This window comes from Bradyrhizobium sp. CIR48, assembly GCF_014198315.1.
In the GTDB taxonomy this organism is placed as follows: Bacteria; Pseudomonadota; Alphaproteobacteria; order Rhizobiales; family Xanthobacteraceae; genus Bradyrhizobium.
Window position 1 is genome coordinate 55,560 of the sequence record NZ_JACIHG010000016.1, and the last position, 111,052, is coordinate 166,611.

The window sequence follows — 111,052 nt, forward strand, 5'->3', positions numbered from 1 at the left end:
AGATCATTGACGTCGACGTCGCCGTTTGTCTCACAGGCGACCACCACCACGTCCATGCCGACCATCGCGGCCGAGGCCGGGTTGGTGCCGTGGGCGGAGGAGGGAATCAGGCAGATCTTGCGATGGCTCTCGCCGCGCGCGGCGTGATAGCCGCGGATGGCAAGAAGTCCGGCATATTCGCCCTGCGCGCCGGAATTCGGCTGCAGCGAGATCGCGTCATAGCCGGTGATGTCGCACAGCCACTTTTCCAGCCGCGCGAACAGCGCGTGATAGCCTGCCGCCTGCTCTCGCGGCACGAATGGATGCAGCGAGCCGAACTCCGGCCAGGTCAGGGGCATCATCTCGGTGGTCGCGTTCAGCTTCATGGTGCAGGATCCCAGCGGGATCATGGCGCGATCGAGCGCGAGGTCGCGATCGCTGAGCTTGCGCATGTAGCGCAGCATCTCGGTTTCCGAGCGATGGGCGTGGAACACCGGATGCGTCAGGAACGGAGTGCCGCGCTTCAGCGCTTCCGACAGCGCCTCGCGCGTGGTGGCGTCGATCTCGGCGTACGACAGCGTGCCGCCGAACGCGCGCCAGACCGCTTCCACCGTTGCCGGCGTTGTGGTCTCGTCGAGCGCGATGCGCAAGCTGGTGTCGCCGACGCCGAGATTGATCTTCTCGGCCGCCGCGCGCGCGACGATCTCGGCGCGCTTGGCGCCGGCATCGACGCTCAGGGTGTCGAAGAAGCTGTCAGACTGCGGCGCAAAGCCGAGCTTGCGCAGGCCGCTCGCGAGCACGGCGGCGCGGCGATGCACATTGCGGGCGATCTGCGTCAGCCCTTCGGGCCCGTGATAGACCGCATACATCGAGGCGATCACGGCCAGCAGCACCTGCGCGGTGCAGATGTTGGATGTCGCCTTCTCGCGGCGGATGTGCTGCTCGCGGGTCTGCAGCGCGAGGCGGTAGGCCGGTGCCCCGCGCGAATCCACGGAGAGGCCGACGATGCGGCCGGGCAGCGAGCGCTTCAGCGCATCGCGCACTGCCATGTAGGCCGCGTGCGGTCCGCCATAACCCATCGGCACGCCAAAGCGCTGGGCCGAGCCGATCGCGATGTCGGCGCCGAGCTCGCCGGGCGAGGCGAGCAGCGTCAGGGCCAGCAGGTCGGCGGCAACGATCGCGAGCGCACCCTTGGCCTTCAGTGTTGCGATCGCGGGCCGGAGGTCGCGCACCGCGCCGGAAGACCCCGGATATTGCAGCAGCGCGCCGAGCACGTCGGCCTGGTCGAGATCGGTGAGGGGATCGCCGACGACGAGAGTCCATCCGAGCGGCTCGGCGCGGGTGCGCATCACGGCCAGCGTTTGCGGATGCACGTCCTTGTCGACGAAGAACGCTTGCGCTTTCACCTGCGAGTGACGCTCGGCGAGCGCCATGGCTTCGGCGGCCGCGGTGGCTTCATCGAGCAGCGAGGCGTTGGCGACGTCGAGCCCGGTGAGGTCGCAGATCATGGTCTGGAAGTTGAGCAGTGCTTCCAGCCGGCCCTGGCTGATCTCGGGCTGGTAGGGCGTGTAGGCCGTGTACCAGGCCGGATTTTCCAGGATGTTGCGCTGGATCACCGCGGGCAGGATCGTGCCGGAATAGCCTTGGCCGATCAGCGAGGTGAAGACCTGGTTCTGCCGTGCGAGCTCGCCCATATGCGCGATCGCCTCGGTCTCGCTGAGCGGCTTGCCGAGGTCGAGCGGGGCGGCCTGCCGGATCGAGGCCGGCAGCGTCTCCGCCATCAGCGCGTCCACACTCTTGGCGCTGACGGTTTCGAGCATGGCGGTGACATCGCGCGCCGACGGGCCGATGTGGCGGCGAACGAAACTGGCGGCGGTGTCGCCGTTGGTCTTGCGGTGCGCGGTCATCGCTTGCTCCATCGTCCTTAAGCCGTGTGCGCCTTGTAGGCGGCTTCATCCATGAGGCCGCCGAGTTCGCTTCTGTCGGCCATCTTGATCTTGAAGAACCACGCCTTGCCTTGCGCGTCCGAGTTCACCAGCGCCGGCTCGGCCGCGAGCTCGGCGTTGGTCTCGAGCACTTCGCCTGTCACGGGCGCGTACACGTCGGAGGCCGCCTTGACGGATTCGACCACGGCGGCGGCTTCCGCCTTCTTCAGCGTGCGGCCGACCTTGGGCAATTCGACGAACACGACGTCACCGAGCTGCTGCTGGGCGTAGTCGGTGATGCCGACGGTGGCGACGTCGCCCTCGATGGCGAGCCATTCATGGTCGGAGGTGTACAGCGTCGTGGTCATTCTCGAATCCTCAGCGTTTGTAGGTGTTCTTGACGAAGGGCATGGCCGCGACAGCGACCGGCAGACGCTGGCCGCGCACCTCGGCGAAGAGTTGTGTGCCGAGCGCGCTTTGGCTCGTGGGCACGTAGCCCATCGCGACCGGCGCATTCAGGCTTGGGCCGAAACCGCCCGATGTGACTTGTCCGATCGGCTCGCCGCCCGCGTCATTCGCAAACAGCAGCGCGCCCTCGCGCACCGGCGCGCGTCCCTGGGCGAGCAGGCCGACGCGGCGGCGGGCCGCGCCGTTGTCGAAATGGGCGAGGATTTTTTCGGCACCGGGAAAGCCGCCGGCGCGCACGCCGCCGCTGCGGCGGCTCTTCTGCACCGACCATTCCAGCGCGGCCTCGACCGGCGTGGTCACGGTGTCGATGTCGTGGCCGTAGAGGCAGAGCCCGGCTTCCAGCCGCAGGCTGTCGCGGGCCCCCAGGCCGATCGGCAGCACGTCGGGGTTTTCGAGCAATGTTTTGGCGAGACGTTCAGCGTCGGCTGCGGGAACCGAAATTTCAAAACCGTCCTCGCCGGTGTAGCCGGAGCGCGAGACGAAGCAGTCGAGGCCGGCCACCTTGCGCGGGCCGGAATCCATGAACTTCATGGCGGGCGCCTCTGCACACAATTTCGCCAGCGCCGCCTCGGCCTTCGGCCCCTGCAGCGCGATCAGCGCACGATCTGCGAGGGAATCGATGACGCAATCTTCAGAGAGATTCGCGCGCAGATGCGCCTCATCAGCGTCCTTGCAGGCGGCGTTGACGACCAGGAAGAGGTGATCGCCGAAATTGGCGACCATCAGGTCGTCGAGAATCCCGCCGTCTTCATTGGTGAACTGGGCGTAGCGCTGCCGTCCCGGCGCGATCGCCACGATATCCTGCGGCACCAGCCGTTCCAGCGCGCGGGCGGCGTCCTCGACCCTGCCGGATTTCGGTCGGAGCGCGATCTGGCCCATATGGGAGACGTCGAACAGGCCGGCGGAGGCCCGGGTATGGAGGTGCTCCTTCAGCACGCCCGCAGGGTATTGCACGGGCATGTCATAGCCCGCGAACGGCACCATCTTGCCGCCGAGGGAGACATGAAGCCCATGAAGGGGCGTACGTTTCAGGGAATCTTGGTCGTCGCGCGCTAGCATCACAGGGGCCCTCGGCGGTTCCCCCGGGACGATTCCCTGAGGACACCAGTCGAAGCCCCATCTGTCGCTGTGCCTGAGAGTATTATCCCGTCGGCGGGAGCCATCCGGGTCTAAACCCGTCGGCGCCTCTTTCCAGATGCTGTCAAAGCCACGCGGTCCTTTTGCCTGAGAGTTTCCGGGGCGGTTGCTCCTTCGGCGCCGGCTGCCTAAAGCCGGTCTCTCCCGACGTGGCCGTACGATACAGATGGGTACAGACCACAGCGGGGCCAAGCCTGTCAACGCGTCCGCTTGCCCTATCAACGGGATTGCAGCGGGGATTGAGCGGCTGCGGCAACCCTCTGATCTCCTTGCACAGTTTCTGGACAGCGAAGCTGGCCTTGTCTAAAAGCGCTGTGGCCCGCAGATATCAGCCTAAATGTCAGGTTTGGATGGCCTATAGCGGGTCCAAGCACACCCGATTGGATGAACATGAGCGGCGTCAACGAGATCAGGTCGACCTTTTTGAACTTCTTTGCCGAGAACGGCCACGAGATCGTGTCGTCCTCGCCATTGGTGCCGCGCAACGATCCGACGTTGATGTTCACCAATGCCGGCATGGTGCAGTTCAAGAACGTTTTTACCGGCGTCGAGAAGCGTCCTTACCAGCGCGCCACCACGTCGCAGAAATGCGTGCGCGCCGGCGGCAAGCACAACGACCTCGACAATGTCGGCTACACCGCGCGCCATCTCACCTTCTTCGAGATGCTCGGCAACTTCTCGTTCGGCGACTACTTCAAGGAGCGCGCGATCGAGCTCGCCTGGAAGCTGATCACCAAGGATTTCGGGCTCAACAAGGACAAGCTGCTCGTCACCGTCTACCACACCGACGACGAGGCGCACGGGCTCTGGAAGAAGATCGCCGGGTTCTCCGACGACCGCATCATCCGCATTCCGACCTCCGACAATTTCTGGGCAATGGGGGACACCGGTCCGTGCGGCCCGTGCTCGGAGATCTTCATCGACCGTGGCGATCACATCTGGGGCGGCCCTCCGGGCTCCCCGGAGGAGGACGGCGACCGCTTCCTCGAATTCTGGAATCTCGTGTTCATGCAATATGAGCAGGTGACGAAAGAGGAGCGCGTGGATCTGCCGCGTCCCTCGATCGACACCGGCATGGGCCTCGAGCGCATGGCCTGCATCATGCAGGGCGTCGACAGCGTGTTCGAGACCGACCTGTTCCGTCATTTGATAGATGCGACATCGTCCGCGCTCGGCAGTGGGCCGAATGAGCAGACCGTCGCCTCGTTCCGCGTCATCGCCGACCATTTGCGTTCCTCGGCCTTCCTGGTCGCGGACGGCGTGCTGCCCTCGAACGAGGGCCGCGGCTATGTGCTGCGCCGGATCATGCGCCGCGCGATGCGCCATGCGCAGCTGCTGGGTGCGAAAGAGCCGCTGATGCATCGGCTGGTCTGGGCGCTGGTCCGCGAGATGGGCCAGGCCTATCCCGACCTGATGCGCGCGGAGAATTTGATCGAGGAAACGCTGCGGCTGGAAGAGACCCGCTTCCGCAAGACGCTGTCGCGCGGCCTTGCCATCCTCGACGAGAAGAGCGCGTCCTTGAAAAAGGGCGACATGTTCGACGGCGACGTCGCCTTCACGCTGTACGACACCTACGGCTTCCCGCTCGACCTGACGCAGGACGCGCTGAAGTCGCGGGGCATCGGCGTGGATCAAGCTGCGTTCACCGACGCAATGGAGCGCCAGAAGGCCAAGGCGCGCGAGTCCTGGAAGGGGTCCGGGGAAGCTGCGTCCGAGGCGATCTGGTTCCCGCTGCGCGAAAAGCTCGGCGCCACCGAATTCCTCGGCTACGAGACCGAGAGCGCCGAAGGCGTGGTGTCGGCGCTGGTGAAGGACGGTGCAGAGGTCGCCAGCCTGAAGGCCGGCGACACCGGTGCGATCGTGCTGAACCAGACGCCGTTCTACGCGGAATCAGGCGGCCAGGTCGGCGACACCGGCGTGCTCACGGGCGAGGGCGGCATCAAGTTCCGCGTCACCGACACGCAGAAGAAGCTCGGCGATTTCTTCGTGCATGTCGGCAACGTGGAGAGCGGCGAGCTGAAGCTCGGCACCGCGCTGCAGCTTGAGGTCGATCATTCCAGGCGCTCCTCGATCCGGGCGCATCATTCGGCAACCCATCTCATCCACGAGGCGCTGCGCCAGGTGCTCGGCGACCACATCGCCCAGCGCGGCTCGATGGTCGCGCCGGATCGCCTGCGCTTCGACTTCGTGCATCCGAAGCCGATCACGGCAGAGGAGCTGGCCCGCGTCGAGGACATCGCCAACGACGTGGTGCTGGAGAACGACGAGGTTACCACGCGTGTGATGGGCGTTGATGAGGCCCGCGAAGCCGGCGCGCGCGCGCTGTTCGGCGAGAAATACGGCGACGAGGTTCGCGTCGTCTCGATGGGCCGGACCGCGCGCGAGCGCGGCGCCAACGCGCTCGGCTGGTCGGTCGAGCTCTGCGGCGGCACGCACGTCAAGCGCACCGGCGACATCGGCCTGATCACGCTCACCGGCGAGAGCGCGGTTGCTTCGGGCGTGCGCCGCATCGAGGCGCTGACCGGCAATTATGCGCGCAGGCACGCCAACGAGACCATGGCGCTGGCCAAGACAGCGGCGAACGAGCTGCGCACCTCGCTCGACGACGTTCCGGCGCGCATCACCGCGCTGATGGAGGAGCGCAAGAAGCTCGAGCGCGAGCTCTCCGACGCCCGCAAGAAGCTGGCGATGGGCGGCGGCGCTTCGGCCGGCAGCAATGGCGCAGCTTCAGGCGTGCGCGAAATCGGCAACGTCAAGCTGATGGCGCGCGCGGTCGAGGGCATCGAGATGAAGGATCTCAAGAGCCTCGCCGACGACGGCAAGAAGCAGATCGGCTCCGGCGTGGTCGCCATCGTCGGCGTCACCGAGGACGGCAAGGCCGGCATCGTGGTCGGCGTCACCGCGGATCTCACTGCGCGCTTCAACGCGGTCAACCTCGTGCGCGTTGCCTCCGAGGCGCTCGGCGGCAAGGGCGGCGGTGGCCGGCCCGACATGGCCCAGGCCGGCGGCCCTGACGGGGCCAAGGCGACCGAGGCGCTGGCGGCGATCGAAAAAGCAATGGCAGGCGCGTAAACGGCCATGCGCCCCGGTCTGCGAGGGCGTGGACTTCGCGATCCCAATTTGAGGGATCGCCTCTACGAATTGCTGGAGCACGATCCGCTGGCTTATTCAGCCGGATCGCGCTTCATCCAGCTCATCATCGGCGTCATCGTGCTCAATGTGGCCGCGATGATCCTCGCCTCGGTGCCGGAGCTGGACGCCCAGTTCGGCACGGTGTTCTCGGCCATCACCGTCCTGTCCGTGATCGTGTTCGCGCTGGAATATCTGGCGCGGCTGTGGACCGTGGCGGGCCACACCCAGCGCAAGGGCTCCGCGCTGTCCGACCGGCTGGGCTACGCCTTCTCCGCGCTCGGCATCATCGACCTCATGGCGTTCCTGCCCGCTTCTATCGTGCTCGCCACCGGCCGGCACGCGACGCTGGCGGCGCTCGGGGTGCTGCCGTTCTTCAAGCTGATCCGCTATTCGCCGGCGATGCGCTCGTTGCTCGCCGCCGTGCATGCCGAGCGTCGCGCGCTGATCGGCTGCATCGTCATCCTGATCGGCGCGGTCCTGACCTTCGCCTCGCTGCTCTACGCCATCGAGCGCGACGTGCAGCCGGACAAACTCGGCACCATCCCGCAGGCGATGTGGTGGGCGATCGTGACGCTCGGCACCGTCGGCTATGGCGATGTCGTGCCGGTGACGCCGCTCGGCAAGCTGGTCTCCACCTTCGCCATCATCTCAGGCTTCGCCATGATCGCGCTGCCGGTCGCGATCATCTCCACCGCCTTTGCCGAAGAGGTGAAGCGGCGCGATTTCGTCGTCACCTGGGGCATGCTGGCGCGGGTGCCGCTGTTCTCGCATCTGTCTGCCGCGGAGATCGCCGACATCATGCGGCTGTTGCGCGCGCGCACCATCGAGCAGGGCGAGATATTGGTCCGCCGTGGCGATGTAGCCTCGTCGATGTATTTCATCACCGCCGGCGAGGTCGAGATCACGCTGCCGAGCCAGCATGTGCACCTCACGGACGGCACCTTCTTTGGCGAGATCGCGCTGCTGCATAAAACAAAACGCAGCGGCACGGTGACGGCGACGCGCAAGACGCGCCTTTTGGTGCTCGACGCCCAGGATTTTCACGCTTTGATCGAACGGATGCCGACGCTCGCCGACCACGTCCACACCACGGCCAAGGCGCGACTCGCCGACAGCGGCGATCTCGCGCTGGCGGAATTGGCGCAGGCGGAGAAAGACGGGACCGACCGCTGAGCGGTCAGCCTTTCTTCAGGAAAACATACTCGGCCGAGTAGGGTGCGCTCCTGAACTCGCCGGCCTTATCGCACGCGGTGTCGAGCTTGCCGCCATGGGTGTTGATGCGCTGGACGGTCGTGACCGGCGTCAGTACACCGCTGCCGCGGCGGGCGGTCACTTCCAGCTTCAGCCAGGGGATATCGGCGGCCGTTGCGCCCGGTGCGTTGCCCGCGGCCTTGGCGGTCACCGCGCTGCCGTCGGCGAGCTCCCAGTTCGGGCCGGCATAGTGCCGGCCGATCGTCTTGCCATCCGAGAGAAGCGTCGCGACCGGTTCGCGGAAGCTCCATGCGAGCTTGCCGTCGGTGCCGGCCTTGCACTCATAGACCTGCGCGCCCTCGGCGTGGACGCTAAGTACGACGCTCTCGCCAGGCGCGGCGATGGCGTCGGGGAGCGGCTCGGCAGCCCCGGCCGGTCCGATCAGGGCCGCGAGCAGCATGGTGGGGCCGGCAAGCTTGATGAACATGGTGGCATCTCCGCGCGAGGTCTCAAAAAGAAACGGGCCGCGCGGTTGCGCGGCCCGTGATGATGTCTGACCCAGTCGGGCGAAATTGCGGTCGGCTCAGGCCGCCAACTCTTTCGTGAGGTTCTCCGCGACCTTGTCGAGGAAGCCGGTGGTCGAGAGCCAGCGCTGGTCGGCGCCGACCAGGAGCGCGAGGTCCTTGGTCATGTAGCCGGCCTCGACGGTGTCGACGCAGACCTTCTCCAGCGTGTTGGCGAACTTGGCGAGCTCGGCATTGTTGTCGAGCTTGGCACGGTGGGCGAGGCCACGGGTCCAGGCGAAGATCGACGCGATCGAGTTGGTCGAGGTCTCCTTGCCCTTCTGGTGTTCGCGGTAGTGGCGGGTCACCGTGCCGTGGGCGGCTTCGGCTTCCACGGTCTTGCCGTCGGGGGTGAGCAGCACCGAGGTCATCAGGCCGAGCGAGCCGTAGCCCTGCGCGACCGTGTCGGACTGCACGTCGCCGTCGTAGTTCTTGCAGGCCCAGACATAGCCGCCGGACCATTTCAGGGCCGAGGCCACCATGTCGTCGATCAGGCGGTGCTCGTAGGTCAGGCCCTTGGCGTCGAACTCCTTCTTGAACTCGCGGTCGAAGATGTCCTGGAAGATGTCCTTGAAGCGGCCGTCATAGACCTTCAGAATCGTGTTCTTGGTCGAGAGGTAGACCGGATAGTTGCGCAGCAGGCCGTAATTGAACGAGGCGCGGGCGAAGTCGATGATGGAGTCGTCGAGATTGTACATCTCCATGGCGACGCCGGCGCCGGGCGCCTTGAACACTTCCTTCTCGATCACGGTGCCGTCCTCGCCGACGAACTTCATCGACAGGGTGCCCTTGCCCGGGAACTTGATGTCTGTGGCGCGGTACTGGTCGCCATAGGCGTGGCGGCCGATGATGATCGGCTTGCTCCAGCCGGGAACCAGGCGCGGCACGTTCTTGCAGATGATCGGCTCGCGGAAGATGCAGCCGCCGAGGATGTTGCGGATGGTGCCGTTCGGCGACTTCCACATCTGCTTGAGGTTGAACTCCTTCACCCGGGCTTCATCCGGGGTGATGGTGGCGCACTTGACGCCGACGCCGACCTTCTTGATGGCTTCGGCGGCGTCGATGGTGACCTGATCGTTGGTGTGGTCGCGGTACTCCATGCCCAGGTCGAAATACATCAGCTCGACATCCAGGAACGGGTTGATCAGCTTGTCCTTGATGTACTGCCAGATGATCCGGGTCATCTCGTCGCCATCGAGCTCGACGACGGGATTGGATACCTTGATTTTTGCCATGATCGGGGAAGCCTCTTGGGAACGGCGCTTTTGGCGCGCCACGGGAATATCCGCCGCCTCTTAGCACCCAGACGCGGCGGGCGAAAGCCAAGGGATTATGCACTTTTAGCTCATCCAGCTTCCCCAGACGTGGGGGCAGGGCCGCCCTGCCGCAGGGCCGGATCCGAGGATCCAGTGGAGATTCAAAAGTCGATTCCAACCCGTTATTTCCCTTGAGAATTTCGTCAGGACAGGCAAACGAGGCGGACAGCGCCGGCCGGCCCAGGGACGACTTGGGAAAGGCTGGCTTGAATCAATTCCTGAGAGTGCCCTGGCAAGGCCTTGAGACGAAGAGTGAAAGCGAAACGAGATGTCGGGGACTGACAAGAGCAAGGCGGGTTTGTCCCTCGACGGTCCCATCGTGATCCTGGTCGAGCCGCAGCTCGGGGAAAACATCGGCATGGCCGCGCGCGCCATGGGCAATTTTGCGCTCGGCGCCTTGCGCATCGTCAACCCCAGGGACGGCTGGCCCAACATCGCCGCCCAGCGCGCCGCCGCCGGCGCCGACCACATTCTGGAAAAGGTCGAATTGTTCGGCACGGTCGAAGACGCCGTCGCCGACCTCGACCTGCTGTTCGCCACCACGGCTCGCCCCCACGACCAGGCCAAGCCAGTGGTGGGGCCGGAGGCAGCCGCCAGCGAGATCGCGGGTCACGTCGCGACCGGCGGCAAGGCCGGTATCCTGTTCGGCCGCGAGCGCTGGGGCCTGACCAACGAGGAGGTCGGCCTCTCCAACCGCATCATCACATTTCCGGTCAACCCGGGCTTCGCCTCGCTCAACCTCGCCCAGGCCGTGCTGCTGGTCGGCTATGAATGGTTCAAGCTGATGACCTCGGGCGAGCTGCCGCACGCCATGCCGGAGCGCTCCGAGCGCGCCTCGCAGCACCAGATGCAGGCCTTCTTCGACAACCTCATCCGCGAGCTCGACAAGGTGGAATTTTTGCGCCCGGCCGAGAAGCGCGACACCATGCTGGTGAACCTGCGCAACATCTTTAGCCGCATGGAGCCGACCAAGCAGGACATGCACACCCTGCACGGGGTGATCATGGCGATCGCCGAGGGACGCAAGGGCCCGGCCAAGGGCGGCGTGCTCGATGGCGAGCAGGCGACGCGCCTGCGCGCGCTCTTGGCCGAGCACGGGCAGGGCGGCGGCGTGCCCGACAGCGGCTCGACCGTGCGCGGCCTCGCCCGCCTGCTTCGCCGCAACCCGACCGATGCCGAGCGTCTGCTCTGGCAGGCTTTGACCCGCGACCGTCGCTTCGCCGGCCAGTTCAAGCGCCAGACCCCGGTCGGCCGCCACATCCCGGACTTCGTCTCCTTCCCGCATCGGATCGCGATCGAGCTGGTCAATCCGGGCGAGGGGGAAGCGATCGCAGCGGATCGCGCATCGCGGCGGGCCTGGCTCGAGGCGCGGGACTATCGGGTGCTGGAGATTCGCGCCGCGGATGTGGAGCGGGATCTCGAGGCGGAGCTGGCGCGGCTGCAGGGGATGATCGAGCAAGCGATGTAGGTGCCGTAAGGCATGGCTCTCGTAGGGTGGGCAAAGCGAGGCGTGCCCACCATCTCTCGCTGATCATCAAGAGAAGGTGGGCACGGCGCTACGCGCCTTTGCCCACCCTACGGCACTTCCTGCTGGTCGGCAGCGGATGACGTCAGCGCTGAAACACGACCTTGCCGCCCACGAGCGTCATGTCCGCCTTGATGTCCTTGATCTGGTCCTCCGGCACGGCCGTGTAATCCGCGGAGAGCACCACGATGTCCGCAAGCTTTCCGGGCTCAATGGTCCCTTTACGTGCTTCATCGAACGTGTAGCGCGACGCCGCGCTGCTGTAGAGCCGCAGGGCCTGCTCGCGCGTAATGGCTTCTGCCGCGCCGTAGACGTTTCCGTTGGGGTCCTTCCTGGTCACCATGATGTACATGTTGAGGAAGGGGTTGATCGGGTTGACGGGAAAGTCCGTCCCGGCGCCGAGACTATTGAGCCCCATTTTTTCGATTAACGTCCTGGTCGGTACGGCGCGGTCAGCGGTCGCTTTCCCGAGAAATCGTTCGACGGTCGCTGCCTTATCCCACATGAAAGCGTTCTGGAAATCGACACGGGCTCCCAGCTTCTGCGCCCGCTCCATCTGTTCTGGCCGGATCAGGCTGGCATGAATGAGGACGAAGCGACGGTCTCGGATTGATTTCTCCTTATCCGCGGCCTCGAACGCATCGAGCACCTGGTCAATACCAAGGTCACCCACCACGTGGACACCGACCCGCCAGTCATATCGGTGGCAGATGGAGACGAGTTGTTTCAATCGCTCAGGTGTCTGCTGCGCAACGCCATGATAGTTGTCATGTGAATCGGGATACACCTCGCGCATGAGCGCTGTCTTCAGCGTCATGCCGCCGTCGTAGAAGATCTTGATTCCCGCGAACTTCAGCCAATCGTCGCCAAAGCCTGAAGAGGCCCCATTGCCTGCCATGATCGCTTCCCACGCGGTCAGATCGGCCGGGGGCTCCGGTCGAAACATCACGCCGGTGCGCAATGTGGCTTTCCCGGATGCGACATGCTTCTGCAGCATGCGGATATCGCGTGCCTCTGTCGCGCCTTCGACCACGCTCGTGATACCGAAGCTGTTCAGCACACTTTCGGCAATCGTGAATTGCCGCATCTCATCGTCTTCTGTCCAGGGCGGTACGGCCTTCTCGACCCGATCGATCGCCGTCTCCACCAGCACGCCGGTCAATTCACCGGCCGCGTCGCGCTCAAACTTTCCCCCGTTCGGATCCGCGGTGGTCTTGTCGATTCCGACCCGCTGTAGAGCCATGCTGTTCGCCATCGAGAAATGCCCGACGGTGCGAAGATAGACTGGATTGTCTGGAGCAACGCTATCAATCTCCAGCCTGGTCAGATATCGCTTCTCGGCCAATTGTGAAGGCGGATGCCACGCGCCACCTACAATCCACTCGCCCGGCTTCTTCTTCGCAGCGAATGCCTTGATGGCCTCGAGCGCTTCGGCGACCGTCTTGGCTCGGCCCATGATGACGACATAGTCGCCAAGACCAGCGGCCTTGAAGTGAGCGTGTGTATCGATCAATCCGGGGATGACGGTCTTGCCAGCCACATCGAGCACGCGGGTCCGGGCGCCGGCGAGCGCCTTTATCGAAGCACTGGTTCCGGTTGCGAGAATCTTTCCGTCTGCAACGGCCACTGCTTCCGTCATCGTCGATCGCTCATCCAGCGTCAGAACCTTGCCATTAATGAGGACCAGGTCAGGTGCGCTGAACTCCGGTTGCTGCGCCGCGACACTTGCGATGCCGGCGATCCACATGCTCGTGGCAACGATTGCAGATGCCGTCAACTTGCGAACCATGACGTCCCCCTTGAATCTTGTTTTTGCTGGACGAAGATTTTCAAGGGTATCGTCGATCGAACATCGGTTCAACGCTTCTGAGGCTTGCCAGCGTCCACATGCTGGCAAAGTGGATCGCGCTCTGTGTTAGTCTCGTAGGGTCGGCAAAGCGAAGCGTGCCCACGACGTCGATCAACAACGGCGCGGCAGACACGTGGGCACGGCGCTGCGCGGCTTTGCCCACCCTACGAGTTGGCAGGCGTGGCGGCCACGCCCAGGCAAGCGAACGGCGCTGCGCCCAAGACCATCCCGCCTCGTTGATGCATGTCAAGGAACATGGAACCCCGCCCGTTACGGTTTTGAGGCAACAGGGAGGGTTCGATATGTCAATCAGCCGTCGCCAAGCACTGGCCGCCTTCAGCGCCGCAGTATCGGCGCTCGCGATTTCCCGCACCGCACGCGCCGAGTTTGATGGTCTTGTCGTCAGGGCTCTGGAGGGCGGAGAAGATTTTTGGCTTGCCCAGGACGCCTATATCTACGGATATCCGCTCGTGACGATGGAGATGACACGCCGGGTCATGACCAACGTTGCTGCGGTGGAAGGCACGCGCGGGCCGATGGGGCAATTCGTCAAGCTCCGCAAGTACCCTGATGCCACCTTCAAGGACGTCACGGCACCCAATGCCGATACGCTCTACACGACGGCCTGGATCGATGTGGGAGACGAGCCCTGGGTCCTCAGCATGCCGGACATGAAGGACCGCTACTTCCTGTTTCCGATGCTGGACGGCTGGACCAATGTCTTCCAGGTGCCTGGCAAGCGCACCACCGGCACCAAGGCGCAAACCTATGCGATCACCGGCCCGGGCTGGAAGGGAACGCTTCCCGCCGGCGTCAAGGAATACAAATCACCCACGGGCATGGTGTGGATCCTGGGCCGCATCTACTGCACCGGTACGCCGGAAGACTACGCGGCCGTGCACGCCGCGCAGGACCAGTTCAAGCTCGTGCCGCTCAGCGCATACGACAAGTCCTTTACGCCCCCGGCAGGCAAGGTCGATGCATCGATCGACATGAAGACGGCGGTTCGCGAGCAGGTCAACCGCCTGGACGCCGCGGCCTATTTCACCCTTCTCGCGCAATTGATGAAGCGCAATCCGCCGGCCGCCGCCGACGCGGCCGAGGTCGCCAAATTCGCGAAGATCGGTCTTGTCCCCGGCAAGGATTTTGACGCAAGCAAATTCGATGCTGCCTTCGCCAAGCGGGTCCCGCAGGTGGCATTCGACCGCATCATGCTCCAGTTCAAGGTCAACAAGGCGATCAAGAACATCAACGGCTGGGCCTTCGACAGCGAAGCCGGCATTTACGGGACCAATTATCTCAACCGTGCGCTTGTCACGGCGATCGGCCTCGGCGCCAACCGGATTCAGGATGCGTGCTATCCGACATCCCAGAAGGACGCCGACGGCAAAGAGTACGTCGGCAGCAACAAATACGTCATGCGTTTTCCGAAGGGGCAGCTTCCTCCGGTCGGCGGCTTCTGGTCGCTCACGATGTATGACGAGAACTATTTCTTCGTCGCCAATCCGATCAACCGCCAGTCGATCAGCGCCCGCCAGAATCTCAAAGCCAATCCCGACGGTTCGGTCGACCTCTACATTCAGAAGGACAACCCGGGCCCCGACAAGGAGAGCAATTGGCTTCCCGCGCCCGCGGGCAAGTTCGTCCTGATGTTGCGGATGTACTGGCCGAACGAGAAGTCGCCCTCGATCATCAACGGGACCTGGAAGCCGCCGCCCGTCCGGCAGGTGACGAGCAGCTAGGGAGCACGGCGCTTCGCGCCTTTGCCTACCCTACGCACCGTCACCGGCGCCCGAGCAGTACCTCGCGCTCCACCGCAATCCAGGTCGTCCGCGCCAACGCCAGCAATCTGCCGGCTTCATCACGAAGCGCGGCGTCGGCCGTGCGCTTGCGGCCGTCGCGGCCGGTGGGCCAGGCGGTGATGATGCAGCGCTCGCCGGGGTGGGGGCGGGCTTCGATGCGGGCTGACATCCGTCCGAGCAGCAGCGGGGTCTTCTCGAAGCTGCCGCTCTGCTGATCGTAATTGCAGGCAAACCCGGTCGGGCAGTCGAGCGCGGACCAGAGAAATTCGGGCGCGATGAGGCCATCCTCGGCGGCGAGATTCGGATCGGGTGCCCAGCTCGCGGCGAGAACGGCGTTCCGCGCATGACGGCGGAGCGGGCCGGCGAAGATGCGCAGGCCGTCGCCTTTCGCCCTTGCGGGACCGCAGACGAAGCAGTTCGGCAGCGGATGCTCGTGCGGATTGAACAGTGCGAGCAATTCGGCCGCGCGGGCTTCCGGCAAGTTAGCTGTCTCGATCTGCGCAAGCTCGACGCTCACGGCGCGCCCTGTCGCGACCACCTTGTCGCCGTCTCGGAGCTCCCATGTGTCGCCGTCTGTCGCGACCACAGCGAGCGGCGTGTCCAGAGGGGGCGGCGCGCGCAGCGTCACTTCCGCTGGCCCCGGAATATGACGGGCGAGCCGGCCGCAGACATAGCCGCCGTTCCCGGAATTGGGAGGGCCGCAATAGCGTTTGTCGATGATGATCTCTGTCATGGTGCGCATTCTACCTGATCTTGAGCACAATTCGCCCCAGAACCGTGCGGTTGGCCACGGCGCGCATGGCCTCGCCGGCCTGCTCCAAAGGAAGGACGCGGTCAATGTGCGGGCGGATCTGCCCGGCCGCCAACAACTGCATCAGCGTGTCGTTCATCCGCGCGCTCTCGTCCGGGCATTTCTCCGCCCAGGCACCGGCAAAGACGCCAATGATGGAATAGTTCTTCAGCAGCGGCAGGTTCATCGGGATGGACGGAATCTCGCCGCCGGTGAAGCCGATCGGCATCAGCCGTCCGCCCCATTTCATCAGCCGGGCCATCTGCTCGAAGATCGCGCCGCCGACATTATCGAAGCCGACATCGATGCCTTCGCCTGACGTGATCGCCTTGATCCGGTCGCGGAGATCCTCGCTGCGATAGTTGATGACCGCGCTGGCGCCGTAGTCGCGGACCAGGGCCGCCTTGTCGTCGGAGCCAACCCCGGCGACGACGCGCAGGCCGAGATGGCGGCCGAGGTCGACGGCGGCCAGTCCAACTCCGCCGGCAGCGCCGGTGACGAACAGCGATTCGCCGCGCTCGGCTCGTGCCCGCTCGACCAGTGCGTAATAGGCCGTGCCGTAATTGTGCAGTACCGTGGCCGCTGCTTCGAACGCGACGCCGTCAGGCAGGCGCACGCTCTTCGACTCCTTCGCGATCATCCGTTCGGCGTAGCCACCGGTCCAGCTGCTGCAGGCCACGCGATCGCCGGGCGCGAACTTTGTCACCTTGTCGCCGATTGCGACGACGGTTCCGGAGGCCTCCGTGCCGGGTACGAAAGGCGTCGGCGGCCGCATCTGGTAGAGGCCCGAGACCAAGAGCTGGTCCATGAAGCTCACGGAGGCCGCGCGGACGTCGATCAGGATCTCGTCGCGGGCGGGCTTGGGGACATCGATCTCAGCGAGGCGCAAATCGCCGGGTCCAGTGAACGAATGGCACAAAACTGCTTTCATTGTGGCGCTCCCGTTTTGCGACAGGCGAACATGCGCGGCAGCGGACGTGCGAACATGACGATCTTCCCTTAAGGTGTCGGCGCAAATGGCGCAGCATGCAGAACTGAACCCTTCGCTCGCGAGCGGGCTCGATCCGGTCCGACACTTACCAATGGACCGTCCCCTGCGCGTCCCCCGAACGGCGCGATGACGACGAGAGGATTTTCATGACGGTCTTCTCGCTTCACGCGCTTGGATTTCCCGAGGTCTACGCTGGCGATCGCCCGATCAAGCTGAACCTGCGCAAGGCTCTTGCGCTGCTGATCTATCTCGCGGAGGCCAGGGGCGCCGTTGCGCGCGAGGTCCTGGCCGCGCTGCTGTGGCCGGAGACGTCAGCCGAAACCGCCCGGGCGCGGTTGCGGCGGCTGCTTCATCGCATCGAGCTTGCACTTGGCCGGGAGGTTTTCGAGGCCGACCGCGCCAGCGTGCGATGGTCTGCGGCGGTCGAGATGACGATCTATACCCATCTGTTCGAGGGCGCCTGCGACCGCGGCGCCTTCGAAGAAGCCTGTGCGATCTATCGGGACGACTTTCTCGCAGGGTTCGCTCTCGACGATTGTCCTGCATTCGACGATTGGGCGTTCTTTCGCCGCGAGGCGCTGAGAGGACGGCTGATGCATGCGCTCGAGCGTCTCGTGCAGGACAAGAACGCCGCCGGCGATCATTTTGCCGCGACCGCGTATGCGGCGCGCCTGGCCGAGCTCGATCCGCTCAGTGAAGTCTATGGGCGGTATCTGATCCGCAGCCTGCTGCTATCAGGCGACCGCAGCGCGGCCGAGCGTCACCATGCGGCCCTGACACAGCGGCTGCGGGAGGAACTCGGGATTGCGCCGGAGGCCGAGACCGAGGCGCTCATGAGTCCCGCAACGGAGCTGCACGCTGTTCCGACCACGCGCTATGTGAAGGGTGCCGGCGTGCATCTGGCGTATCAGACCTACGGAAGTGGCCCGCTCGATATCCTGGTGATGCCCGGTTTCGTGTCGCATGTGGAGCGCGCCTGGGAGAGCCCTGCAAGCCGGACGTTCCTGGCGTCGTTGATGAAGCTTGGACGGCTGATCGTTTTCGATCGTCGCGGGATCGGGTTGTCCGACCGGGTCGGATCGGCTCCCGGCATCGACGTCACCGCGGAGGATATCGACACCGTGCTGCGGGCAGCGGATTCGCGCCGCGTCGTGCTGTTCGGCGCTTCCGAATGCGGGCCGGCCTGCATCAAATTTGCGGTCGACGAACCGCGCCGCGTCGCCGGGCTCATCCTGTTCGGCGCGCTCGCCAAGGGCTGCTGGTCGGAGGATTATCCGCATGCCTTGCGCGCCAGCCAGTATGACGCCTGGAGCAGGCAGCTCGTCGCGCAATGGGGCGGCCCGGTCGGCATCGAGACATTTGCGCCGAGTCTTGCCGGCGATCCCCGGGCCCGCGCCTGGTGGGCCGGGCTATTGCGTGCGGCCTCCAGTCCCGGCGGCATCTCGGCCGTGCTCGAGGCCTTTCGCGACGCCGACGTGCGGCATCTCCTGGCGCGGATCGCGGTGCCGACGCTGGTGCTGCACCGGCGCGGCGACCAGGCGGTGCGGATCGCGGCCGGGCGCGATATCGCGAGCCGGATCAGCGGTGCGGAGTTTGTCGAGCTCGACGGCAACGATCACTGGTTTTTTGCGGGTGATCAGCAGCCGGTGCTCGAGGCGATCGCGCGATTTATAAAGGGCTCGATCTTGTAGGGTGGACAAAGCGAAGCGTGCCCACGACGTCGTTCGAGAAGGACCGAGGCAGATCGTGGGCACGGCGCTTTGCGCCTTTGCCCACCCTACGAAGTCATCGTAGCCCGGATGGAGTAATCCGGGACAGTGTCCCCGCCTTCCGCTTTGCTCCGCGGGCTACGACGTGAGAGCGATCATACCGCCTCGAGCTCACGCTTCTTCTTCGCCTTGGACTGGCCGAGCAGGGGCCCGGCCGTGAGTGCCGCTGTATCGGCCACGCCTGGGTCGCGCGAGATCATCGCGGCGACGATGGCACCGTCGATGATGAGGCCGAGCTGATGCGCGAGCATTGCGGGCTCGCTCGAGCCCAGCTCGGCGGCGAGCTTCTCGATGTGGCCGAGCACGATCTTCTTGTGCTTCAGCGCGATGTTGCGGAATTGCTTGGCGTCCTTGTCGTGCTCGCCGACCGCGTTGATGAAGGGGCAGCCGTAGAAGCGCTCTTCGGCAAACCAGCTCTTCAGGGCCGGAAAGATGCGCGCCAGTTTCGCCTGCGCATCGCCGCCGCCGTCTTCCATGGCGCCGATGAACCATTCGCGCCATTGCTTGCCTTCGCTCTCCAGCACCGCGTTGACGAGGTTGGTCTTGGAGCCGAACAATTTGTAAAGCGTGGTCTTCGCGGTGCCGGCCTCCTCGATGATCGCATCGATGCCGGTGGCGTTGATTCCGTTCTTGCAAAACAGATGCGAGGCGGCGCTGAGCAGGCGCCCGCGCGCGGATTCGTCATCGCCGCCGCCTGAATGCGGCGCGTTCTTCTTCGACGACATCTTGTTCAGTGAAGGCTTGTTCAGTGAAGGTTTGGCCATGGATTGCAACTTAATCGCAGCCGCGCGGTATCATCAAGTCGCATCTGCTCCGCGCTAAAAAGATTCGCACTGGCGATCTCATCTGCATGGCCTTTGAGCAGAGTGCGGCTGATCAATCCGCAGGCAGCCATCGCTAAGCGGCTCCAATGCCTCGCATTTCGTTTTCGGTCTCGTCTGGCACGCTCCATGCAAGGAAACAGACCGTTCGGTATCCTGCCGTTTTCCACGGCTGCCAGGGAGAAGATGATGACTGCCGTCGTTCAAAAGACAGTGCTGACGGGGTGCCTTGCGCCCATCGACAAGAATGGCCTCGAGCAACTGATCGCGAGCGGCAAGGCCAATCCGAAGGTCGTCAAGACCTTGAAATGCAAGACGGTCGCGGAAGGCAAATTCCGCCACGCCAACTACATCCGCAATCTGCCGCCCTATATCGTCGACGAGCCGCCGGGGCTGCTGGGCGACGACACCGCGCCCAATCCGTCGGAGGCCTCGCTTGCTGCGCTCGGCTCGTGCCTCGCGGTCGGCCTGCACGCCAACGCCGTGCATCGCGGCTGGATCGTCAACAAGCTCGAGCTCGAGCTCGAAGGCGATCTCAACATCACCGCGGTCTGGGGCACCGGCGACACCTCGGACAAGCCGGTCGGCTTCACCGATGTCCGCGTCAAGGTCGACATGGAATGCGAGGGCGTCTCGCAGGACGAGATCAACGCGCTGGTCGCCCATGTGAAGAAATGGTCGCCGGTCGCCAACACCTTCACCCGGCCGGTCAATCTCGAGGTCGGCATCTAGCTGACAGCAACCAGGACAAGGTGCGGGAGACGATCATGGGGTCACTGGCTTTATCGCGGGCCGAGGTTTTGGATCAGCCCGCACCGTCCATTGCAGGGGAGGTGGCGCGGATCGCGCGCGAAGATCTCGCGCCGCTTGCCGCCGGCATCGACGACGGCTCGGTCTATCCCGCCGAGGTGCTGCGCAAGTTCGGCGCGGTCGGCGCCTGGGGCAGTCACGTGCCGCACGAAGATCCCGCGGATCTGCGCTGCGCGATCCAGGCGATGGCTGCTATCGGCGAGGTCTGCGGCGCCACGGCCTTCATGGCCTGGTGCCAGAACACGCTGGTCTGGTACGCGGCCAACTCGACGAATCTGAAGCTGGCAAAACGTTTCGGCGATACGTTCTCGACCGGCCGCGTGCTCGGCGGCACCGGGCTCTCCAACCCGATGAAGAGCTTTTTCGGGATCGAGAAACTGAAGCTGAAAGGCAAGAAGGTCGAGGGCGGCTATATCGTGCGCGGCGCGCTGCCCTGGGTCTCCAATCTCGGCCCCGATCATTATTTCGGCACCATCTTCGAGCGTGAAGACGAAGAGGGCACGGTCATGTTCCTGGCCGACTGCTCGGATCCCGCGATCGCGCTGACGCCGTGCAAGCCGTTCCTCGCGATGGATGGCACCGGCACCTATGGCGTGCAGTTCCGCGACGTCTTCGTGCCGGACGAATTGATCCTCGCGGATCCCGCCGGGCCCTTCGTGAAGAAGATCCGCGCCGGGTTCATCCTGCTGCAGGCCGGCATGGCGCTGGGCGTGATCCGCGATTGCATCAACATCATGGACGAGGTCGGAAGTCCGCTCGGCCATATCAACCGCTATCTGCCGCAGCAGCCGGTGCATTTCCGCGATCTCGCTGCCGAGCTCGAGGCCGAGACCATGGTGCTGGCGCGCGATCCCTACAACGAGGACGAGACCTACTGGCGCAAGGTGATCGCGCTCAGGCTTCGCGCCGGCGAGGCCAGCGTCGCGGCGGCGCATGCGGCGATGCTGCATTGTGGCGCACGCGGCTATCTCAGGAGTCACCGCGCGCAGCGACGGCTGCGCGAGGCCTATTTCGTCGCGATCGTCACGCCGGCCACCAAGCAGCTGCGCAAGATGCTCGCCGATTACTGAGCTTCACGAGTCCACCCCAGAAGACCACTTAACCTCAACGGAGAGGCTGCCAATGACGGACGTTCTGATCTCTGCCAGCGAACTTGCCGATCTCTTGAAGCTCGAACCCTGTGTCGTCATCGACACCCGCAATCCCGACGCCTATGGCGCCGGGCACCTGCCGGGCGCCGTGAACGTGCACGAGATCTTCACGTTTCTCGCGACCTCGACGCCGGAAGGCATGAGCGAGCTGAAGACCAAATTCGCCGACGCCTTCGGCGCTGCCGGTCTCTCCGGCAAGGAGACCGCGGTGATCTACGAGCAGTCGATGAATTCCGGCTTCGGCCAGTCCTGCCGCGGCTACTATCTGCTCACCATGCTCGGCTATCCCAAGGTGAAGGTGCTGCATGGCGGCTTCGACGCGTGGTCGGCCGCGGGTCTTCCGGTGACGAAGGATGTCCCGGTACCGGCGAAGGCCTCGTTCGCGGTCGTGCCGGAAGCCGGCGATATCCTGATCGATGCGAAGACCATGCTCGCCGCGGTCGGCAAGCCCGGCATCGCCATTCTCGACGTGCGTGATGTCGACGAATGGATCGGCGACAGCTCTTCGCCCTATGGAAAGGATTTCTGCCCGCGCAAGGGCCGCATCCCCGGCGCGGTCTGGCTCGAATGGTACCGCATGATGAAGCCGACCGCGGAAGGGCCCCGCTTCAAGTCCAAGGACGAGATCCTGGCCGAATGCGCCACCGTCGGCATCTCGCCGACGACGCCGGTCTATCTCTATTGCTTCAAGGGCGCGCGCGCCTCGAACACCTTCCTGGCGCTGAAGAATGCCGGCGTGAAGGACGTGCGGATGTATTTCGGCTCCTGGAACGAATGGTCGCGCGATCCATCGCTGCCGATCGAGCAGGGATTGCCGATTGCTGCGGGTGTCACGACCAAGGCGGCGTGAGCGCGCCTGACTAGATCGGGTCGTGTTGCCACGAAGGAAGTGCACTCCCTCTCCCGCTTGCGGGGGAGGGTTGGGGTGGGGTGTCTCCTCAGCGGGATTCCCAGTGTGGAGAGAGCCCCCACCCGGCGCTTCGCGCCGACCTCCCCCGCAAGCGGGAGAGGTGAAATGAGCCCGTGGCCAGCATCGAAGCTGATCGCTTCATGCCAAACCGTTGAGGCCAGTCCGCGAACGCGGCGCAATTCCCAGCGCCTTGATCCGCGAGGCCAGCGTGGTCGGCTTGATGTCCAGCATCTCGGCCGCGCCGCCGGGGCCGAAGACTTTTCCGGCGCAGGCCTCGAGCGCGGCGAGAATGTTGGCGCGCTCGTGGTCGCGCATTTCCGACGACGTCATGACGGCGGGACGCGCGTCGAGCTTCTGGCGGGCGGCACCGCTAGGCGCTTGCGCGCCGGAGGCGTCGGGCAGGTCGATCCGCAGGCGTCCGTTCTGCGACAGGATCGCGGCACGCTCGATCACGTTCTGCAATTCGCGCACGTTGCCGGGCCAGTCGTAACGCGCCAGGCGCCGCGCATCGCCTTCCGACAGGCGCAAATTCGACTTCAACGCCTTGCTCTCGCTCGTCAAAAAGTGCTGGGCGAGGAGGGCAATGTCGTCGCGCCGCTCGCGCAGGGGGACGGTCTCGATCGGGAAGACGTTGAGGCGGAAATAGAGGTCCTCGCGAAAGCGGCCGCGCTGGACCTCCTGCTTGAGATCGCGATTGGTCGCGGCGATGACACGAACGTCGACCGCGCGGGTGCGCGCCTCGCCGACGCGCTCGAAATGGCCTTCCTGCAGCACGCGCAGCAGCTTACCTTGGAGTTCGAGCGGAATCTCGCCGACCTCGTCGAGGAACAGCGTGCCGCCGTCGGCGAGCTCGAAGCGGCCGATGCGGTCGCGCGTCGCCCCGGTGAAGGCGCCTCGGACATGGCCGAAGAACTCGCTCTCGAACAATTCGCGCGGGATCGCGGCGCAGTTGACGCGGATCAGCGGCCGGTCGCTGCGGGTGGAGTCCTCATGGATGGCGCGCGCGATCAGCTCCTTGCCGGTGCCGGATTCGCCGTTGATCATCACCGCCGCGGTGGTTGGCGCCACCAGCTTGACCTGCCGCAACGTCTTCTGGATCGCCTCGCTTCCACCGATGATGCCGCGCGGATTGGTCTCGATGCGGATTTCTTCCTGGAGATAGGCGTTTTCCAGCTCGAGCCGTTCGCGCAGGCGGTCGACCTCGGCAAGGGCGGCGTGCAGCTTCTCGTCGGCCTCGCGGCGCTGGCTGACGTCGCGAAACACCACGACGGCGCCGACCACGACGCCGCGATCGCGGATCGGAGTCGATGTGTATTCGACCCAGGCGGGCGAGCCGTCCTTGCGCCAAAACACCTCGCCGTCGACCTGGTGCACGGCGCCATCGCGGAACGCCGCATAGATCGGGCAATCGTGGTTGTGATAGTGGCGGCCGTCGTGATGGGTGTGGTGGACGATCGGGTGGATCTCCTTGCCGACCAGCTCTTCGGCGGTCCAGCCGAGCATGCGCTCGGCCGCGGGATTGACGAAGGTGGTCTTGCCTTCCGCGTTCACGCCATAGATGCCTTCGCCGGCGGCGCGCAGGATCAGCTGGTTCTCGCGTTCGATGTCCTGAAACACGCGCTCGACCCGCTGCCAGGTCGAAATGCCGCCGCGCATGTGGTCTTCGGCGGCGGCATCGACATTGCGCCGGCGGCGCGCTTCGAGATCGGTCAGCGTCAGCAGCAGCAGCGTGCGGCCGTCATGCGGCAGCAGGCAGCCGGCGTATTCGAGCCGGAGATCTTGCCCCGTGGCATGGCGGGGATTGAGCGCCGTGGTCCAATAGGCGCCCTTGTGCAGCACGGCCTGGGTGAAGACGGTAAGGGCGGGAAGCTCGCCGGCATGGAGCGTGCTGGCCCGGGTCTGCCGCAGCAGGGCGCGGTCGTAGCCGAGAAGAGCACAGGCGGCGGGATTGGCATCGACGATCTGGTCGCCGTAGGGGTCGACCAGAAGCGTCGCCTCGACGGAGGATTCGAACGCCGCGATGCGCGGGTCGATGGCGGAAGCCACATCATCGTGGATGGGCATTGGCGTCGTTGCCATTGCGAAATCTCGTAATTGAACTACGAAATCTCGTTTATCACGAATTTTCGTAGTGGCCAAGCGCAGGCGAAATTACTGCGTCATCAAGGCACTGGCCGCTTCTAGGGTCGTGGCATGCTCCTTGCGTAATTCCTCCCCGCAATGACGCGCAGGAGGGCCGATGTCCACGTTCGACAATCCGTTTGATTCCGATCGCAACCTTCGAGCCGGCTGTATCTGCGGCCAGCATCGTTCTGCGGCGGAGCACGAGCAGGCGACGGCGCTGCATTGCGAACCGGTTGAAAGCCAAGAGAAGCGTTACGAGGACGTCGTCGCCTCCGCGGTGATGCGCGCGATGTTTCCGCAGGACGTGGCGCGGCGTGCATTCCTGAAGTCGGTCGGCGCATCGACTGCGCTTGCTGCACTGTCACAGTTCTTCCCGCTCAAGACGGCGACCGAGGTGTTCGCGCAGGCCGGTACGCCCGAGAAGAAGGACCTCAAGGTCGGGTTCATTCCGATCACCTGCGCCACGCCCATCATCATGGCGGCGCCGATGGGCTTTTACTCCAAGCACGGACTCAATGTCGAAGTGGTCAAGACCGCCGGCTGGGCCGTGATCCGCGACAAGACCATCAACAAGGAATACGACGCCGCGCATATGCTGGCGCCGATGCCGATCGCGATCTCGCTCGGCCTGGGCGCAAACGCCATCCCATTTGCGGTGCCCGCGATCGAGAACATCAACGGGCAGGGCATCGTGCTGGCGGCCAAGCACAAGGACAAGCGCGACCCCAAGGATTGGAAGGGCCTGAAATTCGCCATCCCCTTCGACTATTCCATGCACAATTACCTGCTGCGCTACTATCTCGCCGAGCATGGTCTCGATCCCGATACCGACGTGCAGCTGCGCTCGGTGCCGCCGCCGGAGATGGTCGCCAATTTGCGTGCCGACAACATCGACGGCTTCCTCGCGCCCGACAACATCTGCCAGCGCGCGATCTATGACGGCGTCGGCTTCATGCATCTGTTGTCGAAGGAGATCTGGGACGGGCATCCCTGCTGCAGCTTTGCCGCAAGCCGCGAGTTCATCACGTCAGCGCCAAACAGCTTTGCGGCGCTGACCCGCGCCATCGTCGATGCCACCGCCTATGCCTCGAAGGCCGAGAACCGCAAGCAGATTGCAGAGGCGATCGCGCCCGCCAACTACATCAACGCGCCCGTCACGGTGCTCGAACAGGTCCTCGGCACCTATGCCGACGGTCTCGGCGGCGTGAAGACCGACGCCAAGCGCGTCGATTTCGATCCGTTCCCCTGGCAATCCTTTGCGGTGTGGATGCTGACGCAGATGAAGCGCTGGGGCCAGATCAAGGGCGACGTCGACTACAAGGCGGTGGCCGAGCAGGTGTATCTGGCCACCGACACCAAGAAGCTGATGACCGAGATGGGCCTGTCGCCGCCGGCGAGCGCGTACAAGTCGTTTGCGGTGATGGGCAAGACTTTCGATCCGGCCAAGCCGGAGGACTATGTCGCGAGCTTCAAGATCAGGAAGTCGTCGTGATGGGCTGCGCTTTCTCCCAAGCGTCGTCCCTGCGAACGCCGGGACCCATAACCCCAGGGAGACGTTTGGCGAAGACTCGTCGTTCGGTACGCCCACCGATTGCGATCGATAGATTCCGCGGTATGGGTCCCGGCGTTCGCCGGGACGACATGGGGAGAGGTCTTGCGCGATGACCTCCTCCCTCCGTCTCCGCGCCGGTCTCGTTTCCATCGCGCTGCTCGCCGCGTTCCTCGGCATCTGGCATCTCGCCACGCGCTCGACAGGCCCCGTCGCCACGATGAGCCCCGAATATGCCAAGCTGATGGGCCTGACCGCGACGCAGGGCAAATCGGCGATGCCCGGGCCGCTCGACGTCGGCGCCAAGCTCTGGGAGCATCTGAGACGGCCGTTCTACGACAACGGGCCGAACGACAAGGGGCTGGGCATTCAGCTCGCATATTCCATCGGGCGCGTCGGCACCGGCTATCTGCTCGCGGTGCTGGTCGCGATCCCGCTCGGCTTCCTGATCGGCATGTCGCCGCTACTCAGCAAGGCGCTCGATCCCTTCATCCAGGTGCTGAAGCCGATCTCGCCGCTGGCCTGGATGCCGCTCGCGCTCTACACCATCAAGGATTCCTCGATCTCGGCGATCTTCGTCATCTTCATCTGCTCGATCTGGCCGATGCTGCTCAACACCGTGTTCGGCGTTGCCAGCGTGCGCAAGGAATGGATCAACGTTGCGCGAACGCTCGAGGTCGGCACCGTCAGGCGCGCCTTCACCGTGATCCTCCCGGCGGCGGCGCCGACGATCCTGACCGGCATGCGCATCTCGATCGGCATCGCCTGGCTCGTGATCGTCGCTGCCGAAATGCTCGTCGGCGGCACCGGCATCGGCTACTTCGTCTGGAACGAGTGGAATAATCTGTCGATCACCAACGTGATCATCGCGATCCTCCTGATCGGGATCGTCGGGATGCTGCTCGACCAGATCCTGGCGCGCTTCACGCGCATGGTCACGTATCCGGAGTAGGGGCGATGACCGACAAATTCATCTCCATCGAAGCCATCGCGAAGCGCTATCCGGGCGCCGGCGGTGCCACGACCACCGTTTTCGAGAACCTGTGGCTCTCGATGGCGCGGGGCGAGTTTGCTTGCGTGATTGGGCATTCCGGCTGCGGCAAGACCACGGTGCTCAACATCCTCGCCGGCCTCGATGCGCCGAGCGAGGGCGCCGTCATCGTCGACGGGCAGGCGATTTCGGGCACCAGCCTCGACCGTGCGGTGATCTTCCAGAGCCACGCGCTGTTGCCCTGGCGAACCGTGCTCGGCAACGTCACCTATGCCGTGAGCTCGAAATGGCGCAGCTGGGACCGCGCCAAGGTGAAGGCGCACGCGCAGAGCTTCATCGATCTCGTCGGCTTGACTGGCTCCGAGCACAAGCGGCCGTCAGAGCTGTCGGGCGGCATGAAGCAGCGCGTCGGCATCGCACGTGCGCTCTCGATCATGCCGAAGATCATGCTGATGGACGAGCCGTTCTCGGCGCTGGACGCGCTGACGCGCGGCACGCTGCAGGACGAGGTGCGGCGCATTTGCCTCGAGACCGGGCAGACCGCGTTCATGATCAGCCATGATGTCGACGAGGCGATCTACCTCGCCGACAAGATCTTCCTGATGACCAACGGGCCTGGCGCGGTGCTCGCGGAGGTCGTCGAAAATCCGCTGCCGAGAGACCGCGGCCGCACCGATCTGCACCGCCATCCGCTCTATTACGCGCTGCGCAACCACATCATCGATTTCCTGGTGACGCGCAGCAAGACGTTTACCGCCGAGACACCCGGTCACGATCCACGGAATGTACCGCTGGTGCATATCGGCAAGCCCGGCCTGACGATCGCGACCAGTGGTGACGAGCAACGCCAGACCTGGATTCCCGGGACCAGTCCCGGACTGACTGCCTGAAACGGAGACCTGACATGAAACGCGAAGACCTCACCGAGAAGCTGCTCGACATCAAGCGCGAGAAGGGCTGGAGCTGGAAGCACATCTGCGACAAGATCGGGGGGTATTCCGAGGTCCTCATCGTCGGCGCCATTCTTGGCCAGATGAAGCTGACGAAGCCGCAGGCCGCCAATGCCGGCGAGCTGTTCGGCCTGTCGAAGGCGGAGACGGCGATGCTCAACGAGGTGCCGATGCGCGGCGCCGGCACGCCGATGCCGCCGACCGATCCCTTGATCTATCGCTTCTACGAGATGGTGATGGTGAACGGCCCGGCCTGGAAGGCGCTGATCGAAGAAGAATTCGGCGACGGCATCATGTCGGCGATCGACTTTGACATGGGAATCGAACGCGTCGCCAACCCGAAGGGCGACCGCGTCAAGATCACCATGAGCGGCAAATTCCTGCCGTACAAATATTACGGCGCCAGCGGCAACGTGCCGGAATACGGCTTCAAGGAGGAGTGACCGCGGCGAAGGCGGCGCGCAGGTCCTTGATCGGTGCCATCTCGCGAACATAGGTGAAGGAGCCATTCTCCTTCATCTCGCGCGCGCCCTTCAGGAAGGCGGCCAGCGCGTATCGCGACATGGCGCCACCGACGCTGATGCGCTTGACGCCGGCCGCGGACAATTGCGCGAGCGTCAGCGTCGGATCGGCAAAACCCATCACGAGGTTGAAGGGTTTTCCGACCGAGGCGACGACCATCCTGATCGTGGCAAGGTCGTGGACCCCGGGGGCGTAGAGGACAGCCGCGCCCGCCGCTTCGTACGCCTGAAGCCGCCGGATCGTGTCGTCGAGATCGTTGCGCCCGTGAAGAAGGTTTTCCGCCCGCGCCGTCAGCGTAAAGGGATACGACAGCGAGCGCGCCGTCTCGACGGCCGCCTGCACGCGCTCGACCGCCAGCGAGAAGTCGTAGATCGGCCGATCGCGGTCGCCCGTCGAATCCTCGATCGAGCCGCCGACCGCACCGGCCTCGGCGGCGCGCCGGATCGCCTCGGCTGCGCGTCTCGGATCGTGCGCGCCGCAGTTTTCCAGATCGACGCTGACCGGAAGATCGGTGGCCTGCGCGATCGCGCGGCAATTCTCAAGGATCGCGTCCAGGCTGACGGTCGAGCTTCCCTGCATGTTGGCAAGGCCGAGGCTCGTGGTTGCAAGCGCCTCGAAGCCGGCCGCGGCGAGCAGTTTTGCGGTGCCGGCATCCCAGGGGTTGGGAATGATGAACGCGCCGGGCCGCTCGTGCAGGGCGCGAAATGCTTTCGCTTTGTCCAATTGGCTCGTCATGGCTCGTCTCCGCTTGACCTTGTCTGCCGGCAAGCCTTAGGGGCATTCTCGCCATCCGCCAAATTTGTTATTCCTCTTATAGTCATCAGTTTTTTGCATGAGGTGTCCGCCATGGACAGCGATGCCCTCAATACCTTCCTGACCGTTCATCGCAGAGGCGGGGTCTCGAATGCCGCGAAATTCCTGCATCGCTCGCAGCCGGCGATTTCGCGCCGTATTGCGCTGCTGGAGCAGGAGCTCGGCGTGCTCCTGTTCGAGAGGATCGCGGGCCGTACGCGGCTCAGCGACGCCGGGCGCGTGCTGATCCCCTATGCCGAGCGCGCCGTCGCGGCGGCGCAGGACGCCGAGCAGGCGATACGTGCGCTGACCAAGCAGCCTTCGGGTCCGGTTTCGCTGGCCGTGACCGGCACGCTCGCCGACGGCCGCCTGTCGGGCATCATGAAACGGTTTGCCGCGGATAATCCCGCGGTCGCGCTTGCCCTGCGGACCGCGACCAGCGCGGAGGTCTCTGATCTCATCCGGCGCGGCGAGGCCACGATCGGCTTGCGTTACAATACCGACCTGGCCGGCGATCTCGCCTGTGAGCTGGTGCTGAGCGAGGCGTTGCAGGTGGTCTGTGCGTCCGACCATCCGCTCGCCAACAAGCGCGTCAAGCGGCTTGCCGAGCTTCGCGGCGAGCGCTGGATCGCGTTCCCGGAAACGCGCGGCCGCCGTGAGATCGCAGCGGCTCACGTGTTCGCGCTGTTCCTGACGCAAGGCCTCGGGGACGTGGAGTGGACGGCGGTGGACAGCCTCACGGCGCAAAAGCGGCTCGTGGAGGCGGGCTTCGGCCTTGCGCTATTGGCGCGGAGCCATGTGGCGGAGGAGCTGCATGCGGGAGCGATCTCGACGATCACCGTCGGCGATCTCGCCGCGGACCAGCACATCGTCCTGGTGACTCGTCTCGGCGGCTTCCTGAGTGCTGCCGCTCAGCATCTGCTGGAGACCATCCGCCGCGACTACGCCACGTTCGACGGCCCGGCCAGGCGGGGCGCCCAAAAAAGACCGCCGGCGCGCAAGGTCATTGCGCGCCGGCGTCGGGCCTGAGCGTATTATTTCCCCGCCTTCACCTCGGCGGCGGCGACCGCGAGCAGCTCGCTCATCTTGGCGCGAATCGCCTGCTCGGTGACGGCGACGTTCTTGGCGGCGAAATCGGTTGTCAGCTTGCGCAGGACGTCGGCATCGCCGGCCTCCTCGAAGTCGGCCGCGACCACCTCCTTGGCATAGGCGGTGGCGGCATCGCCGGACATGCCGAGCTTTTCGGCCGCCCACAGCCCGAGCAGCCGGTTGCGGCGGGCCTCCGCCTTGAATTTCTGCTCCTCGTCGAGGGCGTACTTCTTCTCGAAACCTTCCTGGCGCTTGTCGAACTCGCTCATGCCTTGTTCCAAATCCCGTGCTGATGGAGCGGGAGCCTTCCGTTGCGGCGACCCGACTGCATGCCTACATAGAGAGCACGAATCGGCAAAACAACGGGCCGTTAAGCCGCAGGGCAAGACGGTATAAGTTGGTGCCGGACGGCCGGATCGATTGTGCTCGGTCAGCCAATCGGATAGGTTGCCTGAAGGCTTGGTTCCCGTTCTGTTTCCAAGGGTTATAGATGGGGTTCCGGGCCGTTCACGGCAGCTCCGCTGTGGGTCGTAAATCCTAGTAACCGGAGCACACCAAATACATGGATTTCAACAAAACACGGTACATCCCCATGAGCCGTCGGCGTCGCATTTATGAAGGCAAGGCAAAGGTTCTGTATGAAGGCCCGGAGCCCGGTACCCTGATCCAGCACTTCAAGGACGACGCGACCGCGTTCAATGCGAAAAAGCATCAGGTGATCGAGGGCAAGGGCGTCCTCAACAACCGGATCTCGGAGTACCTGTTTCAGCACCTCAACGACATCGGGGTGCCGACCCACTTCATCCGCCGCCTCAACATGCGCGAGCAGCTGATTCGCGAGGTCGAGATCGTGCCGCTCGAGGTAGTGGTGCGCAACGTCGCTGCCGGCTCGCTGTCACAGCGCCTCGGCATCGAGGAGGGCACCCAGCTGCCCCGTTCGATCATCGAATTCTACTACAAGAACGACCAGCTCAACGACCCCATGGTGTCCGAAGAGCACATCACGGCCTTCGGCTGGGCGACGCCGCAGGAGATCGACGACATCATGGCGCTTGCCATCCGTGTCAACGACTTCCTCACCGGCCTCTTCCTCGGCATCGGCATCCGCCTCGTCGACTTCAAGATGGAATGCGGACGCCTGTTCGAGAACGAGATGATGCGCATCATCGTCGCCGACGAGATCTCGCCGGACAGCTGCCGTCTGTGGGACATCAAGTCGAACGAGAAGCTCGACAAGGACCGTTTCCGCAGGGATCTCGGCGGCTTGCTCGAGGCCTATACTGAAGTTGCAAAGCGCCTCGGCATCCTCATGGAGAACGAGCGTCCGCAGGGCTCCGGCCCGGTGCTGGTGAAGAGCTGAGGGGATTTTTGACGTGAAGGCACGTGTCACCGTTACCTTGAAGACGGGCATCCTCGATCCGCAAGGCAAGGCCATCGAAGGCGCGCTGAAGTCGCTCGGCGTCGACGGCGTCGCCAGCGTCCGCCAGGGCAAGGTGTTCGACATCGAGCTCGCCGGCGCCGACAAGACCAAGGCGGAAGCCGCGCTGAAGGAAGCCGCCGACAAGCTGCTGGCGAATACCGTGATCGAGAATTATCGGGTGGAGCTGCTCGGGTGAAGATGCGTTGCATCCTCATCTTCGTCGCGGCGCATCCGTTGAGCACGACCAGCATCCACAACGCGCGCCGAGGTCTCTAACCGATACTGCACTAGCGTATCCCGAGGGCCCCAACTATAAGTTTTGGCGGGGCGGCCTGATAGGCCAGGGTTGCGGGAGTATCGATGCGGTCTTACGTTTGCTTGTTGTCGCTGCTCGCCGCGCTGCTGGCGGGCGGCACGGCTTTCGCCGAGGCCCCGAAATCCGGGGCGGAGCGCGGCCCGCCTTTCTCGGTCGGCGGATTCCGCTATGAGCTGAGGCCCAACGACGTCCACATGTTCCTGTGCGAGCAACCCGCCTGCGGTGCGCAGTCGAGGGTGAGCTTTCGGTTCTATCCTCCCGGCAACACAATGACGCTGGAGCAATTCCGGCAAGAGCAGACGCAAATCGTCAAGATGCTGGAGCAACGGACGCCGGGACAGAAGATCTCGATTCTCGGAATTGATGGCGACAGCGGCACCAAGGTGCCACGCCTGTTCAAGGCGCGCCGACTGATGATGAAGCCTGACGGCACGAAGGAATATCAGGTCAGCGGCTATTTGTTTGGCGATCGAGGCGCCGCCAGCCTGATCAGTTCGGCGGCCACCGAAAAAGCCAGCTCCGAAAATTATGCGCAATTCGCCATCGGGGTGATAGTGGTGCTGATGCCGGCCAAGCGCTGAGTGCCGGCGCTACAGCCAGCCCGCTCTGCGAAACCGCCAGTACAGCGAGCCGCATGCCGTCAGCATCACGCCGAGCAGCATGAAATAACCGTACTCCCATTCCAGCTCCGGCATGTGCTTGAAGTTCATGCCGTAGATGCCGGCCAGCGCGGTCGGGATCGCGATGATCGCAAGCCACGAGGCGAGCTTCTTCGACACCGCCGTCTCCTGCGCCTGGCCGACCAGGAGGCTGGCCTCGAAGGCGAAGGCCAGCACCTCGCGCATGGAATCGATGCGCTCTTGGATGTTGCGGACGTGGTCGGTGACGTCGCGGAACAGCGGCTGCATGGCCTGCCGCACCATCGACAGCTCGTCATGCTCCAGCCGGCGGCAGACCTCCACCAGCGGCCCGATCGCGTTGCGCAGCCGCAGCAGGTCGCGGCGCAGCATGTAGAGCCGCTCGATCTGCGCCTTGCTGATCGGCTTGGACAGCACGTCGTCCTCGATGCCCTCGACCTCGTCGTGAATGCTCTCGAGCACGGGCGAGTAATTGTCGACGATGAAATCGAGGATCGCATAGAGGATGTAATCCTCGCCGCGCGCGAGTGCCCGCGGGCAGCTTTCGCAGCGTTCGCGCACCGGCGTGTAGGACGTCGAGGCGCCGTGGCGCACCGAGACCAGATAACCTTCGCCGACGAAGATGTGGGTCTCGCCGAAGGCGATGCGGCCCTCGACCAGCTGCGCCGTCCGCGCCACGATGAACAGGGCCTCGCCATATTGCTCGATCTTGGGTCGCTGATGGGCGTGGTTGGCGTCCTCGATCGCCAGTTCGTGCAGGTCGAATTGCTTCTGCACCGCGCCGAGCAGCGCCATGTCGGGCTCGTGCAGGCCGATCCAGACCACGTGGCCGGGCTTGGCCCGCCAACTCGAGGCCTCGCTGATGGCGATATTGGCGATACGGCGTCCATCGACATAGGCGCCGGCGGCGACGACGCCCTCGGTGGACACGGGCTCGGAGTGGGATGTGGGGAGCGACGGGACGTTCATGGCTTCAATCCCGGGCAAGATCGCGGGCAAAAGTGCCTCGCCTATGGCCTGTGTACAAGGCCGTCCGGCAAGGCTAGCACTGGTAAAATCCCCGTCAAATGGCTATGTCTCTTCACGAATTGGCCCTTTGGCCAGCCCGATTCCCATCACCATCGGAACCCGAACATGAAAGCCGCCATCCTCGTCTTTCCCGGAATCAACCGCGAACGCGACATGGCGCGTGCACTGAGGATGATCTCGGGCAGCGAGCCGGCGATGGTCTGGCACGCCGAGCCGGCGCTGCCTGCGGGCACGGATCTCGTGGTGGTGCCGGGCGGCTTCTCCTACGGCGACTATTTGCGCTGCGGCGCCATTGCCGCGCGCGCGCCGGTGATGGACGCGGTGCGCGACTATGCGGCCAAGGGCGGCCTCGTGCTCGGCGTCTGCAACGGTTTTCAGATCCTCTGCGAGTCCGGCCTGTTGCCGGGCGTCTTGATGCGCAACGAGCGGCTGAAATTCATCTGTCACGACGTGCATCTGCGCGTCGAGCGGTCCGACACACCGTTCACCCGCGGCTACAATGCCGGACAGGTGATCCGCGTGCCGGTCGCCCATGGCGAAGGCAATTACGAGGCGGATGAAGAGACCATCAAGCGGCTCGAAGGCGAGGGGCGGGTGCTCTATCGCTACTGTTCCGCCGCCGGCGTGGTCGACGATGACAGCAACATCAACGGCGCGGCGCATTCGATCGCCGGCATCGTCAACGACAAGGGCAACGTGCTCGGCATGATGCCGCATCCGGAAAACCACGTCGAAGACATCATGGGCTGCACCGACGGCCGCGGCCTGTTCGCGGGCCTGACCGCGCATCTGGAAAAGGCCGCGTGATTTTGTTCGGGCTGAAGCGGTCACTCGCCGCGATCGCGGCGCTGTCGCTCGCGTCATTTTCGTTCGCAACTGGCGCGTTCGCGCAGGATTATCCCAAGCGTCCTGTTACCATGATCGTGCCGTTCGCGGCCGGCGGCACCTCGGACGTGATCGCACGCGCCGTGGCCGAGCAGATGGGCATCGCGCTCGGCCAGACCATCGTGATCGAGAACGTTGCGGGGGCCGGCGGCTCGACCGCGCTGGCGCGCGCCTCCCGCGCCGAGCCCGACGGCTACACCATCGCGATCGGCAATGCCGGCACCAACGCCGCGACCTACACGATCTATCCAAAACTGCCGTTCACGCCTGACTCCTTCGTGCCGATCGCCATGGTCGCGAAGACGTTTGGCATCATCGCGTTGCGAAAGGACTTTCCGGCGAAGGACCTCAAGGAGTTCATCGCCTACGCCAAGGCCAATCCCGGCAAGATCAATCTCGGCCATGCCGGCGTCGGCTCCTCGAACTATCTGATCTGCAAGAGCTTCGTCACCGCCGCCGGCATCGACGCGACGCTGGTCGGCTATCGCGGCGCCGCGCCCGCGCTCACCGACGCCGTCGGCAGCCAGATCGATGGCGTCTGCGATGCCGCCGCGTCGGTCTCGCAATCGATCAACGAGAAGCTGGTGAAGGGGCTCGTGGTCGGCTCGACCGTGCGGCTCGCCACGCTGCCCGACCTGCCGACGTCGGTGGAGGCGGGCCTGCCCGAATTCGAGGCACAGGGCTGGAACGGCCTGTTCGCGCCGAAGGGCACGCCGGCGGCCGTGATTGCCAAGCTGAACGCCGCAGCGCGCACGGCCGTGGAGACCGACGCGGTGAAGAAGCGCTTTGCCGACCTTTCGACCGTTGCGCCCGATGCAAGCGAGCATACGCCGGAGCTGCTGCAGCAGCTCGTGACGCGAGACGTCGAAAAATACCGGAAGATGCTGGCGGACGACGCCAACAAGTAGCCGCGTTCGGCAACGATCTCATGAACCTGCGTCGCGTTTGGGGCGACTGACTCTTCGTCGCCGTCACAGGTGCGTGCGTCCGGGTTCGCCCATTTCGCGGGCAGGGGCAACTCAAAGTTGTTTCCCTGCGCGAGTTGCGATATCAGGAAGCGGCGCTGCCGTTGTGCTGTCCGGATGTCACATGCCCGTCGCTTTGGTCGTTCTGCTGCTCGATATCACCCTGATCTATCACGCCTCGCGAACCGGACGGTTGCGGCCCTGGGCCTTCATCATCCTGATGGTGCCGCTGATGGGCGCGATCGCCTATATCGCGGTCGAGCTCATTCCCGAATGGTTTTCCAGCCCCGGCGCGCGGCAGGCGCGCCAGCGTGTTGCCAACCGGCTCGATCCCGAGAAGCGCTATCGCGAGCTGTCCGACCGGCTGGCCGGCACCGACACCATCTCCAACCGTGCGGCGCTGGCGGAAGAGTGCGCAAATATCGGCCGGTTCGCCGAAGCGGAATCGCATTACGATCACATCCTGAAGCTGTCGATGGGCCACGATCCCGCCTATGCGCTGCGCAAGGCGCAGGCGCAGTTTGCCGCCAGCCGCCCGGCCGATGCGCTCGCCACACTGGACGATCTGCAGAAGCAATGGCCGGATTTCGATTCCGCCGACGCGCATCTGCTCTATGCCCGCGCGCTCGCGGAGGTCGGCCGGCTCGACGAGGCGCTCGAGGAATATCACGCGCTCGCCGGCTACTTTCCGGGCGCTGAAGCGCGGGTGCGCTACGGCATGCTGCTGCAAACGGTCGGCCGCAGCGCCGAGGCACGCATGGTCTTCAACGAGCTCCTGATCCAGATGCGGCGCGCGCCGAAATATCTGCGCAAGGCGCAGGCCGAATGGCTGTCGATCGCGGAGAAGCAGATTTCGGCTTGAGCGGCGAGCTTACCGCAGCTTCGGACGCTCCGCCGGCACCGTCATGGCCGCAACACCCGCCATTACCAGAAGCAGGCCGAGCGCGAGGTTGGACGGCACGCTCTCGCCGAGCAGCAGCACGGAGAGGCCGACGCCGATCGGGATGCGCAAATAGCCTTGCGCGTTCGTGGTCAGCGTGCCGAGCCGGCCGAGGCAGACGTAGAACAGCATCAAGCCCAGCGCGCTCGAGACGATGCCCATGACGATGGTGGCGACGATTGCGGTCGAGGTCGGCTGCAGCGTCCAGGGCTGATCGATGATCAGCGAGGGCGGCAACAGGATGAGGCCGCCGAACAACAGCGAGCCGGCCGCCACGACCATCGGGTCGTATTCGGAGAGGCGAAGGCCGAAGATCGTGGCGCAGGCAAAGGAGATGGTCGCGAGCAAAATCGCGATTTCCGCCACGATCTCGCTCCCGAAGCCGCGCAGCGCGTCGAGGCCGACGATGAGAACCGTGCCGGCGAGTCCCAAAATCGCGCCGGCGAGCTTGAGCAGCGTTGCCGGCTCATGCCGGGTGATCAGCGAGGTGATCAGGAACGCGAAGATCGGTGTCGTCGAGGCCAGCACCACCGTGTTCGACGCCGGCACATATTGCTGCGACCAGGTGATGATCAGGAACGGAAAGGTCGAGTTGATCAATTGCTGGGTCGCGAACAGCTTCCACGCCTTCGCGTCGGTCGGGACCTTGATGCCGCGCATCCACAGGATCGCGAACAGGAAGGCAGCCGCGATCAGCGAGCGTGCCGAGATGAAGGTGATGGGCGGGATGGTGGGAAGCGCCAGCTTGGCCAGCGGATAGGTCGAGCTCCAGCAGCAGGCGAGCGCGAGCAGCAGCGCATAGTCGCGCCAGTTGCGCGCGCCGGTGGCGGCCATGGACGGCAACGGCGATGAAACGGAGGCCGCTGAGCGCCCCGCCTCCGATGTGCTCTGCGGCACCTTGTTCCTGCTCCCCGGCGCGATCGCGCTTGCCGGGAAGTGTGGGCGAGGGCGCGTGAAAAGGGAAGGCGCCGAGCTATGCGTTTGGCTGAGGTAGCGCCTTCCGCTTCATCCGCTTGATCGTGCCCGAAAAGGTCAGCAGCACCCGCGTCCCGGACATCATCTTGCCGCGCAGGAAGATCAGCGAGCCGCCGGCGCGGGTGACCTCGCCGGTGCATTCGATCAGCTCGCCCTCGCGTGCCGCGTCGAGGAATTCGCAGGCAAAATTGGTCGTCACCGCCCGGCTGTCCAGGACATGGGTGGCGATCGCAAACAGGGAGTAGTCGGCAAAGGCCATGTAGCAGCCGCCGTGGACGTTCCCGGAGCCGTTGAGGTGTTTTTTCTCGACCCTGAAGGCGCTGCGGACGTTGCCGTCCGCCTCGATCCGGTGCCAGAAGGGGCCGACATGGGACTCAAAACTGTCGCGAATCCAGGTCCGCCAGCCCACAAATTCGCCCTCGGTGGCGACGTGGAGGTCGGGGCGGCGGGGCGGGGGCGCTTTGGTCAATTCGTGCAAGGAAATGGGCCTTCAATTGCGGGTCTTTAGCCCTTAAATCCGATCCGTCCGCGCCGTGCAATTCCTGTTCCCGCCGTCCCCGCCTGCAAAACGTGGGACAGCGGGAAAATGCGCCAGAAAGGGCTTTCCGGAAGCCCCCGATGTTCCTAAGAACGGCCAAACCGCCGCCGAAAGCCTGGAATCCATGAAGAACGAACCCAAGATCACCCCCGAACTGGTTGCCGCCCACGGGCTCAAGCCCGACGAATACGAGCGCATCCTGAAGCTGATCGGGCGGGAACCGACCTTCACCGAGCTCGGCATCTTCTCGGCGATGTGGAACGAGCATTGCTCGTACAAGTCGTCACGCATCCATCTCAAGGGCCTGCCGACCAAGGCGCCTTGGGTGATCCAGGGCCCTGGCGAGAATGCCGGCGTGATCGACATCGCCGACGGCCAGGCTGTGGTCTTCAAGATGGAGAGCCACAACCACCCGAGCTACATCGAGCCCTATCAGGGTGCGACCACCGGCGTCGGCGGCATCTTGCGCGACGTGTTCACGATGGGGGCGCGGCCGATTGCCTGCCTGAATGCGCTCAGCTTCGGCGCGCCCGAGCATGCCAGGACCCGGCATCTCGTCTCCGGCGTCGTTGCCGGCGTCGGCGGCTATGGCAATTCCTTCGGTGTGCCGACCGTGGGCGGCCAGGTGCGCTTCCACACCCGCTATGACGGCAACATCCTCGTCAACGCGATGGCGGTAGGCCTCGCCGATGCCGACAAGATCTTCTATGCGGCGGCCTCCGGCGTGAACATGCCGATCGTCTATCTCGGCTCCAAGACGGGGCGCGACGGCATTCACGGCGCCTCGATGGCGTCGGCCGAGTTCGACGACAAGTCCGAGGAGAAGCGCCCGACGGTGCAGGTCGGCGATCCCTTTGCCGAGAAGCTGCTGCTCGAAGCCTGCCTCGAGATCATGGAGAAGGGCTGCGTCATCGCGATCCAGGACATGGGCGCGGCGGGCCTGACCTGCTCGGCCGTCGAGATGGGCGCCAAGGGCGACCTCGGCGTCGACCTCGATCTCGATGCGGTGCCGACCCGCGAGACCGGCATGAGCGCCTACGAGATGATGCTCTCGGAGAGCCAGGAGCGCATGCTCATGGTGCTCAAGCCCGAGAAGGAAAAAGAAGCCGAGGCGATCTTCAAGAAGTGGGGCCTCGACTTTGCCGTGGTCGGCTACACCACGCCGAGCAAGCGCTTCGTCGTCAAGCATGGCGGTGACGTCATGGCCGATCTGCCGATCAAGGAGCTCGGCGACGAGGCGCCGCTCTACGACCGTCCGCATATCCCCTCCGCCGCGTTGCCGGTCGTGCATGCGCGCGATGTGCCTGCGCCGATGGGCCTTGGGCCTGCGCTGGAGAAGCTGATCGGCACGCCCGACATGTGCTCTAAGCGCTGGGTCTGGGAGCAGTACGATCACGTCATCCTCGGCAACACCATGCAGCGTCCCGGCGGCGATGCAGCGGTCGTGCGCGTCGAGGACGGGCCGAAGGGCCTCGCGCTCACCGTCGACGTCACGCCGCGCTATTGCGAGGCGGATCCGTTTGAGGGTGGTAAGCAGGCGGTGGCGGAAGCCTGGCGCAACATCACCGCGGTCGGCGGCAAGCCGCTCGCGATCACCGACAATCTCAATTTCGGCAATCCTGAGCGGCCCGAGATCATGGGCCAGTTCGTCGGCTGCCTGAAGGGCATCTCGGAAGCCTGCCGCACGCTGGACTTTCCGGTCGTCTCCGGCAACGTCTCGCTCTACAACGAGACCAACGGCCGCGCGATCCTGCCGACGCCCTCGATCGGCGGCGTCGGCCTGCTCGACGATTTCACCAAATCTGCCTCGCTCGCCTTCAAGGCCGAGGGCGAAGCGATCCTCCTGGTGGGCGAGACCCATGGCTGGCTCGGCCAGTCCGTTTACCTGCGCGATATCTGCGGTCGCGAGGAGGGCGCGCCGCCGCCGGTCGATCTCGCCGCCGAGAAGCGCAACGGCGATTGCGTGCGCGGCATGATCCATGGCGGTACCGCAACCGCCGTGCACGACCTCTCCGACGGCGGTCTGTTGATCGCGCTGGCCGAGATGGCGATGGCGGGCGGCATCGGGGCCAAGCTGCTGGCGGCGCCGACCTCGCTGATCTCGCAGGCCTATTGGTTCGGTGAGGACCAGGCGCGCTATCTCGTCACCGTGCCGGAAACCGAAGCCGGCCGCGTACTTGCCAAGATGCGTGGCTGCGAAGTGCCGTGCGTGCGGATCGGCACCACCGGCGGCGATGCGATCGCGATCGCGGGCGAAGCGCCCGTGGCGATCGATGCGCTCCGTAAGTCGTTCGAGCGCTGGCTGCCGGAATATATGGGTGGGAAGGCGGCGTAGCGACGCCATCTGTCATTGCGAGGAGCCACCGGGTCCCGCCTTTGGCGGGCCCGATGACAGGCTCCGCGACGACGCAATCCACACTGCTGCCTGCGGTGAGATGGATTGCTTCGCTGCGCTCGCAACGACGATAGGAGGCCGTTGCCGCTTCCTCAAAGCACCTTCGTCGCGCCCGGGATCTGCCGCAACGCTCGCGTCAGCGCCCAGCTCGCCATGACTGTCAGTACAAATCCGATCGTGGCCTTGACGATCGCCGGCAGGCCATATTCGAACAGCCAATATTGCAGCCACAGTGCGATCGGATAGTGCACCAGGAACATGCCGAACGCGTCGCTCTGCATTGGATCGAGCAGCTTGGCTGAGCCTGATTGCCTGAACCTCTGGAAAAAGGCCAGGATCAGAAACATGATGGCCACGCTGAAGACAGTGAAGCAGATGGCATAGAGCGCTTCATACCAGTCCGGCAACGGCGACGGGTTGCCCAGTATTTCGCGCTTGATAAAGATCAGCACCCACAAGAGGCAATACGGAACGATCGCCAGCACCATCCAGTCCCAGCTGACCTTTGCCATCCGGCCGTCGACAGCGAGCAGCCCGCGATCCATTTGCGCAACGCCGATGCCTGCACCGAAAAAGAAGTAGGTCGCGTAGAGCATCACGCGCCCGTGCTGGACCGAGAACGGCCCGAACTCGAACCAACTGCTTGGTCCGAAGTGAACCCTCCCGGGAATGTAGAACGCCGCGGTGACGGCAAGCATGACCGCGAAGAACACGGCGGGCCGACGGCGACCGTGTAGCGAGAGGCGATTGATCGGATCGAGCAGATTGGGCGACAGCCGGTGCAGCAGGCAGGCAACCAGGTCGAAAGCGAACAAGACCCAAAGGAACCAAATCGGCCCGCTCGGCCACGGGCCCTTCGTGACCATATTCCACCAGAATTCCGAAAAGCCGATCTCGGGATGCTGCCGCAGGGAGATCGCGTAGTAGGCGAGCGGAATGACCGTAAGGGCGCAGATCGCGAAGGGTAAGCCAAGCCGAAGCAGGCGATCTGCCAAATAGCTCCGTGCTCCCTTCCGGGCGATGCCAGACCAGGCGAACAGCCCCGACAGGAAGAAGAACATCGCCATGAAGAAACTGTCGGTGGCGAGCACGATCATGTCGAAGCCGAAGAAGTACTTCGGATCGGTATGACCGAAATAGGTATAGGGGATCACCGCGTGATGCAGCAGCACCACCAGAGTCAGGAAGGTGCGGGCGCGATCAATCGCCAAATTGCGCGCCTTGCTCTTCGGCGCGGCATGCACCTCCGCGCCGATCGTCGCTGAATCTGCCATCGTCATCTTGGTCGCCCCCGCACTCCTGCCCCGGGCTGGACTGTGCCGCCGCGAGCCGGATTCAGCAAGGCTCGTTTGCGCGGTAGTTGAGCCCCACTTGAGCCCGACTTGGGGTCCTGACACCCGTAGGAACCAGTTCCGCGCAGCGAAGTTAGCGTCCGCCGAAGGGAAGGGGCTGACGGCCGCGACAAGCGGCACAATTCGGAGCTGGCAATGACGATCCTGAAATGGGCGCTGATCTTCCTACTTGTCTCGATCGTGGCCGGCGTGCTCGGTTTCACCGGCATCTCGACCGTCTCCGCCGATATCGCCCGCTTCCTGTTCTACGTCTTCGTCGTGATCTTCCTGGTGCTGCTGATATTGGGGCTCACGATCTTCAGGGCGTAGCGGGCAGTAGGTCGGACCGGAACGGGGCGCCGGCTCCCAGGCGCAGGCCGTCAATGGCTTGCGAACGGTCTTATGCGAGCCATCAGCTCCGCCAAGAACTCATCGGGGCGATCGAACGGAATGAAATGGTCTCCGCCGCGAACCCAGACGAATTCCTTGTGCGGGGCCGTGATCAGGTTGAAGAATTGCTCGGCGGGTCCTCCCGGCGTCACGGCGTCTGCATCGCCCTCGATGAAGAACATGGGTATTGAAAACTCGAACCCCATTGAGGCCATGTCGCTCTGAAACATCGGCCCGTTCCGTCCCGTCAGGTACTTTGCCGAGAAGGCGGCGCCCTTCCGCCAATTGTACAGATCAAGCAGCGAGACGTCCGGCATGAAGAGCGGCGGGATGGGACCGGTCAGCTGGAAGCCGTCGGCGAGCGGCAGACCCAGCACATTGCTCCATTTGTCCGCAATCAGGCGATTCTCCGGGGTGAGGACCGGCTGTGAAGCGATCGGCGTCAATTCTGCCAGCGCCTCCTTGTTGGTGGCCGCTGCCGCAAGCCGCTGCAGGCGCGCGATCGTGAGCTCGAAAGCCTTCTCGAAGGTCTCCCTGCCGACCACCTGGCCCGTGCCGGCATAGGCCGAGAACAGATCCGGACGTTGCTTCGCCATTCGAATTCCCAGGAATGAGCCCCAGGAATGCCCGACCAGGACGATCTTGTCCTTGTGCAAATGCGTGCGCAGGTACTCGGCCAGTTCGATGCCGTCTTGCGTCATCCGCTCCAGTGTCATCGTGGGGCCGAGCGCGTCTCCAGCCGCGCCAAAGGTGCGCCCGGTGCCGCGCTGGTCCCACTGCACGACGGTGAAATGCTTCTCCCAGGCGCGCCAAGCCGAGGAGATCGGCAGGGTGGAGCCGCCGGGGCCGCCGTGGACGAACAGGAGAACCGGGTTATCCCGATCCTCGCCGCGGATTTGAATCCATTGCTTGATGCCGCCGATCTCGATGAACTCTCCCTCCTGCACGCCGGCAGGAGAGCGGATCGCGAGAGTTTGGGCAGCAAGGTGCTGACGATAGGCACGAAAACCCAGCCCGGCAGCAGCGAGCACAACAAGGATGCCGGACAATCCCAGCAACGAGACCCCAATCAGTCTTGCGGCCCGGCGCGGCATCTCGTGCCTTGTGTCGACTGGAAGGAGGCGATCCAGGATCGCCCCGGCGTCACAGCGCGTGCGCCTACCCCACTTCCTCGATCTTCACCTTATCCGGATAGAAGGCGAGATGGCCGGAAATCTCGCTCATTGCGGGAAAGGGCGTCTCGTAGGTCCAGATCGCATTATCGAGCACCTTGCCGTCGGCCTTAACGCTGTAATAGCTCGCATCCCCCTTGTAGGGGCAGTGGGTGACGCGGTCGGTACGCGCCAGCAGGGCCATGTTGGTGTCCTCCCGCGGCACATATTGCACCGCCGGATATCTGGCCTCCTTCAGCGTCAGCGCCTTGCTGGTTTCGGCGATCACGATGTCGCCCGCGGTGACACGGACGCGGCGGGGATTTGGGGTGATGGTGATGGGATGGTCGGGCCCTGGAAGCTTCATGATTTCACACCTTTTCGATCAATCTGCCGCGCGCGGCACTTTGTCGTGCCTTTATCCTGATGGGATCATGGATATAGTGCCGGAAAGCGTGACGCAGAAGTCCGTTCACGCTAAGTTTGGCCCTGCCGGAGAGGGGACCCCGGCAGCGATTCGAGACCAGAAGGAGCAAGACCCGAATGCCCATGGACGCCCACGATATCGAGGCGATGATCAAGGCAGCGATCCCCGATGCCGAGGTGACCATCCGTGACCTCGCCGGCGACGGCGACCACTATGCCGCGACCGTGATCTCGGAATCTTTCCGCGGCAAATCCCGCGTCCAGCAGCACCAGATCGTCTATCAGTCCCTGCGCGGCCAGATGGGCGGCGTGCTGCACGCGCTGGCGCTGCAAACTGGCGTGCCGGGCGCTTGATCTGATCGCGCGACGGGGGACGACGATGGCTGCGGACAATTCTCGCGGCGCGATGTTTCGCGTCATCGTGCCGAACCAGCACAGCCGCGTCACCAATGTCGAGCTGTTCTTCGACCTCGTCTTCGTCTTCGCCGTCACGCAGGTGTCGCATACGCTGCTGCACCATTTCACGCCGCTCGGCGCGGTGCACGTCACGGTGCTGTTTCTCGCGGTGTGGTGGGTGTGGGTCTATACCGCCTGGGTCACCAACTGGCTCAATCCGGAGCTGACGCCGGTCCGCGTCATGCTCTTTTTGATGATGCTGGGCGGGCTGGTGCTGTCGACGACGATCCCGACCGCCTTCGAGGGGCGGGGTCTGTGGTTTGCGATCGCCTACGCGGCGATGCAAATCGGGCGCACGGCCTTCTGGCTGTTCGCAACGCCGCGGCATCGGACCGCGGTTCGCCACAACGCGATCCGCATTCTGACCTGGCTCGCGATCTCCGCGGTGTTGTGGATCGCAGGCGGCCTGTCCGAAGACGAGACGCGGCTATGGCTGTGGATTGCGGCAGTCGCCTGGGAGTACGTCTCGCCGGCGGTGCGCTTCTGGGTTCCGAAGCTCGGCTTCTCGTCGGTCGAGGCCTGGGCCGTCGAGGGCGGCCACATGGCCGAGCGTTGCTCGCTCTTCGTCATCATCGCGCTCGGCGAGGCCGTCGTCGTCAACGGCGCGACCTTCGCCGAGCTGGACTGGACCGCGGACAACATCATGGCCTTCGTCTCCGCACTGGTCGGCGCCATCGCGATGTGGTGGGTCTATTTCCACAAGGGCGCCGAGGCCGGCTCGGAGCGGATCTCGAAGTCCACCGAATCCGGCCGCCTGGCGCGGCTCGCCTATACCTATCTGCACACGCCGATCATCGCCGGCATCATCCTGACCGCGGTCTCGGACGAGCTGGTGCTGAAGCACCCGACCGGCCATTCCGACGTGCGCACCATCGTGAGCACGATCGGCGGGCCGCTGGTGTTCCTGATCGGCACCATCCTGTTCAAGCACGCGATCCGCGGCTTCCTCCAGCTCTCGCACGGCATCGGCATCATGCTGCTGCTGTTGCTGTGGTGGTTCGCCGCCGGCCTCCCGCCGCTCTGGCTGTCGGTCGCGACGACGGTGATCATGATCATCGTCGCGGTGTGGGAATCGGTGTCGCTGGGGGCGGACAGAGAAGAGGCCAAGGAACATTGAATTGCGGAGCGGCCTGAGCTGAGGAGCCCGCCTAAGCGGGCGTCTCGAAGGATGCGCTGCGGGGAAAGCGCTCTCGCGGAGAGCGGCCGCAGCGTTTACTCCGCCACTTCCAGCGCATGCACCGAGAACATCTTCGCCGCATCCGTCCAGCTCTCGCGGACGCGCCAACCCGCGCCCTGTGCCAGCGCGGCAAAACGCTCGATGCTGTATTTGTAGCTGTTCTCGGTGTGAATGCTTTCGCCCGGGCGGAACGAAAAGCTGGTGCCGAGCAGGCGCACGGTCTGGCTCTTCTTGCTGAACAGGTGCATCTCGATGCGGTGCCGCTCGCGATTGTAGATCGCGCGATGGGTGAAGGCGGAGAGGTCGAAATTGCCGCCAAGCTCGCGGTTGATCCGCACGAGAACATTGAGGTTGAAGCGCGCGGTGACGCCGGCGGCGTCGTTATAGGCATCGAACAGCACGCGCTCATCCTTCTCGAGGTCGGCGCCAATGATCATCTGCGCGCCCCGACCCAGGATCGCGCGTGCGCTCTTCAGGAAGGCCTGGGCTTCATGCGGCTCGAAATTGCCGATGGTCGAGCCCGGAAAGAAGCCGACCTTGGGCATCGAGGCGACGGCCCTCGGCAGCTCGAACGGCGTGGTGAAATCGGCGGTCACCGGATAGATGCCGAGCGACGGGAAGTCTCGCTTCAGGCCGTTCGCCTGCGCCTTGAGGAAGTCACCGGAGATGTCGACGGGGACATAGGCCGCGAACCTGCAATGGTTGAGCAGCAGGCGGACCTTCGTCGTTGCGCCGGCGCCGAACTCGACCAGTGCGGCGTGCTCCGGAATGATCTTCGCGATCTCGCTGCCACGATCCTTCAGGATCGAGAGCTCGGTCCGCGTCGGATAATATTCCGGCAGGCGCGTGATCGCCTCGAACAGCTCCGATCCCGTCGCGTCGTAGAAATATTTCGGCGACAGTGTTTTGGGCTGCTGCGAGAGGTCCTTGATGGCCTCGCGGGCGAAGGCGGTGGTCTGTTCGTCGGGAAGATGGGCTTCGGCCAAAGCGCTGGCGTGCACATTCATGATACTCTCCTGAACGCGCTGTCCGGCGCGCATCTGTCGTCGGATGAGAACTAGTCGTAATCGGCGAGCCGCAGTCCCGTGAACTGCCAGCGGTGGTGCGGATAAAAGAAGTTCCGATAGGTGATACGGCTGTGGCCTTCCGGAGTTGCAAGCGAGGAGCCTCGCAGTACCAGCTGGTTGACCATGAACTTGCCGTTGTACTCGCCGAGCGCGCCTTCGATGGCCCGGTAGCCGGGATAGGGCGCGTACGAGCTGCGGGTCCACTGCCAGACGATGCCGAAGGCGTCGTTGAGTTGGCGGGCGCGGGCCGCGACCTCCCACTCCATTTCGGTCGGCAGATGTTTGCCAGCCCAGCGCGCAAAGGCGTCGGCTTCGTAGTAGCTGATATGGCAGACCGGCGCGGTGGGATCGACCGGCTTCACACCGGCCAGCGTCATCACGTTCCACTGGCCATCGATCTCGCGCCAGTAACCCGGGGCCTGCCAGTCTTCCTTGCTGGCTGCGGCAAAGCCGTCCATCAGCCACAGCGTCGCACGCCGGTATCCGCCGTCCCGCATGAAGGCCAGCCACTCGGCATTGGTGACGAGATTGCGAGCGACCCTGACCGGGCCGACGAGGGCGCGATGCGCCGGCTTCTCATTGTCGAAATGAAAGCTGTCGTCGACATGGCCGACGGTGTGGATGCCCTCGTTCAGCGTCAGCCAGTCATCGGCGGCGCGCGTCGCGGCCGGGAAGCGCCAGTCCGGGTCATAGGCCGGATAGACCGGGTTCTGCGCGAAGGCGTGCAGGATGTCGGTGAACATCAATTCCTGGTGTTGCTGCTCGTGGTTGAGCCCGACCTCGACCAGCGGTGCGATCGCGCGAAGCTTGTCCTCTCCCGCCTCGCGGAAGAATTTCACGACCGCCGCATCGACATAGTTGCGATAGGCGCCGACCTCGTTTGCGCTGGGACGGGTGATATCACCGCGATGATTGCGGGCATGACGCGGGCCGGCGGCGACGTAATAGGAATTGAACAGGAACGCGAAATCGGGGTGGAAGGGCCGGTAGCTAGCCGCGTGCTCGCCGAGCAAAAATTGCTCCCAGAACCAGGTGGTATGGGCCCGGTGCCATTTCGTCGGGCTCGCATCCGGCATGGACTGGATCTGCTGGTCCTCCGGCGACAGTGGCGCAGCGCGGCGTTCGGTCTCGTTGCGGACGGCGAGAAAGGCGTCTTCCAGCCGCTGGGCGAGGTTACCGGCAGAGGACAGTGACGAAAGCGAGGGGGCGGCCGTAGCGGAGGCTTGTTTCGTCACGTTTTTCTCCAGACAGGACAAGAGAACGTTGTTGGCGTTGCCCGGTTCCAAAACCTGGGTTCGTCCTAGATAGGGGCTCCGTTACGGTATGAAAGTCCTCCCCGGCGATGATATTGATGTCATCAGCCTATGGATCCGGCCGGGGGCAAACCGGTCAGCGGGGGCGTGTCGCCGCCATTTTACTTTGGATGCACAACGGTTTGGGCTACATATATAGGCAGGTATCGGGTTAGATCGGCTGAGCCAGCCCGAATTGATTGGTGGGGGCTCCGCCCCAGAAGGACACGGAAATGAGCATCGAGGAATTCATCGCCAACGAAGTGAAGTCGAACGACGTGGTTCTGTTCATGAAGGGCACGCCGCAATTTCCGCAGTGCGGTTTCTCCGGCCAGGTCGTCCAGATCCTCGACCATATCGGCGTCGGCTATAAGGGCCTCAACGTTCTCGAATCCGCCGAACTGCGCAACGGCATCAAGACCTTCTCCAACTGGCCGACCATCCCGCAGCTCTATGTGAAGGGCGAGTTCGTCGGCGGCTGCGACATCGTCCGCGAGATGTTCCAGGCCGGTGAATTGCAGCAGCTTTTCACGGAGAAGGGCGTCGTCGTCGCGGCCTGATAGGTGACCCAGCTGACGCGCCGGATTGGCGGCGCCGAGCTCGAGGTCATTGTCGCAGACATCACCACACTGAGCGTTGACGCCATCGTCAACGCGGCCAACACGTCGCTCCTTGGTGGGGGCGGCGTGGATGGTGCGATCCATCGGGCGGCGGGGCCCGATCTGGTTGCCGAATGCCGCATGCTCCACGGCTGCAAGACGGGTGATGCCAAGATCACCAAAGGCTACCGGCTCAAGGCTGCCCATGTGATCCACACCGTCGGACCGGTCTGGAATGGCGGCACGCTCGGAGAGGACGATCTGCTCGCGTCCTGTTATCGCCGCTCGATGGAGCTGTGCGGGAAGCACAAGTTCACCTCGGTGGCATTTCCCGCGATTTCGACCGGCATTTTCCGCTTTCCAGCCGACCGGGCGGCCGATATCGCCGTTCGTACGACAATCGAAGGGCTTGCTGCGGCGCCACCCGTTGTCCGTGTGGTGTTCTGTTGCTTCGCTGAGCCGAGCGCCAAGCTCCACGCCGAGGCGCTTGCGCGACACGCCGGCCCTTGTGCCTGATGGCGCGCTCAGTACACTCCGCCGGGCCATGTTCCGGGGAGGGGATATGATTTCACAGTCTGGACTGCGTGCGCTGGTCTGCGGCGCGCTGGTGTCGCTCGGCGCGATGTCGCTGGCGCGAGCGGAGGGCACCTACGAGATTCCGGCCGGGGCGCATTTCAATCAGGACAAGCTCGGCAAGATCAGCGAATTCTTCAAGAACGAGGTTGCGACCGGCAAGATCGCCGGCGCGACCGTGCTGATCCGGCAGCACGGCAAACCGGTCTATCACGAAGCCTTCGGCGTGCAGGACGTGGTCAGCAAGGCGCCGATCACGGACAAGACGATCTTCCGCCTGTTCTCGATGTCCAAGGCGATCACTTCGGTGGTCGCGATGCAATTGGTCGAGGACGGCAAGATCAAGTTGGATGATCCCGTCTCGAAGTACATTCCGTCCTTCGCCAGTGTGAAAGTCGGCGTCGAGAAGAAGGCGGAGGACGGCACCAAGTCGCTCGAGCTGGTGCCGCCGAACCGGCCGATGACGGTGCATGATTTGATGACGCACACATCGGGCATCACCTATGGCTTCTATGGCGACAGCCTTGTCCGCAAGGCCTATCGCGATGCCAACATTTACGCAGGCGATTTCGACCTCGCCGAGTTCGCCGAGCGCATCGCCAAGCTGCCGCTGCACAACCAGCCGGGCGCGCTCTGGCAATACGGCCATTCCACCGACGTGCTGGCACGCGTGATGGAGATCGCGGCCGGCAAGCCGCTGATCGACATCATGCGCGAGAAGCTGCTCGATCCGCTCGGCATGGTCGACACCGGCTTTTTCGTCACCGCTCCCGAGAAGCAGAAGCTGCTGGCGCAGCCGGTGCCGAACGACAGCGACTTCCGCGTTGGCCGGATCAATGATCCGACCGTGGTCAAGAAGATGCAGTTCGCCAGCGGTGGCATGGTGACGACCATGGCCGATTATGAGCGCTTCGCGCAGATGCTGCTCAACGGCGGCAGCCTCGACGGCAAGACCATTCTCAAGCCTGAGACGTTCAAGCTGATGACGACCGATCAGCTCGGCCCCAAATCAGGCGTCGACCGCGACTATTTCTATTTCCCCGGCGACGGTTTCGGCTTCGGCCTCGGGCTCGCGGTGCGCACCGACCCCGGCAACGCAAAACCGCCGCCGCCCGGCAATCTCGGCGAGTTGAAATGGGACGGCGCCTCCGGCTGCTATTTCGTCATCGATCCCAAGCAGGACATGTTCTTCGTGCTGCTGGAGCAGACCCCGACCGAGCGCCAGCGCGTGCAGCGGACGTTGAAGCTGTTGGTCTATGAAGCCATGGAAAAGTGACATGTTCGGGCGCCGCGCTTTCATCGCGGCGCTCGTGCTTCTGGTCGGAGCGGTCGGTGCGAAGGCCGGCTCCGAAGCACGCAGCGCTCGCACTCTCTCGGCCCAAGGGCTGGCGAAGGTCTCCGACTACATCCGCAACGAGATCGTGACCGGCAAGATTCCCGGCGCCATTCTGCTGCTCCAGCAGCATGGCAAGCCGGTCTATTACGAGAATTTCGGCGTTCGCGATGTCGCGACCGAGAGTTCGATGAGCGCGGACACGATCTTCCGTCTCTATTCGATGTCGAAGCCGATCACCTCGGTCATGGCGATGATGCTGGTCGAGGAAGGCAAGCTCGCGCTCGAGGATGCCGTCGCAAAGTACATTCCGGCCTTTGCCGATATGAAGGTCGGCGTCGAGAAGAAGGCGGAGGACGGCAAGGTCTCGCTGGCACTGGAGCCGCTGCAGCGTCCCGTCACGATCAAGGATCTGCTGCGCCACACCGCGGGGCTGCCTTACGGTTCTTCTGGCGGCGGCGCGGTGCGCGAGCTCTATGCGGCCGCCAACCTCTTCAATGGCGATGTTTCCAACGCCGATTTCGTCGCGAAGCTCGCGGCACTGCCGCTCGCCGAGCAGCCGGGCACGCTGTGGGACTACGGCTTTGCCACCGACGTGCTCGGCCGGGTTGTCGAGGTCATCTCGGGCAAGACGCTGCTGCAGTTCGAGAAGGAGCGGCTGCTCGACCCGCTCGGCATGACGGAGACGGCGTTCTACGTCACCGACCCCGCCAAATTCCCACGCATCGCCGAACCGATGCCGGATGATCGCAACATCAATGCAACGACACCGGTTCGCGACATCAGGCGCCCGGCGATCTGGCAATCGGGCGGTGCCGGCCTCGTCGGCACAGTCGGCGACTACGCCCGCTTCGCGCAGATGCTGCTGAATGGCGGCAGCTATGAAGGCCGGCGCTATCTCAAGCCCGAGACCATCGCGCTGATGGCGTCGGATCATGTCGGGCCGGAAACGAAGATCGCGCGCGATCCGAACTATTATCCGGGCGGCAGTTCCGGCTTCGGCCTCGGCTTCGCGGTGCGCACCTCGGTGCCGCCGGGGACGTCATGGCCGCTCGGCGAATATCGCTGGGACGGCGTCGGCGGCACCTTCTTCTTCATCGATCCCGAAGACGATCTGTTCGGGATCTTCATGGTGCAGACCCCGTCGCAACGCGGCCGGATTCAGCTGGCGTTGAAGACGCTGATCTATCAGGCGATGGGGCGGTAGACTCTCGTTTTGACGCGTTTTCTTTACGCGAACCGGTATCCACTTCGCTCGAAAACGCGCTGACTACGCCCCGCGCACGATCTCGCGCACGTACCCGATGGTCTCCTCGATCTGGGCCGCATCGACGTCGAGATGGGTGCAGGCGCGGATGCGGCCATCCATCATCGCAAGTGTCACGCCGCGCTGGCGCAGTGCCGCGACCATCTTGTCGCCGGCAATGCCGGCGCCGTCGGGCTTGAAGAACACGAGGTTGGTCTCGGGCTCCTGCACCTCGACGCCGGGGATCTGCGACAGCCCGCGGGCAAGCGCGCGCGCATTGGCGTGGTCGTCGGCGAGGCGCTCGACATGGTGGTCGAGCGCGTAGATGCAGGCGGCCGCGCAGATTCCGGCCTGCCGCATCGAGCCGCCGAGGCGCTGCTTCCACTGCCAGACCGCATCGATGAAGGCGCGCGAGCCCGCGAGCACGCCGCCGATCGGCGCGCCCAGGCCTTTGGAGAAATCGATCCAGGCCGAATCCCAGCCCGCCGTCATGTCACGCGGGGAGATGCCGCTGGCGACGGTGGCGTTGAGCAGGCGCGCGCCGTCCATGTGGGTGACGAGGCCGTGCTGCTTCGCGATCGCGACGATCTCGTCGAGTGCGGCCTTTTTCCAGATCGTGCCGCCGCCGATATTGGCGGTCTGCTCGACGCTGACGACGGTCTGCGGCGGTTGGTAGCGCGTGCGTGGATGCAGTGCTTTCCGGAACGTCTCCGGCGTGAACTGGCCGTCGGGACCCCTAAGCTGGGTGACCTGGAAGCCGCCGATCGCGGCATGCGCGCCGCCTTCGCGGGCGATGATGTGCGCGGTCTCATGCGCCAGGATCTCGTCGCCGGGGCGGCAATGCACCAGCGTCGCGGTGACGTTGCACATGGTGCCCGAGGGCATGTAGACCGCGGCTTCCTTGCCCATCAGTGCGGCGACGCGCTCGCACAGCGCGTTCACGGTCGGATCGTCACCGACCTGCTCGTCGCCGACCTCGGCGCGCGCCATGGCGTCGCGCATCGCGGCCGTCGGCTTGGTCTGCGTGTCCGAGAGCAGATTGATGCGCACCGGCGGCGCCTTGGGATCGATCGGGGGAGGGGTGTAGAGCATGCGACGGCTCCTAACGCATTTGCGGCCACTGAATTGTGGCTCTTAAGCAAAAAGGCCCCGGCGAACCGGGGCCTTTCGATATTCAGATCTTAGCGCGAATAGAATTCGACGACCAGATGGGGCTCCATCTGCACCGGGAACGGCACGTCGGAGAGGCCGGGGATGCGCACGTATTTCGCGGTCATCTTGCCGTGGTCGACTTCGAGATAGTCGGGAGTGTCGCGCTCAGGGAGCTGGCTGGCTTCCAGCACGTGGGCGAGCTGCTTGGAGGCTTCCTTGACCTCGATCACGTCGCCGACCTTGAGCTGATAGCTCGAGATGTTGACCTTGCGGCCGTTCACCTTGATGTGGCCGTGGTTGATGAACTGGCGAGCGGCGAAGATCGTGGAAACGAACTTGGCGCGGTACACGACCGCGTCGAGACGACGCTCCAGCAGGCCGATCAGGTTCTCGCCGGTGTCACCCTTGAGGCGGCTCGCCTCGACATAGATGCCGTGGAACTGACGCTCGGAGATGTTGGCGTAGTAGCCCTTCAGCTTCTGCTTGGCGCGCAGCTGCACGCCGAAGTCCGAGAGCTTGCCCTTGCGACGCTGGCCATGCTGGCCGGGGCCGTATTCGCGGCGATTCACGGGGCTCTTCGGGCGGCCCCAGATGTTCTGGCCCATACGGCGATCGAGTTTGTACTTCGCCTCACTGCGCTTAGTCATCGCGTCCTCTTCAGGTACATGGTTTGAGGAAACGCGCCCTCCTGTGTGACGGGCTAGCCCGGCACTGACAGGTCCGATCCCCAAAGCTTCAAGGGAGAGGACCACGGGTCGCGAAACGCTTCGCGGGCCGAAATCGGCCCGCGAGCAGGCGGCTTTTAGGGGAGTTTGGGGTTCGCTGTCAATTGTTTAGCCCGTCATTCCGGGCGATGCGCCAGCATCGACCCGGAAATCTCGAGGTTCCGGGTTCGGCTCTGCGAGCTGCCCCGGAACGACGGTGCTTATGTCCCGACCACTCTTATCGGCTTTGATCCCGCCGCCCGCAATTCGGCAGCGATTTCAGTGTTCAGGACCTGTTCCAGCCGGGTCAGGACGCGGGCGATCGGGGCCGCATCAGTAACCCGGTGATCCCAGCGGATCACGACATGAATGGTCTGGTCGGGCTCGACCAGGCCGTAGCTGACGATGAAGGGGCCCGGCGTGATCGGGTGAAGCTCGCCGCCGCCATAGGCGGCCACCGAGCTCACCGCAAAGCTGCCGAACCAGTTGCCGCGCTGGCGGCCGAAATTGAGGCCGATCGCCCAGGACAGGCGCCGCAGCGGCAGCGGCAGGCGGGTTGCCCGCATGATCTTCCGGAACATCGGAACGTCTGCGATCGGCGCCGTTTTGCCGCGCCGGATCTCGGCATCGACCGCGGCCAGCGCCATGGCCTCGGGAGCCGCGATTCGCTGCGGCATCACGCATTCCTCGCCGTCCTCGACCCGGGCGATCGCCACCGACGCCACGCTGTTCGGCAATTCGTAGAACGTCGGCCAGGGCCATTTGGCGTAGACGGTGCGCAGGATCGGCTCGTCCCTGGCGACCAGGGCGAACGCCTTGACGAAGGTGGCAGCCCAGCCGGCCGGCGTGGCGGCTCCGGCGCGTGCCTCGAGCAGGGGGCGGATATTGAGCGAACGGGAGAGCGAAACGAACGGCACGTCCATCGACGCGCGCATGAGGTCGCAAATCAGGCGGCGCGGCAGCGAAATGGGCTTTGGCGTCCCCCGCATCGGTCTTCGGTTCCTACAGATGAAAAAATGTGCAGCGAGCGGGTCCCGCCCGCCGTTTCCTTTAGCACGAACCAACCCGCCAGGGGTTGAACGGTTCGACCAATCAGGGAGCCGGCGAAGCCAGCGGCTTGGTCTTGTCGACGACATAAACTCCAAGCACTTTCATGGCTTTATCGCCATGAGCCTTGGCGTCATGCACGACGCCTGCCGGGATCTGGTAGGAATCGCCGGCTTTCAAGGTCTTCTCCGGCTGCCCGTCGACGAGGAGATTGAGCTCGCCTTCCAGCACATAACCGGTCTCAATTCCGGGATGGGTATGGCGTCCGGCCGCGCCGCCCGCCGGGACCTCCGCAATGGCGGTGACGGTATTATAGCCCTCCGGAAATTCGACTTTCTGGAGCGGGGTGCGCTTGATGCCAGGCTGCTGGGCGAAGGCGGCGACGGCGAGGCCGGTAAAGGTCAGAGCGAGCAAAGTCTTCTTGAGCATGGTTTTTCCTCCCTATTCGGCCGACCCTAGCAGGGCCGCAGTTCCCGGCAAGGTGGCAGTCGGCCTGCTCAGCGCCTGATGCCCTCGAACGCCGCCATGATGCCGCGCTGGAGCAGCGACCAGTCGAAGCCCAGCGCGATCGCGCGGTAACCGCGGTCGACCAGGGCGTTGGCCTGGTCGGCGGAGCGGGCCACGCCGCCGATCGGCACGCCGCTTCTGAGGATGCCGGCCTCGGCGCGCGCGACCAGCTCCAGCAGTTCCGGATCGTCCATCTGGCCGCGCTTGTTGATGGATGTCGCGAGATCGCCGGGCCCGATCACCGCGACGTCGATGCCCGGCGTCGCCATGATCTCGTCGATGCGGTTGACGGCATCGACATGCTCGATGGTGATCATGCAGATCATCTCGTCGTCGGCGCTCGCCATGTAGTCCGGCATCGACTGGCCCCAGCGGAACGGGGCGTGGAACGGACCCCAGAGCCGGTCGCCGCGCGGCGGGTAGCGCACGCTGCGGACCGCCTTCTCAGCATCGTTGCGGTTCGTGATCATCGGAAAGTTGATGCCGAAGGCGCCGATGTCCATCGGGGCTTTCGCAAGCCACGGCTCATTCGCCGCGATCCGCACCAGGGGCGTGCACGGCGTGCCTGTGGTCGCGGCGATCATCGCATGCGCTTCGGTCAGTCCGATGGGACCATGCTCGAGATCGACGATGATCCAGTCGAGCGAGCGCGCCATGATCTGCACTATCTGCACGCTCGGGATGGTCGCGATCGCGCCGAAAGCGGGGCGGCCATCGCGCCACAATTGGCGGAGGCGGTTGAGCGGCGGAGTCCGGACCGACATGGAAAGGCCTGCAGTGAGGTGACGACGGCAAAACCTAGCAGCGCGGCGCCGATGCGCAAAGTCAGGCCAGCGCGCGGCCGCCGAAGAACGGCGTCAGCGTAGCCGAAAGGCCGTGCACGCGGTTCGAGGTGAAGATCATTTCGGCGCCGGCCTGTGCGATGCCGCCGATGCGCGGGCCGAGCAGATCCGAGACGCGGCGGGCGATCGCCGGCGCGGGATCGATCCAGTCGACCGGCCAGGGTGCCAGCCGCTTCAGCCGGTCGAGCAGCAGCGGATAATGTGTGCAGGCGAGCACGACGGTGTCGGTGCGCGAGGTCGCGTCTTCGCCGACGAAGCAGGGGGCGAGTTCGGCCAGGATGTCGCCGTCGCTGACGGAAGTGCCGCTGAGCTCGGCTTCAGCCAGCGAGGCAAGCTCGGGCGAGCCGACCAGCGTCACCTCGCAGCCCTGCGCGAAATCGCGGATCAGGGCCTTGGTGTATTCGCGCTTCACCGTGCCCTTGGTGCCGAGCACCGAGACGCGGCGGGTCCTCGATTGCGCGCAGGCCGGCTTGATCGCCGGCACCGTACCGACGAAGGGCACCGAATAAGCGGCGCGCAAGTGGGACAGGACCAGGGTGGACGCCGTGTTGCAGGCGATGACGACGATATCAGGGTCATGCGTGCCGATCAGCTCACCCATCAGCGGCACGACGCGGGCGATGATCTCGTCCTCGCTGTGGTGGCCGTAGGGGAAGAAGGCGTCGTCGGCGACGTAGGCGAAATGGGCGTCCGGACGCGCGGCCACGACCTCGCGGAGCACCGTGAGCCCGCCAAGGCCGGAATCGAACACCAGGATCGTCGGAGGATTGGTCACGTCATTACCCTAGCCCGTCATGGTTACCATTCGGTTTTTAGGGCGATTTTGCGGCGGGGCCGTTTTGGAGGGAGGCTGGACGCGCCGCGGACAGGACATACCCGGTGGGCTGGGCCCCGGCTCTGCAGCGCCGTCGAAGCGGCGCCGCGCTGCGTCCGGGACACAAGACCGAGATGCGTCCCCGGCAATGGCAGGCTATACGCGTCTTCACGACATGCCCAACTTACCGCTGCAGGGGCCTCATGCTCACCGTCCATCATCTCGGCAAGTCTCAGTCCGAGCGCATCGTCTGGCTGTGCGAGGAGCTGGGGCTTGACTACGAGCTGAGGCGCTACGCCCGCGATCCCGTCACCATGCTGGCGCCGCCGGAGTACAAGGCGCTGCACCCGAGCGGGGCAGCGCCCGTCGTGACCGACGGCGATCTCGTGCTCGCGGAGTCCGGCGCCATCGTCGACTACATCGTCGCAAAGTACGGCAACGGCCGTCTGGTACTCGGCCCCAATGATCCCGCCTTCCCGCAGTTCCTGTACTGGCTTCACTTCGCCAATGGCACGTTGCAACCCGGCATGGGGCGGATGATGATTCTGAATCGACTCGATCTTGCAAAGGACAACCCGACCCTGCTTGCCATGAAGGGACGGCTCGATCGCTCCTACGATCTCCTCGACGCCCGCCTTCGCGATGCCGAATATCTGGCGGGCAACGCCTTCACCACCGCCGACATCATGATGGGCTTTTCGCTGACGACGATGCGCTACTTCCAGCCCTACGATGTCCAACGCTGCCCGAACGTGGTCAAGTATCTCGGCCGCGTCAGTGCCCGCCCGGCCTATCGGCGCGCGATGGAGAAGGGCGATCCCGGCATGGCGCTGCTGCTAGGCTGAGCAGCGGCGATCACGCGATCCTGTTCGTCGTGGCCGCCCGCTCCGTGGCGAGCTGCTTCTGCAAACGATCGATGTTCTGCAGCAGGCGCTGGCTGGTCAGCACCAGGAAATAATAGCCGAACTGCGGGTCCTGGAAGTAGATCTCGAGCAGCCGGTCGTAGGTGATCGTCAGCACCTGGCCGTCCTCGATGCATTCGATCGTTCCTGTGCGCCGGTTGTCGGGCGTCAGGAAGCCGAGCTCTCCCATCAGCGCTCCGGGCCCGATCTCGACATTGATCTCCTTGACCAAGAACTTGCCGGTGACCGTGAGGAGCATCTCCTTGGCAGGATCGCCCAGTTTGAACAGCGTGTCGCCGCTTCGATATTTGCGCTCGGTCATGAATGGCTTGAGCCATTCGATCGACATGTCGCCTTCGGCGGCATGGCGCGCCTTCTTGACCAGCTTGAGCATCTGCCGCAGGCGCAGGGCGTTGATCGGAAGCAGCAGCAGATAGAGCAGGAACGTCGCGACGTTGGCGGAGAGCGCGCCGAAAACGGCGAAGAACGCGCAGCCGATCATGTTGGCGACGCGCAGCGGCACCATGGTCCGCATCAAGAGGGTGGCGACGAAGAAACCGGCGCCGACCGCGGCGAACAGATTGGCAAACGTGATGTTGTGGACGAAGATCTCAAGGAGCCTATTGAAGATCGCGTCATAGGTGACGTTGTTCGGATCCAGGCCCATCTGCACCAGGATCTTCGCGATCCTGAGGTTGTCCGTTGCCGCATCGAGAATGCGGTCGAGGATCGAGGAAATGTCTGCGCTGCCGGACGGCATGGTACTAACCCCGCGTAAGGCTTTCAGTCCTGGTCGGTATGCTCGACACGTATAGCCGAAATCGAATGACGGCCGCCTGAAATGAAGCCTTTGGCCGTCACGCCGCAAGAGGCAAATTTTAGCCTGATCGGGCGTTTCGGCAATTGCCCGTTGGTTGTGCGTCCGGCCGCAACGCGGCCGTGATTCGGGGCGGGCTTCGGCGTCGCGGAACGGCCGGATGCCGCTGGTGGGGCGCGTCTGACGATCTTCGCCTTATGGCTTGGCGGCGGGTTGGATGACCTGCTGCTCGACGAGGCCAAGACGTCCGGGCAGCGAGCCGGCGCGCAGCAGCATGGCGACGCTGTTGGCCTCTTCCAGGGTGAAGTTGCCGGAAATCTGGACGGAGCCGCCGGTGATGGGCTCGCGGATCACCGGGGAGGAGATCACCTTGTCGTCGAGCGCGATGGCGAAGGGCATTCCAACGTTCTCTGCGGTGATGTGAGCGAAGCGCCGCGTACCGCGGCCGTTGAAGCGGAACGAGGCGATCGGCTCCTTAGCGCCGCTCGAGAATCCCGGTCCCGCGTAGCTGATGTCGTCGCCGTCGAGCGCGCTGGCCTTGACGAGATAGGGAAGCTTGTCCTTGAAGCCGAACATCACTTCCGTGCCCGCCGGAGGCGTGCCGGATTGCGCCTGCTCCGCCGACATCGTGACATCGATCAGGCGGAAGCTGACCTTGACCTTCCTGGCGAAGATCGCGGTGATGCGCTCGGGCTCCGTCGTGCCCGGCAGAAAGATGCGGATGCGGTCCGTTCCCTCAGGCTGGACGCTGGCCAGAGTGACGCCGGCGTCCTTGAGGCGCTGCTCGATCATGGCGATGGAATCCTCGACGAGATCGCGCAGCCGTGCGGCGGATGCGGCATCGGTCGGCGCGAGCCTGATCAGCCCGTCTCCGGCGTCGGTCACGGCGAGCGCGTGCGTGGGCAATCCCTCTGCCGCCGAGGCGAGCTTGCGCGTCAGCAGCTCGCGGCCCTTGGCGTCCGCGATCTTGACCTCGACGCCGCCGTCACGAATCGCAAGGCCGGAGAAGGCGATCCGGCCCTCGCGCAGGGTCTTGTAGACGTCGTCGCGCAGATCCGTAGTGACCGCCTCCCGCAAGGCGTCACTGTCCACCTTGTAGATGATGCGCGATCCGCCCAGCTTCTCCATCTTGTCGGTGATGAATGCCGCGATCTTGGCCCGCATCTTGTCGAGCTGGCCGTCCGCGGCGAATGTTGCGGAGGGCAGCGCGATGGCTGTTGAGATAGCGCACGCGGCGATCAGCCGTGTGATGCGGTTCCGCAGGGGTGTCGTCATGATGACCTCAAGTCTTGCGGCAGGGCGCTGGCGAGCGAATTCAGTGCCAGTTCTTGGTCCCCGGATCGGCCGCAGAGGTTCAAGCGCCTTAGGTTCGCGTTCGAGCGCCGCAGCCCGTTGGCAATGGACGAACGCCAAATCATCCATCATTCTGTCGGCGCCCCGGCCGGCCATCGGTCGGGGCCTCGCCGACCCAAAAATGTCAAAAGACAGGGGGCGGGGACATACATCTGAGGGAGGACGGAATTCCATGGCGGGCATCCACGCGCTCGATCGGCTGATTGGCAATGACTATCCGGATCTTTTGACCGACGAGGAGGTCCGGGCGTTCGAGCGGGTCCCCTATGCGGACCGTATCGCTGCCGAGAGCACGTTTGACGCCATCAAATTGGGCGCGGCGCGTAATCCCGACGGTGCGGCGATCCAGTTTCTGCAAAATGCTGATCCCGCCGACACGCCACTGGTGGTCACCTACCGCGATTTCCATGCGCGCGTCACGCAGGCTGCCAACATGTTTCACGCGCTCGGCGCGGAGAAAGACGACGTCATCAGCTTCATGCTGCCGCTGGTGCCGGATGCCTTCGTGACGCTGTTCGGCGCGGAGGCCGCCGGCATCGCCAATCCCGTCAATCCGCTGCTCGAGCCGCACCAGATCGCGGAGATCCTTGAAGCTGCGAACACCAAAATCCTGGTGGCGCTCGGGCCGATGCCGGGCACCGACATCTGGCAGAAGGTCGAGCAGATCCGTCCGCAGCTCAAGCACCTCAAGGCGATCGTGCAGGTGTTCGGCGGCGGCGATCCGGCGAATGGCATCTTTGCTTTCAGCGACCTGATCAAGCAGCATCCGTCGGATCAGCTTGTCAGCGGGCGCAAGATTTCGGGTGCCGACATCGCGGCCTATTTCCACACCGGCGGCACCACCGGCACGCCCAAGCTGGTGCGGCACACGCATACCAACCAGGTCTACCAGGCCTGGGCGCTCAACCTGCTGCTAAGGGCGAAGCCCGGTGCCAATTTGCTGTTCGGCATGCCGTTGTTTCACGTCGGGGGATCGCTGACCCAGGTGCTGACGATGCTGTCGGGCGGCGGCTCGCTGGTCGTGCTGTCGCCGAGCGGCTGGCGCAATCCGAATGCGGTGAAGAATATCTGGAAATTGGTCGAGCGCTTCAAGCCGGAAGCGCTGTCGAGCGTGCCGACGGTGCTCGCCGCAACGCTCGCGGTGCCACCTGATCAAGCCGACATCTCAAGCCTGAAATATGCCGCCGGAGGCGGCTCGGCGATCCCCGTCGCGGTCGGCTCGGCGATCCAGGACAAGCTGAAGCTGCCCGTGGTCGAGGTCTACGGCATGACCGAGACCTCGAGCGTGCACACGCTGGCCTATCCATCACGGCCGATCCGGCTCGGCTCGGTCGGCCTTCCCATGCCTTATGCGCGCGTGCGCATCGTGCAACTCGATGCCGATGGCCGCCTGATCCGCGACTGCGCGCCTGATGAGATCGGCGTCGTCATCATGGCAGGGCCCGGCGTGTTCGGCGGCTATCTCAACGACGAGCACAACAGGGGCGCGTTCGTCGACGAAGTCTGGGTCAATTCCGGCGATCTCGGCCGGCTCGACGCCGACGGCTATCTCTGGATCACCGGTCGCGCCAAGGACCTCGTGATCCGTGGTGGCCATAACATCGATCCCGCGCCGGTCGAGGAGATCATGTTCCGGCATCCCGCGGTCGGCTTCGCCGCCGTAGTCGGCCAGCCCGACGCCTATGCCGGCGAACTGCCGGTGGGCTACGTGCAGTTGAAGCCCGGCGCGACCGTGGAGCCCGGCGAACTGGAATCCTGGGTTCGCGAGCGCACGCCGGAGCGGGCCGCCGTCCCGGTGCAGGTCATTCCGATCGACCCGATGCCGGTGACCGGTGTCGGCAAGGTGTTCAAGCCGCAGTTGCGCTGGGACGCGGCCGAGCGCGTGTTCACCAAGGTGCTCACGCCGCTGGTCGAGCGCGGCATCGATTGCAGGGTTAAAGTCGGTGCCCATGGCAGTCACGGATCGATCGCCACCGTGACCCTTGCCGGCCTGCCGTCGGACCAGCGCGAGGCCGTTGCGAGCGAGGTACACGCGCTGCTTGCACCCTTCGTGATGCGCCACGAGGTGGTGCAAATGTAGCGGCACCGACAGACGGCGGCGTCACCTGGAAAAACCAGGGTGACGCTTCGCCGCATTATCCTTACCCCCGTTAGACCGGCTTGTGTGACAGGAATCACATAGGAAGAATTAGCAATCGGCGACGCTAGCGAATAGTCTCAGGGAATTGCATCCGGGGGGACGCAAGTGATTCCGTTTCGACTGTTTGTCTTGTTGATATTCGCGATTGGCCTTGCCTGCGGACCGGCGCATGCCGACCGGCGGGTCGCGCTCGTGATCGGCAATTCCGCTTACAAGAGCGCGCCGAAGCTCAGCAATCCAGTGAACGACGCCACGCTGGTCGGCGGCATGTTCAAGAAGGCGGGCTTTGATTCCGTCGACGTCAGGCTGGATCTCAGTGCCAGCGAGATGCGGCGCATGCTGCGCGAGTTTGCCGGCAGGTCGCGCGATGCGGACATGGCGGTGATCTATTACGCCGGCCACGGCATCGAGCTCGATGGAGCCAACTATCTCATTCCGACCGACGCGACGCTGGAGACGGATGGCGACGTTCTCGACGAGACCATTCCGGTCGAACGCGCGCTGTTCGCGGTCGAGCCGGCCAAGCAGCTGCGCCTGATCATTCTGGATGCCTGTCGCGACAACCCCTTCGCCAAGTCGATGAAGCGCACGCTGGCTTCACGCGCCGTCGGGCGCGGGCTCGCCAAGGTCGAGCCGACCAGCCCGAACACGATGATTGCGTTCGCGGCCAAGGCGGGATCGACGGCGTCCGATGGCGATGCGCGAAACAGTCCGTTCGCCGCTGCGCTGGTCGAGCATCTGCCGAAGCCGGGCCTTGATCTGCGCAAGGCCTTCGGCTTCGTGCGCGACGACGTGCTCAAGAGCACGAGCTACAAGCAGGAGCCCTATGTCTACGGCTCGCTCGGGGGCGACGACGTGCCCCTCGTCGTGCGGCCGGCCGCGACCGGTCCCCAGGCAAACCCGCAGGAAGCCATCCGCAGGGATTACGAGCTCGCGCTTCAGCTTGCGACGCGCGACGGCTGGGAAGCGTTTCTGGCGGCGTATCCGGACGGTTTCTACGCCAACCTGGCCAAGGGCCAGTTGAACAAGATCGCCGCCGAAGAGACGCGCGCTTCGGCTGAGCAAAAGGCGAAGGCCGCCGAGCAGGAAAAGACCAGGCTTATTGCCGAGCGCGCCCAGAAGGCCGAGCAGGAGAAGGCAGCAGCTGCTGCCAAGGCGGCGGAAGAGGCGCGGATCGCCGCAGAGAAGCAAAAGCAGATCGAGCAAGCGAAAGCGGAAGCGGCCGAGCACCAGCGCAAGGTGGCTGAGGCGGCGGCTGCGAAGGCGCTTGCCGAGAAGCAGGCAGTGGAGAAGGCCAAGGCCGAACTTGCCGCGAAGCAGGCGGCGGAGAGGGCTGAGCAGGCCGCAAAGCCGGCCGCCGATCGGCAGCTGCCCGAAGTCGAGAGCCAGAAAGTGGCCGCGCTCTCGCCGGGGCCGACACCCACATTGTCGGCGGCTGACCTCGCCAAATCCGTACAGAGCGAATTGCGCCGCGTCGGGTGCCTGACGTCGGCTGCTGAGGGCGAGTGGAGTTCGGCTGCGCAGCGCTCACTGACGCTGTTCAACAAATATGCCGGCACCCAGCTCGACGTGAAGCTCGCGAGCGTGAATGCGCTCGATGCGCTGAAGGCGAAGCCCGGACGGGTGTGCCCACTGGTGTGCAATTTCGGCTTCAAGGCCGACGGCGATCAATGCGTCAAGATCACCTGCCGCGCCGGCTATCGCGTCGGCGACGACAATGAATGCGAGAAGATCCAGGAAAAGAAGCCGGTCGCGACGCGCGAGGATGCGAGGAGGCGGGATGCGGATCGGAAACAGAGCGAGTCCGCGCCATCGGCGCCGCAGGCGTCGGGACAGATGATCTGCAACAACGCCGGATGCAGGCCGATCGCCAAGGGATGCCGGCTCGGAACTGCCAATCATCCTGCTACTCCCACGGTGAAGATACCGGCTGAAATATGCAACTGATGATGAAGCGCATCTTTCGGGCTTGCTCCATCGCGCTGACGGCCTTTGCCTTTTCTGTTGTTGCAGGCTGGCTCGGTTGCAGCCCGGCGCTCGCCGACAAGCGCGTCGCGCTCGTCATCGGCAACTCCGCCTACAAGAGCGTGCCGAAGCTTGCCAATCCCGCGAGCGACGCCGGCTTGATCGGCGGCATGTTGAGGAAGGCCGGCTTCGACACGGTCGACGTCAGGCAGGACTTGAACGCGTCTGAAATGCGCAAGGCGCTACGCGAATTCGGCGGGCGGACCCGGGATGCCGATGTCGCGGTGATCTACTATGCGGGCCACGGCATGGAGGTGGACGGCACCAACTATCTGATCCCGACCGATGCCGCGCTCGAGACCGACACCGACGTCTACGACGAAGCGTTACCGATCGATCGCGTGCTGGTGAGCATCGAAGCCGCCAAACAGCTTCGTCTCGTCATTCTCGATGCCTGCCGCGACAATCCGTTCGCCAAGTCCATGAAGCGCACGGTGGCCTCGCGCGCGATCGGCCGCGGCCTCGCCAAGGTCGAGCCAACCACTCCGAACACGATGATTGCGTTTGCGGCCAAGGCCGGTTCGACGGCATCCGATGGAGACTCCCGGAACAGCCCGTTCGCCACGGCTCTCTCGGACCACCTGCCAAAGCCCGGCCTGGATCTGCGCAAAGCGTTCGGCTTCGTGCGCGATGACGTGCTGCGGAGTACTGCGAACAAGCAAGAGCCTTTCGTGTATGGCTCGCTCGGCGGCGATGACGTGCCGCTCGTTCCTGCCAAGCCCGTTGCGACCGGCCCGCAACCCAATCCGCAGTCTGAGCTCAGGCGAGACTATGAACTTGCGCTCCAACTCGGCACCCGTGACGGCTGGGAAGCGTTCCTGGCGCAATATCCCGAGGGATTCTATGCGAATCTCGCCAAAGGCCAGTTGAACAAGATCGGCGCCGAAGAGACGCGTGCCTCAGCCGAGCAAAAGGCGAAGGCCGCCGAGCAGGAAAAGACCAGGCTTATCGCCGAGCGCGCCCAGAAGGCCGAGCAGGACAAGGCGGCTGCTGCGGCCAAGGTTGCCGAAGATGCCCGCATTGCCGCAGAGAAGCAGAAGCAGATCGAGCAGGCGAGGGCCGAGGCGGCCGAGCAGCAGCGCAAGATAGCGGAGGCGGCGGCAGCGAAGGCCTTGGCCGAGAAGCAGGCGGCGGAGAAGGCCAAGGCCGAGCTTGCTGCCAAGCAGGCGGCAGAAAAAGCTGAGCAGGCCGCGAAGCCGGCGGCCGACCGGCAGCTGCCCGAAGTCGAGAACCAGAAAGTGGCCGCGCTCTCGCCGGGGCCGGCACCCACATTGTCAGCGGCTGATTTGACAAAATCCGTGCAGAGCGAATTGCGCCGCGTCGGGTGCCTGACGTCGGCCGCTGAGGGCGAGTGGAGTTCGGCTGCGCAGCGCTCACTGACGCTGTTCAACAAATATGCCGGCACCCAGCTCGACGTGAAGCTCGCGAGCGTGGACGCGCTCGATGCGCTGAAGGCGAAACCGGGGCGGGTCTGCCCGCTGGTGTGCAATTTCGGCTTCAAGGCCGACGGCGACCAATGCGTCAAGATCACCTGCCGCGCCGGCTATCGTGTCGGCGACGACAACGAATGCGAGAAGATCCCGGAGAAGAAGCCGGTCGCGACGCGGGAGGACTCAAAGAAGCGGGATACGGAGCGTAAGCAAGTCGAGTCGACGCCGTCCAAGCCGCAGGCGTCTGGCCAGATATTCTGCAATGCTGCCGGTTGTCGCCCCGTTGGCAAGGGATGCAGAATAGAGCGCGCCAGCACCTCCGATGCGAGCTCGGTGATGGCTGGCCGCACGAGAGAGGTCTGCAATTGAGTGCGTATCGTCTCATTGCTGTGATGGCCTTGGCGACGTGGCTCGTTTGCGGGCCGGCCTATGCCGAGAAGCGCGTCGCGCTCGTGATCGGCAATTCCGCGTACAAGAACACGCTGCGGCTCACCAATCCCGTGAACGATGCCGCACTTGTCGGCGACATGTTCAAGAAGGCCGGCTTCGATGCGGTCGACGTCAAAACAGACCTCAATGCCTCCGAGATGCGGCGGACGCTGCGTGACTTTGCCGGCAGGGTCCGCGACGCCGACATGGCTGTGATCTACTACGCTGGCCACGGCATCGAGCTCGACGGCAACAACTATCTCATCCCGACCGACGCCATGCTGGAGACCGACGGAGACGTTCTCGACGAGACGGTTGCGCTTGATCGTGCGCTGTTCGCCGTCGAGCCGGCCAAGCGGCTGCGCCTTGTCATCCTCGACGCCTGCCGCGACAATCCCTTTGCCAAGACCATGAAGCGCATGGTGGCCTCGCGCGCGATCGGGCGAGGTCTTGCCAAGGTCGAGCCGACCAGCCCGAACACGATGATCGCGTTCGCTGCTAAGGCGGGATCGACGGCATCCGACGGCGATTCCCGCAACAGTCCCTTCGCCACGGCGCTGGTCGAGCACCTGCCGAAGCCGGGGCTGGATCTGCGCAAGGCGTTCGGCTTCGTGCGGGACGACGTTCTGAAGAACACCGGCAACAGGCAGGAGCCCTATGTCTACGGCTCGCTCGGCGGCGACGACGTGCCGCTGGTGCAGGCGAAGCCCGCCGCTGTCGCGGGGCCGCAGGCCAATCCACAGGACAGCGTGCGCAGGGACTATGAGCTTGCGCTTCAGGCGGGCCTGCGTGAGGCCTGGGAAGCTTTCCTGCAGACCTATCCGGACGGCTTCTACGCCAACCTCGCCCGCGTGCAGCTGAAGAAGATTGCCGCCGAGGAGGAGCGCACGGCGGCGACCGAGAAGGCACGGCAGGCCGAGCAGGAGAAGGTGAAGCTCGCCGCTGAACGGGCCCACAAGGCGGAGCTGGAAAAGGCCGCCGCTGCCGCCAAAGCCGCCGAGGATGCGCGGATCGCTGCGGAGAAGCAAAAGCAGATCGAGCAGGCGAAGGCTGAAGCAGCCGAGCGCGAGCGCAAGGTCGCCGAGGCGGCGGCCGCGAAAGCGCTCGCGGAGAAGCAGGTCATGGAGAAGGCGGCGGCCGACGCCGCCGCGAAGCACGTTGCGGAAAAGCAGGCCGCTGATGCCGAGAGCAAGAAGGTTGCAGCGCTTTCGCCGCCGCCGAGCTCCGCTCCGGCGCAAGATCTGCCGAGATCCGTGCAAGTCGAGCTGCGGCGCGTCGGCTGCATGAAGGCCGAGCCGTACAGCGAGTGGAGCGAGACGGCGCAACGCTCGCTGACGCTGTTCAACAAATACGCCGGCACCAAATTCGATGCGAAGATTGCGAACGCCGATGTGCTGGACGCCCTCAAGGGAAAGTCGGGGCGGGTGTGTCCCCTGGTTTGCGAGCGCGGCTTCAGGGCGGATGGAGACCAATGCAGCAAGATCGTGTGCCGTGCTGGTCACCGTATCAGCGACGACAACGAATGCGAGAAGATCCCGGAGAAGAAGCCCGTCGCGACGCGCGATGAACCCGCAAGACGTGACTCGGACCGGAAAAAGAGTGAGTCATCGCCGGCTGCTTCACAAGCGAATTCGTCCGGCCAGATCGTATGCACGAATGCCGGCTGCCGGCCCCTTCGTCCCGGCTGCAAGCTGGGACGATCGCCGAGCGTTGCCATTAACGGTGGCGGCTTGACCGAGGTCTGCAATTGAAGCGGCCCCCGCTGAGGCGAGGGATTACCCCGCCGGCATCCGCGTCTCGATCATGCGCACCCAGAACGAGGCGCCGTGGCCGAGGATGTTGTCGTTGAAGACATAGGCCGGGTGATGGCACTCGTTGCCGTCGCCCATGCCGACCAGCACCATCGCGCCGGGACGCGCCTCCAGCATGAACGAGAAATCCTCGGCGCCCATCATCGGGATGAACTTGTCGTTGACACGATCGGCGCCGACGATGTCGCGGGCGACGTCGGCGGCAAGGCCGGCCTCGCGCGCATGGTTCATCGTCACCGGATACATCCGGCTGTATTTGGTCTCGGCCGAACCGCCATAGGCGCGGGCGACGCTATCGGCGACTTCGCCGATGCGGCGCTCGACGAGATCGCGCACCTCGGGATCGAGCGTGCGCACGGTACCGCCGAGCTCGGCGACCTCCGGGATGATGTTGAAGGCGGTGCCGGAGTGGAATTGCGTGATCGAGATGACCGCCGACTTCAGCGGATCGACGTTGCGCGCCACGATCGATTGCAGCGCGTTGACGATCTGCGAGCCGATCAGCACGCTGTCGACGGATTTGTGCGGGCCCGCGCCGGCGTGGCCGCCCTTGCCGTGGACCGTGATCTGGATGTTGTCGGAGGAGGCCAGCATCGCGCCGGGCGTGGTTGCGAAATGGCCTTCCGGTAGGCCCGGCATGTTGTGCATGCCGTAGACCTCCTGGATGTTCCAGCGCGTCATCAACCCGTCCTCGACCATGGCCTTGCCGCCCCCGCCGCCTTCCTCGGCGGGCTGGAAGATCATGATCGCCGTGCCGTCGAAATTGCGCGTCTCGGCGAGATATTTGGCGGCGCCCAGCAGCATCGCGGTGTGGCCGTCATGGCCGCAGGCGTGCATCTTGCCGGGGACCTTCGACGCATAAGGCACGCCCGACGTCTCCATGATCGGCAGCGCGTCCATGTCGGCGCGGAGCCCAATGGTCTTGCCGGAGGCGGACTTGCGGCCGCGGATCACCCCGACAACGCCGGTGCGCCCGATACCCGTCACCACTTCGTCGCAGCCGAATTCGCGCAACTTCTCGGCGACGATGCCGGCGGTGCGGTGGACCTCGTAGAGCAATTCGGGGTTCTCGTGGAAGTCATGGCGCCAGGCGGCCATTTCGTCGGAGAGGGCGGCAACGCGGTTGACGATGGGCATGGGGTGGGATCCGTTTTTTCTTCGTAGGGTGGGTTAGCGTAGCGTAACCCGCCGCGATGCCGGGACGGAAGGCGGATTACGCTACGCTAATCCGCCCTACAAGATGTCAGCTTTCGCCGAACACGCGCTTGAAGATCGTGTCGACGTGCTTGAGGTGATAGCCGAGGTCGAACTGCTCCTCGATCTCGGCGTCCGAGAGATACTTCTTCACCTCGGTGTCCTTCTTCAGCAGCTGAAGGAAATCGCCTTCACCGCGCCAGACCGGCATCGCGTTGCGCTGCACCAGCTTGTAGGCGTCCTCGCGGCTCGCGCCCTTCTGCGTGAGCGCCAGGAGCACGCGCTGCGAATGCACGAGGCCGCCGAGGCGGTCGAGGTTCTTCTGCATGTTGGCGGGATAGACCAGGAGCTTGTCGATCAGGCCGGCGAGGCGCACCAGTGCGAAGTCGAGCGTCACGGTGGCATCCGGGCCCATCATGCGCTCGGCCGAGGAGTGCGAGATGTCGCGCTCGTGCCAGAGCACGACGTTCTCCAGCGCAGGCGTCACATAGGCGCGCACCATACGGGAGAGGCCGGTGAGGTTTTCCGACAGCACCGGGTTGCGCTTGTGCGGCATCGCGGAGGAGCCCTTTTGTCCTTCCGAGAAGAACTCTTCGGCCTCCAGCACTTCGGTGCGCTGCATGTGGCGGATCTCTACCGCGATGCGCTCGACCGAGGAGGCGATCACGCCGAGCGTCGAGAAATACATCGCATGGCGGTCGCGCGGGATCACCTGGGTCGAGATCGGCTCGGGGACGAGGCCCATGGCTTTCGCAACGTGCTCTTCGACGCGCGGATCGATCTGCGCGAAGGTGCCGACGGCGCCTGATATGGCGCAGGTCGCGACCTCCTTGCGCGCCGCGATCAGGCGCTCCTTGGCGCGCGAGAATTCGGCATAGGCATAAGCGAGCTTGAGGCCGAAGGTCACGGGCTCGGCATGAATGCCGTGGCTGCGGCCGATGGTCGGCGTCATCTTGTGCTCGAAGGCGCGCTTCTTGAGCGCGGCCAGCACCTTGTCGAGGTCGGCGAGCAGCAGGTCGGCGGCGCGGGTGAGCTGGACGTTGAGGCAGGTGTCGAGCACGTCGGACGAGGTCATGCCCTGGTGGACGAAGCGCGCCTCGGGGCCGACGATCTCGGCGAGGTGAGTGAGGAAGGCGATGACATCGTGCTTGGTCTCGCGCTCGATCTCGTCGATGCGGGCGACGTCGAAGGTGGCGTCCTTGGCCTTGGCCCAGACTGTTTTGGCGGCCTCCTTCGGGATGGTGCCGAGCTCGGCGAGGGCGTCCGCCGCATGCGCCTCGATCTCGAACCAGATCTTGAACCGGGTCTGCGGCTCCCAGATCGAGGCCATTTCCGGGCGGGTATAGCGGGGGATCATCTGATGGCTCCAGGAAGGTGGGCGGGCGATCCCGAGGGGCGGCGCCAGCCAAAATGCTTTTTACGCCGTGATTTAACAGAGCGGACAGGGCGAAACAAACGGTCTGGGCCCCGCGAGAGGGGGATTGCCGAGCTATCCACCGGACCGGAGGCAGGGGTTGGCGACCCCAGCCGCAAATATTAACTGTCAATCACGGATCATTGACTGACAGATATTGAAATCTGTCAGCGGGACGCGTATATCCGTTCTCGGACGCTCCGATTGGGCGTCCCGCGACAAGCCCCGGGGAGCCCGACATCCGAGCCAAGCTCGGATCGGAGGGCGGATTGAAGAGCGGGGACCGCGGACGAATGGAGACTTACGACAATGACAACCGAAATCATCAACCTCACCGGTGCGATTGGGCATTGGCTCAATTTGCTGGTGGCGCGCCAGATCGCGGCGCAGGCTGCAAAACTGCCTCATTAAGGCGAGAGCTTTCCGAAACGGCCGGCATAGGCGCTTCGGAAGCAGCTCCATCGCCGGATAACTGAGCCCAACGGGAACATGGTGCTGGCATGAATGAAGCCGTTGTCTTGACGCCGGAGCGGATCCTCGAAGTGACCGAGGACGTCTTGCGGCGTTACGGACTTGCCAAGGCCACCGTGGTCGACGTTGCCCGTGCGCTCGATGTGAGCCACGGCAGCGTCTATCGCCATTTCCCGAGCAAGGCCTCGCTGCGCGAGGCCGTCGCCAAACGCTGGCTGGACCGCATCGACGCGCCGCTCCGCCAGATCGCCGCGGAGCAGGGCCCGGCGCCGGCGCGGCTCGAGCGTTGGCTGCGCACGCTGTTCGCCGCCAAGCGTTCGCGCGTGCTCGACGACCCCGAGATGTTCGAGACCTATCTGACGCTGGCGCGCGAGGCCTGCGCGGCCGTCAAATGTCACAAGGACACCATGATCGACCAGATCTCGGCGATCCTGACTGACGGCGTGAAGCAGGGCGCATTCGCCATCGGCGACGTCAAGACCACCGCGCGCGCGATCTTCGATGCCACCGTCCGCTTCCACCATCCGGCGCATGCCGACGAATGGAAGGACGCCGATCTGCCGGCGCGTGTCGACGCGACGCTCGCGCTGGTGCTGCGCGGCCTGAAGGCGGCCTAGACCCGGAGGCCTACCTCACGCTCTTGCCTTGTGAAGAAGCGCACTCTCCCGAACGAGGGGCGCGGCCGTTGCGTGCCTGCGCGGCTGAAACGCACCGCCGTTGGTCGCCGGTACGACTGGCGGGCTCTCCGGATATGCATTGACCGCGATTTCGACGGCATCCTTTGACCGCTTTCGAAGGCGGTAGAATGTCAGCTCCTGCTCGAGCATGGGGCAGCGGAAGTGGACGACGGCCGTATCGGGCAGGCGGCAAAGTTCATCGATGAGCTCGCCTACGGTGATGATCGGGGGATGGTCGACTGCCTTGTGATGAGCCTTACTCATGGCGATTCCTCCACTCTACTCCTAACCGGAGCCGGATGGCCTCCGTTCCATCGGGCCCGGCAGATTCGAAATCTTCAAGTGACGTGGGGAAAGCGGCAGCCCCGCTGCTAGATCTTCGTCAGCCCGCAGGTCGCGGCGAGCCGCACCAGCTGCGCGTCGGTGCGCGCGCCGGTCTTGGTCTTGATCAAATAGTGGTAGTTCTGCACTGTCTTCACACTGAGATTGAGATGCGTCGCGATCTGCTCGGTGGTGGCGCCGCCGGCAAATTGACGCAGGATCTCGATCTCGCGTTCGCCCAGCTGATCCAGCGCTGAGCCCGCCGACAGGCTGTCCTCGGCGAGGATGTGCGCGATATCGTCGCTCATGGCCCGCTCGCCGCGCGCGACGGCGCGGATCGCGGTGACGACGGCGGACGGCTCGCTGCTCTTGGTGACGAAGCCGCTGGCTCCCGCGCTGAAGGCGGCTTTTACCAGCACGGCCTCGTTGTGCATGGTGAAGACGAGGATCCGCGCCCGCGGACTGCGCGCGCGGATGTTGCGGATCGCCTCCAGCCCGCTCGCGCCGGGCATCGAGATGTCGAGCAAGACGACATCGGGATCATGCGCCTTGAATGCGCCGTAGGCGTCCGCGGCGTTGTCGGCCTCCGCCACGACATGCAGGTCGCCCTGGCTTTCCAGCACGCGCCGATAGCCTTGGCGGACGATCGGGTGGTCGTCTACGAGCAGCACGGAGATGCCTGTTGCTGCAACCTCGCTCATTCCGCCCTCACGCGGCGAGTGGGATGGTGGCGGCGACACTGAGGCCGCCGCGGGCGGGCAGGATCGAGAGCGATCCGCCGGCCGCCGTGACGCGCTCGCGGATGCCGGTCAGGCCGAAGCCGGCCGATTGCGAGACGCGCTCCGCATCACCGCCGCCGTCGTCCTCGACGCGGATCAGCAGCGCGTCGTCCTCGCCGGCCCGGCGTTCGATGCGCAAAGAGATCTCGCGCGCCGCACCGTGACGCAGCGCGTTGGTCAGGCATTCCTGTGCCACGCGATAGGCCGTGGTGGCGGCCGGACCGCTGATGTCAGTGAGGTCACCCCTGAGATCGAGCTGGATCGTCGGCCGCGCCGCGCTCTGCGAGCGCCAGCTGTCGACGAGGTTGACGAGGCTTGCCTCCAGCCCGAGCTCCTCGGGCAGGGGATTGCGCAGACGCTTCAGCGCATCGCGGAGCGATGCCATCAGATGATGGGTCGCCTGCGAGATCATGCGCGCATCCTGCGCGATGCCATTATCCCGGTTGTCTTTCGTGCTCGCCGTTTCGATCGTGTTGGCGAAGGCGAGAATGGCGGACAGATTCTGTCCGAACTCGTCGTGCAGCTCGCGGGCGAGGGCGCGGCGCTCGTCGTCGCGGATCTCGATCAGGCGCCGCGTCAGCGCGGCGCGCTGCTCGGTAGCTTCCTCCAGCCGGCCGCCGAGCTCGTCGACGGCGCCGCCGATCATCGCCAGCTCCATGGAGCGGAAGCGCGGCAGTTTGGTGCGATACTGCCCGCGCGCCATGCGCTGCAGGGCGGTCACGATCGTGCGCGCCGGTGCCAGCGCATGCGCGATCGCCAGCGAAGCCAGCAGCGCGATCGCCGCCGCCATCAATAGCGCGACGTCGATCACGTTGAGGATGTATTCCCAGGCGAGCGAGACGGCGGCCGCGGCATCCGGCGTCGCGACCACGGTGCCGGCCGTCGCGGCGCGGGGACTGACGGGCCGGACCACCTCGGCGTGGCTGCCGAGGAAGGTCGGCACGATCGCGGCGAACCAGCGCGGCGGGGTCTTGCCCAGCCCTTCGCTCTGGCCGCAGAGCGGCTTCTCGAATGCCGCGGCTGGCTGGAACTCGACGCAGACTCCGGGCGAGATCAGCTTCATGGTCTCCAGGGTGCGCCAGTCCGGAACGGGCAGGAGATGCTCGCGCGCTCTGCTGCTGCGCAACAAAAGCTCGCGCCAATACAGCGCCTGAAGCGCCTGCGCGACCCGCTGCGCCGAGGCCGCAGTGGACCGGTCGACGCTGCGATAGGCGTCGAATGTGGCCCATATGGTTGCCGCGCCAAGGCACAGGGCCACGATAAGCAGCAGACGGGCGACAAGCTGAAGCACGAGGCGCATGCGATCATCCCCGACGTTTGATAAGCTCAGCCTAACAACGCCGCCGCGCCTTGCCAATTGCGGGGTGTGGCGGGACTGCTGCTCGGGCAAATTTCCCAAGCCGGATTGGGCATGGGTCTTTGGACCTGATACGGCGGCTTTGATCTAATCGACCGGAAATCTTTGCAGGCCAATCGTTGCGGGCCGGGAGCAGTGCAGCATGAGTTCGATCACGATTGGACCGATCGCGGGAACCGGGACCGACCCATCCGAGCGTAGCGCGCTCCTGTTCTGGATGATCTTCACGGGGCTCTCGATCTTCGCCGTCGTGCTGCTATGGCGGTTCGGCCTGATCCATTTGATGCTGACCTCGGACCGGACCTACATTTCGAGCGTCATCGCGGTGCTCTATGTTCTGACCTGCGGCCACTGCTTCCTGCGCACGCGAGCGATCGCGCGTGAAGGCGCAGCGGCGCGGCGCTGCCGCGAGGCGCTCGCCGCGCCTGATGGCGGCAAGGTGCTCGATGCGAGCGCGGCGGCGCTACCGCGCGGCCTGGTGCGCGACCACATCCAGAGCCTGCTGACGAAAGCGGCCGCGCAGGGCTACCGCCCGGTCGACCAGACGCTGCTGCTGCGGACGCTCGCGGATCGGCTGCGCGGCTCCAATGGGTTCGGCGCCTTCGTCTCGGATACGCTGATGAAGCTCGGCCTGCTCGGCACCATCGTCGGCTTCATCATCATGCTGGCGCCGATCGCGGGGCTGGATGCCGCCGACAAGGTCGCGATGCGCTCCTCGATGGGGCTGATGAGCGACGGCATGGCGGTCGCGATGTACACGACGCTCGCCGGCCTCGTCGGCTCGATCCTGGTCCGTATCCAGTACTACATGCTGGATGCCGCGACCCAGCGGGTGTTCTCGGATGCGGTGGTGCTGACCGAGACCTATGTGACGCCGGTGCTGGAGCGCAAGGGGTCTGAAAAGGGGTCTGGGATCAAGGGTGCCGGGATCCCGTCATGATGGATGATTTCGGTCTCTATCCGCGCGAGGAGCCGTTCGATCCGCTGGGCGTGATGCTGTTCAAGGCGCTCCAGGTGATCGCGTTCCTGTTCTTTCTTGCGCTGCTCGCGGTCTCCCCGGATGCCAAGGAGGGCAAGATCGACTCCAAGGCGGAGTTCATGATCACGCTGGACTGGCCGGACAGCCACCCCGACGATCTCGACCTGTTCGTGCAGGATCCCGCCGGCAATATCGCCTGGTACCGCCATCGTGAGGCCGGCTTCCTGACGCTCGATCGCGACGACCGCGGCGGGGCCAACGACTTCATCATCGTCGCTGGCAAGAAGATCGCCTCGCCCATCCGCGAGGAGATCGTCACCGTGCGCGGCATCCTCGCCGGCGAATACACCGTCAACGTCTCGCATTTCGTGGCGACGACAGGTGAGCCCGTTACGGCCAATGTGAAGGTGCAGAAGCTCAATCCGACCGCGCAGGTGGTCTTCGACAACAAGTTCACGCTCGATCACACCGGCGACGAAAAGACCGCGGTGCGGTTCCGGATCGACGCCGAAGGCAAGGTCGTCAATGTGGACCAGCGGCCGAAATCGCTGCTGGAGACGTTCCGCAGCAGCTGGCGCAACGGGGCCGATCTCGACCCGAGGACCGGGGTGAGCAGTAACGCCAAGAGGATACGCCGTGACTAATCTGCAAACGGTCATCCTCACGCTGTCGGTTGCCTATGCCGTGATCGGTGCGCTGCTGCTGATCGTGCTGGTCTATGGGCGGCTGCACTGGTCGTTCAAGGCGGTCGCGGTGGTGGTCACCAGCGCGTTCTACATCGTCAGCTTCAGCGAGATGCGCGGCCTGCTCGGTTGGGCCAGCACCGACCGGCTGCCGACGACGTTCAAGCTGCTGAAGTCCCGCATCGTCGAGCCGCATTCGCTTCAGGGTGACCCCGGCTCGATCTATCTGTGGGTCGAGCAGCTGGACGAGGACAATCGCCCGAGCGGCATTCCGCGCGCCTTCCGCGTGCCCTACGACGACAGGCTCGCCGACAAGACCCATGCCGCGGAGAACGAGATCGCTCTGGGACATCCGCAAGGCGGCCGCGCCGCCGATTTCGGCGGCGGCGATGGCAGCCTCATCGATAAGGTCCGCGAATATGTGACGCCGAAGACCATTTTGGAGACCACCGGCGGCGATTCCTCGACCGGCGAATTCCTTGCCCCGCCGGCAGGCGCGCAAGGCGCCGTGTTCACGCCGATACCGCCGCCCCGGATGCCGCCAAAGGACGAGCAATAGGCCCTTCGTCATCGCCGCAGGATCATCACCACAAGGCTGCGCTGGTAAACGGCGCGGCGCTGGCGCATGGTTTTGACCTCCCTCAATTTGGCCTTACCGGCCTTCAATAAGAATTGGAGGGTGGAGGGTGCGTGCTCCTAGCGGTCTTTTCGGATATCCATGGCAATAGACAGGCCTTCGAGGCCTGCCTGAAGGCCGCCCGCGCGAGGGGCGCGGAGCGGTTCGTCCTGCTTGGCGATTTCGTCGGCTATGGCGCCGATCCGGAATGGGTGGTGGATACCGCGATGGAGCTCGTTGCCCAGGGTGCGATCGCCGTCCGCGGCAATCACGACCAGGCGGTCAATTCCTCGACGGAGACCATGAACGCCGAGGCGCAAATCGCAATCGAATGGACCCGCGGCCGGCTTGATACCGCGCAGCGGCGGTTCCTGACCGAACTGCCGATGCTGGTGGAGGATAGCGATCGTCTCTTCGTGCATTCGGAAGCCTCCAGCCCCCAGCGCTGGCACTATGTCCGCTCGACGGTGGACGCCGCCAAGAGCCTGATTGCAACGCCCGCTCATGTTACGTTTTGCGGCCACATCCATCGTCCCGCGCTCTATTCGATGTCGGTGACGGCCAAGATGACGAGCTTCGTGCCGAAGACCGACGTTCCGGTGCAGCTTCTGCGCGGCCGGCAATGGCTCGCCGTGCTCGGCTCGGTCGGCCAGCCCCGCGACGGCGATCCGTCGGCAGCCTTCGTCTTGTTCGACACCGAGACGTGCCAGATCACCTACTGCCGCGCGCCCTATGACATCGGGACCGCGGCGGACAGGATTCGCGACAACGGCCTGCCGCACTGGCTCGCCGATCGGCTCTCGCAGGGGCGCTAGAGGCCGATGCCGAAGCCCCTGGTCAAATCCGGTGCGTTGATCGATGGTTACACCATCGGTGAATGCGTTCATGCCGGCGGCATGGCGACGTTGTGGACGGTCACCCATCCCGGCATCGATGTACCCTTGCTGATGAAGATCCCGCGGGTGTCGGAGGGCGAGGATCCTGCCGCGATCGTCTCCTTCGAGATGGAGATGATGATCCTGCCGCGGCTGGCGGGTCCGCACGTCCCGGCCTGTTTCGGCACCGGCGATTTCGCGCACCAGGCCTATGTCGTGATCGAGCGCATCGGCGGCACCACGCTCTACAAGCGGCTGCCTGACCTGCCGTTGCCCTACGACGAAGCGCGGCAGCTCGTCGCCAAGATCGCGACCGCGCTTGCCGATCTCCACCGACAGAACGTGATCCATCACGACATCAAGCCGAGCAGCATCATGTTCCGCGAGACCGGCGAGGCGGTGCTGATCGACTACGGCCTGTCGCATCACAACCACCTGCCGGATCTCCTGCAGGAGGAATTCCGCCTGCCTTACGGCACCGCGCCCTACATGGCGCCCGAGCGGCTGTCAGGGGTGCGCGACGATCCGCGCAGTGATCTGTTTTCGCTTGGCGTGCTGCTCTATTTCTTCACGACTGGCGAGCGGCCGTTCGGCGAGGGCGAGACGATGGGCGCGATGCGGCGCCGGCTGTGGCGCGATCCGTATCCGCCGCGAAGCTTGCGCACCGACTACCCGCTCTGGCTTCAGGAAATAGTGTTGCGGTGTCTCGAGATCGAGCCGGTATGGCGCTATCCGACGGCATCCCAACTCGCCTTCGATCTCGTCCATCCGGACCAGGTCAAGCTCACCGCGCGCTCGGAGCGGGTGAAACGCGACCCAATCGGCGTCGCATGGCGTCGCCGCTTCAACCAGGGCGTCATGGCGCCGCGCGCGAAATCGGATGTCGCCGCCCAGATCGCATCGAGCCCCATCCTCGCCGTCGCGCTCGACACCGTGGAAGGCGCACCGGAGCTGAACGAGGCGCTGCGCGTGACCACCGAGCGCATCCTTGCCACCTTGCCGTCAGCACGGCTTGCCTGCGTCAACGTGCTCAAGCTGAACCGGATCGCGATCGACCGTACCCTGGACGAGCAGGGGTCCAACAAGCATATCGACCGCCTGGTCGCGCTCTGGCATTGGGCGACGCCGCTCAAGCTGGATGAGAGCCGGCTGTCGGCTCATGTGCTGGAGGCGGTCGATCCCGCCGCCGCAATCCTGGAGTTCGCCGAGGTCAACCAGGTCGACCACGTCATCATCGGCGCGCGGCAGAGCTCGTTCAGGCGCACGCTGCTCGGCAGCGTCTCGGCCAAGGTGGCTTCGGAAGCGGCCTGCACCGTCACCGTGGTGCGGCCGCCGCGGATGGCTGGGGACGCCGGCGAGCCCAATGCCGGCGAAGTGCCGGGATAGGCCGCCTGTCGACTTGAGGCTGGATTAGGCCGCGTGGACGGAGTGAACGGTGCGCTTGCGGCGGATCGGCCAACAGAATTGCGGGCCGGGCTCGCCGTGATCCGGACTGCCGCCGAAATATTGGATGATCTCGCGGCAGGGCTCGCAATTGAACAGGTTACGCGACGCGGATGCCTTGGTCATTTCCTTGAGGCAGTTCGGGCAGTGCGGTTTCATGGGAGGTGGTCCGGAAAAGAGTGTCTCAGTGTCGGCGCCGCGAAGGAAACGAATGATCGAGGTCCGAACAGTCGAAACCCGGCATCGTCGTCTAGCCCGCCATCGGCTCGCTCGAGGCGGCCGAAGAAATAATCGAGGCTCGGATGCGGGCGCCGTGGAATCCGGCACCTGCGTTTAGGCTGACGCTTCACGAGAGCGATCTGCATGGACGTCAGCCCCTGTCGCGGGCGCGACGGATGTTGCGGGCCGAACGGGCCGGAGCCTCGACCGGGCCGGCCGACGGACCGAGCACGACAAACGCACTGAAACCAATCCACAACGCCACGCCAGTCCAAACCAGGGTCGTCGTCATGATCTGCTCCCGCGAAAACAGGCAGGAATCACTTGCAGTGATTTGCACGAATCAGTGAAGTCCGGATGAGTACGGACGAAGGCTACAATTTTAAACTTTACCCATAGAAGCCGCAATTCTTTCCAGGTGCGACCGGCTTACTTTGCCGGTGCGCGCATGATCGAGGATATCCCGGATGCGCCGTGCGTCTCGAACGCAGCGAAACCCATAGCGCCCGGTGTAGTCGGTATCGGGCGAACGGGTCGAGCGCCCTGACGCAAAGTTGAGATGGCCGACGCCGCCGCCGATGTCGAGGATTTCGAACACTGCATCCATGGCGTCGAACGAAGTAGCCGTCACGCTGCGTCTGCTCCAGGCCGTGCGCACGATCAGCGCGCGGTGGTCGGTGATCACATAAAGCGTCTGCAGGTCTTGCAGCAGCATCACGAACGGAGCTGCAACAATCCCAACTCCAAGCATCGCGAGAGGTTGGGTCGCTTGGTCGATCCAATCGTTCCTGACGGCGATGACGGTCAGCAACAACCAGGGAAATCCGATACACCAGAGAAATCGCCACATTGCCGCGCGGGCGATGCCGTCGGGCTGCCCCTGCCAGACCACTTGCTCTCCATCCTGAAGGGACTCGGCGAGAAGACGAAGCAGGCCGGCAGAAAACAGAGTGGCGCGGAGTTCATCCATCCCCGTTGGTCGCAGCGGCAGCAGCTCCGGTTCGGACAGCGATGGTCTCAGATCGCCTCGCCGCGTGCCCCCAGTGCTGCGTTGCGGATCGCGGCGATGTTGGCTTTGTACGAGTCCAGCGTGCCGCCCTTGAACACGGATGTGCCGGCGACGAAGGCGTTGGCGCCGGCCGCGGCGAGCGCGCCCGCAACTTCGGGGCCGACGCCGCCATCAACCTCGATGTCGATCGGGCGTCCGGCCGTCATCGCGCGGATGTCGCGGATTTTGCCGATCGCGGAAGGGATGAAGGCCTGGCCGCCGAAGCCGGGATTGACCGACATCACCAGCACGAGGTCGACGAGGTCGAGGACATATTCGAGCGTGCTGATCGGTGTGCCGGGATTGAGCGAGACGCCGGCCTTCTTGCCGAGCGCGCGGATCGCCTGGAGCGAGCGGTGCAAATGCGGACCGGCCTCCGCATGCACCGTGATGTGGTCGCAGCCGGCTTTCGCAAAGGCCTCGAGATAGGGGTCGCAGGGCGAGATCATCAGGTGTGCGTCGAACACCTTCTTCGTGTGCGGGCGCATCGCCTTGATGACGTCGGGGCCGTACGAGATGTTGGGGACGAAGTGACCGTCCATCACGTCGAGATGGATCCAGTCCGCGCCGGCGGCGTCGACGCTGTGCACCTCCTCGCCGAGCCTGGAGAAGTCCGAGGCCAGGATCGAGGGCGCGATTGCCAGGGGGCGGGGGGCGAAGGCTTGGGTCATGGCGGTTTCCCGTGGCGGCCGAAAGAAGATTGGGCCTCGCTAACATGGGCCTCCGTGGTCGGCAATGCAGGGCAGGCGTGCTTCCTGTGGGCGGAAATTTCTGCCGCGACCGGCATGATTTGCCGGTGTTCCCGGGCCGTCGAAGGTGCGTGGCGGCGGATTTCATTGAACTTTTTGCGCTGGCATGACGCTTGCTGACGTTACCCGACAGAACATTGGCCGCGGCATGCCGCGTCGGTTGGAGTTGTGCAATGCTGTTAGCCCTTGGCGCCGTGTCCAGCGCGCTCGACGCGATCCAGTCGCTGACGAATTCGAAGTCGTCCTCGTCGACGCAGAAGGCCGGGTCGGCGCAGAAGGCCGGATCTTCGCAGGGCGCAACCAACCCGTTCGCGATCGACAGCAGCGCGGGCAGCATGACGACCTCATTGGTCGGCTCAGGCAGTCCGCCACAGATCGCGCCGGAGACGATGAACGCGCTGCTCGCCGCGCAGAGCCAGTCGACCGACGGCGCGAGCAGTTCGGCGAGCTCGACCTCGTCGAGTTCGTCGTCCTCGATGTCGAAGGGCCGGGAGGCTGCGCTCAAGGATCTGTTCTCTCAGATCGATGCGGACGGCGACGGCAGCATTACCAAGTCCGAGTTCGAGGACGCGCTGGGCGCCGGCGGCACCAACCTCGCGCAGGCCGACGATGTCTTCTCGAAGCTGGATGCGAACGCCGACGGCAACGTCAGCCTTGACGAGATGTCGAAGGCGCTGAAGAGCGGCCACGGGCACCATCACGCGCAAGGCGCCGGCGGCGCGGGCGATGGCTCGGATTCCTCGTCGAAGCCCAGCGGCGGATCGACCTCGACCACGACGACCGCTGCCGACGGCTCGACCACGACGACCGTCACGTATGCCGACGGCTTCAAGATGTCGACGACGGTGCCAGGCGCCTCCAGCCCCCGCAATTCGGCTTACGATCTGTTCGCGCAGTTGATGCAGCAGCAAGGCGGGCAAGGCTCTTCGGCGGCTGCCGGTTCGTCGATGTCGATGAGCGTGTGAGCGGCATCCGAGTCAGCCGGCATATTCGTGCGTGATGTCACGATAGGCGTACCGGTCGCGGATCTCGTGGTTGAAGAACGCCCCCTTTAAGCGCGTTTCCCTGAACGCCGCGGCGACCTCGGGCGGAACGTCCTCGTAGACATAGAGGCGTCCGCTAACGAAAGTCACCTTCAGCTCGCGCGTATTCGGCGCATAGCGGAAGAAGCGGATCACGGACGACGGCATGGCGGTACACCTTGGCCCGCCAGGACAACGCCGTATCCGCCGTTTCGTTGCTAGCCGAACCGGCCCATCCAGGCCGGCTGCGCTCCCGGGAACGGTAGCGCGGCTGCGCTATAGACGCCGCGGGCGATTGCGCGCGCGACCACGTTGGCCGCGACGGTGCCGAGCTCGGTGAGGCCGACCAGCGGATCGATCGGCTTCTCACCGGTGGCGGCCGCAAACAGCACGTCGCCATCCGTCGGTGCATGCACCGGGTAGATCGCGCGGGCAAAGCCGGTGTGTGCGATCATCGCGAGCCGCTTGGCCTGGGGCTTGGTCAGCACCGCGTCGGTGACGACCGCGCCAATGGTAGTGTTCTCGCGCGCGTTCGCGGCAGGGCCGCCCTTGATGCGCATGCGGAGCATGTCGTCTGTGAATTTGTCCGGCAGGCCGCGTCCGCCGAACTCGCCGTTCACCTCGAACGGCGCCGCCCAGAACCAAGGTCCGTTGCCGACGGTGACGCTTCCTACCGCGTTGACGGCGACGATCGCGGCGACCTTGACGCCATCGGGCGTCACCGCCGAGGCCGAGCCGAGCCCGCCCTTGAGCGTTGCGGTGGTGGCACCGAGGCCGGCGCCGACGCTGCCGATCGCGAAGTCGGTGCCGGCGGCGGCCGCCGCGGCGTAGCCGAGGTCACGATAGGGCGAGAACCGTCCCCAGGCCTTGTCGCCCCCATTGAGCAGATCGAACAGGATCGCGCCCGGCACGATCGGGATCAGTGCTTCCCGAACCCGGTGGCCGCGGCCCTGCTCGGCGAGCCACGCCTGCACCCCGCCGCCGGTATCGAGACCAAACGCGGAACCGCCGGACAGTGCGATCGCGTCGACGCGCTCGACGGTGTTGGCGAGATCGAGCAGTGCGTCCTCGCGCGTGCCGGGTCCGCCGCCGCGGACGTCGATCGCCGCGACCGCCGGCTGGTCGAAGATGATCGCGGTCGTGCCAGAGGCCACTTTCGTATCTTCGGCATGGCCAACGCGGAGGCCGGCAATATCGGTGAGCAGATTTTTCAAGGCGGCCTCATCGTTGAGTGCAGTTCGCGATCTGCGATAGCGCAGAGAGGACGCAGGCTCAACTGGCGAGTGCCGTCCGGAGCATCTTGGCGAGCTCGGACTTGCGGTAGGGCTTTGCCAGCAGCAGCACGCCGGAATCGAGCCGGCCATGGTGGACGATGGCGTTCTCGGTGTAGCCCGAGGTGAACAATGTCTTCAGGTCCGGACGGCGGCGGGCGGCTTCATCGGCAAGCTGGCGACCGTTCATGTTGCCCGGCATGATGATGTCGGTGAAGAGCAGGTCGATGGTCTTATCGTTGTCGATGATGGTCAGAGCCTCCGCGCCGTTGGCGGCCTCGAGCGCGGTGTAGCCGAGGCTCTTGACCTGGGTCACCACATATTGCCGCACCAGCGCATCGTCCTCGACGATCAGGATCTTCTCGTCGCCGCCGGTGATGGGCGCGTTCTGGAGCACTTCGATCTCGGTCTCCTGCACGCCGCTCGAGCGCGGCAGGTAGATCTTGACGCTCGTGCCGTGGCCTTCCTCGCTGTAGATCTTGACGTGGCCGCCGGACTGCTTGACGAAGCCGAACACCATGCTGAGCCCGAGCCCGGTGCCCTTGCCAACCTCCTTGGTGGTGAAGAAGGGGTCGAACACCCGGTCGATCAACTCCGGCGGAATTCCGGAGCCGGTGTCGCTGACCGCGATCATCACGTAACTGCCGGCGACCATGTCGGCATTCATGCTGGCATAGCCGTCGTCGAGGAAGACGTTGCGGGTCTCCAGCACCAGGGTGCCGCCATCGGGCATCGCGTCACGCGCGTTCAGCGCGAGGTTGAGGATCGCCGTGGAAAGCTGGCCGGGGTCGACCAGAGCCGGCCATGCATCCTCGGTGAGCTGCGGCATGATGGTGATCTGCTCGCCCAAGGTGGGGTGCAACAGCTTGGCGGCTTCCAGCGCCAGCGCATTGACGTCGATCTCGCGGGGCTGGAGCGGCTGCTTGCGGGCGAAGGCTAGCAGATGCTTGGTCAGCTGCGCGCCGCGCTCGGCGGCGTCATCGATCAGCTTGGTGATCGCAGCCAGCTCGGGCCGGTCGGCGACCGCGTCCGACAAGATGCCGATCGTGCCGGTGATCACGGTCAGCACGTTGTTGAAGTCGTGAGCGACGCCGCCGGTCAACTGACCGATGGAATCCATTTTCTGGACCTGCCGGAACTGGGCTTCGGCGGCCTGCTTCTCCGTGAGATCCCGGCCGATGAAGAAGTGACGCTTCACCGGCTCGGACCAGGTGCCCATCCAGTTCAGCGTGACCTCGTGACCGTCGTAGTGATAGTAGCGCGCCTCAAAGCTGCGCTTGACCGCGCCGCGCCGCGCCGCACGCATCTCCTCCCGGGTTCTATCGAGGTCGTCGGGGTGAATGAACTCGGTGGCGCTGTGCCCGATCAGATCTTCCGGGCTGAAGCCGAGGATGTCCTTCACGCTGGGGCTGACCTGGATGAAATTGCCGAAACCGTCGGTGACCAGGATCAGGTCCTGCGAGGTCTCGAAGATGCGCTGGCGCTCCTCGATCTCGCGGCGAAGCTTTTCCCTGGATTGCTTCTCCTCGGTGATGTCGTGAGCGATCTTGGAGGCGCCGATGATCTCGCCGCTCTCCGCCCGAAGTGGCGAGACGTTGAGGACGACGTCGAGCGCGCGACCATCCTTCCTGAGACGGACGGTCTCGTGCTGGGCAATCGACTCGTTGCTGCTGATGCGATTGAGAATGCTCCTGACTTCCGGCTTGCGGTCCTCAGGCACGATGATGTCGATCGGCTTGCCGACGGCCTCTGCGGCGGAATAGCCGAACAGGTGCTCGGCCGCACGGTTCCAGCCGGTGATGGCGCCGTTGAGCGACTGGGTGATGATGGCGTCGTTGGAGGATTCGACGACGGCGCCATACAGCGCGAGGCGCTTGCCATAGAAGTCGCGATCCGACGCCGATTGCTCGCGCAGCCTGCCGACAAGACCCACCGTCCGGGCCTGAAGGCGAACATTCTCGATCAGCAACACCGCCAGCACGAAGCTCGACGCGCAGAGGCCATAGAGACGGCCGGCGTAGAAACCGAGATCGAAGCGCACGACGTTGACGATCGCAGACAGCGCGATGTCGAACAGCCATGCGCACATCACGACCATGAGCCATATGTCGATCACCGAATGCGGGCGCCGGAACCACAGCGAAACGAGCGCGGCGAAGCTCAGCGACCAAACAAAAGACACGACCCCGATCATGGTCGGTGTGTATCGGCTGTCGCGGAGCAGGACCGGCAACAGATCGTGCTGGGCGGTGACGATCCAGGTGAAGGCAGCCATGGCCACGATGACGCCGAGCACGATGGCGTAGATCACGTTGCTTGTCGTGCCCCGGATCGTGGGGCCGCCGTCCTTTTCCTTCAGCCAGGCATAGCCCAGCACGAACAGCGGGAAGGCGCCGTGCCAGACCATGTAGAGCCAGACCGTGGTCTGACTGCCGGCGCCAAACAGCCCGGTCGGCGCGAACAGGCCGGGGAAGGTGAGGGCATGGACCAGCGCTGCCGCGGCGGTGAACAGGTAGCCGGTCGACAGCCACAACAGGGCGCGGGTCCGCAGCACCGAAAACTGCGACAGCAGCAGCACTGCCGTGATGATGTCGCTCACCGCCAGGGCGGATTGGTAGCTCGCCACGAAGGCGGGGACCGGCGGCAGCTGGATACCTGCGAACGGAACGGCCAGGGCGAACAGGATCGAGGAGACGCCGACGATCCACATTGCCGCGGTCCGGTCGGCCGGTGCGGCCGGCAGCGTTGAAAGAAATGTGCTTCGGTCGATCGCAGGCACGTTCATCTCATGCAGACCCGTTTTGAGCATCTCCGCAGTTCCAAGATACGGCAGTCTTGATCTCCACGGTCCCCACGGTAGCCCGTTCCGGGCGCGTGTCGTGAACTGTTGCAGTGACGACTCAACCGAAGGTTACAGTTTACTTAATTTTGGTGGGAGCGCGGAATAGGGATGGGTAAGATGCGCTTTACTGGGCGGTGTCATAATGCCCTGCCGCCGCGGCGGGTTCCAGGCTTGAATCATACGATTTGGATCAATCGTGGGGGTTGTTCCCATGCCTCGTATTCTCATCATCGACGACCAGAAGGACGTGCGCGCGATGGTCGCGATCGTGCTTCGGGTCAACCGTTACGAGGTTGCCGAGGCCGACAGCGGTGCGGCGGGGCTGAAAACCTTCGCGGAAGGCTCCTTTGACGCGGCAATCGTCGATATCTTCCTTGGTGACACCAGCGGCGTCGACGTCATCGCGAGCCTGCGCGAGCGTGCGCCGGGACTTCCCATCATTGCGGTGTCCGGGATGACGACGCTCGATTTCCTGGACCAAGCGCCTCACCTCGCCAACGTGGTCTGCCTGCAAAAGCCGTTTCGGCCGAACGACCTCCTGCAAGCACTGCGGAAGGCCCAGGCTGCGGCCAGCGGCGAACTGCCTGCGGCCGTCTGAACCGCCCGCGAAAAGAAACGCCCCGGGCAAGCCGGGGCGTGGTGACGATCGTATGGCGGCCCGAGGGCGCGTCAAGCGGGCTTAGGTGCCGTTGCCCTTGATCTCGGCATAGTTGCCCTTGGCGTCCCATTTGTAGACGACGTAGTCGATCTGCTTGATGTCGCCCTTGGCGTCATACTCGATCGGACCGATCACGGTGTCCCACTTGCCGGCCTTCATCGCCTCCATGACCTTCTTGGCGTCGGTGGTGCCGGCCTTCTTGGCCGCCTGCGACCACACCTGCATCGCCGCGTAGGTGTAGAGGGTGTAGCCCTCCGGGTCGATATTCTTGGCCTTGAAAGCCTCGACGATCTTCTTCGCGGTCGGCTTGTTGCGCGGATCGGGGCCGAAGGTGAACAGCGTGCCTTCGCCGGCCGGGCCGGTGATGGAGGCGTACTCCTTGTCGGCGAGCGCGTCGCCGGCCATCAGCACGGTCTTGAGGCCCTGGTCGCGCATCTGACGCAGGATCAGGCCGCTCTCCTGATGGTACCCGCCGACATAGACGAGGTCGATGTTGTCACGCTTCAAGCGCGAGACGATCGCGTTGAAGTCCTTGTCGCCCTTGTTGTAGGACTCGTACATCTTCTCGGTGACGCCGGCTTTGTTGAGCGCCTTCTTGGTCTCGTCGGCAAGACCCTTGCCGTAGGTGGTCTTGTCGTTGAGGATCGCGATGTTCTTGCCCTTGTAGTTCTTGGCGATGTACTGCGCCGCGATCAGGCCCTGCTGATCGTCACGACCGCAGACGCGCGCCACGTTCCAGAGCTTGCGCTCGGTGAACAGCGGATTGGTCGAGGCCGGCGTGATCTGCAGCACGTTGCCGTCGGCATAGGCTTCGGAAGCCGGGATCGACGACGACGAGCAATAGTGCCCGGCCACGAACGGGATTTTCGCGCCGGCGATCTTTTCGGCGATCGAGCGCGCCTGCTTCGGGTCGCAGGCATCGTCCTCGACGGAAAGCGCGAGCTTCTTGCCGTTGACGCCGCCTGCGGCATTGATATCGGCCACGGCCATTTCGGCGCCGTTCTTCATCTGGCGGCCGAAGGCGGACTCGCCGCCGGTCATCGGGCCTGCGACTGCGACGGTGACATCCTGCGCGAACGCCGCGCTCGAAAGCGCGATCGACGCGCCGAATGCCAGACCGATGAGCTTCAGTGACTTCATGAGATACCTCGCGGGTGGTCGCCTGTGGAAGTTGCCGGGCGTGCCCGGTTCAAACCGGCGCCATTCTCGAATGAATTTACCGAGAAGTCACCGGCAAAATACGGGCATCGGCAGAGATATCTCGCCACACGGGGCCGCACGCGGGTCGGGCTGCCGGCCGGTCAGCCGTGCCGGCCGCCTTCCAGGTAGGCCGCGCGAATCTCGGGGCGCTGCAACAATTCGGCGCCGGTACCGGCCAGCGTGATCAGGCCATTGACCATGACATAGCCGCGATGGGCGAGCTTGAGGGCGTGGTTGGCGTTCTGCTCGACGATCAGGACGGTCAGGCCGTCCTGCCGGTTCAGGGTGCGGATCGCATCGAAGATCTGGCGCGCGATCAGCGGCGCAAGGCCAAGCGAGGGCTCGTCGAGCAGGAGCAGGCGGGGACGGCTCATCAAGGCGCGGCCGATCGCCAGCATCTGCTGCTCGCCGCCGGACAGCGTTCCGCCACGCTGGGCGTAGCGTTCCTTCAGGCGCGGAAACAGCGTGAAGACGCGTTGCAGCGTCGCCTCGCGTTCGCCCTCCGTGCATTCGGTGGCATCCGCCCCCATCTGGAGGTTTTCCGCCACGCTCATGCGCGGGAAGACGCGGCGGCCCTCCGGCGATTGCGCAATGCGCAAATGCGCGATCTCGTGGGTGGGGACGTCGGTGATGTCGCGGCCTTCGTACAGGATCTGGCCGGCGCGGGCGCGCGGCTTGCCGAAGATCGTCATCATCAGCGTCGACTTGCCGGCGCCGTTGGCGCCGATCAGCGCCACGATCTCGCCGGCATTGATCTCGACGTCGACGCCCTTCAGCGCCTCGATCTTGCCGTAGGCGGCGCGCAAGCCCCGGATCGCGAGCAGAGGAGAGGGCGCCGCGGTCATGACCCGCCCTCCATCACGGCTGCCGCCTCTTCCTCGTCGGCGCCGAGATAGGCTGCGATCACCTTGGGATCGTCGCGGACCTCGCGCGGCGTGCCTTCGGCGATCTTGACGCCATGGTCCATCACCACGATGTGGTCGGAGATCTCCATCACCACCGACATGTCATGCTCGATCAGGAGGATCGAGGTGCCGAGCTCGTCGCGGATCGAGAGCAGGAGCTCGCTCAAGGCCGCGCTCTCGCGCGCATTGAGGCCGGCGGCGGGCTCGTCCAGGCACAGAAGCGCGGGTTCGGTGCACATGGCGCGCGCGATCTCGAGCCGGCGCTGGTCGCCATAAGCGAAATTGCCGGCGGCATCGTCGGCGCGGTCGAGCAGATTGACTCGCTTGAGCCAGTCCGTGGCGAGATCAATCGCGCGCTTTTCGGCGTCGCGATAGCCGGGGGCGCCGATCAGGCCGAGGAAGGTGAAGCCGGAGGCGCGCATCAGTGCGTTGTGCTGCGCCACCATCAGGTTTTCCAGCGCGGTCATGCCGGGAAACAGCCGGATGTTCTGGAAGGTGCGGGCCACCTTGGCTTGCTTGGCGATGCGGAAATCGTTCAGCCGCTCCAGCGCGATCGTCCTGCCGCCGTCATGGGTGAGGCGAATGGCGCCGCCGCTCGGCTTGTAGAATCCGGTGATGCAGTTGAAGACGGTGGTCTTGCCGGCGCCGTTCGGCCCGATCAGCGCGGTGATCTTCTTCCGCTCGGCGGCGAAAGAAAGGTCCTGCACGGCGACGATGCCGCCGAAGCGCATGGCGAGCCGGTCGACGCTGAGAATCTTGTCGCCGCTCATCCGTGCCCTTCCTTGACGAGGTCGGAGGAGATCGCTTTCGCCTTGGTCAGATACACGGTGGGTGCGCGATGGCCGATCAGGCCGCGCGGCCGCCAGATCATGATCAGCACCATGGCCATGCCGAACACCAGCATGCGATAGCCCTCCAGGCCCCGGAACAGTTCGAAGCCGCCGATCATGGCGAGCGCGGAGAGCGCGACGCCGAGCTGCGAGCCCATGCCGCCGAGGACGACGATGGCGAGCACCAGCGCCGATTCCTGGAAGGTGAAGGATTCCGGGCTGATGAAGCCCTGCCGGGTGGCGAAGAACGCGCCGGCAAAGCCGCCGAACATCGCACCCGTCGCGAACGCCGTGAGCTTGGTGGTCGTGGTGTTGATGCCGAGCGCACGGCAGGCGACCTCGTCCTCGCGCAAGGCTTCCCAGGCCCGTCCGATCGGCAGGCGGCGCAGGCGGATCGTCGCCCAGTTGGTGAGCAGCGCCAGCGCCAGGATCAGATAGAACAGGAAGACGATGCGGTGCGTCGGCGAATATTCGATGCCGAGCCTGGCGGCGAGCCCGTCATCGCTGTTGTCGAGCGGGATGCCGAAGAAGGTGGGGCGGGGAATGCCGGAGACGCCGTTGGGGCCACCGGTGAGATCCTGCCAGTTGATGATGACGAGGCGGATGATCTCGCCGAAGGCGAGCGTCACGATGGCGAGATAGTCGCCGCGCAGGCGCAGCACGGGGAAGCCGAGCAGGACGCCCCAGAAGGCGGCGAGGATGCCGGCGAGCGGCAGGCAGATCCAGAACGACCAGCCGAAATTGGTGGCGAGCAGTCCGTAGGAATAGGCGCCGACCGCATAGAAGGCGACGTAGCCGAGATCGAGCAGGCCGGCGAGCCCGACCACGACGTTCAATCCCCAGCCCAGCATGACATAGGTGAGCACCAGGATCGCGAGGTCGAGGATGTAGCGCTGGTTATAGAAGATCACCGGCACCAGCAGCGTGAAGATCAGGAGCGCCGGCGCGAGGTAGCGGCCAATGAACGATATGCCGCTCTGCACCGCCGGCGGCACCAGCTTCTCGGCGCCGGTCGGGCCGATCCATTGCCGAAGCAGCTCGATCACGATCGAACCGCCGAATACGGCGGCGACGATGGAGGCGAGGTCGCCGAAGCGGGTCCAATAGGTGAGCTGGCCGGAGGCGCCCGCCTCGGTGCGGATGCCGATCATCAGCGAGAACAGCACCAGCGCGATCAGCGCGTTGATGAAGGCCGTCTTCAGGAGAGCGACGATGCCCGTTGCAGGTTTGGCCGTGTTGGTCGAGGGAGCTGTCACGCGCGACCGTCAGACTTTTTCGACTTCGGGACGGCCGAGCAGGCCGGTCGGCATGAAGATCAGCACGACGATCAGGATCGAGAACGCGGCGACATCTTTGTACTCGACCGAGAAATAGGCCGACCAGAACGTCTCGATCAGGCCGATCGCGAGGCCGCCGAGCATGGCGCCGGGCAGCGAGCCGATGCCGCCGAGCACCGCAGCGGTGAACGCCTTGATGCCGGCAACGAAGCCCATGAAGAAATCGACGAGGCCGTAATAGAGCAGGTACATCAGGCCCGCGACCGCGGCGAGCGCGGCACCGATCACGAAGGTCATGGAGATGGTGCGGTCGACGTCGACGCCGAGCAGCGCCGCCATGGTCTGGTCCTGCTCGCAGGCGCGCATGTCGCGTCCGAGCCGGGTGCGCGACACCAGCCAGGTGAAGAGAGCCAGCAGCACGATGGTGGTGATCACCACCATGATCTGGATGTTGGAGAGCTGGATCACGAAGCCGTCCGTGCTCTCATGCAGGGTGTAGCCGCCGGTGATGAAGGGCGGGATCGGCTTGACGCGCGCGCCTTGCGCCACTTGCGAAAAATTGGTCAGCACGAAGGACATGCCGATCGCCGACAGCATCGGGGCGAGGCGGAAGGAGTGGCGAAGCGGTCGGTAGGCGATGCGCTCGATGGTCCAGCCATAGAGCGCGGTGATCGCCATCGAGACCAGCAGCACGACCAGCAGGATCAGCGGGATCGCGGTCAGTCCGAACGAGATCAGGATCAGGAAGGTGATCAGGGCGATGAAGCCGCCGATCATGAAGACGTCGCCATGGGCGAAGTTGATCATGCCGACGATGCCGTAGACCATCGTGTAGCCGATGGCGATCAGGCCGTAGATCGAGCCCAGAACGAGACCGTTGATGAGCTGCTGGGCGAAGTAATCCATGGGCTGCCGTACCAAACCTGACGCGGGCTCAAAGAGAGCTCTTAGGAGAGTGGGTTTCTTGGGCCGTTTCTTGGGCCCCGGCAGCCCCTAGCATTCTTCCGGATTTGTAACAGGAGGGAACTGGCGGCTGCAACAGCTCACGCTCCGGCAAAAGGTCTTGTACAGAGCTCATTTGGCCAGCGGTTCCGCAACTGCGAGGAACCCGGTTCCGCGGGCAACCAAAGCGGATGCCGGCCGTTATCTCGCCTCTGACGTCCAACAAGGGAGTTCCCCGAATGACGAAGCAGCAGAACCAGAATCCGGGTCAGCAGAGTCAGAACCCCGGCCAGCAGCGCCCAGGTCAACAGCCGGGCCAGCAGCAGGGCGGCGGACAGAAACCCGGACAGCAGCAGCAGAACGATCCGATGCGCCAGGGCGATCGCCCCGGCCAGCAGCAGGGCGGCCAGCAGGACAAGTAATTTGGGAGCCCGAGAACGAAGGGTAGTGAGGAGGGCCCCGCCGCAAGGCGGGGTCTTTTTTTGGGGGCAATTGGATGGTGCGTTGGCACCAGACCCGGAATCTCGAGATTCTCAGGTGCGCAATTGCGCACCATAGCTCGATGCTGCGCATCGCCCCGGAATGACGGGGCAGGGCAGTTAAGGTAAACAAAGGGTTTAAATTGCCGCCACAGTCTGATGCGAGTTAGCTCCCGGCAAAGCCTTCCCGGCGGAAGGCGCGTGGTCGACGAAGCGGGAAGCGGCATGTTCAGGAATTGGCGGATCGGCTCGGTCAACGGCGCGCTGCTGGCGGCCTATTTCATTCCGGCCTGGACCATCGTCGCCTTCAACATCATCGTCGCGCCGGTGCATGGCCTCTACGAGCGGCCGAGCGTTGCCGTCGCACTGTTCCTCAGCGACCATCTCCAGATGGCAGGGATGAGCACGGTGCGCGCGGCCTGGCTACTTGCGCTGGGCCGGCTCACAGTGGTGGCGTTCTTTGCGATCTATCTCGCTCTGCTCTGCGTGCCCCGAATCCGCAAGTCCGGCGGCAGCGATGAGGCGCTCGGGATCGCGCTGGCGATCGGCAGCCTGATCTCGTTTGCCAGCATGGTGATGGCTTCGAAGGTCGGCGAGATGGCCGCGCTCCGGCTGCATGCCACCGAGCTGCTGCTGCTGCTCGGCGCTGCCATCGTGATCCTGATCGAGCGGCCCGATGCTGCTCCGCAGATCGTCGAGACCCCTGCCGAGATCCCTTCCTCACTAGGACTCGAGCAGGCCGAGCTCCTGCACAATCGCTGAGGCTTCCTTGACGGCGTGGTTCGCCGCCGGCACGCCGCAATAGATCGCCTGCTGCAGCAGGATTTCCTTGATGTCGTCGGGGGTGAAGCCGCCTTCGGCGAGCGCCGCACGAACGTGCAGGCGAAACTCGTCCCATTGCCCGAGTGCGACCATGGTGCCGATCACCAGCACCCGGCGCGTGCGCTCGTCGAAATGCGGCCGCGTCCAGATTTCGCCCCAGGCGTAGCGGGTGATCATGTCCTGGAAGTCGGTGTTGAACGCATTGCGGTTCGCGATCGACTTGTCGACCCAGGCATTGCCCAGCACCTTCCGTCTCACGTTCATGCCGGCATCGCGGCGCTTCTGGTCGTCCATGGTGTTTCTCCGGATAACAACTAGCGCTGCGTCAAAAATCCCACCACCGCATCCGTGAACGCGTGCGGCTGCTCGACGTTGGAAATGTGGGCGGCGTCGATGATGGTCATGCTTGCGCCCGGAATATTCGAGCGGATCAACTCACCCGCCGAGATCGGCGTCGCCATGTCGTGGCGGCCGGCGATCACCAATGTCGGGCTCTTGATCTTCGGCAGCAGCGCGCGCTGGTCGAGCGTCGACAGCGCCTCGCAGCAGGCGAGGTAGCCTTCGACGGGCGAGGCCAGCAGCATCGACTTCATCTTCGCGGTGATCTCAGGCTCGCGCTCGCGGAAGTCCTGCGTCAGCCATCCCGCGATCACGGCATCGGCGACCGCGGCGATGCCGCCCTTCTTCACGGCGTCGATGCGCTCCAGCCATTTGGTCGGCTCGGCATAGTAGCAGGAAGTGTTGGCAAGGATGAGCTTGCCGAAGCGCTCCGGCGCGTTGGCGCCCAGCCATTGCCCGACCATGCCGCCCATCGAGAGGCCGCACCAATGCACCTTCTCGATGTTGAGGTCGTCGAGGATCGCGAGCACGTCGCGGCCGAAGCGCTCCATGGTGTAGGGGCCGGGCGGAACGTTCGACTTGCCGTGGCCGCGGCGGTCGTAGCGGATGACGCGAAATACCTGCGTCAGCGCCTTCATCTGCGGCTCCCACATCTGCAGCGTGCAGCCGAGCGAGTTGGACAGCATCAGCGTCGGCCCGCCGTCGCGGCCCTCGACGGAGACGTTGAGCAGGCAACCGTCGGCATCGATCATGGGCATGCGGCGTCTCCGTGGTATTCTGCGGTGCTTATTCGCGGTCGAGGCTGTCGAGCAGCCGGTCGATCAAGGCTTGGGAAGCCCCTTGATAGGCCATCGGTTCGAACAATGCCGCAATTTTTTCCGGCGAAAGGTGCGCAGTGACCTGCGAATCGGAGGTCAGCACCTCGCGCAGATGTTTCTTCTCGGCAACCGCGCGCTTGCTGGCGGTCTCGATGAGATGATGCGCCTCGCTCTTGCCGATCTTGTCGGCCAGCGCGAAAGTGACCGCTTCCGCCATGATCAGCCCGTGGGTTGCATCGAGATTGCTGCGCATGCGCGCTGCGTCGACGTCGAGGCCCTCGGCGATGTCGACGATGGCGGCCAGCGCGCCCGATGTGACCAGCATCAATTGCGGCAGCGTCGGCCATTCCGCGTGCCAGGGGCCCGCGCTGCGCTCATGATCCTGCACTTGAGCCGCAAATATCGTCGCGGCAAGCTGCGGAGCCATTGTGGCGGCGCCCAGCGCGCTTGCGGCGGAGACCGGGTTGCGCTTGTGCGGCATGGTCGAGGAGCCTCCGCGGCCTTCGCCGGCGGGCTCGAAGGCTTCGCCGACATCGGTCTGCATCATCAGCGAAACGTCGCGCGCGATCTTGCCGCAGGTTCCTGCCAGAATAGCGAAAGCCGAAGCGGCCTCCGCGATGCGGTCGCGATGGGTGTGCCAGGGCGCTTCCGGTAGCGGCAGGTTCAACTCCTGCGCGAGACGCTCTGCCACGGCAAGCCCCTTGTCCCCGAGGGCCGCGAGCGTGCCGGCGGCGCCGCCGAATTGCAGCGCGAGGCCCTCCCGGGACAGCCGCCGCAGGCGGCATCGGGCGCGGGCGAGGCTTGCGGCATATTCGGCGGCCTTGAGCCCGAACGGCATCGGCAGCGCGTGCTGCAGCCAGGTCCGTGCCACCATCGCGGTGTTGCGATGGCTGCGCGCCAGCGCGGCGAATCCCCTGATGGCGCGGCTGAGGTCGGCGTCCAGCGCATCGAGGCCGGCGCGAAGCGTGAGCATGGTCGCGGTGTCGATGACATCCTGGCTGGTTGCGCCCCAATGCACGTAGCGCGCGGCCTCCGTGTCTGCCTTGCCGACATTGGCGGTCAGCATCTTGACCAGGGGAATCGCCAGATTGCCCGATCGCGTCGCGGCCTCCGCCAGCGCCGCCATGTCAAAGGAATCGGCCTTGCATGCGGCCTCGATCGAGACCCCCGCAGAGGCCGGAATCACATCCGTGGCGGCCTCCGCGCGTGCCAGGGCTGCCTCGAAATCGAGCATGTTCTGCAGGGTCGACCGGTCATCGCAGGCCGCGCGCATGGCGGCGCTCGACAGCATCGGTGCGAGCAGGGGGGAGAGGGATGTGCTCATGTTGCGCGCGACCTAATCATCATGGCCCGGCTGTGCCAATCCCCAAGCGCCCGCACACGTCTTTTTGCAGTTGCGAATATGCATTGCACGTGACCGGGCGCCGCCCTTTCCTTTGCCGCGTCCCTGCGTTACTTGATCAGCACAATAGTTACGCGATCCGGGAGGCACCCTCATGGCCATGACGATGAACGGCGAAGTCCAGCTTGCGGCGTCCCGTGAGGCCGTGTGGGCCAAGCTCAACGATCCCGAGGTGCTGAAGGCCTGCATCCCCGGCTGCGAGGAGCTCGAGAGGACCGAGGACGGCGGCTTTCGCGCTACGGCGAAAATGAAGGTCGGCCCGGTGTCGGCACGCTTCAAGGGCAAGGTCACACTCTCCGATCTCGACCCGCCGAACGGCTACAAGATCTCGGGCGAGGGCGAGGGCGGGGTCGCCGGCTTCGCCAAGGGTGGCGCGGTGGTCAAGCTGGCGGAGAAGGACGGCGGCACGCTGCTGTCCTACGATGTCGAGGCGCAGATCGGCGGCAAGTTGGCGCAGCTCGGCCAGCGCCTCATCAACGGCGCCGCCAAGAAACTCGCCGACGAATTTTTCGCGAACTTCGCCAAGGCGGTACAGGGCTGAAGGTCATCGCCTTCGGCATGGCACCTTGCGTCCCGGGCGATGTTGCCCCGGGGCATAATGGCCCATATGATGGGTTGGAATAATTATAAGAACCGCTTCGACGGGACCCGTCGGGGCGCTGATAGAGAGTGCTTATGGCAAAAATCTCCCTCATTGTGAACGGCAATCCAGTCACCGCCAACGTCGATCCCCGCACCCTCCTGGTGCAGTTTCTGCGCGAGAATCTGCGCCTGACCGGCACCCATGTCGGCTGCGACACCTCGCAGTGCGGCGCCTGCGTCGTGCATGTCGACGGCAAGGCCGTGAAATCCTGCACCACGCTTGCGGTGATGGCCGACGGCCACGAGGTTAAAACGATCGAGGGGCTGGCCGCAGACGGCGCGCCGCTGCATCCGATGCAGGAGGCCTTCCGCGAGCACCATGGCCTGCAATGCGGCTTCTGCACGCCGGGCATGATCATGACCGCGATCGACATCGTGCACCGCAAGGGCAACGAGCTCGACGACCATACGATCCGGGAAGAACTAGAAGGCAATCTCTGCCGCTGCACCGGCTACCAGAACATCGTCGCCTCGATCTCCGCCGGCGCCAAGGCGATGGCGAAATCCGACCTCGCGTAACGCGCATCCCGCGATCAGGACATTCAGATGTACGAATTCAAATATCATCGCCCCGGGACCGTTCGGCAGGCCGCCAACCTCCTGGTGAAGAACGAAGACGCCAAGGTGATCGCCGGCGGCCACACGCTGATTCCCGTCATGAAGCAGCGCCTCGCCAGTCCCCCGCACCTTGTCGACCTCTCCCATATCGAGGGGCTCAATACGATCGAGATGAAGGGCCGTTCGCTGGTGATCGGCGCCACCGCCAAGCACGCCGAGGTCGCGACCTCCGCGGTCGTCGGCGAGGCGATCCCGGCGCTCGCGAATCTTGCCGGCGGAATCGGTGATCCCGCCGTACGTCACAAGGGCACGATCGGCGGCTCGCTCGCCAACAACGACCCGACCGCGGACTATCCGGCCGCCGTGCTCGCACTGGGCGCGACCATCGTTACCAACAAGCGGCGCCTCAAGGCCGAAGAGTATTTCCAGGGCCTGTTCTCGACCGCGCTGGAAGCCGACGAGATCATCACCAAGGTGATGTTCCCGCTGCCGAAGAAGGCGGCCTACATCAAGTTCCGCAACCAGGCCTCGCGCTATGCGCTGGTCGGCGTGTTCGTGGCACGGCGTCCGTCCGACGTGCGGGTTGCCGTCACCGGCGCTGGCTCCGAAGGCGTGTTCCGCGTCACTGCGTTCGAGGAAGCCCTCAAGAAGCGCTTCGCCGCGAAGGCGCTTGACGGCATCGAGGTGCCGGCCGAGGGCCTCAACAGCGATATCCACGGCAGCGCCGAATACCGTGCGCACCTCATCGGCGTGCTGACGCGGCGTGCCCTCGATGCCGCCAATGCCAAGGAGTGAGTGAACCTCACGCCTCGGCCAAACTTGTCCCGGTGAGGGCGTAGCGAGACTGGCTTTTTCATGACTTCAGCGGCCAATACTTCCGGGGCCTTGCCGGCATCGGTCGATGCGATGCTCGAACTCCTGACGTCGCGCGGCTATCTCGCGGAGCGGTCGCTGGCGACGGTGACTTATCTCTCGCTGCGGATGGGCCGGCCGCTGTTCCTGGAAGGCGAGGCGGGCGTCGGCAAGACCGAGATCGCCAAAGTCTTGTCCGCAGCGCTCGGCCGGAAGCTGATCCGCCTGCAGTGCTACGAAGGCCTCGACGTCTCCTCCGCGGTCTATGAGTGGAACAGCGCCGCCCAGATGATCGCGATCCGGATGGCGGAAGCCGCCGGCGACACCGATCGCGACCAGCTCTCGAGCGACATCTTCGCCGACCGCTACATGATCAAGCGGCCGCTGCTCCAGGCGCTGGAGCCCGACGTTGCGGGACCACCGGTGCTGCTGATCGACGAGCTCGACCGGGCCGACGAGGCGTTCGAGGCGTACCTGCTCGAAATCCTCAGCGACTTCCAGGTGACGATCCCCGAATTCGGCACCGTCAAGGCGCCCGCCGCGCCGATCGTCATCATCACCTCCAACCGCACCCGCGAGATCCACGACGCGCTGAAGCGACGCTGTCTCTATCACTGGGTCGATTATCCCGCCGCCGAGCGCGAGCTCGCGATCGTCAAGTCGCGCGTGCCCGGCATCTCCGCAAAGCTGTCGCAGCAGGTCGTGCGCTTCGTGCAGGCTTTGCGCAACCAGGACTTCTACAAGTCGCCGGGCGTCGCCGAGACCATCGACTGGGCCACCGCGCTGTCGGAGTTAGATGCCCGCTCGCTGACCCCGCAAGTGGTCGGCGACACGCTGGGCGCGCTGCTCAAGTACCAGGACGACATTACCCGGATGCAGGGCGATACCCTGCAGAAGGTGCTGAAGGAAGCGACGAGCGAGAATTGACGCGCGTCATTTGAGTTCGTCATTCCGGGGGCGCGCGTCAGCGCGAACTCCGGTGCGCAATTGCGCACCTGAGAATCTCGCGCTGCAATCTCTGGATTCCGGGTTCGTCGCTGCGCGACGCCCCGGAATGACGGAGCGAGGATAGACCATGGCCATCAACCACCTGGCGCCCGAGCAGACCGAGCAATTCGCCGACAACATCGTCGGCTTCGCCCGCGCGCTGCGCTCTGCGGGCATGCCGGTCGGGCCGGGCGCTGTCATCGACGCCATGAGCGCGCTCCAGGTGATCGACATCGGCAACCGCGCCGACGTCTTCACCACGCTGGAGGCGATCTTCGTCAAGCGCCATGAGCACGCGCTGATCTTCAAGCAGGCCTTCAACCTGTTCTTCCGCGCCTCGGAAGAGTGGAAGCACATGCTGGATTCGGTGCCGCTGCCGGACGAGGCCAAGAAGAAGCCGCAGGCGGGCTCCCGCCGCGTGCAGGAGGCGATGTCGCAGCCGCGCATGACCGAGACGCCGCAGCACCAGGAGCAGGATCTGCGCCTGTCGGTGTCCGACAGGGAGATCCTTCAGAAGAAGGATTTTGCGCAGATGAGCGCCGCCGAGATCAGCGAGGCGCTGCGTGCGGTCGAGCGGATGCATCTGCCGCAGGCCGAGCTTCTGACGCGCCGGCAGCGGCCTGATGCGCGCGGGCTTCGCCTTGACCTCCGCCGCACGCTGCGCGCCTCCTTGCGCACCGGCGGCGACATCATCGACATCCATCGCCTTGGGCGGATCGAGAAGCCGGCGCCGATCGTGGCGTTGCTCGATATCTCGGGCTCGATGAACGAGTACACCCGCCTGTTCCTGCATTTCCTCCATGCCATCGGCGATGCGCGCAAGCGCGTCTCGGTGTTCCTGTTCGGCACCCGGCTGACCAACGTGACCCGCGCGCTGCGCCAGCGCGATCCCGACGAGGCGCTGGCGAGCTGCTCGGCCTCGGTCGAGGACTGGGCCGGCGGCACGCGGATCTCGGCCTCGCTGCACAACTTCAACAAATTGTGGGCGCGGCGCGTGTTGAGCCAGGGCGCCATCGTGCTCCTGATCTCCGACGGGCTGGAGCGGGAGGCTGATTCCAGGCTCGCCTTCGAGATGGACCGGCTGCACCGCTCGTGCCGGCGGCTGATCTGGCTCAACCCGCTGCTGCGGTTCGGCGGCTTCGAGGCCAAGGCCCAAGGCATCAAAATGATGCTCCCGCACGTTGACGAATTCCGCCCGGTACATAATTTGAGTTCGATCCAGGAGCTGATCACGACGCTCTCCCGGCCGCTGCCGCCGCATCACCGCAGCCTGATCCGCTCCGCAGCTTGAGAGGCACCCGATGCTCGATCGCGACGAGGATATTCTTAAGGCGGCGGAGGACTGGCAAAAGGCGGGCCGTGGCGTCGCGCTCGCCACCGTGGTGGAGACCTGGGGCTCGGCGCCGCGCCCGGCGGGCTCCAGCCTCGTCATCAACGACGAGGGTACATTCCTGGGCTCGGTCTCCGGCGGCTGCGTCGAGGGCGCCGTGGTCACCGAGGCCATGGACGTGATCCAGAGCGGCAAGCCGAGGATGCTGGAGTTCGGCGTCGCGGATGAGACCGCCTGGAACGTCGGGCTGTCGTGCGGCGGTACCATTCGCGTCTTCGTCGAGAAGGTCGGTTAGCCGTGAAGCTCGAGATCCTGCATGAACTCAATGCCGAGCGGGCCGCGCGCCGGCCGGTGATCCTGGTGACCGACACCGAGAGCGGCGAGCAGCGCCTGGTGAAGGCGAAGGATTTTGCAAAAGATCCGTTACGCGCCGAACTCGACAAGCAACTCCGCATGGGCAAGAGCGCCAATGTCGAGGCCGGCGGCAAAAAGCTGTTCCTCAACGTCTACGCCCCGACAGCAAAACTCGTCATCGTCGGCGCGGTCCATATCAGCCAGGCCTTGGCGCCGCTGGCGCGCTCGCTCGGCTACGACGTGACCGTCGTGGATCCGCGAACGGCGTTCGCCAGCCCCGAGCGCTTTCCCGACGTTCCGCTGGTGGCCGAATGGCCGGACACGGCTCTGCCGCCGCTCAATGTCGATGCCTACACCGCCTTCGTCGCGGTGACGCACGATCCCAAGATCGACGACCCGGCGCTGCTGCACGCCTTCGAGCGCGGCTGCTTCTATATCGGCGCGCTCGGTTCGCGGAAGACGCACGCCAAGCGCGGCGACCGGCTGCGGGCGCAGGGCGCCAAGGAAAGCGACATCGCGCGCATTCACGCGCCTATTGGCCTTGCGATCGGCGCGGTCTCCCCGTCCGAGATCGCGGTGTCGATCATGGCGGAGATCACGGCGGTGCTCCGCCTGCCTCCCAAGGAAAAAGAAGAAGCGGCATGAAGTTCGGCCCGGCGAGCCCTGAGGATGCCATCGGCGGGGTGACCGTCCACACCCTGCGCCAGGGACCGCTGGTGCTGAAGAAGGGCACGACGATCGGGCCTGCCGAGGTCGAGCAGCTCACGCGGGCCGGCATCAAGGACATCGTCGTGGTGCGCATGGAGGCGGGCGACGTCTCCGAGGACGTTGCGGCCGCCGGCATCGCGCTGGCCGTCGGCGGCGAGGGCATTCATGTCGAACGCGCCTTCACCGGCCGCGCCAATCTGTTCGCCGCACGTCCGGGCGTTCTGGTGATCGACCGCGCCGCGGTCGACCGCATCAACAACATCGACGAGGCCATCACCTTTGCGACGCTCACCGCCTACAAGCCGGTGGTCGAGGGCGAGATGGTCGGCACGGTCAAGATCATCCCGTTCGGCGTCGAAGGAAGTTTGCGCGATGCCGCGGTGAAGGCCGCAGGCAAGGACGTGCTGAAGATCGCGCCTTACGTGATCCAGCGCGTCGGCGTGGTCTCGACGCTGCTGCCGGGCTTGTCATCCAAGGTGATCGACAAGACGCTGCGCGTCACGGCCGAACGGTTGGCACCCGCCGGTGCCAGCATCATCGCCGAGCGGCGGGTCCAGCACGACGAAGCTGCCCTGTCAGCCGCGATCAAGGAGTTGCTCGGCCTCGGTGCCGAGCTCGTCATCGTGTTCGGGGCCTCCGCGATCGCCGATCGCCGCGACGTGATTCCGGCGGCGGTCACCAGGATCGGCGGCGAGATCGAGCATTTCGGCATGCCGGTCGATCCCGGCAATCTCTTGCTGATCGCGCGGGCCGGCGACGTTCCGGTGCTGGGCGCACCGGGCTGTGCGCGCTCGCCGGTCGAGAACGGTTTTGATTGGGTCTTGATGCGGCTTCTCGCCGGCATCAAGGTGACGCGGTCCGAACTCATGGGCATGGGCGTCGGCGGCCTGCTGATGGAGATCGTGACGCGGCCGCAGCCACGCGCACAGCCCGAGACCGAGGGCAATAGCCAGGTCGCCGCCATCGTGCTCGCTGCGGGCCGTTCGACCCGGATGGGCGGGCCGAACAAGCTGCTCGCCGAACTCGACGGCAAGAAGCTGGTGCGGATCGCGACCGAGCAGGCGCTGGCGTCCAAGGCATCCGAGGTGATCGTGGTCACTGGCCACCAGACCGAGCTGGTCGAGCAGGCGTTGCAGGGCCTGAAGGTGCGGTTCGTCAAGAATCCGGACTTCGCAGGCGGCATCGCCAGCTCGGTCAAGGCCGGCATCGCGGCCGTGCCGGAAAGCTGTGATGGCGCCGTGGTGTGTCTCGGCGACATGCCGCTGATCGATGCCGGCCTGATCGACCGTCTCATCGACGGCTTTGCGCCCGACCGTGGCAATCTCATCGTCGTGCCCGTCAGCGAGGGCCGCCGCGGCAATCCCGTGCTGTGGTCGCGCCGCTTCTTCAAGGAGCTGATGACGCTCGATGGCGACGTCGGCGCGCGCCACCTGATCGCCAAGCACACGGAGGCGGTTGCCGAGGTGCCGGTGGACGGCGAGAGCGCCTTCCTCGACATCGACACGCCGCAGGCGCTTGAAGCGGCAAGACGGGGATGAAGGTGCCGTAGGGCGGATTAGCCGAAGGCGTAATCCGCCACTGTGTTTCCCCGCGCAAACAATTGAGGCGGATTACGCTTCGCTAATCCGCCCTACGGGACCTCTCAACTCTTCGATTTCAACCACCCGTTCACCATCTGGAAACGACCGGCGCTTAGAGTTGCCTCCACCTGCCTTGGGGGGAGGGGATTTTCCATGGCTTCGAACGTCGTCGCGCGCCGTTGCGCGATGTTTTGCTTTGTCTTGTCAGTTGCCGTCACGGGCGCCCGCTATGTCACCGAAGCCCATGCCGCCGGCGCGATTGCAGTCGGCAAATGCGGCGCTTATGGCCAGGCCTTTGATTACGGCCACGAGCACGAGGCGCGTGCCGCGGCGCAGAAGCAGTGCAAGGGCGATTGCACGACGGTGACGATGAAGCGCGCCTGCGCCGCGATGTCGGTCGATATGACCAACCCTTGCGGCGCTTATGGCTACGCCGTCAAGCCGAAGATTTCGGCCTCGCTCAACGCCGCCACGCGCGAATGCTACAAATACGGCGGCAAGGAATGCGTGATCCGCGCCTGGGCCTGCGATGCCAAGGGTTGATTTCGTCGAGCGCTGATTCCTCTTGCTGTCATTCCGGGGCGATGCGTAGCATCGAGCCCGGAATGACAATCGAAGGAACCACATGCAATTCGACACCAAGATCGCGGTCGTGATCCGCACCGATCTTCAGGCCTGGCAGAAGCTCAACGTTGCGTCCTTCCTCACCAGCGGCATCGCTGCGGCCTTTCCCGAATGCATCGGCGAAGCCTATGAGGACGCCTCGGGCACGAAATATCATGCGCTGATCGGTCAGCCGATCCTGATCTATGGCGCCGATGGTCCGGCGTTGTCGCGCGCGCTGGACCGTGCGCTCACGCGCAACGTCAAGCCGGCGGTCTATACCGAGGACATGTTCAGCACCACGCACGATGCCGCTAACCGTGAGGCGGTGAGGGTGGTCGCGCGCAACGATCTCAATCTCGTCGGCATCGCCATGCGCGCCGAGCGCAAGGTGATCGACAAGATCCTCGACGGCCTCAAGTTCCATAGCTGACACGTCGACATTCCCCGCGGCGTCTTGGTGGTGCCATGATGAGGGACGGCTTGCGCAAACTTTGTGCTGTTTGACCCCCGTCAAAGGAGCACCGGACGGCATCGCTATTCTGCTTCGCAAAGCGCAGAGGAGCAGCAGATGCCGACCATGAAAGCCGCAATCGTCAAGCAATTCGGCAAGCCGCTCGTGATCGAGGACGTGCCGGTGCCGCAGCCCGGTCCCGGCGAGATTCTGGTCAAGGTGAAGGCCTGCGGCGTCTGTCATACCGATCTGCATGCAGCCTCGGGTGACTGGCCGGTGAAGCCGGTTCCTCCGTTCATTCCCGGCCACGAGGCTGCCGGCACCGTCGCTGCACTCGGGCCCGGTGTGAAGAATTTGAAAGTGGGGGATGCCGTCGGCGTCGCCTGGCTGCACGATGCCTGCATGTCCTGCGAATATTGCGAGACCGGCTGGGAGACCCTGTGCGAGCACCAGCACAATACCGGCTACAGCGTCAACGGCGGCTTCGCCGAATATGTCATTGCCTCGGCCGCCTTCGCCGCAAAGCTGCCGGCGACGGTCGATTTTGCCGCCATCGCGCCGATCCTGTGCGCGGGCGTCACCACCTACAAGGGATTGAAGGAGACGGAGGCCAGGCCCGGCGAGTGGGTGGTGATCTCAGGCGTTGGCGGGCTTGGTCACGTCGCAATCCAATACGCCAAGGCGATGGGGCTGAAAGTTGCCGCGGTCGACATCGCCGAGGACAAGCTCGAGCTTGCGCGCGAAACCGGCGCAGATCTCGCGGTCAACGCACTCGCGGATGGCGCGGTCGACAAAGTTCGTGCGGCAACCGGCGGCGGGGCTCACGGCGTGCTGGTGACGGCTGTCTCGACCGCCGCGTTCGCTCAGGCGCTGAAGATGGTGCGCCGGAAGGGCACCGTCAGCCTCGTCGGCCTGCCGCCGGGCGAATTCCCGACGCCGATCTTCGACGTCGTCCTCAAGCGCATCACGGTGCGCGGCTCCATCGTCGGCACGCGGCGCGATCTCGACGAAGCCGTCGCATTCGCTGCGGACGGCAAGGTGAAGGCCGAAGTGACGAAGGTGCCGCTTGCGCAAATCAACGACGTCTTCGAGCGGATGAAGGCCGGCAAGATCGACGGCCGCATGGTGCTGGATTTCGGCTAGCGTCTCATCCAGGCGGCATGCCCTCGAACTTGACCAGGCTGGGATCGAGGCGATCCCAGCCATGGCCGCGCGCGGCGAAAGTGACCGCCTGCGGCTTGTAGCGGGCAGGCTCGTCGAGGCTCGCAGCGCGAATTGTGAGGACGTCGGGCTGTGCCGCGAAGGTCATGTACACAGGCACGCCGCATTGCGTGCAGAAACCGCGCGTCTTCACATTGCCGCTGTCGGCGACCATGTCCCAATGCTTCGCCTCGCCGGTTAGCGTGACGCCGGCACGCGCGAACGTCGCGTATGAGCCATGTGCACTGCCGCTTTCGCGCTGGCAGTCGCGGCACTGGCAGTGATTGCTGAACAGGGGCTCGCCGACAATCGAATAGCGGATCGCGCCGCAGGCGCAGCCGCCGGTGTAGGGCTTGTCCATTGCGATGCTTCCTTACTTGTCTTCGCCGGAGATGGCATCGAGCCGCTGCAGCACCTTGACCCAGCCGTCGCTCATGTTGCGATAAGCGGTGTCGTTCGTCGGCGTCACGAAGCCCGAATGCACCACGCGCACGCGCGTCCCGGCTTCGACCGGCGTGAGGGACCAGGTGACGACGGTGTCGAGCGCCGAGCCGTAACCGGTGTTACCCTCGTCGCCACCCTTCCAGGCAAAGGCGAAGCGTTGGTTCGGCACGACCTCCAGAACGCGGCAACGGATCGTGCCATCCCACGCGCCGGCCGGGTTGGTCTTGAACGTGAAGGTGTTGCCTTCGACGGCCTCGAAACCGGTCGGCGGCATCAGCCAGCGCGCAATCAACTGTGCGCTGGTCAGCGCCTTCCAGATCGTCGCGACGGCGTGAGGGAAGACCTCGTCGATGACGATGTCTTTGGTCTGGTGTTGGGCTTGAGCTTTGGAAGCAGCACTCACGGATCGATCTCCTTCAAGAGGTCACGCAGGTTCTGGAAGCGCTCGCGCCAGAACACGCCGTAATGGTCCATCCAGGTGACCAGCGGTTCGAGCCCTTGCGGTGCGGCGCGGTAATAGACGTTGCGGCCCTCGGCGCGCTCGGCGACGAGTCCGGCCTGCTTCAGGGACTTCAGGTGCTGCGAGATCGCGCCCTGGGTCACGCCGCTGCCGCGCGTCAGTTCGGCGACGCTGATCTCCTTGCTCTCGAACACGCGCTCGAACACCGCTCGGCGCGTCGGGTCGGCGAGGGCACGCATTACGGTGGTGACGGGGTTTGGAGCAGTTTCGATCATGACATTCAATTAGTAGAGGCTAATTCATTAGTCAATGCTAATTCTTCTACTTCTATCGCGGTATTGACTGTGACTGACTGGTCAGTCATATATATCTGATGATGAAGAAGTCGACCAAGCTCGCCAACAAGTCGGCCCTGAGCGCAGAGCCTGCGTCAGCCCGCGGAGAGGTGCCTGCATCGAATCGCGCTGCGCGCGCGCAGGAGCGGCGCGCGGCGATCGTGGAGGCCGCGATGGAGGAGTTCATCGCCCGCGGTTTCGCCGCAACGCGACTCGACGACATTGCCAAACGCGCCGGCGTCGCCAAGGGCACGATCTACCTGCACTTCAAGGACAAGGAATCAATGTTCGAGGAGCTGGTGCGCATCGTGATCGTTCCTGTCGTGGCTCGGCTGACCGCGCTGCCGCCGCCGACTGGCTCGGTGCGCGACCTCATCGAGGCGTTTGCCAGCAATTTCCTGAAAGAGGTCATCGGCACCAGGCGTGGCGATCTGGTGCGGCTGATCGTGGCGGAGGGGCCGCGCTTTCCGGCCGTCGCCGATTTCTACTACCGTGAGGTCGTCTCGCGCGGGATCGCCGCCATGCGCGCCCTGATCGAGCTCGGCATCGCCCGCGGCGAGATCCGCGAGAAGGACCTCGCGCGCTATCCGCAGATCCTGGTCGCGCCGGCGATGATCGCGGTGATCTGGCAGAGCCTGTTTGCGCGGCACGCGCCGCTCGATGCACAGGACATGCTTCGCGTTCATCTCGATTTGATTTTTGGCGAACGGAGGACGACATGAGGTCGTCGCAAACAATTTTCAGCATTGCATTGGTGATGGCGCTCGCAGCCTCGCTCGCCGGCTGCCAGGAAAAGCGCGATCCCGGTTTCCAGGGCTGGGTCGAGGCCGACATGATCTTCGTCAGCCCCGACGAAGCCGGGCGGGTCACCAAGCTGAACGTCCGCGAAGGCGACGAGGTCAAGGTCGGCGATCACCTCTATTCCGTCGATGACGATCTCCAGCTTGCCGACCTCAACCAGCAGAAGGCGACGCTCGCCAACGCGCAGCAGACCTATGACCGCGCGGCCTCGTTGAACAAGACCGGTTCGGGCACGCAGGCCAATCTCGATTCCGCCGTGTCCGCCTTGCGCGTCGCGGAGGCGCGGGTGGCGACCTCGGAGACGCGGATGGCGCGGCGTAAGGGCTTTGCGCCGGTTGCCGGCACCATCCAGCAGATCTATTTCCGCGAGGGCGAGATGGTGGCGGCGCAGCGGCCGGTGCTCTCGATCATGCCGCCCGGTAACATGAAGCTGCGCTTCTTCGTGCCGGAGACCGAGTTGCCGAAGCTCGCGATCGGCGACACGGTGCGCATCTCGTGCGACAACTGCGCGGCCGACCTCACCGCAAAGATCTACTTTATTGCGACCTCGGCCGAATACACCCCGCCTGTCATCTACAGCCTCGATGAGCGCAACAAGCTGGTCTATCTGATCCAGGCGCGGCCGTCGCGCCCCGACGCGCTGCGGGTCGGACAGCCGATCGACGTCTATCTCAATCCCAAGACCCCGGTGGCGGACAAGCGATGAACGGTGGCAACGGCATCGCGATCGACGTCAAGGGCCTGACCAAATCGTTTGGCGGCCGCGAGGTCGTGCACGATCTGTCGATGCAGGTGAAGCGCGGCTCGATCTATGGCTTCCTCGGGCCCAACGGCTCGGGCAAGACCACGACCATCCGTATCCTCTGCGGCCTCCTCACCCCCGATAGCGGCGAGGGCACGTGTCTCGGCTACGACATCCGCCGCGATGCCGAAAAGATCAAGCGCCAGGTCGGCTACATGACCCAGCGCTTCAGCCTTTATCAGGATCTCTCCGTGCGCGAGAATCTCGAATTCGTGGCGCGGCTCTATGGTCTGGCCGATGCGCGCGGCGCCGCGCGCGACATGATCAAGCGGCTCGGGCTCTCCGGGCGCGAGGAGCAGCTTGCGGGCGAACTCTCGGGCGGCTGGAAGCAGCGCTTGGCGCTGGGGGCCTGCACGCTGCCCAATCCGCAATTGCTGCTGCTGGACGAGCCCACCGCCGGCGTCGATCCCAAGGCGCGGCGCGACTTCTGGAACGAGATCCACGCGCTGGCCGCCGAGGGCCTCACCGTCCTGGTCTCGACCCACTACATGGACGAGGCCGAGCGCTGTCACGAGATCGCCTACATCGCATACGGCCATCTGCTGACCCACGGCACGGTGGAGGAGGTGATCGCGAAATCCGCGCTGACGACTTACACCGTAACGGGCGAGGACCTCAACGGGCTCGCGGCCGAGCTCACCGGCAAGGCCGGGATCGACATGGTGGCGCCGTTCGGCACCTCGCTGCACGTGTCGGGGCGCGACGTCGCCGCGCTCGAAGCCAGCGTCGCGCCATGGCGCGAAAGAGATGGCTTGCACTGGCACAAATCGTCGCCGTCGCTGGAAGACGTATTCATCGAGCTGATGGGGCGCTCCAAGGACAATTTCCAATGAGTGCTGTCGATCGTCCGGCCCCAGGCCACGAGACCCGCGAGCGCTTCGGCTTCCTGCGGCGCTCCTATGCGATGCTGATCAAGGAGTTCATTCAGCTGAGGCGCGACCGCGTCTCGTTCGCGATGATCGTGATGCTGCCGGTGATGCAGCTCATGCTGTTCGGCTATGCCATCAACACCACGCCGCGCCATCTGCCGAGCGCGGTGCTGCTCCAGGAGGATTCCGATCTCGCCCGCTCGATCCTGAAGGCGCTGGAGAACACTGCCTATTTCCGCTTCCTCTATGAGGTGCACGACGTCGACGATTTCGACAACCTCCTGAAATCCGGCAAGGTGCTGTTCGGTGTCGAGATCCCGCGCGGCTTCGAGCGGGCGGTACGGCGTGGCGACAGGCCGGCGCTGCTGGTCGCGGCCGATGCGACCGATCCGGTGGCGGCGAGCTCGGCGATCGGCTCGCTCGGCATGATCGTGCAGACCGCGCTCAAGCACGATCTCTACATCGGCGATCCCCCGGAGATGCCGTTCGAGATCCGTGCGCATGCCCGCTATAATCCGGCCGCGGCCTCCAGCCTCAACATCGTGCCGGGCCTGGTCGGCACCATCCTCACCATGACCATGCTGATCTTTACCGCGCTGTCGGTCACGCGCGAGGTCGAGCGCGGCACCATGGAGAGCCTGCTGTCGATGCCGATCAAGCCGGTCGAGGTGATGTTCGGCAAGATCGTGCCTTACGTGCTGGTCGGCTTCGTGCAGGCATTCCTCATCATCGGGATCGGCGTCGGTCTGTTCGGCGTCCCCGTGCTCGGCAATCTGTTCCTGCTGGCGCTGCTCTCGACGCTGTTCATCACCACCAACCTGTCGATCGGCTACACCATCTCGACGGTGGTGCAGAACCAGCTCCAGGCCATGCAGATGTCGATGATGTTCTTCCTGCCAAGCATTCTGCTGTCCGGATTCATGTTTCCCTTCGCGGGGATGCCGACCTGGGCGCAATATCTCGGCGAATGCCTGCCCCTGACGCATTACCTTCGCATCGTCCGCGCCATCATGCTGAAGGGCGCGACCATGCAGAATCTGCATTTCGACGCCCTGGCGCTGGCGATCCTGATGGCGCTTGCCATGACCATCGCCGTGACGCGCTTCCGCCGCACGCTGGATTGAGGCACAATGCCCCGGAATCGAGGGGCGGGAATGGTCAGATTTGCCAGCAGGAGGACACGGCAGCACGCCGTGCTATCGGAGGATTTCGAGCGCGAGCTGACACGCGAAGTGCTGCGCACCGAGCTGCTCCGGGTGCGGGCGCTGATCATGACGGGCTGCGTCATGATGGTGCTGCTCACCGCGATCTATTTGATCGACCCCAGTGTGGTGAACCGGGTGTGGCGCGGAACGGAAGGGCTTGTCGAGGTCTACGGCCTGCTCGGCGGCTTCATCCTGTTCGAGGTTTGGGTCCACACCCAGATCAGGAAGAATCTCCGGCTCGATCGCGACCTGCCGGTGATCCGGCGCTATATCGGCACGCTGATCGAGACGTCGCTGCCCACGGTGATCCTGATTCTGCAAACCCGGACCATGGGCGCGAGCCAGGCTCTCGGTTTCGCCGTTCCGCTGATGTACTTCATTTTCGTCATCCTCTCGACCTTGCGGCTCGACTTTTGGCTCTCTGCGTTTACAGGCTTCGTCGCCGCAGCCGGGCTTCTGTCCGTCGCGCTGCTCTACAACGCGGCCGACGAGGCCGGCGAACCCCTGATCTATTTCCACGCTGTGCGCAGCATCGTCATCCTGATCTGTGGCGCGCTGGCGGGCGCGGTCGGCGCTCAGCTGCGCCGCCAGTTCGCCGCGAGCATCGCGGCTGCGACCGCGCGTGACCGGGTGACGAACCTGTTCGGCCAGCACGTCTCTCCACAGGTGGTGGAGCGGCTGATGGCGGCGGGAACCAGCGGTGGCGGTGACGTCCGCCGCGTCGCGGTGATGTTCGTCGATTTCCGCGGCTTCACGGCGGGCGCGCAGTCGCGCACCCCACAGGAGGTAGTCGACCGGCTCGACGGCGCCTTTGCGGTGCTGGTCGACATCCTCGATCGCCACGGCGGCATCGTGAACAAGTTTCTCGGCGATGGCTTTCTCGCGCTGTTCGGCGCGCCCCTGGAAGCCTCCGACGCCGCGCATCGCGCGGTTGCCGCGGGCCGCGAGATGCTGAGTGCGATGGACCACATCAACGCACAGACGAGCTGGCCGCTGCGTATCGGCATCGGCATCCATTTCGGCGAGGTCGTCGCCGGCAATATCGGCTCGCCCCGGCGCAAGGAATATACCGTCATCGGAGACACCGTGAACTTCGCCTCGCGGCTGGAGGCTTTGAACAAGGAGTTCGGCTCGCAGCTCCTGATTTCGGAGACCGTGCGCGAGGCGCTAGGCAACGATGGTGACGATGCTGTTGCGCTCGGCGAGGTCGAAGTGCGCGGCTATGAGCGGAAGGTCGCGGTGTTTCAATTGGGGTAACGGCTCTTCAAGCGCGAGTCGCGTTTGGTTGAAGCGGAGTCGCGCTGCCTTGAATGCGCGTGATGAAATATCCCTGCTAGTTTTCGGGTCTTGCATTGTGGAAGCCGAAACGCCTCGACTTTCACTTCTCACCCGGAGAAAGCCAATGACCCGATTGACCCTTGTTGCCGCCGCCCTGATCGCCGCAGCCGCTACCCAGGCTCAGGCGGCGACGACGCGCCACGCTGCCACGCCGCGCGCTGCTGTGACTCAGGCGGTGTCCGACTCCTGCGTCAGGGCGCCGGCAGAGGGCGCGTATGCCTCTGCGCCCTACACGCAGCCGCCCTGCCTGCCGAACACGACTTACCCGTACGCCTATTGACGATCGCAACAAACGATGTCGGGTTGGCGAAATTCGCCAGCCCGACTTCGAGAATCGCTGCCGCCGATTAACCTCCAACGCGTCATCGCGATTGCTCCGATTGCTCCGAATTTTGGGGCATGACGAGCGATGTCGCCGGCCTATAGACTGCCGCGCGATGCGGCCCGTTGCGGTCGCGACTTGCATGAGGGATCGAAGATGCAGCGCCGCTACGTTACCGTCGACGTGTTCACCGACCGCGCCTTCGGCGGCAACCAGCTCGCCGTGGTGCTCGATGCCGGCGGGCTCACGACCGCTCAGATGCAGACGATCGCGACCGAGTTCAACTATTCCGAGACCACCTTTGTGCTGCCGCCG

The 111,052-nt window shown here is 64.7% G+C and carries 111 protein-coding genes and 1 riboswitch (2 of these 112 only partly in view); of the genes, 60 read left to right on the forward strand and 51 right to left on the reverse strand.

Annotated features, from left to right (window positions below; genetic code table 11):
* The 3 genes in view from gcvP to gcvT are tightly spaced (at most 17 nt apart) and all read right to left on the reverse strand, a layout consistent with a single transcriptional unit that may run on beyond the window.
* Window positions 1-1,886 carry the 5' portion of an aminomethyl-transferring glycine dehydrogenase gene (gene gcvP, locus GGD66_RS36385; RefSeq protein ID WP_183261490.1) on the reverse strand. 982 nt of this gene lie to the left of the window's left edge, so only the first 1,886 of its 2,868 coding nucleotides appear in the window; the start codon lies at window positions 1,884-1,886; its stop codon lies off the left edge, out of view.
* Window positions 1,887-1,903: 17 nt separating this feature from the next.
* Window positions 1,904-2,272 (reverse strand): glycine cleavage system protein GcvH, encoded by a 369-nt coding sequence (gene gcvH / locus GGD66_RS36390; protein ID WP_018316619.1) that lies wholly within the window; start codon window positions 2,270-2,272, stop codon window positions 1,904-1,906.
* A gap of 10 nt (window positions 2,273-2,282) precedes the next feature.
* A complete protein-coding gene (gene gcvT / locus GGD66_RS36395; RefSeq protein WP_183261492.1) occupies window positions 2,283-3,431 on the reverse strand; it encodes a glycine cleavage system aminomethyltransferase GcvT in 1,149 nt (382 codons plus the stop codon).
* A gap of 144 nt (window positions 3,432-3,575) precedes the next feature.
* A riboswitch (glycine riboswitch) is annotated at window positions 3,576-3,666 on the reverse strand.
* 233 nt (window positions 3,667-3,899) lie between these two features.
* Here gcvT and alaS point away from each other — a divergent pair.
* Both alaS and GGD66_RS36405 read left to right on the forward strand, forming a co-directional pair.
* On the forward strand, window positions 3,900-6,581 hold the full coding sequence (gene alaS / locus GGD66_RS36400) for an alanine--tRNA ligase (protein ID WP_026201699.1): 2,682 nt from the start codon (window positions 3,900-3,902) through the stop codon (window positions 6,579-6,581).
* Between the two features lie 6 nt (window positions 6,582-6,587).
* A complete protein-coding gene (locus GGD66_RS36405) occupies window positions 6,588-7,814 on the forward strand; it encodes a cyclic nucleotide-gated ion channel (RefSeq protein WP_183261495.1) in 1,227 nt (408 codons plus the stop codon).
* 4 nt (window positions 7,815-7,818) lie between these two features.
* On the opposite strand, the gene GGD66_RS36410 is transcribed toward GGD66_RS36405, so the two are convergent.
* Together GGD66_RS36410 and GGD66_RS36415 are read right to left on the reverse strand one after the other, a co-directional pair.
* The gene (locus tag GGD66_RS36410; RefSeq protein ID WP_183261497.1) at window positions 7,819-8,319 is read right to left on the reverse strand and encodes a DUF3455 domain-containing protein; all 501 of its coding nucleotides are present in this window, start codon (window positions 8,317-8,319) and stop codon (window positions 7,819-7,821) included.
* Window positions 8,320-8,415: 96 nt separating this feature from the next.
* A complete protein-coding gene (locus tag GGD66_RS36415) occupies window positions 8,416-9,630 on the reverse strand; it encodes an NADP-dependent isocitrate dehydrogenase (RefSeq protein ID WP_018316614.1) in 1,215 nt (404 codons plus the stop codon).
* Window positions 9,631-9,979: 349 nt separating this feature from the next.
* Between GGD66_RS36415 and GGD66_RS36420 the strand changes: the two genes are divergently transcribed.
* Window positions 9,980-11,179, forward strand: a complete 1,200-nt coding sequence (locus GGD66_RS36420) for a TrmJ/YjtD family RNA methyltransferase (protein WP_183261499.1) — start codon at window positions 9,980-9,982, stop codon at window positions 11,177-11,179.
* 142 nt (window positions 11,180-11,321) lie between these two features.
* Here GGD66_RS36420 and GGD66_RS36425 read toward each other — a convergent pair whose 3' ends face one another.
* Window positions 11,322-13,025 carry an amidohydrolase gene (locus GGD66_RS36425; protein WP_183261502.1) on the reverse strand — a complete coding sequence of 568 codons (1,704 nt, stop codon included), beginning with the start codon at window positions 13,023-13,025 and terminating at the stop codon, window positions 11,322-11,324.
* Between the two features lie 362 nt (window positions 13,026-13,387).
* On the opposite strand from GGD66_RS36425, the gene GGD66_RS36430 reads away from it, so the two are divergent.
* The gene (locus GGD66_RS36430) at window positions 13,388-14,827 is read left to right on the forward strand and encodes a DUF1254 domain-containing protein (RefSeq protein ID WP_183261504.1); all 1,440 of its coding nucleotides are present in this window, start codon (window positions 13,388-13,390) and stop codon (window positions 14,825-14,827) included.
* A gap of 40 nt (window positions 14,828-14,867) precedes the next feature.
* Here GGD66_RS36430 and GGD66_RS36435 read toward each other — a convergent pair whose 3' ends face one another.
* Both GGD66_RS36435 and GGD66_RS36440 read right to left on the reverse strand, forming a co-directional pair.
* Window positions 14,868-15,620, reverse strand: coding sequence for a hypothetical protein (locus GGD66_RS36435; RefSeq protein ID WP_092259323.1), 753 nt, complete (start codon window positions 15,618-15,620; stop codon window positions 14,868-14,870).
* Window positions 15,621-15,630: 10 nt separating this feature from the next.
* Window positions 15,631-16,608 carry an NADPH:quinone oxidoreductase family protein gene (locus GGD66_RS36440; RefSeq protein WP_183261507.1) on the reverse strand — a complete coding sequence of 326 codons (978 nt, stop codon included), beginning with the start codon at window positions 16,606-16,608 and terminating at the stop codon, window positions 15,631-15,633.
* Between the two features lie 206 nt (window positions 16,609-16,814).
* Here GGD66_RS36440 and GGD66_RS36445 point away from each other — a divergent pair, with 206 nt between their 5' ends.
* The gene (locus GGD66_RS36445) at window positions 16,815-18,359 is read left to right on the forward strand and encodes an alpha/beta fold hydrolase (protein ID WP_183261509.1); all 1,545 of its coding nucleotides are present in this window, start codon (window positions 16,815-16,817) and stop codon (window positions 18,357-18,359) included.
* Window positions 18,360-18,532: 173 nt separating this feature from the next.
* On the opposite strand, the gene GGD66_RS36450 is transcribed toward GGD66_RS36445, so the two are convergent.
* Entirely contained in the window at window positions 18,533-19,201 is a 669-nt protein-coding gene (locus tag GGD66_RS36450) for a TetR/AcrR family transcriptional regulator (protein WP_183230057.1), read from the reverse strand.
* Window positions 19,202-19,447: 246 nt separating this feature from the next.
* Here GGD66_RS36450 and GGD66_RS36455 point away from each other — a divergent pair, with 246 nt between their 5' ends.
* The 3 genes from GGD66_RS36455 to GGD66_RS36465 are packed head-to-tail and all read left to right on the forward strand — an operon-like array spanning window position 19,448 to window position 22,069.
* Complete coding sequence (locus GGD66_RS36455) at window positions 19,448-19,990, forward strand: OsmC family protein (RefSeq protein WP_152102721.1); 543 nt, start codon at window positions 19,448-19,450, stop codon at window positions 19,988-19,990.
* Between the two features lie 35 nt (window positions 19,991-20,025).
* The gene (locus GGD66_RS36460; RefSeq protein ID WP_183261511.1) at window positions 20,026-21,138 is read left to right on the forward strand and encodes an acyl-CoA dehydrogenase family protein; all 1,113 of its coding nucleotides are present in this window, start codon (window positions 20,026-20,028) and stop codon (window positions 21,136-21,138) included.
* A gap of 52 nt (window positions 21,139-21,190) precedes the next feature.
* Window positions 21,191-22,069, forward strand: coding sequence for a sulfurtransferase (locus GGD66_RS36465; protein ID WP_183261513.1), 879 nt, complete (start codon window positions 21,191-21,193; stop codon window positions 22,067-22,069).
* A gap of 198 nt (window positions 22,070-22,267) precedes the next feature.
* On the opposite strand, the gene GGD66_RS36470 is transcribed toward GGD66_RS36465, so the two are convergent.
* Window positions 22,268-24,208 (reverse strand): sigma 54-interacting transcriptional regulator, encoded by a 1,941-nt coding sequence (locus GGD66_RS36470; protein WP_183261516.1) that lies wholly within the window; start codon window positions 24,206-24,208, stop codon window positions 22,268-22,270.
* A gap of 160 nt (window positions 24,209-24,368) precedes the next feature.
* Between GGD66_RS36470 and GGD66_RS36475 the strand changes: the two genes are divergently transcribed.
* The 4 genes from GGD66_RS36475 (at window position 24,369) to cynS (ending at window position 28,186) form a co-directional block, all read left to right on the forward strand.
* Window positions 24,369-25,745 carry a CmpA/NrtA family ABC transporter substrate-binding protein gene (locus GGD66_RS36475; protein WP_183261518.1) on the forward strand — a complete coding sequence of 459 codons (1,377 nt, stop codon included), beginning with the start codon at window positions 24,369-24,371 and terminating at the stop codon, window positions 25,743-25,745.
* 169 nt (window positions 25,746-25,914) lie between these two features.
* Window positions 25,915-26,754: a nitrate ABC transporter permease gene (gene ntrB / locus GGD66_RS36480; protein WP_183261522.1), complete on the forward strand. Its 840-nt coding sequence runs from the start codon at window positions 25,915-25,917 to the stop codon at window positions 26,752-26,754.
* Between the two features lie 5 nt (window positions 26,755-26,759).
* The gene (locus GGD66_RS36485; RefSeq protein ID WP_092259033.1) at window positions 26,760-27,683 is read left to right on the forward strand and encodes an ABC transporter ATP-binding protein; all 924 of its coding nucleotides are present in this window, start codon (window positions 26,760-26,762) and stop codon (window positions 27,681-27,683) included.
* Window positions 27,684-27,697: 14 nt separating this feature from the next.
* The gene (gene cynS / locus GGD66_RS36490) at window positions 27,698-28,186 is read left to right on the forward strand and encodes a cyanase (protein WP_018316603.1); all 489 of its coding nucleotides are present in this window, start codon (window positions 27,698-27,700) and stop codon (window positions 28,184-28,186) included.
* Here cynS and GGD66_RS36495 read toward each other — a convergent pair.
* Window positions 28,173-29,000 (reverse strand): oxaloacetate decarboxylase, encoded by an 828-nt coding sequence (locus tag GGD66_RS36495; RefSeq protein WP_183261523.1) that lies wholly within the window; start codon window positions 28,998-29,000, stop codon window positions 28,173-28,175. The two genes, cynS and GGD66_RS36495, sit on opposite strands and share 14 nt — an antisense overlap.
* A gap of 111 nt (window positions 29,001-29,111) precedes the next feature.
* Here GGD66_RS36495 and GGD66_RS36500 point away from each other — a divergent pair, with 111 nt between their 5' ends.
* The gene (locus GGD66_RS36500) at window positions 29,112-30,086 is read left to right on the forward strand and encodes a LysR family transcriptional regulator (protein WP_183230043.1); all 975 of its coding nucleotides are present in this window, start codon (window positions 29,112-29,114) and stop codon (window positions 30,084-30,086) included.
* 5 nt (window positions 30,087-30,091) lie between these two features.
* Here GGD66_RS36500 and GGD66_RS36505 read toward each other — a convergent pair whose 3' ends face one another.
* Window positions 30,092-30,415, reverse strand: a complete 324-nt coding sequence (locus GGD66_RS36505; RefSeq protein WP_018316600.1) for a DUF1476 domain-containing protein — start codon at window positions 30,413-30,415, stop codon at window positions 30,092-30,094.
* 323 nt (window positions 30,416-30,738) lie between these two features.
* On the opposite strand from GGD66_RS36505, the gene purC reads away from it, so the two are divergent.
* From purC to GGD66_RS36520, 3 genes are all read left to right on the forward strand, one after another.
* Window positions 30,739-31,506, forward strand: coding sequence for a phosphoribosylaminoimidazolesuccinocarboxamide synthase (gene purC, locus GGD66_RS36510; RefSeq protein ID WP_173015815.1), 768 nt, complete (start codon window positions 30,739-30,741; stop codon window positions 31,504-31,506).
* Window positions 31,507-31,519: 13 nt separating this feature from the next.
* On the forward strand, window positions 31,520-31,762 hold the full coding sequence (purS, locus tag GGD66_RS36515) for a phosphoribosylformylglycinamidine synthase subunit PurS (RefSeq protein ID WP_092259039.1): 243 nt from the start codon (window positions 31,520-31,522) through the stop codon (window positions 31,760-31,762).
* Window positions 31,763-31,947: 185 nt separating this feature from the next.
* Complete coding sequence (locus tag GGD66_RS36520; RefSeq protein WP_312012515.1) at window positions 31,948-32,463, forward strand: hypothetical protein; 516 nt, start codon at window positions 31,948-31,950, stop codon at window positions 32,461-32,463.
* A gap of 9 nt (window positions 32,464-32,472) precedes the next feature.
* On the opposite strand, the gene GGD66_RS36525 is transcribed toward GGD66_RS36520, so the two are convergent.
* On the reverse strand, window positions 32,473-33,489 hold the full coding sequence (locus GGD66_RS36525; RefSeq protein WP_018316597.1) for a magnesium and cobalt transport protein CorA: 1,017 nt from the start codon (window positions 33,487-33,489) through the stop codon (window positions 32,473-32,475).
* Between the two features lie 165 nt (window positions 33,490-33,654).
* Here GGD66_RS36525 and purQ point away from each other — a divergent pair, with 165 nt between their 5' ends.
* The 3 genes from purQ (at window position 33,655) to GGD66_RS36540 (ending at window position 36,261) form a co-directional block, all read left to right on the forward strand.
* Complete coding sequence (purQ, locus tag GGD66_RS36530) at window positions 33,655-34,356, forward strand: phosphoribosylformylglycinamidine synthase subunit PurQ (RefSeq protein ID WP_183261526.1); 702 nt, start codon at window positions 33,655-33,657, stop codon at window positions 34,354-34,356.
* Complete coding sequence (locus GGD66_RS36535) at window positions 34,353-35,342, forward strand: tripartite tricarboxylate transporter substrate binding protein BugD (protein WP_183261528.1); 990 nt, start codon at window positions 34,353-34,355, stop codon at window positions 35,340-35,342. Before purQ ends, GGD66_RS36535 begins: the two co-directional genes overlap by 4 nt.
* 181 nt (window positions 35,343-35,523) lie before the next feature.
* The gene (locus GGD66_RS36540) at window positions 35,524-36,261 is read left to right on the forward strand and encodes a tetratricopeptide repeat protein (RefSeq protein WP_092259042.1); all 738 of its coding nucleotides are present in this window, start codon (window positions 35,524-35,526) and stop codon (window positions 36,259-36,261) included.
* A gap of 9 nt (window positions 36,262-36,270) precedes the next feature.
* Here the strand turns inward: GGD66_RS36540 and GGD66_RS36545 are convergent, their stop codons facing one another.
* Both GGD66_RS36545 and GGD66_RS36550 read right to left on the reverse strand, forming a co-directional pair.
* Entirely contained in the window at window positions 36,271-37,236 is a 966-nt protein-coding gene (locus GGD66_RS36545) for a DMT family transporter (RefSeq protein WP_183261530.1), read from the reverse strand.
* A 76-nt stretch (window positions 37,237-37,312) separates the two neighbouring features.
* Entirely contained in the window at window positions 37,313-37,792 is a 480-nt protein-coding gene (locus tag GGD66_RS36550; RefSeq protein WP_038948054.1) for a PaaI family thioesterase, read from the reverse strand.
* Window positions 37,793-37,976: 184 nt separating this feature from the next.
* On the opposite strand from GGD66_RS36550, the gene purL reads away from it, so the two are divergent.
* On the forward strand, window positions 37,977-40,187 hold the full coding sequence (gene purL / locus GGD66_RS36555) for a phosphoribosylformylglycinamidine synthase subunit PurL (protein WP_183261532.1): 2,211 nt from the start codon (window positions 37,977-37,979) through the stop codon (window positions 40,185-40,187).
* Between the two features lie 152 nt (window positions 40,188-40,339).
* On the opposite strand, the gene GGD66_RS36560 is transcribed toward purL, so the two are convergent.
* A complete protein-coding gene (locus GGD66_RS36560) occupies window positions 40,340-41,527 on the reverse strand; it encodes an acyltransferase (RefSeq protein WP_183261594.1) in 1,188 nt (395 codons plus the stop codon).
* Between the two features lie 207 nt (window positions 41,528-41,734).
* Between GGD66_RS36560 and GGD66_RS36565 the strand changes: the two genes are divergently transcribed.
* Entirely contained in the window at window positions 41,735-41,908 is a 174-nt protein-coding gene (locus tag GGD66_RS36565; protein WP_018316587.1) for a DUF1328 domain-containing protein, read from the forward strand.
* Between the two features lie 50 nt (window positions 41,909-41,958).
* Here the strand turns inward: GGD66_RS36565 and GGD66_RS36570 are convergent, their stop codons facing one another.
* Both GGD66_RS36570 and GGD66_RS36575 read right to left on the reverse strand, forming a co-directional pair.
* Window positions 41,959-43,062, reverse strand: coding sequence for an alpha/beta fold hydrolase (locus GGD66_RS36570; protein ID WP_183261534.1), 1,104 nt, complete (start codon window positions 43,060-43,062; stop codon window positions 41,959-41,961).
* A gap of 64 nt (window positions 43,063-43,126) precedes the next feature.
* Window positions 43,127-43,486 (reverse strand): DUF427 domain-containing protein, encoded by a 360-nt coding sequence (locus GGD66_RS36575; RefSeq protein WP_018316585.1) that lies wholly within the window; start codon window positions 43,484-43,486, stop codon window positions 43,127-43,129.
* Between the two features lie 176 nt (window positions 43,487-43,662).
* Here GGD66_RS36575 and GGD66_RS36580 point away from each other — a divergent pair, with 176 nt between their 5' ends.
* Window positions 43,663-43,899, forward strand: coding sequence for a BolA family protein (locus GGD66_RS36580; RefSeq protein ID WP_018316584.1), 237 nt, complete (start codon window positions 43,663-43,665; stop codon window positions 43,897-43,899).
* Window positions 43,900-43,924: 25 nt separating this feature from the next.
* A complete protein-coding gene (locus tag GGD66_RS36585; RefSeq protein WP_092259053.1) occupies window positions 43,925-45,118 on the forward strand; it encodes a low temperature requirement protein A in 1,194 nt (397 codons plus the stop codon).
* 95 nt (window positions 45,119-45,213) lie between these two features.
* Here GGD66_RS36585 and egtD read toward each other — a convergent pair whose 3' ends face one another.
* Window positions 45,214-46,185 carry an L-histidine N(alpha)-methyltransferase gene (egtD, locus tag GGD66_RS36590; RefSeq protein WP_177237220.1) on the reverse strand — a complete coding sequence of 324 codons (972 nt, stop codon included), beginning with the start codon at window positions 46,183-46,185 and terminating at the stop codon, window positions 45,214-45,216.
* 50 nt (window positions 46,186-46,235) lie between these two features.
* Window positions 46,236-47,531 carry an ergothioneine biosynthesis protein EgtB gene (egtB, locus tag GGD66_RS36595; protein ID WP_183261536.1) on the reverse strand — a complete coding sequence of 432 codons (1,296 nt, stop codon included), beginning with the start codon at window positions 47,529-47,531 and terminating at the stop codon, window positions 46,236-46,238.
* A 239-nt stretch (window positions 47,532-47,770) separates the two neighbouring features.
* On the opposite strand from egtB, the gene grxD reads away from it, so the two are divergent.
* Genes grxD through GGD66_RS36615 form a run of 4 tightly spaced genes read left to right on the forward strand, consistent with a single transcriptional unit; the run spans window position 47,771 to window position 51,249 of the window.
* Entirely contained in the window at window positions 47,771-48,097 is a 327-nt protein-coding gene (gene grxD / locus GGD66_RS36600) for a Grx4 family monothiol glutaredoxin (RefSeq protein WP_018316580.1), read from the forward strand.
* Between the two features lie 3 nt (window positions 48,098-48,100).
* A complete protein-coding gene (locus tag GGD66_RS36605; protein WP_183261538.1) occupies window positions 48,101-48,652 on the forward strand; it encodes an O-acetyl-ADP-ribose deacetylase in 552 nt (183 codons plus the stop codon).
* Between the two features lie 46 nt (window positions 48,653-48,698).
* Window positions 48,699-49,985: a serine hydrolase gene (locus tag GGD66_RS36610; protein WP_183261541.1), complete on the forward strand. Its 1,287-nt coding sequence runs from the start codon at window positions 48,699-48,701 to the stop codon at window positions 49,983-49,985.
* Window position 49,986: 1 nt separating this feature from the next.
* Window positions 49,987-51,249, forward strand: a complete 1,263-nt coding sequence (locus GGD66_RS36615) for a serine hydrolase (RefSeq protein WP_183261543.1) — start codon at window positions 49,987-49,989, stop codon at window positions 51,247-51,249.
* A 63-nt stretch (window positions 51,250-51,312) separates the two neighbouring features.
* On the opposite strand, the gene GGD66_RS36620 is transcribed toward GGD66_RS36615, so the two are convergent.
* The 6 genes from GGD66_RS36620 to murI form a co-directional block, all read right to left on the reverse strand.
* Window positions 51,313-52,380: a low specificity L-threonine aldolase gene (locus GGD66_RS36620; protein ID WP_183230026.1), complete on the reverse strand. Its 1,068-nt coding sequence runs from the start codon at window positions 52,378-52,380 to the stop codon at window positions 51,313-51,315.
* Between the two features lie 89 nt (window positions 52,381-52,469).
* Window positions 52,470-53,087 carry a 30S ribosomal protein S4 gene (gene rpsD / locus GGD66_RS36625; protein WP_018316575.1) on the reverse strand — a complete coding sequence of 206 codons (618 nt, stop codon included), beginning with the start codon at window positions 53,085-53,087 and terminating at the stop codon, window positions 52,470-52,472.
* A 278-nt stretch (window positions 53,088-53,365) separates the two neighbouring features.
* Window positions 53,366-54,133, reverse strand: coding sequence for an acyltransferase (locus tag GGD66_RS36630; protein ID WP_018316574.1), 768 nt, complete (start codon window positions 54,131-54,133; stop codon window positions 53,366-53,368).
* Between the two features lie 103 nt (window positions 54,134-54,236).
* The gene (locus GGD66_RS36635) at window positions 54,237-54,620 is read right to left on the reverse strand and encodes a cupin domain-containing protein (RefSeq protein WP_018316573.1); all 384 of its coding nucleotides are present in this window, start codon (window positions 54,618-54,620) and stop codon (window positions 54,237-54,239) included.
* A 68-nt stretch (window positions 54,621-54,688) separates the two neighbouring features.
* Window positions 54,689-55,462, reverse strand: coding sequence for an HpcH/HpaI aldolase/citrate lyase family protein (locus GGD66_RS36640; protein ID WP_183261545.1), 774 nt, complete (start codon window positions 55,460-55,462; stop codon window positions 54,689-54,691).
* A gap of 61 nt (window positions 55,463-55,523) precedes the next feature.
* Window positions 55,524-56,315 (reverse strand): glutamate racemase, encoded by a 792-nt coding sequence (gene murI / locus GGD66_RS36645; RefSeq protein WP_092259074.1) that lies wholly within the window; start codon window positions 56,313-56,315, stop codon window positions 55,524-55,526.
* A gap of 242 nt (window positions 56,316-56,557) precedes the next feature.
* On the opposite strand from murI, the gene GGD66_RS36650 reads away from it, so the two are divergent.
* The gene (locus GGD66_RS36650; RefSeq protein WP_092259077.1) at window positions 56,558-57,199 is read left to right on the forward strand and encodes a glutathione S-transferase family protein; all 642 of its coding nucleotides are present in this window, start codon (window positions 56,558-56,560) and stop codon (window positions 57,197-57,199) included.
* A gap of 10 nt (window positions 57,200-57,209) precedes the next feature.
* Here the strand turns inward: GGD66_RS36650 and GGD66_RS36655 are convergent, their stop codons facing one another.
* Complete coding sequence (locus GGD66_RS36655) at window positions 57,210-58,016, reverse strand: Crp/Fnr family transcriptional regulator (RefSeq protein WP_018316569.1); 807 nt, start codon at window positions 58,014-58,016, stop codon at window positions 57,210-57,212.
* Window positions 58,017-58,268: 252 nt separating this feature from the next.
* Window positions 58,269-59,348: a SecDF P1 head subdomain-containing protein gene (locus tag GGD66_RS36660; protein ID WP_183261547.1), complete on the reverse strand. Its 1,080-nt coding sequence runs from the start codon at window positions 59,346-59,348 to the stop codon at window positions 58,269-58,271.
* A 250-nt stretch (window positions 59,349-59,598) separates the two neighbouring features.
* Here GGD66_RS36660 and GGD66_RS36665 point away from each other — a divergent pair, with 250 nt between their 5' ends.
* From GGD66_RS36665 to GGD66_RS36680, 4 genes are all read left to right on the forward strand, one after another.
* Window positions 59,599-61,506, forward strand: a complete 1,908-nt coding sequence (locus tag GGD66_RS36665; protein WP_183261549.1) for an acyl-CoA synthetase — start codon at window positions 59,599-59,601, stop codon at window positions 61,504-61,506.
* A gap of 165 nt (window positions 61,507-61,671) precedes the next feature.
* Window positions 61,672-63,513: a caspase family protein gene (locus GGD66_RS36670; RefSeq protein ID WP_183261551.1), complete on the forward strand. Its 1,842-nt coding sequence runs from the start codon at window positions 61,672-61,674 to the stop codon at window positions 63,511-63,513.
* Window positions 63,513-65,390 (forward strand): caspase domain-containing protein, encoded by a 1,878-nt coding sequence (locus GGD66_RS36675; protein WP_409362396.1) that lies wholly within the window; start codon window positions 63,513-63,515, stop codon window positions 65,388-65,390. The genes GGD66_RS36670 and GGD66_RS36675 overlap by 1 nt, the downstream gene beginning before the upstream one ends.
* 23 nt (window positions 65,391-65,413) lie before the next feature.
* Window positions 65,414-67,201 (forward strand): caspase family protein, encoded by a 1,788-nt coding sequence (locus GGD66_RS36680; protein WP_183261596.1) that lies wholly within the window; start codon window positions 65,414-65,416, stop codon window positions 67,199-67,201.
* A 24-nt stretch (window positions 67,202-67,225) separates the two neighbouring features.
* On the opposite strand, the gene GGD66_RS36685 is transcribed toward GGD66_RS36680, so the two are convergent.
* Complete coding sequence (locus GGD66_RS36685; RefSeq protein ID WP_092259086.1) at window positions 67,226-68,398, reverse strand: M20 aminoacylase family protein; 1,173 nt, start codon at window positions 68,396-68,398, stop codon at window positions 67,226-67,228.
* A gap of 106 nt (window positions 68,399-68,504) precedes the next feature.
* Window positions 68,505-69,812 (reverse strand): adenylosuccinate lyase, encoded by a 1,308-nt coding sequence (gene purB, locus GGD66_RS36690; RefSeq protein WP_018316561.1) that lies wholly within the window; start codon window positions 69,810-69,812, stop codon window positions 68,505-68,507.
* A gap of 557 nt (window positions 69,813-70,369) precedes the next feature.
* On the opposite strand from purB, the gene GGD66_RS36695 reads away from it, so the two are divergent.
* Window positions 70,370-70,957 (forward strand): TetR family transcriptional regulator, encoded by a 588-nt coding sequence (locus GGD66_RS36695; protein WP_018316559.1) that lies wholly within the window; start codon window positions 70,370-70,372, stop codon window positions 70,955-70,957.
* Between the two features lie 15 nt (window positions 70,958-70,972).
* Here GGD66_RS36695 and GGD66_RS36700 read toward each other — a convergent pair whose 3' ends face one another.
* The 3 genes from GGD66_RS36700 to GGD66_RS36710 all read right to left on the reverse strand — a co-directional run bounded on the left by GGD66_RS36700 (window position 70,973) and on the right by GGD66_RS36710 (window position 73,417).
* Window positions 70,973-71,281 (reverse strand): hypothetical protein, encoded by a 309-nt coding sequence (locus GGD66_RS36700; RefSeq protein WP_183261553.1) that lies wholly within the window; start codon window positions 71,279-71,281, stop codon window positions 70,973-70,975.
* A gap of 107 nt (window positions 71,282-71,388) precedes the next feature.
* The gene (locus GGD66_RS36705; protein ID WP_018316557.1) at window positions 71,389-72,039 is read right to left on the reverse strand and encodes a response regulator transcription factor; all 651 of its coding nucleotides are present in this window, start codon (window positions 72,037-72,039) and stop codon (window positions 71,389-71,391) included.
* 7 nt (window positions 72,040-72,046) lie between these two features.
* Window positions 72,047-73,417: a sensor histidine kinase gene (locus GGD66_RS36710; protein WP_183261554.1), complete on the reverse strand. Its 1,371-nt coding sequence runs from the start codon at window positions 73,415-73,417 to the stop codon at window positions 72,047-72,049.
* Window positions 73,418-73,616: 199 nt separating this feature from the next.
* Here GGD66_RS36710 and GGD66_RS36715 point away from each other — a divergent pair, with 199 nt between their 5' ends.
* The 5 genes from GGD66_RS36715 to GGD66_RS36735 all read left to right on the forward strand — a co-directional run bounded on the left by GGD66_RS36715 (window position 73,617) and on the right by GGD66_RS36735 (window position 78,013).
* The gene (locus tag GGD66_RS36715; RefSeq protein ID WP_183261556.1) at window positions 73,617-74,414 is read left to right on the forward strand and encodes a MotA/TolQ/ExbB proton channel family protein; all 798 of its coding nucleotides are present in this window, start codon (window positions 73,617-73,619) and stop codon (window positions 74,412-74,414) included.
* Window positions 74,411-75,097 (forward strand): hypothetical protein, encoded by a 687-nt coding sequence (locus tag GGD66_RS36720; protein ID WP_018316554.1) that lies wholly within the window; start codon window positions 74,411-74,413, stop codon window positions 75,095-75,097. Before GGD66_RS36715 ends, GGD66_RS36720 begins: the two co-directional genes overlap by 4 nt.
* The gene (locus GGD66_RS36725) at window positions 75,090-75,695 is read left to right on the forward strand and encodes a hypothetical protein (RefSeq protein WP_183261558.1); all 606 of its coding nucleotides are present in this window, start codon (window positions 75,090-75,092) and stop codon (window positions 75,693-75,695) included. The genes GGD66_RS36720 and GGD66_RS36725 overlap by 8 nt, the downstream gene beginning before the upstream one ends.
* A 131-nt stretch (window positions 75,696-75,826) precedes the next feature.
* Window positions 75,827-76,567: a metallophosphoesterase gene (locus GGD66_RS36730; protein ID WP_018316552.1), complete on the forward strand. Its 741-nt coding sequence runs from the start codon at window positions 75,827-75,829 to the stop codon at window positions 76,565-76,567.
* A 6-nt stretch (window positions 76,568-76,573) separates the two neighbouring features.
* The gene (locus tag GGD66_RS36735; RefSeq protein WP_183261560.1) at window positions 76,574-78,013 is read left to right on the forward strand and encodes a serine/threonine-protein kinase; all 1,440 of its coding nucleotides are present in this window, start codon (window positions 76,574-76,576) and stop codon (window positions 78,011-78,013) included.
* Window positions 78,014-78,037: 24 nt separating this feature from the next.
* Here GGD66_RS36735 and GGD66_RS36740 read toward each other — a convergent pair whose 3' ends face one another.
* The 4 genes from GGD66_RS36740 to rpe form a co-directional block, all read right to left on the reverse strand.
* On the reverse strand, window positions 78,038-78,229 hold the full coding sequence (locus GGD66_RS36740; protein ID WP_018316550.1) for a hypothetical protein: 192 nt from the start codon (window positions 78,227-78,229) through the stop codon (window positions 78,038-78,040).
* 211 nt (window positions 78,230-78,440) lie between these two features.
* Window positions 78,441-78,581, reverse strand: coding sequence for a hypothetical protein (locus GGD66_RS36745; protein ID WP_177237224.1), 141 nt, complete (start codon window positions 78,579-78,581; stop codon window positions 78,441-78,443).
* A 90-nt stretch (window positions 78,582-78,671) separates the two neighbouring features.
* Window positions 78,672-79,259, reverse strand: coding sequence for a hypothetical protein (locus GGD66_RS36750; RefSeq protein WP_183261562.1), 588 nt, complete (start codon window positions 79,257-79,259; stop codon window positions 78,672-78,674).
* Between the two features lie 47 nt (window positions 79,260-79,306).
* Window positions 79,307-80,008: a ribulose-phosphate 3-epimerase gene (rpe, locus tag GGD66_RS36755; RefSeq protein ID WP_183261564.1), complete on the reverse strand. Its 702-nt coding sequence runs from the start codon at window positions 80,006-80,008 to the stop codon at window positions 79,307-79,309.
* Between the two features lie 251 nt (window positions 80,009-80,259).
* Between rpe and GGD66_RS36760 the strand changes: the two genes are divergently transcribed.
* Entirely contained in the window at window positions 80,260-81,051 is a 792-nt protein-coding gene (locus GGD66_RS36760) for an EF-hand domain-containing protein (protein WP_183230002.1), read from the forward strand.
* A gap of 12 nt (window positions 81,052-81,063) precedes the next feature.
* On the opposite strand, the gene GGD66_RS36765 is transcribed toward GGD66_RS36760, so the two are convergent.
* From GGD66_RS36765 to GGD66_RS36775, 3 genes are read right to left on the reverse strand one after another with little or no spacing between them, the layout of a single operon-like run.
* A complete protein-coding gene (locus tag GGD66_RS36765; RefSeq protein ID WP_183230000.1) occupies window positions 81,064-81,276 on the reverse strand; it encodes a KTSC domain-containing protein in 213 nt (70 codons plus the stop codon).
* 50 nt (window positions 81,277-81,326) lie between these two features.
* Window positions 81,327-82,322: a P1 family peptidase gene (locus GGD66_RS36770; RefSeq protein WP_183261566.1), complete on the reverse strand. Its 996-nt coding sequence runs from the start codon at window positions 82,320-82,322 to the stop codon at window positions 81,327-81,329.
* Window positions 82,323-82,380: 58 nt separating this feature from the next.
* A complete protein-coding gene (locus GGD66_RS36775) occupies window positions 82,381-85,188 on the reverse strand; it encodes a PAS domain S-box protein (RefSeq protein WP_092259119.1) in 2,808 nt (935 codons plus the stop codon).
* Window positions 85,189-85,432: 244 nt separating this feature from the next.
* Here GGD66_RS36775 and GGD66_RS36780 point away from each other — a divergent pair, with 244 nt between their 5' ends.
* Window positions 85,433-85,819, forward strand: coding sequence for a response regulator (locus tag GGD66_RS36780; protein ID WP_018316541.1), 387 nt, complete (start codon window positions 85,433-85,435; stop codon window positions 85,817-85,819).
* 81 nt (window positions 85,820-85,900) lie between these two features.
* On the opposite strand, the gene GGD66_RS36785 is transcribed toward GGD66_RS36780, so the two are convergent.
* The 5 genes from GGD66_RS36785 to GGD66_RS36805 form a co-directional block, all read right to left on the reverse strand.
* Complete coding sequence (locus GGD66_RS36785) at window positions 85,901-87,019, reverse strand: branched-chain amino acid ABC transporter substrate-binding protein (RefSeq protein ID WP_018316540.1); 1,119 nt, start codon at window positions 87,017-87,019, stop codon at window positions 85,901-85,903.
* Window positions 87,020-87,180: 161 nt separating this feature from the next.
* Window positions 87,181-87,924 carry an ABC transporter ATP-binding protein gene (locus GGD66_RS36790; RefSeq protein WP_026201689.1) on the reverse strand — a complete coding sequence of 248 codons (744 nt, stop codon included), beginning with the start codon at window positions 87,922-87,924 and terminating at the stop codon, window positions 87,181-87,183.
* Entirely contained in the window at window positions 87,921-88,754 is an 834-nt protein-coding gene (locus tag GGD66_RS36795; protein WP_091965931.1) for an ABC transporter ATP-binding protein, read from the reverse strand. Before GGD66_RS36795 ends, GGD66_RS36790 begins: the two co-directional genes overlap by 4 nt.
* Entirely contained in the window at window positions 88,751-90,070 is a 1,320-nt protein-coding gene (livM, locus tag GGD66_RS36800; protein WP_092259124.1) for a high-affinity branched-chain amino acid ABC transporter permease LivM, read from the reverse strand. Before livM ends, GGD66_RS36795 begins: the two co-directional genes overlap by 4 nt.
* Window positions 90,071-90,079: 9 nt before the next feature.
* Window positions 90,080-90,997 (reverse strand): ABC transporter permease subunit, encoded by a 918-nt coding sequence (locus GGD66_RS36805; protein WP_018316536.1) that lies wholly within the window; start codon window positions 90,995-90,997, stop codon window positions 90,080-90,082.
* A 275-nt stretch (window positions 90,998-91,272) separates the two neighbouring features.
* Between GGD66_RS36805 and GGD66_RS36810 the strand changes: the two genes are divergently transcribed.
* On the forward strand, window positions 91,273-91,455 hold the full coding sequence (locus tag GGD66_RS36810) for a hypothetical protein (RefSeq protein ID WP_018316535.1): 183 nt from the start codon (window positions 91,273-91,275) through the stop codon (window positions 91,453-91,455).
* A gap of 282 nt (window positions 91,456-91,737) precedes the next feature.
* Window positions 91,738-92,274: a hypothetical protein gene (locus GGD66_RS36815; protein ID WP_183261598.1), complete on the forward strand. Its 537-nt coding sequence runs from the start codon at window positions 91,738-91,740 to the stop codon at window positions 92,272-92,274.
* Here the strand turns inward: GGD66_RS36815 and GGD66_RS36820 are convergent.
* From GGD66_RS36820 to GGD66_RS36830, 3 genes are read right to left on the reverse strand one after another with little or no spacing between them, the layout of a single operon-like run.
* Window positions 92,236-92,628 (reverse strand): carboxymuconolactone decarboxylase family protein, encoded by a 393-nt coding sequence (locus GGD66_RS36820; RefSeq protein WP_018316533.1) that lies wholly within the window; start codon window positions 92,626-92,628, stop codon window positions 92,236-92,238. The two genes, GGD66_RS36815 and GGD66_RS36820, sit on opposite strands and share 39 nt — an antisense overlap.
* A 20-nt stretch (window positions 92,629-92,648) precedes the next feature.
* Window positions 92,649-93,431: a 3-oxoadipate enol-lactonase gene (gene pcaD, locus GGD66_RS36825; protein WP_183261568.1), complete on the reverse strand. Its 783-nt coding sequence runs from the start codon at window positions 93,429-93,431 to the stop codon at window positions 92,649-92,651.
* 28 nt (window positions 93,432-93,459) lie between these two features.
* Window positions 93,460-94,815 carry a 3-carboxy-cis,cis-muconate cycloisomerase gene (locus GGD66_RS36830; RefSeq protein ID WP_183261570.1) on the reverse strand — a complete coding sequence of 452 codons (1,356 nt, stop codon included), beginning with the start codon at window positions 94,813-94,815 and terminating at the stop codon, window positions 93,460-93,462.
* A 172-nt stretch (window positions 94,816-94,987) separates the two neighbouring features.
* Here GGD66_RS36830 and GGD66_RS36835 point away from each other — a divergent pair, with 172 nt between their 5' ends.
* From GGD66_RS36835 to adhP, 11 genes are all read left to right on the forward strand, one after another.
* On the forward strand, window positions 94,988-95,434 hold the full coding sequence (locus tag GGD66_RS36835) for a carbon monoxide dehydrogenase subunit G (protein WP_092259130.1): 447 nt from the start codon (window positions 94,988-94,990) through the stop codon (window positions 95,432-95,434).
* A gap of 134 nt (window positions 95,435-95,568) precedes the next feature.
* Entirely contained in the window at window positions 95,569-96,054 is a 486-nt protein-coding gene (locus tag GGD66_RS36840) for a (2Fe-2S)-binding protein (RefSeq protein WP_026201687.1), read from the forward strand.
* A 27-nt stretch (window positions 96,055-96,081) separates the two neighbouring features.
* Window positions 96,082-96,888 carry a xanthine dehydrogenase family protein subunit M gene (locus GGD66_RS36845; RefSeq protein WP_018316528.1) on the forward strand — a complete coding sequence of 269 codons (807 nt, stop codon included), beginning with the start codon at window positions 96,082-96,084 and terminating at the stop codon, window positions 96,886-96,888.
* A 60-nt stretch (window positions 96,889-96,948) separates the two neighbouring features.
* Window positions 96,949-97,872 (forward strand): MoxR family ATPase, encoded by a 924-nt coding sequence (locus tag GGD66_RS36850; protein WP_018316527.1) that lies wholly within the window; start codon window positions 96,949-96,951, stop codon window positions 97,870-97,872.
* Between the two features lie 148 nt (window positions 97,873-98,020).
* Complete coding sequence (locus tag GGD66_RS36855) at window positions 98,021-99,223, forward strand: VWA domain-containing protein (protein ID WP_179734212.1); 1,203 nt, start codon at window positions 98,021-98,023, stop codon at window positions 99,221-99,223.
* Between the two features lie 10 nt (window positions 99,224-99,233).
* Window positions 99,234-99,557, forward strand: coding sequence for an XdhC family protein (locus GGD66_RS36860; RefSeq protein ID WP_007602422.1), 324 nt, complete (start codon window positions 99,234-99,236; stop codon window positions 99,555-99,557).
* A 2-nt stretch (window positions 99,558-99,559) separates the two neighbouring features.
* Complete coding sequence (locus GGD66_RS36865; RefSeq protein WP_028142905.1) at window positions 99,560-100,261, forward strand: XdhC family protein; 702 nt, start codon at window positions 99,560-99,562, stop codon at window positions 100,259-100,261.
* The gene (locus tag GGD66_RS36870; protein ID WP_183261572.1) at window positions 100,258-101,862 is read left to right on the forward strand and encodes an NTP transferase domain-containing protein; all 1,605 of its coding nucleotides are present in this window, start codon (window positions 100,258-100,260) and stop codon (window positions 101,860-101,862) included. Before GGD66_RS36865 ends, GGD66_RS36870 begins: the two co-directional genes overlap by 4 nt.
* 195 nt (window positions 101,863-102,057) lie before the next feature.
* Window positions 102,058-102,447 carry a DUF4189 domain-containing protein gene (locus GGD66_RS36875; RefSeq protein ID WP_018316523.1) on the forward strand — a complete coding sequence of 130 codons (390 nt, stop codon included), beginning with the start codon at window positions 102,058-102,060 and terminating at the stop codon, window positions 102,445-102,447.
* Window positions 102,448-102,529: 82 nt separating this feature from the next.
* Window positions 102,530-102,940 carry a DUF2000 family protein gene (locus GGD66_RS36880; protein WP_092259142.1) on the forward strand — a complete coding sequence of 137 codons (411 nt, stop codon included), beginning with the start codon at window positions 102,530-102,532 and terminating at the stop codon, window positions 102,938-102,940.
* A 138-nt stretch (window positions 102,941-103,078) separates the two neighbouring features.
* On the forward strand, window positions 103,079-104,104 hold the full coding sequence (gene adhP / locus GGD66_RS36885; RefSeq protein ID WP_183261574.1) for an alcohol dehydrogenase AdhP: 1,026 nt from the start codon (window positions 103,079-103,081) through the stop codon (window positions 104,102-104,104).
* Between the two features lie 4 nt (window positions 104,105-104,108).
* On the opposite strand, the gene GGD66_RS36890 is transcribed toward adhP, so the two are convergent.
* Genes GGD66_RS36890 through GGD66_RS36900 form a run of 3 tightly spaced genes read right to left on the reverse strand, consistent with a single transcriptional unit; the run spans window position 104,109 to window position 105,340 of the window.
* Window positions 104,109-104,522 (reverse strand): GFA family protein, encoded by a 414-nt coding sequence (locus GGD66_RS36890; protein WP_183261577.1) that lies wholly within the window; start codon window positions 104,520-104,522, stop codon window positions 104,109-104,111.
* Window positions 104,523-104,534: 12 nt separating this feature from the next.
* Window positions 104,535-105,008 carry an SRPBCC domain-containing protein gene (locus GGD66_RS36895; protein WP_018316519.1) on the reverse strand — a complete coding sequence of 158 codons (474 nt, stop codon included), beginning with the start codon at window positions 105,006-105,008 and terminating at the stop codon, window positions 104,535-104,537.
* Complete coding sequence (locus GGD66_RS36900; protein ID WP_092259151.1) at window positions 105,005-105,340, reverse strand: helix-turn-helix transcriptional regulator; 336 nt, start codon at window positions 105,338-105,340, stop codon at window positions 105,005-105,007. The genes GGD66_RS36895 and GGD66_RS36900 overlap by 4 nt, the downstream gene beginning before the upstream one ends.
* 98 nt (window positions 105,341-105,438) lie before the next feature.
* On the opposite strand from GGD66_RS36900, the gene GGD66_RS36905 reads away from it, so the two are divergent.
* The 7 genes from GGD66_RS36905 to GGD66_RS36935 all read left to right on the forward strand — a co-directional run.
* Complete coding sequence (locus tag GGD66_RS36905) at window positions 105,439-106,122, forward strand: TetR/AcrR family transcriptional regulator (RefSeq protein WP_018316517.1); 684 nt, start codon at window positions 105,439-105,441, stop codon at window positions 106,120-106,122.
* Window positions 106,119-106,907, forward strand: a complete 789-nt coding sequence (locus tag GGD66_RS36910) for an HlyD family secretion protein (RefSeq protein ID WP_018316516.1) — start codon at window positions 106,119-106,121, stop codon at window positions 106,905-106,907. The genes GGD66_RS36905 and GGD66_RS36910 overlap by 4 nt, the downstream gene beginning before the upstream one ends.
* Complete coding sequence (locus tag GGD66_RS36915; RefSeq protein ID WP_018316515.1) at window positions 106,904-107,836, forward strand: ABC transporter ATP-binding protein; 933 nt, start codon at window positions 106,904-106,906, stop codon at window positions 107,834-107,836. Before GGD66_RS36910 ends, GGD66_RS36915 begins: the two co-directional genes overlap by 4 nt.
* On the forward strand, window positions 107,833-108,996 hold the full coding sequence (locus GGD66_RS36920; protein WP_092259154.1) for an ABC transporter permease: 1,164 nt from the start codon (window positions 107,833-107,835) through the stop codon (window positions 108,994-108,996). The genes GGD66_RS36915 and GGD66_RS36920 overlap by 4 nt, the downstream gene beginning before the upstream one ends.
* 30 nt (window positions 108,997-109,026) lie before the next feature.
* Window positions 109,027-110,334 carry an adenylate/guanylate cyclase domain-containing protein gene (locus GGD66_RS36925; RefSeq protein ID WP_183261580.1) on the forward strand — a complete coding sequence of 436 codons (1,308 nt, stop codon included), beginning with the start codon at window positions 109,027-109,029 and terminating at the stop codon, window positions 110,332-110,334.
* Between the two features lie 145 nt (window positions 110,335-110,479).
* Window positions 110,480-110,695: a hypothetical protein gene (locus GGD66_RS36930; protein ID WP_183261581.1), complete on the forward strand. Its 216-nt coding sequence runs from the start codon at window positions 110,480-110,482 to the stop codon at window positions 110,693-110,695.
* Between the two features lie 198 nt (window positions 110,696-110,893).
* Window positions 110,894-111,052: the 5' end (the start) of a PhzF family phenazine biosynthesis protein gene (locus tag GGD66_RS36935; protein ID WP_183261582.1), read on the forward strand. The gene runs 756 nt beyond the window's last position; 159 of the gene's 915 nt are visible here — the first part of the coding sequence; the start codon lies at window positions 110,894-110,896; its stop codon lies off the right edge, out of view.

Excerpts from the sequence above, each read along its gene's own strand:
- purQ (WP_183261526.1), top strand. The coding sequence starts at position 33,655 with ATGAAAGCCGCCATCCTCGTCTTTCCCGGAATCAACCGCGAACGCGAC.
- GGD66_RS36620 (WP_183230026.1), bottom strand. The coding sequence starts at position 52,380 with ATGCTCTACACCCCTCCCCCGATCGATCCCAAGGCGCCGCCGGTGCGC.
- pcaD (WP_183261568.1), bottom strand. The coding sequence starts at position 93,431 with ATGCCCATGATCGATGCCGACGGTTGCCTGCTCAACGTCTCCGTCGAG.
- GGD66_RS36775 (WP_092259119.1), bottom strand. The coding sequence starts at position 85,188 with ATGCTCAAAACGGGTCTGCATGAGATGAACGTGCCTGCGATCGACCGA.
- GGD66_RS36410 (WP_183261497.1), bottom strand. The coding sequence starts at position 8,319 with ATGTTCATCAAGCTTGCCGGCCCCACCATGCTGCTCGCGGCCCTGATC.
- GGD66_RS36715 (WP_183261556.1), top strand. The coding sequence starts at position 73,617 with ATGAGTTCGATCACGATTGGACCGATCGCGGGAACCGGGACCGACCCA.
- GGD66_RS36455 (WP_152102721.1), top strand. The coding sequence starts at position 19,448 with ATGACTGCCGTCGTTCAAAAGACAGTGCTGACGGGGTGCCTTGCGCCC.
- gcvH (WP_018316619.1), bottom strand. The coding sequence starts at position 2,272 with ATGACCACGACGCTGTACACCTCCGACCATGAATGGCTCGCCATCGAG.
- GGD66_RS36525 (WP_018316597.1), bottom strand. The coding sequence starts at position 33,489 with ATGAACGTCCCGTCGCTCCCCACATCCCACTCCGAGCCCGTGTCCACC.
- GGD66_RS36745 (WP_177237224.1), bottom strand. The coding sequence starts at position 78,581 with ATGACGACGACCCTGGTTTGGACTGGCGTGGCGTTGTGGATTGGTTTC.
- GGD66_RS36615 (WP_183261543.1), top strand. The coding sequence starts at position 49,987 with ATGTTCGGGCGCCGCGCTTTCATCGCGGCGCTCGTGCTTCTGGTCGGA.
- GGD66_RS36405 (WP_183261495.1), top strand. The coding sequence starts at position 6,588 with ATGCGCCCCGGTCTGCGAGGGCGTGGACTTCGCGATCCCAATTTGAGG.
- GGD66_RS36460 (WP_183261511.1), top strand. The coding sequence starts at position 20,026 with ATGGGGTCACTGGCTTTATCGCGGGCCGAGGTTTTGGATCAGCCCGCA.
- GGD66_RS36470 (WP_183261516.1), bottom strand. The coding sequence starts at position 24,208 with ATGGCAACGACGCCAATGCCCATCCACGATGATGTGGCTTCCGCCATC.
- GGD66_RS36635 (WP_018316573.1), bottom strand. The coding sequence starts at position 54,620 with ATGCTCAAGAAGACTTTGCTCGCTCTGACCTTTACCGGCCTCGCCGTC.
- GGD66_RS36710 (WP_183261554.1), bottom strand. The coding sequence starts at position 73,417 with ATGCGCCTCGTGCTTCAGCTTGTCGCCCGTCTGCTGCTTATCGTGGCC.
- GGD66_RS36765 (WP_183230000.1), bottom strand. The coding sequence starts at position 81,276 with ATGCCGTCGTCCGTGATCCGCTTCTTCCGCTATGCGCCGAATACGCGC.
- GGD66_RS36445 (WP_183261509.1), top strand. The coding sequence starts at position 16,815 with ATGACGGTCTTCTCGCTTCACGCGCTTGGATTTCCCGAGGTCTACGCT.
- GGD66_RS36805 (WP_018316536.1), bottom strand. The coding sequence starts at position 90,997 with ATGGATTACTTCGCCCAGCAGCTCATCAACGGTCTCGTTCTGGGCTCG.
- GGD66_RS36675 (WP_409362396.1), top strand. The coding sequence starts at position 63,513 with ATGATGAAGCGCATCTTTCGGGCTTGCTCCATCGCGCTGACGGCCTTT.
- GGD66_RS36475 (WP_183261518.1), top strand. The coding sequence starts at position 24,369 with ATGTCCACGTTCGACAATCCGTTTGATTCCGATCGCAACCTTCGAGCC.
- alaS (WP_026201699.1), top strand. The coding sequence starts at position 3,900 with ATGAGCGGCGTCAACGAGATCAGGTCGACCTTTTTGAACTTCTTTGCC.
- GGD66_RS36790 (WP_026201689.1), bottom strand. The coding sequence starts at position 87,924 with ATGACCGCGGCGCCCTCTCCTCTGCTCGCGATCCGGGGCTTGCGCGCC.
- GGD66_RS36855 (WP_179734212.1), top strand. The coding sequence starts at position 98,021 with ATGGCCATCAACCACCTGGCGCCCGAGCAGACCGAGCAATTCGCCGAC.
- GGD66_RS36610 (WP_183261541.1), top strand. The coding sequence starts at position 48,699 with ATGATTTCACAGTCTGGACTGCGTGCGCTGGTCTGCGGCGCGCTGGTG.
- GGD66_RS36830 (WP_183261570.1), bottom strand. The coding sequence starts at position 94,815 with ATGAGCACATCCCTCTCCCCCCTGCTCGCACCGATGCTGTCGAGCGCC.
- GGD66_RS36655 (WP_018316569.1), bottom strand. The coding sequence starts at position 58,016 with ATGCCGTCCGGCAGCGCAGACATTTCCTCGATCCTCGACCGCATTCTC.
- GGD66_RS36870 (WP_183261572.1), top strand. The coding sequence starts at position 100,258 with ATGAAGTTCGGCCCGGCGAGCCCTGAGGATGCCATCGGCGGGGTGACC.
- ntrB (WP_183261522.1), top strand. The coding sequence starts at position 25,915 with ATGACCTCCTCCCTCCGTCTCCGCGCCGGTCTCGTTTCCATCGCGCTG.
- GGD66_RS36740 (WP_018316550.1), bottom strand. The coding sequence starts at position 78,229 with ATGAAACCGCACTGCCCGAACTGCCTCAAGGAAATGACCAAGGCATCC.
- GGD66_RS36540 (WP_092259042.1), top strand. The coding sequence starts at position 35,524 with ATGCCCGTCGCTTTGGTCGTTCTGCTGCTCGATATCACCCTGATCTAT.
- cynS (WP_018316603.1), top strand. The coding sequence starts at position 27,698 with ATGAAACGCGAAGACCTCACCGAGAAGCTGCTCGACATCAAGCGCGAG.
- GGD66_RS36705 (WP_018316557.1), bottom strand. The coding sequence starts at position 72,039 with ATGAGCGAGGTTGCAGCAACAGGCATCTCCGTGCTGCTCGTAGACGAC.
- GGD66_RS36425 (WP_183261502.1), bottom strand. The coding sequence starts at position 13,025 with ATGGTTCGCAAGTTGACGGCATCTGCAATCGTTGCCACGAGCATGTGG.
- adhP (WP_183261574.1), top strand. The coding sequence starts at position 103,079 with ATGCCGACCATGAAAGCCGCAATCGTCAAGCAATTCGGCAAGCCGCTC.
- GGD66_RS36850 (WP_018316527.1), top strand. The coding sequence starts at position 96,949 with ATGACTTCAGCGGCCAATACTTCCGGGGCCTTGCCGGCATCGGTCGAT.
- GGD66_RS36840 (WP_026201687.1), top strand. The coding sequence starts at position 95,569 with ATGGCAAAAATCTCCCTCATTGTGAACGGCAATCCAGTCACCGCCAAC.
- GGD66_RS36785 (WP_018316540.1), bottom strand. The coding sequence starts at position 87,019 with ATGAAGTCACTGAAGCTCATCGGTCTGGCATTCGGCGCGTCGATCGCG.
- GGD66_RS36440 (WP_183261507.1), bottom strand. The coding sequence starts at position 16,608 with ATGAAAGCAGTTTTGTGCCATTCGTTCACTGGACCCGGCGATTTGCGC.
- GGD66_RS36565 (WP_018316587.1), top strand. The coding sequence starts at position 41,735 with ATGACGATCCTGAAATGGGCGCTGATCTTCCTACTTGTCTCGATCGTG.
- gcvT (WP_183261492.1), bottom strand. The coding sequence starts at position 3,431 with ATGCTAGCGCGCGACGACCAAGATTCCCTGAAACGTACGCCCCTTCAT.
- GGD66_RS36925 (WP_183261580.1), top strand. The coding sequence starts at position 109,027 with ATGGTCAGATTTGCCAGCAGGAGGACACGGCAGCACGCCGTGCTATCG.
- GGD66_RS36835 (WP_092259130.1), top strand. The coding sequence starts at position 94,988 with ATGGCCATGACGATGAACGGCGAAGTCCAGCTTGCGGCGTCCCGTGAG.
- GGD66_RS36795 (WP_091965931.1), bottom strand. The coding sequence starts at position 88,754 with ATGAGCGGCGACAAGATTCTCAGCGTCGACCGGCTCGCCATGCGCTTC.
- GGD66_RS36500 (WP_183230043.1), top strand. The coding sequence starts at position 29,112 with ATGGACAGCGATGCCCTCAATACCTTCCTGACCGTTCATCGCAGAGGC.
- GGD66_RS36435 (WP_092259323.1), bottom strand. The coding sequence starts at position 15,620 with ATGACAGAGATCATCATCGACAAACGCTATTGCGGCCCTCCCAATTCC.
- GGD66_RS36430 (WP_183261504.1), top strand. The coding sequence starts at position 13,388 with ATGTCAATCAGCCGTCGCCAAGCACTGGCCGCCTTCAGCGCCGCAGTA.
- purB (WP_018316561.1), bottom strand. The coding sequence starts at position 69,812 with ATGATCCCCCGCTATACCCGCCCGGAAATGGCCTCGATCTGGGAGCCG.
- GGD66_RS36450 (WP_183230057.1), bottom strand. The coding sequence starts at position 19,201 with ATGGCCAAACCTTCACTGAACAAGCCTTCACTGAACAAGATGTCGTCG.
- GGD66_RS36930 (WP_183261581.1), top strand. The coding sequence starts at position 110,480 with ATGACCCGATTGACCCTTGTTGCCGCCGCCCTGATCGCCGCAGCCGCT.
- GGD66_RS36820 (WP_018316533.1), bottom strand. The coding sequence starts at position 92,628 with ATGGACGACCAGAAGCGCCGCGATGCCGGCATGAACGTGAGACGGAAG.
- GGD66_RS36860 (WP_007602422.1), top strand. The coding sequence starts at position 99,234 with ATGCTCGATCGCGACGAGGATATTCTTAAGGCGGCGGAGGACTGGCAA.
- GGD66_RS36920 (WP_092259154.1), top strand. The coding sequence starts at position 107,833 with ATGAGTGCTGTCGATCGTCCGGCCCCAGGCCACGAGACCCGCGAGCGC.
- GGD66_RS36580 (WP_018316584.1), top strand. The coding sequence starts at position 43,663 with ATGCCCATGGACGCCCACGATATCGAGGCGATGATCAAGGCAGCGATC.
- purC (WP_173015815.1), top strand. The coding sequence starts at position 30,739 with ATGAGCCGTCGGCGTCGCATTTATGAAGGCAAGGCAAAGGTTCTGTAT.
- GGD66_RS36505 (WP_018316600.1), bottom strand. The coding sequence starts at position 30,415 with ATGAGCGAGTTCGACAAGCGCCAGGAAGGTTTCGAGAAGAAGTACGCC.
- GGD66_RS36695 (WP_018316559.1), top strand. The coding sequence starts at position 70,370 with ATGAATGAAGCCGTTGTCTTGACGCCGGAGCGGATCCTCGAAGTGACC.
- GGD66_RS36650 (WP_092259077.1), top strand. The coding sequence starts at position 56,558 with ATGCTCACCGTCCATCATCTCGGCAAGTCTCAGTCCGAGCGCATCGTC.
- GGD66_RS36735 (WP_183261560.1), top strand. The coding sequence starts at position 76,574 with ATGCCGAAGCCCCTGGTCAAATCCGGTGCGTTGATCGATGGTTACACC.
- GGD66_RS36485 (WP_092259033.1), top strand. The coding sequence starts at position 26,760 with ATGACCGACAAATTCATCTCCATCGAAGCCATCGCGAAGCGCTATCCG.
- GGD66_RS36810 (WP_018316535.1), top strand. The coding sequence starts at position 91,273 with ATGACGAAGCAGCAGAACCAGAATCCGGGTCAGCAGAGTCAGAACCCC.
- GGD66_RS36495 (WP_183261523.1), bottom strand. The coding sequence starts at position 29,000 with ATGACGAGCCAATTGGACAAAGCGAAAGCATTTCGCGCCCTGCACGAG.
- GGD66_RS36575 (WP_018316585.1), bottom strand. The coding sequence starts at position 43,486 with ATGAAGCTTCCAGGGCCCGACCATCCCATCACCATCACCCCAAATCCC.
- GGD66_RS36875 (WP_018316523.1), top strand. The coding sequence starts at position 102,058 with ATGGCTTCGAACGTCGTCGCGCGCCGTTGCGCGATGTTTTGCTTTGTC.
- GGD66_RS36585 (WP_092259053.1), top strand. The coding sequence starts at position 43,925 with ATGGCTGCGGACAATTCTCGCGGCGCGATGTTTCGCGTCATCGTGCCG.
- GGD66_RS36750 (WP_183261562.1), bottom strand. The coding sequence starts at position 79,259 with ATGGATGAACTCCGCGCCACTCTGTTTTCTGCCGGCCTGCTTCGTCTT.
- GGD66_RS36815 (WP_183261598.1), top strand. The coding sequence starts at position 91,738 with ATGTTCAGGAATTGGCGGATCGGCTCGGTCAACGGCGCGCTGCTGGCG.
- GGD66_RS36890 (WP_183261577.1), bottom strand. The coding sequence starts at position 104,522 with ATGGACAAGCCCTACACCGGCGGCTGCGCCTGCGGCGCGATCCGCTAT.
- GGD66_RS36915 (WP_018316515.1), top strand. The coding sequence starts at position 106,904 with ATGAACGGTGGCAACGGCATCGCGATCGACGTCAAGGGCCTGACCAAA.
- rpsD (WP_018316575.1), bottom strand. The coding sequence starts at position 53,087 with ATGACTAAGCGCAGTGAGGCGAAGTACAAACTCGATCGCCGTATGGGC.
- GGD66_RS36680 (WP_183261596.1), top strand. The coding sequence starts at position 65,414 with ATGGCCTTGGCGACGTGGCTCGTTTGCGGGCCGGCCTATGCCGAGAAG.
- egtD (WP_177237220.1), bottom strand. The coding sequence starts at position 46,185 with ATGAATGTGCACGCCAGCGCTTTGGCCGAAGCCCATCTTCCCGACGAA.
- GGD66_RS36780 (WP_018316541.1), top strand. The coding sequence starts at position 85,433 with ATGCCTCGTATTCTCATCATCGACGACCAGAAGGACGTGCGCGCGATG.
- GGD66_RS36420 (WP_183261499.1), top strand. The coding sequence starts at position 9,980 with ATGTCGGGGACTGACAAGAGCAAGGCGGGTTTGTCCCTCGACGGTCCC.
- GGD66_RS36910 (WP_018316516.1), top strand. The coding sequence starts at position 106,119 with ATGAGGTCGTCGCAAACAATTTTCAGCATTGCATTGGTGATGGCGCTC.
- GGD66_RS36905 (WP_018316517.1), top strand. The coding sequence starts at position 105,439 with ATGATGAAGAAGTCGACCAAGCTCGCCAACAAGTCGGCCCTGAGCGCA.
- GGD66_RS36900 (WP_092259151.1), bottom strand. The coding sequence starts at position 105,340 with ATGATCGAAACTGCTCCAAACCCCGTCACCACCGTAATGCGTGCCCTC.
- GGD66_RS36630 (WP_018316574.1), bottom strand. The coding sequence starts at position 54,133 with ATGCGGGGGACGCCAAAGCCCATTTCGCTGCCGCGCCGCCTGATTTGC.
- GGD66_RS36570 (WP_183261534.1), bottom strand. The coding sequence starts at position 43,062 with ATGCCGCGCCGGGCCGCAAGACTGATTGGGGTCTCGTTGCTGGGATTG.
- GGD66_RS36760 (WP_183230002.1), top strand. The coding sequence starts at position 80,260 with ATGCTGTTAGCCCTTGGCGCCGTGTCCAGCGCGCTCGACGCGATCCAG.
- GGD66_RS36560 (WP_183261594.1), bottom strand. The coding sequence starts at position 41,527 with ATGACGATGGCAGATTCAGCGACGATCGGCGCGGAGGTGCATGCCGCG.
- GGD66_RS36660 (WP_183261547.1), bottom strand. The coding sequence starts at position 59,348 with ATGACGACACCCCTGCGGAACCGCATCACACGGCTGATCGCCGCGTGC.
- GGD66_RS36700 (WP_183261553.1), bottom strand. The coding sequence starts at position 71,281 with ATGAGTAAGGCTCATCACAAGGCAGTCGACCATCCCCCGATCATCACC.
- rpe (WP_183261564.1), bottom strand. The coding sequence starts at position 80,008 with ATGACCCAAGCCTTCGCCCCCCGCCCCCTGGCAATCGCGCCCTCGATC.
- GGD66_RS36845 (WP_018316528.1), top strand. The coding sequence starts at position 96,082 with ATGTACGAATTCAAATATCATCGCCCCGGGACCGTTCGGCAGGCCGCC.
- GGD66_RS36465 (WP_183261513.1), top strand. The coding sequence starts at position 21,191 with ATGACGGACGTTCTGATCTCTGCCAGCGAACTTGCCGATCTCTTGAAG.
- purL (WP_183261532.1), top strand. The coding sequence starts at position 37,977 with ATGAAGAACGAACCCAAGATCACCCCCGAACTGGTTGCCGCCCACGGG.
- GGD66_RS36720 (WP_018316554.1), top strand. The coding sequence starts at position 74,411 with ATGATGGATGATTTCGGTCTCTATCCGCGCGAGGAGCCGTTCGATCCG.
- GGD66_RS36880 (WP_092259142.1), top strand. The coding sequence starts at position 102,530 with ATGCAATTCGACACCAAGATCGCGGTCGTGATCCGCACCGATCTTCAG.
- grxD (WP_018316580.1), top strand. The coding sequence starts at position 47,771 with ATGAGCATCGAGGAATTCATCGCCAACGAAGTGAAGTCGAACGACGTG.
- GGD66_RS36640 (WP_183261545.1), bottom strand. The coding sequence starts at position 55,462 with ATGTCGGTCCGGACTCCGCCGCTCAACCGCCTCCGCCAATTGTGGCGC.
- GGD66_RS36415 (WP_018316614.1), bottom strand. The coding sequence starts at position 9,630 with ATGGCAAAAATCAAGGTATCCAATCCCGTCGTCGAGCTCGATGGCGAC.
- GGD66_RS36685 (WP_092259086.1), bottom strand. The coding sequence starts at position 68,398 with ATGCCCATCGTCAACCGCGTTGCCGCCCTCTCCGACGAAATGGCCGCC.
- GGD66_RS36665 (WP_183261549.1), top strand. The coding sequence starts at position 59,599 with ATGGCGGGCATCCACGCGCTCGATCGGCTGATTGGCAATGACTATCCG.